Source organism: Pseudarthrobacter sp. lyk4-40-TYG-27 (assembly GCF_030209295.1).
Lineage (GTDB): Bacteria > Actinomycetota > Actinomycetes > Actinomycetales > Micrococcaceae > Arthrobacter.
This window is the reverse complement of sequence record NZ_JARVSH010000008.1, coordinates 57,672-173,014: the sequence shown is the minus strand read 5'-3', so window position 1 is coordinate 173,014 and position 115,343 is coordinate 57,672. Positions and strand designations below refer to the sequence as shown.

The following is a 115,343-nucleotide window of genomic DNA, read 5'->3' as shown; positions in this document are numbered from 1 at the left end:
GCGGTTCCTCACGGGTTTCTACCCGAAACTCAAGCAGGCTGCCCGGGTCACGGCGCGGGACGAGTCCGTGGAGCTCCCCGAGCTGGCCGTCCCCACCCTGTCCCTGCTGGCCAATTACGGGGCGGACCACCGGGTGCGGCTGCACTGGGAGTGGCACTACCGCACCGGAAAACTGGTCACGGCGCAGCCCCTGTGGCGGCACCCCGGCGATCAGGGTTACCGGGACGACACCGCCGAGTCCCGCATCCTGGAAGGAATCGGCCAACCCTGGGACACCGTGGCCGCCCTGGGCGAGTCCGCCACCGGCGGCTGGGGCACTCCGCGCCTGGCGGCGTCGGTGGAACTCAAGGGCCTGGATACGCTGGCGTTCACCGAAGAGGTGCTGCCCAGGCTGCGGGAAGCCCCGGACGTGGACGTGGAAACCGTGGGCGAGATCGCCGACTACCGCGAAGCGGAGGAGGCACCGGTGGTGTCGATCTCCACCAAGGCCACCGAACAGCGGGACTGGTTCGACCTCGGCATCCAGATCTCCCTGGAAGGCCAGCCCGTCTCCTTCGCAGCCGTGTTCTCCGCGCTCGCCTCCGGACAGACCAAGATGCTGCTGCCCAGCGGCGCCTACTTCTCGCTCGACCTGCCGGAACTGCACCAGCTGCGGGCACTGATCGAGGAGGCCCGTTCGCTGCAGGACAACAAGGATGCGCCGCTGCAGATCAGCCGCTTCCAGGCAGGGCTCTGGGACGAACTGGCGCAGCTGGGCATCGTGGACCAGCAGGCCGCCGCCTGGCGCTCGGCCGTGGGCGGGCTCCTGGAGGGCGGGGTGGACGGTTTGCCGCTGCCGGCGTCCCTGAACGCCGAGCTGCGCCCCTACCAGCTGGAAGGCTACAACTGGCTCAGCTTCCTGTACAAGCACGGGCTGGGAGGCGTCCTGGCCGACGATATGGGCTTGGGCAAGACCGTGCAGGCGCTGGCACTGATGTGCGCTGCCAAGGACCATGGGCTTGCGTCCGGGGAGCAGCCGTCCGGAGACCGGCACGACGGCGGAGCTGCCGCCGGCCCTGGAACCCAACCCGCCGGCGTCGCGCCCTTCCTGGTGGTGGCACCCACTAGCGTGGTGGGCAACTGGGCGCTCGAAGCCGCCCGCTTCGCGCCCGGCCTGACCGTGCGCACGGTGGGCGAGACGTTCGGGAAGAGCGGCCAGGACGTGGCCGAGGCCCTGGGCGGGGCCGACGTCGTCATCACCTCCTACGCCTTGTTCCGCATCGACTACGAGGCCTACGCCTCCCGGTCCTGGGCAGGGCTGGTCCTGGACGAGGCGCAGTTCGTGAAGAACCACCAGTCCAAGGCCTACCAGTGCGCCCGGAAGCTGCCGGCGGTCTTCAAGCTGGCCATCACCGGCACCCCGCTGGAGAACAACCTGATGGAGTTCTGGGCGTTGACGTCCATCGTGGCGCCCGGCCTGTTCTCCAGCCCCAAGCGCTTCGCGGAGTACTACCAGAAGCCGGTGGAAAAGAACGGCGACAAAGCGCAGCTGGAGAAGCTCCGGCGGCGGGTCCGGCCGCTGATGATGCGGCGCACCAAGGACCAGGTGATCAAGGACCTGCCGCCCAAGCAGGAACAGATCCTGGAAGTGGTGCTGAACCCGAGGCACCAGAAGGTCTACCAGACGCACCTGCAGCGCGAGCGGCAGAAGATCCTGGGGCTGATCGAGGACGTCAACAAGAACAGGTTCACCATCTTCCAGTCGCTGACGCTGCTGCGGCAGCTCAGCCTGGACGTCTCACTGGTGGATCCTGCCTTGTCCGCGGTGCGGTCCTCGAAGCTGGATGTCCTCTTCGAGCAGCTCGAGGACCTCGTGGCCGAGGGGCACCGGGCCCTGATCTTCAGCCAGTTCACCGGATTCCTGGGCAAGGTCCGGGAGCGGCTGGACGAGGAAGGGATCGAGTACTGCTACCTCGATGGCGGCACCCGGAACCGCGCCGACGTGGTCAGCGAATTCAAGAACGGCAGCGCGCCGGTGTTCCTGATTTCGCTCAAGGCCGGCGGATTCGGGCTCAACCTCACCGAGGCCGACTACGTCTTCCTCCTCGATCCCTGGTGGAACCCTGCCTCGGAGGCGCAGGCCGTGGACCGGACCCACCGGATCGGGCAGGCGCGGAACGTGATGGTGTACCGGCTGGTGGCCAAGGACACCATCGAGGAGAAGGTCATGGCGCTGAAGACCCGGAAGTCCCAGCTGTTCGCCGACGTCATGGAGGGCGATGCCCTGGCCGGCGGCGCCATCACGGCGGAGGACCTGGCGGGGTTGTTCAAGGAGTAGCACCCGGTTTTGACGCATATGATGGACTCCACCACAAAACTACAACGTTGGAGAAGACTGTGCACCAGCAGCCGGCCGCCCAGGAAACCGTTGCCCTGACAGCACCGCCCCTGCGCGCGGACGCCTTCACCCTCCCGTACCGGGATCCGGTATGGGATGGACCCACGGACCCCATCCTCGTGGCCGACCACCTCAACGGTGAGTGGGTCCTCCTCTACACCCAGCGGCGCGCCACAGCGCCCGGGCTGACAGGCGTCGAGTGGGTTCATGGGACCGGCATCGGCGCTGCGAGGTCGTCCGACGGCGGCGCCACCTGGCGCTACCAGGGCACCGTTGAGGGACTCATCCCGCCCGGAACGGAACCACCGGCAACCCTCTGGGCTCCCGACGTCGTCCGCATCGGCAAACGGTGGATCATGTACCTGACGGTGCTGGGCGGGCGGCGGACGGACTGGAGCGGGAAAGCTGAAATCGTGCAGTTCGCCAGCCATGACCTGGCGAAGTGGGAGTACCTGGGCGCTGTGGACCTGGATTCACCGCGGGTCATTGACGCCGCCGTCGCCGGGTGCGGGGACGGCCGGTACCGGCTTTGGTACAAGGACGAAACCCGCGGCTCCAATACCTTCAGCGCGGTCAGCGACACCCCGGATGATCCGTCGTCGTGGGTCCTTGAAGGGGTGGCCATCCCGGGGCGGCCGCACGAAGGCCCCAAGGTCTTCGTGCTGGGCGGCTGGTACTGGATGATCGTGGACGAATGGCGCGGCCAGGCGGTGTACCGCTCGGTGGACGGCACCGGAAACTGGACCCGGCAGGAGCACCTGGGCGGGCTGATCCTCACGGCGCCGGAGTCCTGGGACGGACGGCCCGTCGTCGGACGCCACGCGGATGTGGTGCCGCTTGGCGGGGACCCGGGCGACGGCGGCGCGGAGCGGGCGCTGCTGGTCTACTTCACGCATCCCTGCTGGGACGGTGAGGACATCGGCACCATGTCGCCGGACCCGCGGACGCGCCTCAGCCACGTCCGTGCCGCGGTGCTCGAAGTGCGCGGCGGCATCCTGGCCTGCACGGAACAGTAGGCACGCCGAAGGGCCAAACCCTGGAACTATAAGCCGGCGGTTGCCGGCACCGGTCCAAGGTTTGGCCCTGACTCGTGCGCTGGGACCCGCGACGCGGAAGCGTCCACCGGGCGCCGCCCCCAGCAGGCGGGCGCCCGGCGCGTTGCGGCGGTTACACCCGCTGCGGCGAGCCCAGTTCCACCGGGTCCTCATCCGTAAGGTAGGCGAGCTCGGAGTGGGCTGCGAGGTCGATGCCGCGCAATTCGTCCTCGGGCTTGATGCGCAGGCCCCCCATGGCCTTGTCCAGGATCTTGGCCAGGAGCCAGGTGATCCCGAAGGAGTAGGCCAGGACGCTGACGGTCGCGATCGCCTGGACGCCGAGCAGGTCGAAGCCGCCGCCGTAGAACAGGCCGCTGACGCCGTTCGGGGCCTTGTCGGTGGCGAAAAGGCCGATCAGCAGGGTGCCCAGGATGCCGCCGACCAGGTGGACGCCCACGACGTCGAGCGAATCGTCGAAGCCGAGGCGGAACTTCCATTCGATGGCCAGCGAGCAGACGGCCCCGGCGATGGCGCCGATGGCCAGGGCGCCCAGCGGGCTGACGGCGCCACAGGCCGGGGTGATGGCCACCAGCGCGGCGATCAGGCCCGAGGCGGCGCCCATGCTGGTGGCGGCGCCGTGGCGGACCCGCTCCACGAGGGCCCAGGCAAGCAGGCCGGCGGAGGCGGCGACGGCGGTGTTGAGGAAGACGACGGCCGCGGACTGGCCGGCGGCGAGCGCGGAGCCTGCGTTGAAGCCGAACCAGCCCACCCACAGCAGGCCTGCGCCCACCAGGACCAAGGGGCGGCTGTGCGGCTTCGTGTGTTCCATTTTCGGCCAGCCGGAGCTCTTGCCCAGGACCAGGGCCAGGGCCAGGGCGGCAGCGCCGGCGTTCATGTGCACCGCGGTGCCGCCGGCGAAGTCGATGGCCTTGATCCCGTTGGCGATCCAGCCGCCCACCGTGCTGCCGTCCGCAGAGTCGAACGCGAACACCCAGTGCGCGATGGGGAAGTAGACCACAGTGGCCCAAATGCCGGCGAACACCATCCAGGCGCCGAACTTCATCCGCCCGGCGGCGGCTCCGGCAACCAGTGCGGTGGTGACGCAGGCGAAGAACAGCTGGAACGCTGCGAACAGGATGACGGGGATGGACGCGGAATCATCCTTGGCCAGCAGTTGCCCCATGCCGGGGAATTCGGTGACGTCACCGATCAGGCCCAGGCCGCCCACGGAGTTGCCGAAGGCCATCGAGTAGCCGAACAGGGCCCAGAGGACGGCCACCAGGCTGGCGCCGCCGAAGCACATCATCATCATGTTGAGAATGCGGCGCGACCCCACCATGCCCCCGTAAAACAGGGCCAGGGCGGGGATCATCATGCACACCAGCGCCGAGCTGGCCAAAATCCAAGCGACATTTCCCGAATCCATGGGAAACCCCTTTCGTGATGCGAAGAGAGAACGGTCGTTTGCCGTCAGAGCCGCTCTGCGGAGGGACGTGGCCGGAGAAACCACGTTCAGCGGGTGGGGCGGCTGTTGCCGTCTGATTCCAACTGTATGGCGGCAATTCCCGGGTGGGTTTCCGGTGTGTTAAATGATCGTTTCGGTCATCCACAGGCGAGTTTCAGGGGTCACGCAGCACGCAGGAAGCTACTGCAGGAGCCACCCGTCACGGGCGGCGCTATTTGGCGGAGACCGCCAGGAACTGAATGGGAAGGTCCAGCAACTCCAGCGGGCCGTGTGGGCCTTCACCGTCCAGGAGCAGCGAGTCCCCGGCCTCCATCACGTACTCATAGGACCCGTGGCCGTAGACCATCCGGCCGGAGAGCATGTAGATGAACTCCGTGCCCGGGTGCTGGAACAGGGGAAAGACGTCGGAAGCGTCCGTGAGGGTCACCAGCGTGGGTTCGATGGCGTCGCTGCGGCCCTTCAACGTGCCCAGGACGCGGTATTCGTGGCCGTGCTGGGTGCCGCTGCGGACGGTGAGGCTGCCCTGGCCGCTCTTGGTGAAGGTGGCGTCCCGGTCGGTGTCCGCGCCCCGGAACAAAGCAGTGACGGGAACCTTCAGTCCGTCGGCCAGCCGCTGCAAGGTGGTGAGGGAGCAGGAGGTGGTGGCGGTTTCCACCCGGGAGATCATGGCCTTGGACAGGCCGGTCCGGGCTGCGAGCTCGGCCGACGACAATCCGGCCGACGTGCGGTAGTGCCGGACCTGCGCCGCGATGACCTGCTCCAGCCGGCCGGCAACGTCCTCTGCGGGCTGTTCGGCTGCCTGGTCCCCGGCCTCTTCGGTCATGTTTGCCATCTTAGGCGGGCGGCGGGAGGCCCGGCGTACGACGACGGTCCTGGCCGGTCACGCTGCCTCGCCCAGCAGTCCCGCAAGGGAGTCCGCCAGGGCAAGTGCGCCGGCTTCGGCGTCTCGGTCGTCGACCAGTTCGTCCGGCGAATGCGAAACGCCAGTGGGGTTGCGGACAAACAGCATGGCTGTGGGCAGGTGTGCGGCCAGCACACCGGCGTCGTGGCCGGCGCCGGTGTCCAGCACCGGGGCGGCAGGCAGGAGCTGCTGCAGCCGGTCCCGGAGGCCGCCGTCGAAATGCACCGTGGGACTCAGCGACTCCGTACCCAGGCTGGCTGTGCAGCCTTCTTCCGCGGCGAGGACCTGGGCGTTCTGTCCGATCGCCTCCACCAGTGCGGCGGTGACCGAGTCCTCCGGGTGGCGGACGTCGATCCACAGGTCCACCCGGGACGCGATGACGTTGGTGCCGCCGGGGACGGGCTGCACCCTGCCCACGGTGGCCCGGGCGTCCCGGTATTTGCGGGCCGTATCCCGGATGGAAACCATCACCTTGGCGGCGGCAACCATGGGGTCCTTGCGGTCCGCCATGAGCGTGGTGCCGGCATGGTTCCCCTCCCCCGTGATGCCCAGCTTCCAGCGGCCATGCCCCAGGATGGATGATCCGATGGCCACGGGCTGGTGGAGGTCGATCAGCCCCCTCCCCTGCTCCACATGCAGCTCGACGAACATTCCGAGCCGCTGAAGGGCCGAGTGGTCCGCTCCGATGAACCGGGGGTCCTGGCCGTTCGCGGCGGCCACCTCGGCATAGGTGTTGCCGGCCGGGTCCTTGAGGTTGCGGGCTTTGGTGGCGTCCAGTTGGCCGGTAAGGAGCCGTGAGCCGAGGCAGGCAACACCGAACCGCGACCCCTCCTCTTCCGGGAAGACGGCGATCACCAGCGGCCGCCGGGGCCGGAAGTTCCGGGCTTTGAGAAGGTCGACGGCGACCAGCGCCGAGGCAACCCCCAGGGGCCCGTCGTACGCACCGCCGCCGGGAACGGAATCGAGGTGGCTGCCGGTGGCGACGGCGTCCTCCCGCACCCCTGTTGCGGTGTCCCACCAGGCCCAGATGATCCCGTTGTGGTCGGTTTGGACATCGAGGCCGCGCCGGCCGGCCTGCTCGATGAACCAGGCCCGCAGGTCGGTCTCGGCGGTGGAGAACACAGGGCGGGAGTAGCCGCCGCGGGTGTTGTCCCGGCCGATGGTGGAGATATCCTGCAGGAGCCCGGTAACGGTGGGTGCGCTGGTTTCGGCGGGGACGGCTGGTTCAGTTGTTGTTCGGAAAAGGCTCACGATGTTCCGTTCTACGTGGTCAGCGCCGGGGAGGATGCACTCCGGAAACGGTCCGGAATTGACCCGGCACCGGTGGCCAGATCCGCGGCCCACTGTCCGATCACCGGCGCGAATTTTGCCCCGTGGCCCGAGCAGGGTGAGACGACGGTGAGGTTGTCCGCCCGGTCAATGAGGAAGTCCTCGGTGGGGGTGTTGGTGAACAGGCAGGTGGTTTCGGCGTACGGTTCCGGGTCCAGGCCAGGCAGGTAGCGGCGGACGTACTCCGTTACGCGGGCGCGGTTGGCCGGGTCCACCGCGCCGGTCTGGGCTGCTGCCGACGGGATGCGCGGGCCGCCGTTGTACTCGGCCACTTTCTGCCCGGCAAAGCCGGCGTCCCGCCCGCCGGGCAGCCCGTAGGCCTGGATGCCGGAGGCTTTGTGGATGAAGGTGGGCCAGGCGGGGGCACCCGCGCCCGTGCCGCCGTCGTCATCCCTGTACCGGAAGTGGAAGGCCTGCTCCTGCCGCACGGTGAATTCGGGCAGTCCCGCCAGGAAGGCCGCCGGAAGCGGCAGCGAGTCCAGCATCTGCGGCAACCAGCCCCCGGCGCTGACCACGATGTTGCCGGCGTCGATGGTCCTGCCGGCCGCCGAGCGCACGCGGTAGCCGGTGCCGTGGTTTTCCACGCCGGCCACGTTCCAGCCGGTGAGGACCCGGGCACCGTTGCGGACGGCGAGGTCCACCATCACGTTCACGGAGGTTTCGGCGTCGATCACGCCGGCGCCGGGGTGCCAAAGCACCTCGGTGTCGAACGCGATGTGCGGCCAGCGGTTCCGGGCGTCGGCGGCGGTCAGCAGTTCGTGGTCGATTCCGGCGGCGCCGAGTACCTCGGCGAGCTGCGCCGGATTCCGCTTCTGGCCATAGTCCACCGCTCCGGCGGGGGTGATCAGTACGGTGCCGGCCTCGGCGGCGAGTCCGTCCCAGAGTGCCTTCGCTTCCAGGACGGCACGGGTGTAGAACAGGTCCGGGTAGGCGTAGCGGAAGATGCGTGCCGAGCCGTGGGAACTGCCGTCATGTGCGGCCGGGACGTCGCGTTCCAGGAGCGTGACCTGGTGGCCGCGGGACGCCAGCTGCCAGGCGGTGGCCGCGCCGGCAAGGCCCGCGCCCACCACCACGTAGTCGGACGGGTCCGTCATCAGAAGCTCCCCTGGGCTCCGGGGATCCAGTTGGTGCCGGCCAGCGGCACCCGGGCCATGGCGGAAGCCTCGATGGTGAGCGCCACCAGGTCCTCGGGTTCCAGGTTGTGCAGGTGCGATTTTCCGCAGGCCCGGGCGATGGTCTGGGCTTCCATCGTGAGCACGCGGAGGTAGTTGGCCAGCCGGCGTCCCGCGGCCACCGGGTCCAGCCGTGAAGCAAGCGACGGGTCCTGGGTGGTGATGCCGGCGGGGTCGCGGCCGTCCTGGAAGTCGTCGTAGAAACCGGCCGCGGAGCCCAGGGCGGCGTATTCGGCGGCGTAGCGGGGGTCGTTGTCGCCGAGCGCGATCAGCGCGGCGGTGCCGATGGCGACGGCGTCCGCGCCCAGGGCCATGGCCTTGGCAACATCTGCCCCGGTGCGGATGCCGCCGGAAACGATCAGCTGGACCTTACGGTGCACACCGAGCTCCTGCAGGGCCTGGACCGCCTGCGGGATGGCGGCCAGCGTGGGGATCCCCACGTTCTCGATGAACACCTGCTGCGTGGCGGCGGTGCCGCCCTGCATCCCGTCCACCACCACGACGTCCGCGCCGGACTTCACGGCAAGCGCGGTGTCGTAGTACGGCCGGGAGGCACCGACCTTGACGTAGATGGGGGTCTTCCAGTCGGTGATCTCGCGGAGTTCGCCGATCTTGATTTCCAGGTCGTCCGGGCCGGTCCAGTCCGGGTGTCGGCTGGCGGAGCGCTGGTCGATACCCACCGGCAGGGTACGCATGCCGGCCACGCGTTCGGTGATTTTCTGGCCCAGGAGCATGCCGCCGCCGCCGGGCTTGGCGCCCTGGCCGAGCACAATCTCGATCGCGTCGGCCTTGCGGAGGTCGTCCGGGTTCATGCCGTAGCGGGACGGCAGGTACTGGTACACCAGGTGCTTGGACTGGCCGCGCTCCTCCGGCGTCATCCCGCCGTCGCCCGTGGTGGTGGAGGTGCCCACCTCGCTGGCGCCGCGGCCCAAAGCTTCTTTGGCGTTCGCGGACAGGGCGCCGAAGCTCATGCCGGCGATGGTGACCGGGGTCTGCAGGTGCAGCGGCCGGCTCGCGTGGCGGTCGCCGAGGATGACGTCGGTGTCGCACTTTTCGCGGTAGCCCTCCAGCGGATAGCGGGACATGGAGGCGCCGAGGAACAACAGGTCATCAAAGTGCGGGACTTTGCGTTTGGCGCCCCAGCCGCGGATGTCGTAGACGCCGGTGGCGGCGGCGCGCTGGATGTCTGCGATGGTGGCGCGGTCGAAGGTGGCGGACTCCCTCAGGCCAAGTTCGGCGTTTTGGGCGGGCGCAGGAGCCTGTGCGGGTGCGGGGAGGGAAGTGATGGTCACGGGAGCCTCCTAGTAGGCGGTCGAGTTGTCGACGTGGAAGTGGTATAGGTTCCTGGCGGAGCCGTAGCGCTTGAAATCGGCGGGGTTGTCGGTGCGGCCGGCGGCGGCGAGGAGTTCCGCGAGTTCGGCCAGGTGCTCTTCGCGGAGCGGTTTTTCGACGCAGTCGGCGCCCAGGGAGGCGACAGAGCCTTTGACGTAGATCCGGGCCTCGTAGATGGAGTCGCCCAGGGCATCACCGGCGTCGCCGCAGACCACCAGCCGGCCGGCCTGCGCCATGAACGCCGACATGTGGCCGATGTTGCCGCCCACCACGATGTCCACGCCCTTCATGGAGATCCCGCAGCGCGCACCGGCGTTGCCGTCGATGACCACCAGGCCGCCGTGGCCGGTGGCGCCCGCCGACTGGGACGCATCGCCCTTCACGTGGACGCGGCCGGACATGATGTTCTCCGCCAGTCCTACGCCGGCATTGCCGTTGATGGCCACGCTCCCCTTTTGGTGCATCCCCGCGGCGTAATACCCGGCATGGCCGTCGATGGTCACGGCGACGTCCGCGTCGATGCCGACGGCCAGGCTGTGCTTGCCGCCGGGATTGGTGACGGTCCAGGACTGCCCGTCCACGGCGTCATGCAGGGCCTGGTTCAGTTCGCGGACCGGGACCTCTGCGAGGTCGAGCACCGCGGGCGTTGCGGCGGCAGTGGCAATTGTTTCAGGCGCGGCGGCTTCGGGGGCTGTCAGAGTGACCATGTGTAGACCTTTCCGGGTTCCGGTTCAAAAATGCGGGCGTCGCCGATGCCAGGCAGTCCGGCCAGGGCGCGGTATTCGGAGGCCATGGCCACGTAGTCGTCCGTTTCGGCGATGATGGCCGGCTTGCAGGCGATGGGGTCGCGGACCACGGCCATGCTGTCCGCGGTGGTAACCACCAGGGTGTAGAAGCCGTCCAGGACCTTGCCCAGGTTCACCAGCGCCTCTTCGAGGGTGTCGCCCTGCTTCAGCCGGGAAGACACGTAGCGGGCACCCACCTCCGTGTCATTCTCGGAGTCGAACACCACGCCCTCACGCTTCAGGTTACGCCGGACAGTGGCGTGGTTGGAGAACGAGCCGTTGTGCACCAGGCAGAGGTCGTCGGCCACGGAGAAGGGGTGCGAGCCTCCGGCAGTGACGGCGGATTCGGTGGCCATCCGGGTGTGGGAGAGGCCCTGGCTGCCGGCCAGGGCGTCCAGTCCGTGCCCGGCGGCGATCTCCATCGGGTGGCCCACGCTCTTCATCACGGCCACATGCTCACCCCGTCCAATGATGGTGGCACCGGGCACGGTTTCGCAGACGGCCTTCACCAGCAGGTCGGTCCCGACGGCGGCGCTCACCAGCGTGGTGTCGCCCACCACCTGCACGGCTGGTGCCGCATCCGACGGCAGGAGCGCCGCGACGCCGCCGGTGATGGCCGCCGTCGCCATGCCCTGGTCCCGGCCCAGCAGGCTCAAGGTGGACCTGCCCGGCGACACCAGGCCGGGGGTGTTGTAGACAGCGAGGCCGGCGGAGTCAGGGCCGCGGTCCACGATCTGGCACAGCATCGAGGACAGCAGGGCGCCCATTTGGGGGTGCAGCGAGGGATTGCGCAGCTGCAGCGCGGCGATTCCGCACATGGAAAATCCTTTGCTAAGTAGGGATCAGATGGAGGTGAGGTAGGTGCGGATTTCCCAGTCGCTGACCTGGTTGTGCCAGCTCAGGAACTCCTCTTCCTTGGCGTTGGCGTAGTACAGGCCGATCTCCGGATCGCCGCTGAGGCTGGCCAGGACCACCGGGTCCCGGCGGAGTGCTTCGACGGCGTGCAGCAGGGTGGCCGGCAGGAAGTGGGCGTCCGGTTTGGACTCGCCGGGGCCGGACGGCATGCCGGGGTCGGCGGAGCTCTCCACCCCGTCCAGGCCGGCCGCAATGGCTGCTGCGATGGCCAGGTAGGGGTTTGCCGAACCGTCGCCGGAGCGCAACTCGATCCGGTTGTTGTCCGGGACGCGGATCATGTGCGTGCGGTCGTTCCCGCCGAAGGACGCCTTCCGGGGCGACCAGGTGGCGCCCGATGAACTCGTCGTGGCGCCGGTGCGCTTGTAGGAATTCACGGTGGGGGCGAGGAAGGCCTGCAGGGCCGGGGCGTGGTCCAGGATCCCGCCGATGAACGAATAGGCGAGGCCTGACAGCCCAAGGCCGCGGCCGTCGTCGTCCGCTCCCCCTGCGGCCGGGAACAGCGCCTCCGCACCGGACCACAGCGAGAGGTGGAAGTGCAGCCCGGTGCCGGTGCGGTCCGTGAACGGTTTGGGCATGAAGGTGGCGGTCATGCCCCGTTGTTCGGCCAGGATGTTCAGGATGTAGCGGAGCGAGATGACGCGGTCTGCGGTGGTGAGGGCGTCCGCATAGTTGAAGTTCTGCTCGAACTGGCCGGCGGCGTCCTCGTGGTCGTTGGCGTAGTTGCCCCAGCCCAGGCTGTTCATCGCCGTGCTGATGGAGGCCAGGTGCTCGTACATGCGGGTCACGCCGCGGGCGTCGTAGCAGGGGCGGGGCGAATCGTCGCGGGTGTCGGCGGTACTCAACGTCCCGTCGTCGTTCCTGTTCACCAGGAAGTACTCCACCTCGGCGCCCACCTTGGCCTGCATCCCGTGGTCCGCCAGGCGGGCAAGGGCGTTTTTGAGGATGACCCGCGGCGCGTAGGGCCACGGCTTGCCGTCAACGTGGGGATCGCAGTGGACGATGGCCAGGCCTTCCTTGATGAAGGGCACCGGGGTGAAGGACGCGAGGTCCGGGACCGCGATAAGGTCGGCGTCCTGGGGATTCTGGCCGATAAGTCCCGCGGCGTAGCCGGCAAACCCCATGGCCCCGCCCTCGAGTTGGTCAGCGGCTTCCACGGGGACCAGCTTGGCGCAGGGCTTGCCGGTCATGTCCACGAATGTGGCCAGCAGGAAGCGGACATCGTGGGCGCGGGCGATGTCCTTGAGGGAGATCCCGGCGGCATCCGCACGGGCTGCGGGCGCGGGTGCGGGCGCGGGGGTTACAGCAGGGGTTGCGACACTGGTCATCGAAACATTCCTGTCCGGGTCGGTGTTAGCTAAGAGTAAACCTTGTTGCATCAGGTTAGCCAATGGGACGTTTCGCGCGTCCGGCCGGCGTGTTAATTGCATGTTTCGGGGCCGTGGACGCGGGGCGGCGTCACGCGGAGCACGCTTTACGGATGCTTCCGACGGCGGAATGCCAGGTTTGTGCGGGACACGGCGCCGCGGCGGGACGAAAGCGTGCTCCGCGTGACGCCGGGCACGCTGCCGGCGGCCGGCTGGCGGCTAAGCTGAAAAACACCCAAACACGGCAGGACCCGGCCCCGGAAGGACACACTGGAATGGCTCGAGCGACCGTGCAGGACGTCGCCAAAACGGCGGGAGTATCCGTGGGCACGGTCTCCCGCGTCCTCAACGGCAGTCCCGCGGTGAGCGCCTCCAGCCGTGAGAAGGTGGCCGGGGCGATCCGGGAGCTCAACTACCGGCCGCTCGCCTCCGCCCGGGACCTGCGCCGCGACCGGACCATGCGCATCCTGGCCCTCGCCAAGAACCTTGAGTCCCCGGTCATCAGCGAAGCCTTCCGCGGGGTGGGCGATGCCGCGGCACGGTCCGGCTACGTGAGCCTGATTGCCCCAACCGCCGGAAGCCCGGATCGCGAACAGCAATTGGTGGACATGCTCCGGAACGGGTCCGTGGACGGGCTGGTCCTGTTTTCGCCCACCATGCCCGACGACGATGTGGAAGCCCTTGCAACCCAGCTGAGCGTGGTCCAGTTGTGCGAGGTGGCGGAGTCGGAAGCAGCCTTCGGCGTCTCGATCGATGACCGGCAGGCCGCCCGCGACATCACCCGGCACCTCATCGGGACCGGCGCCCGGCGGCTTGCCATGATCGGCAACCGGGCGGCCCGGTCCGGGCGGCTTCGCGAACAGGGGTTCCGCGAAGCGCTGTCCGAGGCAGGCCTGGAGGCGGCACAGAGCCTCTTTGCCGCCGGGGACTTCGACTTCCACGCCGGCCGTCGGCTCACCCGCGAACTCCTCGCCGCGGACAACCTTCCCGACGCCGTATTCTGTGGCAGCGACACGGTGGCGGCCGGTTGCGTCCGGGAAATCACCGACGCCGGCCTCCGGGTTCCGGAGGCCGTGGCGGTTGCCGGCTTCGACGATTCCATCCAGGCGGAGATGTGCGTTCCGGAACTGACCACCATCCGGCAGCCCGCCTATGAGATGGGCCGTGTGGCGTTTGGGGCACTCCTGGAACGGATGACGGAGCCGGGGGTGCACCGCCGCGGCCGGATGTTCCTCCCGCACGAACTGGTCATCAGGGACTCCACGAAGAACTGACAGGGGGTTGACGTCCCCGCGCTCTTCCTGACAAGCTTTTGGAATCGATTCCAAACGCCCCTTGGGTTCGTTGCGAACCGTTTTGGAATCGATTCCACAAACCCAGTCCCGCACCAGCCCGGCACCGAAAAGGAAGCACCCTTGAACTACCAGCAAAGCCCCGGCCCGAAGCCCCCGGAACCAGGAAAGGCCCCGGCCAAGGATCTCCGCGTCGGCGTCGTCGGCATCGGCTGGGCCGGCCAGCAGCACCTGAAGGCCTACAGCGACCTGGAGGGCATCCGCATCGTCTCGCTGGCAGGAATGGAGCAGGAACTCCGGACGGACCTGCAAGCCGAATACGCCATTCCCAACGGTTTCGCCGACTGGCAGGACATGCTGGACCACGGCGGCCTGGACGCCGTGAGCGTGGCCGTTCCCACCTTCCTGCACGCCCCCATTGCCATCGCGGCCCTGGAGCGGGGAATCCATGTGCTGAGCGAAAAGCCGATCGCCCGCAACGCCGTGGAGGGCCAGGCCATGGTGGATGCTGCCCGCAAGGCCGGACGGGTCCTGGATGTGGCGTTCAACCACCGCCGCCGCGGCGACATCAAGGCCCTCAAGGACGTCATCGACGCCGGCGGCCTGGGCCGCCCCTACTACGCCAAGGCCTCCTGGCTCCGCCGCTCCGGCATCCCCACCCTGGGCAGCTGGTTCACCAACCCCGAGCTCGCAGGCGGCGGACCGCTGGCGGACATCGGCGTCCACGCACTGGATTACGCCCTGCACCTGCTCGGAGAACCGAAGGTGGTGGCCGTCTCTGCCGCCACCCACTCGGAACTGGGCCCGCAGGGACGCGGCGGCGGCAGCAGGTACTCGGCCCAGGCCACGAGCCACGCCTTCGAAGTGGAGGACTTCGCCTCTGCGTTCCTCCGCCTTGAGGGCGGCGGAACGCTGCTGATCGAGGCCGGCTGGGCAACATACCGGGAAACGGACGATCTCCTCGACTTCACGGTCTACGGCACGGACGGCGGCGCCGAACTGAAGGTGCACGGGGCGCCGTTCCCGCCCGTGGGCCAGCTCCGGGTGTTCACGGACAAGGACGGCGAGTCAGCCGACTACGTGCCGCCGGTGCTGCCCGGCCGCGCCCACGACGCCGTGGTGGAAGACTTCGTGACAGCAGTCCGCGACGGTGAAGCGGCCTGGGCCGAGCACGACGGCTCCTTGGCGCTCTACCGGGCACAGGTCATCGACGCTTGCTACCAGTCGGCACTCGAGCAGAGGGAGGTCAGGCTCTAATGAACGGAAAACTGAGGATCCGGGTCTGGAATGAGGGCGTCCACGAGGCCAACAACGAGCCCGCCCATATCGGCGATATCTACCCGGATGGTATCCACGGCGCCATCGCCGCGGGGCTCCGGCCCTACTACCCGGACGCGGACATTACGACGGCGGTGCTCGCCAGCAACGACGACCACGGCCTGGACGAGGAGGTGCTCGCGGAAACGGACGTCCTGCTCTGGTGGGGCCACATCGCCCACCACGAGGTGAGTGACGCCGTCGTCGAACGCGTCCACCGGCAGGTGCTCGGTGGGATGGGACTGATCGTGCTCCATTCGGGGCACTTCGCGAAAATCTTCACCAGGCTGCTGGGCACCAGCTGCTCCCTCGCCTGGCGGAACGACGGCCAGCGCGAGCTGGTGTGGACGGTGAAGCCGTCGCATCCCATCGCGGAAGGCGTGGAGAGCCCCATCGTCATCCCCGAGCAGGAAATGTACGGCGAACTGTTCGACATCCCGGACCCCGACGACCTGATCTTCATCAGTTCCTTCGCCGGCGGCGAAGTGTTCCGTTCCGGCGTCACGTTCACCCGGGGCAAGGGCAGGATCTTCTACTTCAGCCCCGGCGACCAGGAGTACCCCGTGTACCACCATCCGCAGGTCCAGCGGGTGCTCGCCAACGGCGTGAGGTGGGCGGCGCAGCCAGGGCTGGACCGCTCGGCCCCTGCGGTGACCAACCCGGCCCGGGAATGGTTCGAATGGGCCGCCCGGCATTGACATCGCCAGCGCCGGAGAGCAGATTGAAATCGTTGCGACGCAAGGTCCGGCGGGTTCCTGACGGGCACTTCCCGCCCCGCCGGACCGTCATTCCCTGAGCGGCTCAGCGCCCGTGGGCGAATTTCATAACCACTCCCTTTCGAGGAGCCAGAAATGCCTGCAATAACGGTCAAGGACCTTGAAACCAAGTCCTTCAACGACGCCGACGAAAAGCGCCGTCCGCCCAAGACCCAGGTGGACGTAGTCAACATTGGCGGCGCCACCCTGGGCCGGCTTACCTTCGAGCCCGGCTGGCGCTGGTCCGAAACGGTCAAAACCGTGGTCCACACGGACAGCTGCCAAAACAACCACCTTGGCTTCTGCACCGCCGGGACCCTGACCGTCCAGCTGGACGACGGCACCCGCACCACCATCCACGCGGGGGACGCCTACTCCATTCCGGCCGGCCACGACGCCTGGGTGGAAAACGACGAGACGTTCGTTGGTTATGAAGTCATGAGCGCGGCCGAGTACGCCAAGCCCGCCTGACAACCGGACAAGCGCCAGGCCGCGCGTCGCCACCTTTCGCGGCACGCAGCCTGGCGTTTCTGCGCCGCCTACCGCCGGCGCAGCCTCGCCACCAACGTGGCGGCCACCAGGGCGGTGGCCAGTTCCAGGCCAATGACCAGCAGCAGCCGGGCGCTGCCGCCGGACTCAGCACCAGCGGACGACGACGGCACTGCGCCGTGCGCGTGGCCGGCACCGCCGGCTCCCAGCAGGAGGCCCGCGTGGACGGCGGCCATGGCCACGGCGGCAGCGGTGACCCGGTGGAGTGCGGCCACACCGCGGTGCCGCCAGATATGGACGGCACAGGGCACGCAGACCGCGGCAAGGGCCAGCATGAGGGCGCTAAGCCAGGCACCGTGGGTGCCTGTGGCGGCCAGCCAGACGTGCATGGCGCAGGAAACGGCGGTGACCACGGCCGCGAGCCGGGGATGGACCACCGGACCGCCGGCACGGGCCCGGGCCGCCGTCGTCGTCTTTCCTGCTGCTGCCCAGCCTGCTGCCGGCGCCGGGGCAGGGGCGGCGCTAGTGGCAGCCACCGCTGCCGCCCTCGGTGTGGCAGGACGCGGCTTGCCGGTTCGGGTTGGCCGGGACATCCAGCACCGGACTGCGGTCGAAGAAACCTTCCGGCCGGAGCTTGAAGCCCACGGTGTCCACGGGCATGATGGGCCAGTCCTCCACCCGGGGGAAGTGGGTGAGGCCGAAGGTATGCCAGACCACGATGTCCTGGCCGTCGATGTCGCGGTCCTGCGCCACGTAGGCCGGCAGGCCCGCGCCGCCGGCGTGCTGGTTGACGAAGTCGCCCGTCGGGTAGCGTTCCCCGTCCGTGTGGCGGGTGACCCAGAGATCCTTGGTGGCGAAGGCTGCGCGGCGGGCGATCGAGGAGTCCGGATCGGCCAGGAGCGTGGGCTGATTGTGCGGGTGGAGCTTGTAGCCCACGGGCTCACCCAGCCGGTTGCGGGATTCGGGATTGGAGATGATCCAGGTGCGGCCTGCGCGGGCGTCGGCCTCGCGGACGGCCTCGGATTCCCGCGCCAGCACGGTGCGCTTGCGGGAGAAGGCGTTGCCGCGCTCGTTGCCCGGCCCCATGGCCTGCCGGACCACGTCTTCCTCCTCCACCCGGTTGGTGAAGCCGTCGATCGCCATGTCCAGCCGGGCGCTGAAGAGGTGCTGGTGGAACGGGGCGCCAAGGCCCGGGGCCAGCTGGGAGATGTTGTCCGAGCCGCCTGCCGGGAACGCGGACGTGAAAACGACGCCGGTGGCCTTGGCTTCGAACTCGATGGTGCCGTCCAGGTAGAGGTACCAGTAGAAGCCGTAGTCGTAGTTGCCGATGGTGGTGAAGAAGGAGATCACCAGGCGGCGGTTGCGGCGGGTGTAGGTGACGCCGCTCCAGAGGTCCGAGTGCTTGGCGAGGATGCCCCAGTCTTCCTCGTGCATGCAGATGCCGTTGCGGATTTCGCGCGGGTTGCCGAACGCGTCGGAGATGACGGGGCTGAGGTAGGTGATCTCGCCCAGGCAGTCGCAGCCCAGTTCCAGGGAGTTGGCGTACTGGCCCACCAGGTATTCGCCGGTGTCGAAGTAGTTCTGCCATGACCGGACCGGCGACGGGTCGCCGTAGGGAACCACCATCTCGGCAATGGACGCCCGGTTGATGATGGGCCGCTTCCGGCCGCCGTCCTGGAAGGCGAGATTGTGCAGGACAACCCCTTCGCGGACATCGAAGCCAACGTCCACGCTCCACTTTTCCCACTCCACGTGGTTGCCGTCGGCGACAGTGAAGCTGGGGCCTTCGGGCTGGGTGATGCTGATGGGCTTTTGGGTGTCGCGGATGGGTCCGGTCAGTTCGGGGTCGGTGTAGTTGCCGTGCTCGGCCGGGACGGGCATCACGCCGAGGTCGACCACCTGGGTGACCTCCTTGCTGACCACATCCACATAGGCCACCAGGCCGTCCACCGGATGCGCCCAAGCACTGTCCTCCGGGAACTCCTGCACGAATGCCAGCCCGCGGAGGATCCGGCGGCCCTTCTCTTCGGCGTATTCGAAGACCCCGGCGGACAGCGGGGCCACCCGGACCTTCCCGACATCCAGCCCGCGGTCCGCGAGCGCTTTGAGCCACCGTTCGTCCGCGGCCAGCAGCGCCTCCACCACCTCGAACTCCTCCTCGAGGACCGGAAGCTCGCCGGTCACCGCGGTGTCCAGTTCGACGGCGGAGAGCACCTCGTGCCGGGTGGTGGAGACCACGACATCGCGCGGCGCAGCGCCTGAGACATCGTGGATGAAGACGCGGAAGCGCCGGTCGGCCGGCGCTGGATCGGTGCCGCGCGAAGGATCCAGCTGGCCCAGGTAGGCGATCCTGTGCTGCGGGCCGAGGTGGCCTTCCGACTGCAGGATGGAGCGCACGTCCAGGATTTCCTGCGCCGTGGCCAGCCGGTAGGCCGACGCAGAGGCTGATGCAGTGTCGGTGGGTGCAAGCGTCATGGAGCAAACCTTCGTCCGGGCCGTCGCCGGCCATTGGGTTTATTTTCTATAGTTGTAGAGAATAAACGTCCGTAACATGGCTCACAAGAGGTTGGGCAAAGAAATTTCCGGGGAGTGGCCGCCGTGCCGAAGATTGTTGACCATGACGAGCGCCGCCTGGAACTCGTGGATGCCACGTGGCGGATCATCGCCCGGCAGGGGCTTGAAAGTGCCACCATGCGCGAGATTGCCATGGAGGCCGGCTTCGCCAACGGCGCCCTGAAGCCATACTTCCCCACGAAGGACACGCTGCTTGAGTTCGCCTTCAGCCATGTGTTCAACCGGACCAATCAACGCGTCGCCCAGGTGACGGCAGGCAAGGCCGGATTGGAGGCGCTGCGGTCCTTTTGCCTGGAGGTCCTCCCCCTCGATGAAGAGCGCATCAATGAAGCGCGCGTGGTCATCCCGTTCTGGCAGAAGGCCGTCAGCGATCCACGGAAGGCTGACATCCACCGCGAATCCATGGCCGAATGGCTGGCCGCCATCCGCCGCTACCTCGGAGAGGCACGGAACAGCGGGGACGTCAACGCCGGCGTCGCCGACTCCATCCTTGCCGGCCAGCTGCTGAACATGCTGCTGGGAGCCCAGGTCGAGGCCGCCCTTGCGCCGGAGGGCCAAGTGGAGTTCGGCCACGCCGCGCAGCTGGAAGGCTACCTCGCCCTGCTTGGCAAAATTCCAGGCAGCAAATGAGCCCTAAACTCGAAAGTATGCTTACTATTGACTGGTCAGGTTCTGGTGCAGACCGGAGCGAGCACGAATTGTTAGGAGCATCTCCATGGGTTTGGACGACAAGATCGGCAACGCTGCAGAGAAGCTTGGCGGCAAGGGCAAGGAAGCTGCCGGCAGCGCCACGGGCGATGAGAGCCTGAAGGCTGAGGGCCAGGGCGACCAGGCAAAAGCCGACCTCAAGCAGGCCGGCGAAAAAGTCAAGGATGCCTTCAAGAAGGATTAATTGACGCCTCCCACAATGGGTGCAGCTCCCGCAGGGGCTGCACCCATTGGCGTTAACGGAGCCAACCCGCTCACGCGGGCGTTTAGTGGATGAGGCCGGACACCAGGTTGATGGTGGTGGCCAGGACGATGGCCCCCAGCAGGTAGGACAGCAGGGCTTGCCGGAGGACCGTGGAGCGGATGGCGTTGGTCTTCAGGTCCGTATCCGATACCTGGAAGGTCATGCCAACGGTGAACGCCAGGTACGCGAAGTCCGCATAGCGGGGCTGGGTTTCCTCATTGAAATCGACGCCGGTCCCGTCGCGGTAGTAGATGGCCGCGTAGCGGAGCGTGAACAGGGTGTGGACCAGGAACCACGACAGGGCAATGCTGCCCAGGGCCATGGCCACCGTGGCATCCTTGCTCATGCCCTGCGAGCTGGAGGCATCCAGCAGGATCAGGGCCACTCCGGCAAAGCTGGCCACCGTGGCACTGAGGACCATCGTGTCCGAAAAGACCCGGCCCGGATCCTCCCGGCGGGCATGGGCGGCGGTTGCGCCGGGCCCCAGGTGCCGGATCACACTCCAGACCCAGACCAGGTACGTGGCCGAGGCGGCCGCCCAGCCGAGGGCGGGCGCATAGGTCCAGTGCCCCAGCGCACCCACGCCAAGTGCCACCACCACGCCAACAGCGAGCATCACCACCATCCGCAGCCGGGAATGATGCGCGGGGGAATTGAAGTTGCGGTGGCGGTCCTGTGAAGCGGCGACGGCGTTCATGCGCGGATCATGCCACGGGAAGCTTGGAAATGCCTGACAGGCAGCCGAGCCATTCTTTTTTCGCCAACCGTTGAAAAAAGATTCGGCCCGCGCTACCCTGAACGTACTGTGTCGCAGGACACAGTCCGGGGGGGGACATCAGGTGGCCATCTGTCGCAAGGAACATCCATGCCAGCAACAGCTACAGCCGGAAAAGTTACCCGGCCCGAACGCCAGCACGTTACTGCGAGCGTTGCGGCGTCCTTCGACCACTGGAAGCACCTGGTGGCAGAGTCCTTCGTGCCCCTCACCGCACAGACAGCTGACGTGGACGGGTTCCAGGGCCGGATGCGCTCCCGGGTGCTGGACCGGATGTCCGTTGTTGAAGTGACCGCCACCTCGCACGAAGTGCACCGCACCCCCGCCCTGATCGCACAGGCCCACGAACGCTATTTCAAGCTCAACCTGCAACTGGAGGGCACCGGGCTGCTGATCCAGGACAACCGCGAAGCCGTGCTCCAGCCCGGGGACCTGGCCATTTACGACACCAACCGGCCGTACACCCTCGCCTTCGAGGACACGACCCGCATCATGGTGCTGATGTTCCCCTGCGACGCCGTGTCCCTGCCCACCGACTATGTGGGACAGTTGGCGGCAGTGCGGATGGGCAGCGGAGGCCTGAGCGGACTCGTGGGTCAGTTCATCCGCCAGTTGTCGGAAAACCTGGACGTCCTGAACGGCCCCAGCGGGTCCCGGCTGGCAACGAATGCCCTGGACCTGGTGTCCACCATGCTGCATGCCGAAATGGATATTAAGCCGGACCGGATGAAGCCGCAGGCGCTGCTGGCCGTCTCGGTCCGCGAGTACATCGAGGCGCACCTCTCGGACCCGCTGTTGTCCCCGGCGAGCATTGCAGCAGCACATTTCATCTCCACCAGGCACCTGCATAACGTCTTTCACGAGTCCGGGACCACGGTGGCCAGCTGGATCCGGACCCAACGGCTTGAGGGCGCCCGCCGCGAACTCCGCGACCCGCTGAACGCGGGGCAGTCCGTCGGCACGATTGCGGGCCGCTGGGGTTTCCTGGACGCAGCCCACTTCAGCCGCACCTTCCGCGACGCCTTCGGCGTCTCACCCAGCGAGTGGCGCAAAAGCGCCTAGGCCGCACCCGGCCGTCCCCACCAATTACGACCAGGGCCCGTTGGGCACCGCCCCTCCGCTTCCGCTAACGTCCGTCAGGTGACAAAGAAGTTCCGCCTCGCGTTAGTTTTCCGGGAAGAGGGCCGCTGATGCCTTTCATTTGCCTCCTGCTCTCCGGTGCCGCGCTGCTGGCCAACGGGCTGGCGACCCTCGGGCACGTTCCCCGCCGCGACGCCGCGGCCCTCAACCTGCTGGTGGGCGGCACCCAACTGGTGCTCGCCGTCGTCTATGTCTCTGCCGCCGGGGACGCTCCGGCGCCGCTCCTCACGGCCGCCGGCATGTTCCTGTTCGGAGCGACCTATCTGTACTCGGGGCTGGACGTGTTGCTGGGGCTCGGGTCACGCGGCCTTGGCTGGTTTTGCGGGTTGGTGGCGTTCTGCGGCATGCTGCTGGCCACCGCTTGGCTGGGCGCGGATCCGCTGCTCGCGGTGCTGTGGGTGTGCTGGTCCGTGCTGTGGGCCCTGCTGTTCGCCTGCCTGGCCCTGGGCGCGGTGCGGCTTGAACGTTTCACGGGCTGGGCCTTGGTGCTGGCTGCTCCGGCGTCGGCCACAATTCCGGCGCTCCTTGGCCTGGCAGGGCTCTGGCCCGCTTCTCCGGCCGCAGCGTGGGGTGGCGCGCTGATCGGGGCCATCCTGATCGTCGCGGCACGCGCACTGGCCCGGCGCGAACCAAAGGTTCCACGCCGGGCCAGTGCCGGAGATCCCGCGCCAGCTAGGTAAGCACGTGGCCCGGGGAAGCTGATTGGTGGCGCCGCTCGATGACCCATTCCACCAGCACCCCGGACAGGAAGACCGCCGGGACCGTTGCGAGCAGGGCCGTGGCCGTCTCGGCATTGCCGCCAATGAGGGCGGTGAAATTGCTGACCACCAGGTAGAGGACCCATGCCAGCAGGACTGCCGCCAGGGCCGGGGCAATCCGGGTCTGCCACAGCCCGGCGCCGGCATGTTCCCGTCGGAAGAACGCGACGACGGCGGCTGAGCAGAGCATGTACAGCACCAGGAGAGCTGCCACAGCAAGGCCGCTGAACCATGAGAACAGGGTCAGCACAGGGTCCATCGCCAGGATGGCGAACGGCACCACCAGGACGACGGCGGTGGCGGACTGGACCCAGGCGGCAACGGCAGGAGCCCGGTGCCGGTTGGTCCGGGCAAGGACGGCGGGCATGGAACCGCGCAGGGCCAGGGAGTGGAGGTAGCGGTTGATGCCGTTGTGGAAGGCGATAATGCCGGCGAGCAGCGAGGTGACCAGCAGGATGCCGGCCACGATGCCCGCCCAGGGGCCGAACAGTTCCACCAGCGGACCCAGCACGAAGGACGTCGCATCCCCGGACTCGAGGGCGGCGCCCGCGGCGTCCATGACGCTTGAGGGCCCGTAGTAGCTCACCAGCATCCAGGAGATGAAGGCGAAGAATACCGAGATCACCCCTACCGAGAGGTAGGTGGCCCGGGCGACGGTGCGGTGCGGGTCCTTGGCCTCGGCGGAGTAGATGGCGGTGGACTCGAAGCCGAACATGGACGCCACCGCGAACATGATGGCAACGCCGGGGGCACCTGCACCAATGGCTTCGGGGGAAAAGGACGCCGCAACGCTGATGCCTTCCGGGCCGCCGCCGTGGAACAGCACGGTGAAGCCGAACATCAGCAGGATGGCCACCTCCAGGCCCACCAGCACTGCCAGGACGCGGGCGCCGATTTCGATGTTGAGGGAGCCCAGTACCTGGACTCCCGCCATGGTGGCCACGGCCAGCAGCCACCAGGGAATGTCCAGGCCGGTCGAGGCCAGGAGCCCGGAGAAGGCCGCACCGTACAGCCCGTACATGGCGGCCTGAACGGTGCTGTAGGCCAGCAGGGCCAGCCAGGCCGCCCCGGCTCCGGTCCGCCTGCCAAAAGCTGCCGTCACGTAGGCGTAGAAGGCGCCGTTCGCTTGGATCTTGCGGCTCATGGCAACGAAGCCGACGGCGAAAACCACGATGACTATGCCCACGATCAGGTACGCGCCGGGGGCACCGGCGCCGTTGCCCAGGGCCGCCGCCAGCGGCGCCGCGCCCACGATCCCCGTCAGGGGCGCCTGGGCGGACAGGACGAAGAACAGGATGCCGAGCACGCCGATGCTGCCGGCGCGGAGGGCGGTGGAATGCTCCTTGGCCGGAGCGTCAGCGGTCCGGGTCTCGGAATTCGAAATACTCATTGGATCCTTCTTAACGGTCATGAGCTCGGGAAAATTGCTGTGGGATCCAGCTTGGCAGCGGCAGGGATTTCCGCTTTGTCCACCAGCGATCAGTTGTTGTCGGTCCGCGCAGCGCCGGTCCGGGCATCCTCCCGCCGCTGAATTTCCCCACCTTTCCGCCCGCATCACTCGCAGCCGGCGGCGTGTGGCGGGGACACGCCGTCGGGCGAGCCCAAACATGGGGAGAATCAGCCGGGCACAATAAAGCGCGGCCGGCCTCCCCTGGAAGGAAGCCGGCCACGCCGTCGTAATTCAGTTATCTGGGGTTACCGCAGCACCACGGTGCGGTTGCCCTGCAGCAGGACCCTGCCCTCGCAGTGCCATTTCACCGCGTTGGAGAGGGCCTTGCATTCGGTGTCGCGGCCGGCGGCCACCAGGTCCTCTGGCCCGTAGGTGTGGTCCACCTCCACCACCTGCTGGGCGATGATGGGTCCTTCGTCCAGTTCAGCGTTGACGTAGTGGGCTGTGGCGCCCACGGTCTTGACGCCACGCGCGTAGGCCTGGTGGTACGGCTTCGCGCCCTTGAAGCTGGGCAGGAATGAGTGGTGGATGTTGATGGCCCGGCCGTCCAGCTTGCGGGTCAGGTCGTCGCTGAGCACCTGCATGTACCGGGCCAGCACCACCAGTTCCACCTCCAGCCCGTCAACCAGGTCCATCAGCTGCGCCTCGGCCTCGGGCTTGGTGTCAGCCGTGACCGGGATGTGGTGGAACGGGATGCCGTGCCACTCGACCAACGCCTGGTGGTCACGGTGGTTGGACACCACGGCCACCACGTCAACGGGAAGTTCGCCGATCCGGGCACGGAACAGCAGGTCGTTGAGGCAGTGTCCGAACTTGGACACCATGATCAGAACCTTGCGCTTGGAGCCCTGGCGTTCCAGCTGCCACCGCATGCCGAATTTGTCCGCGACCGGGGCAAACGAGTCCCGCAGGACTTCCACGGTGGAATCGTCGCCCTCGGAAACGAAGTGCACCCGCATGAAGAAGTGGCCTTCGGAGCGTTCACCGAACTGCTTGTTGTCGATGATGTCGCAGCCGTGTTCCAGCAGGAAGCCGGAGACGGCGTGCACGATGCCGGGGCCCTCGGCGCAGTCGAGGGTCAGGACGTGCTCCACGGTGGTGGGCGCCTTCGGGGCAGGCATCCGGGTCTCAGTAACAGTCATGGCTCAGCACTCGATCACATTCACGGCGAGGCCCCCTCGGGAGGTTTCCTTGTACTTGGTTTTCATGTCGGCTCCGGTGTCGCGCATGGTCTTGATGGCCTTGTCCAGCGAGACCTTGTGGCTGCCGTCCCCATGGAGGGCCAGCCGGGCTGCGTTGATCGCCTTTACGCTGGCGATCGCGTTCCGCTCGATGCAGGGGATCTGCACCAGGCCGCCCACGGGATCGCAGGTCAAGCCCAAGTTGTGCTCGATCCCCACCTCCGCGGCGTTTTCCACCTGCGCCGGTGTCCCGCCGAGCACTTCGCAGAGCCCGGCCGCGGCCATGGAGCAGGCGGAGCCCACCTCACCCTGGCAGCCCACTTCGGCGCCGGAGATGGACGCATTTGTCTTGAAAAGGATTCCGACGGCGGCCGCCGCCAGCAGGAAGCGGACCACGCCGTCGTCGTCTGCTCCCGGAACAAATTTCACGTAGTAGTGCAGGACGGCCGGCACGATCCCGGCCGCGCCGTTGGTGGGAGCCGTGACGATCCGCCCGCCGGCGGCGTTCTCCTCGTTCACGGCGAGTGCGAACAGGTTGACCCATTCCATCGCCAGCAGCGGGTCCGCCGGTGCCTGGACGGGCGACGGCGTTGCTGCCGCCGCCTGGGCGGAGGCCTCCGCCGATGCCGCAGCGGACGCCGTCAGGGTGCGGAACAGCGCCGGTGCGCGCCGGGGTACCTTCAGGCCGCCCGGCAGGATGCCCTCGGCGTTGCAGCCGTTCTCCACGCATTCGCGCATCACGGCCCAGAGCCCGAGCAGCTTCTCCCGGAGTTCTGCCTCGCTGTGCCAGGTGAGTTCGTTGGCCAGCATGACATCGGAAATGGACATGCCCTCGCGGCTGCAGATCTGCAGGAGCTCGTCCGCCGTGGCGAACGGGTAAGGCAGGACGGTGTCGTCCGCCACCACCTTGTCGGCCCCTTCGGCGTCGCCGTCCACCACGAAGCCGCCGCCAATGGAGTAGTAGCTGCGTTCGCTGAGCACGGCGCCGGTGTGGTCGAGGGCGCGGAAGGTCATGCCGTTGGGGTGCGCGGGAAGGGACTTGCGGCGGTGCAGCACCACGTCCTCTTCCCAGTTGAAGTCCACCCGGTGGCTGCCGGCGATGTGCAGCTCGGCGTTCAAGGCCGCTGCTGCCACTTGGTCGTCAGCGGTGAACGTGTTCACGGTTTCGGGCTCCAGGCCCTGCAGGCCCAGGACCACCGCCTTGTCGGAGCCGTGGCCGCGGCCCGTGGCGCCCAGGGAACCGAACAGTTCCGACTGGACACGCACGGTGGAGGCCAACTGGCCGTCGCCCTTCAGGCCGTCGGCGAAGAGCTTGGCAGCCCGCATCGGGCCCACCGTGTGTGAGGACGAGGGCCCGATGCCAACGGAGAACAGGTCAAGGACGCTGAGCGCCATCAGGGTACCTCGGGTGAGGCGTACTCCCGCATGGCGTCCAGGAGCCACCGGCCCAGGAACTCGGCGAACGATGCCCGGGGGAAGATCCGGAAGGAGTCCTCCCCGGTCTTCCAGAGGATCGCTGGGATGTTCGCGATTTCGGTGGAGAAGGCGGTACCGGCCTTGAACACCCGGGGGTGCAGGTCCAGCGAGCAGCCTTTTTCCAGGACGGCGCGGGCCCGGGGGCCCACCAGTTCGAACGTGGTGCGGTTGGCGGACAGGTCCACCACCTGGCCTGCGTCGTTGCCCAGCGCTTCCCGGAGGGCCGGGATCAGGTCCCCGCCAAGGGATTCGTGCGCCTCGGTGGGTGCCACCACCAGGAACTCGGAGGGCCCCAGCCACAGGACAGAGGTGTCCCCGGTGGTTGCCACAGCACCGGAGGCGGCGGGCAGTCCGCCGGTGGCGGCGGCCAGCCGCTGCGCCGTTTCCGAGCCGGCGTCTGCCCGCAGCCCCACCATGGTCAGGAAGGGGAGCTCGGACAGTTCGACGGTGCCGGCCAGGGAGCCTGCGGTGAAGGCTTCCGCCAGCTGGCGTGCCGGGCTGACGCGTGCCGAGAGGTTCTGCTCTGCGGAGCTCTGGGTGGGGGATGCTGCTGTTTCAGCCATCTTTACGGGTCCCTTCTGGGTCAAAAAGCACTGTTTCCGCAACAACCACGTCCACCAGCTGGTCGCCGGCGGCGGCCACCAGTGTTTCGCCGATGCGGTTGCGGCCGTTCTTGATCAGGGCCAGGCCGAAGGACCTGCCCAGCGCTGCGCTGTGGTAGCTGGAGGTGACGAAGCCTTCCATCGGAACCGGCCCGTAGGCCGGGTTGGTGGAGCGTCCCTTTTCCACCAGCTGGGTCCCTTCTGGCAGCCGGAGCGTTCCGTCGACGGGAAGGACGCTGACCAGGTGCTTGCGGTCCTCGCGGCTGGAATCGGCGCGGGAGTACGACCGCTTGCCAATGAAGTCCTTGGCCTTGGAAACGATCCACTCCATGCCGGCGTCCTGCGGGGTGACGGTGCCGTCCGTGTCCTGGCCGACGATCGGGTAGCCCTTTTCGGCGCGCAGCACGTGCATGGTTTCGGTGCCGTACGGGGTGATGTTGAACTCGGCTCCGGCGGCGGCCACGGCTTCCCAGGTGTTCAGCCCGTACCAGGCCGGGATGTTGATCTCGTAGGCCAGTTCGCCGGAGAACGAGATCCGGCAGATCCGGGCGCGGACGCCGGAGGCCAGGGTGGTTTCGCGGAAGGTCATGAACGGGAACGCCTCGGCGTCCAGGCCGCCGTTGGCAGCCAGTTCCGGTGCGACCCTGGCGATGACTTCACGGGACTTGGGGCCGACGACGGCGATGGTGCTCCACTGTTCCGTCACCGAGGTGCACTTGACGTCCAGTTCCGGCCACTCTGTCTGCAGCCACTCTTCCAGCCAGTCCAGGACCTTCGCGGCGCCGCCGGTGGTGGTGGTCATGAAGTAGGTGTCGTCGTCCACGCGGAGGGTCACGCCGTCGTCGAAAATCATTCCGTCCGGCGTGCACATCACGCCGTAGCGGGCCGAGCCCGGGGCGAGTTTCTTGAACGCGTTGGTGTAGACCCGGTTCAGGAACTCCCCCGCATCCTTGCCGCGGATCTCGATCTTGCCCAGCGTGGTGGCGTCCATGAAGCCCACGGACTCGCGGACAGCGGCACATTCGCGCAGCACTGCGGCGTCCATGTCCTCCCCGTCCTGCGGGTAGTACCAGGGGCGCTTCCACTGCCCGACGTCCTCGAAGAGCGCACCCTTGGCCACATGCCAGGGGTGGATGGAGGTGATGCGGGCGGGGTCGAAGAGTTCGCCGCGCTGGCGTCCGGCCAGTGCCGCGAAGGCCACCGGGGTGAACGGTGCACGGTAGGTGGTGGTTCCGATGTCGCCGATGCCGCGGGAGGCTTCGCCGGCCGTGCGGAGGGCCGCGGCGATCACGCCGATGGCGTTGACGCCGGAGGTCTTGCCCTGGTCGTTGGCGGTGCTGATGGAGGTGTACCGCTTGATGTGCTCGACGGAACGCATGCCGGCCCCGGTGGAGCGCAGTACGTCAGCCACGGACTGGTCGCGCTGGAAGTCCACGAAGTGGTGGTGCCAGTCGTCGGGGGTGCCGTTCTCGCCCGGCACCAGCCAGAGCTGGCGGGTGGGCGCGGCGGCCTTGGGCTCACCGAACGTTGACGGTTCGACGGCGGATTCGAAGCCCGCTGCGATGGCGGCCCGCGCGCCGGCGGAGACGCCCTCGGCAAGGCAGTCGGCGGTGGCGAAGGAGCCGCGGCCGGAGCCGATGGTCTGCTGGTTGGGCACTTCGGTGCTGGGGACGAAGGCTGCCAGTCCGTCGTCCCAGCGCAGCTTGCCCTGGCGCTGGGAGTGCAGGTGGACCAGCGGGCTCCAGCCGCCGGACACAGCCAGCAGGTCGCAGGCGATCTGTTCGACGCCGGAGGTGAGCTCGCCGTCGTCGTTGATGCTGCGGACGGTGACGCCGTCCAACCGGCCGTCGGCTGCGCCTTCTCCGGAGGAGGAAGTGTTGGCCACCGCGCTGCCGATCAGCACCCGGATTCCGGATTCGACGGCGGCAGTTGCCACGGCGGTCAGCGCGGGGCGGGCGTCCACGACTGCGGCAACCTTGACCCCGGCGGCGGCGAGATCGGCTGCGGCGGCGTAGGCACTGTCGTTGGTGGTGCCGATGACCACGCGCTTTCCGGCGGCCACGCCGTACCGGTTGAGGTAGGTGCGCACGGCCGATGCCAGCATGATTCCCGGGCGGTCGTTGTTCTCGAACACCAGGGGGCGTTCGTGGGCGCCGGGGGCCAGGACCACCTGATTGGCACGGATGTGCCAAATCCGCTGCCGGGACACCCCGGGGGCGGCGGGGCTGGAGAGGTGGTCGGTGCGGTTCTGGACGGCGATCACGTAGTTGGCGTCGTAGGCGCCGAATGCGGTGGTGCGGTTCAGGACGGTGGATTCGGCGCCGGACACCAGCTCGGCTTCAACGTCCGCCACCCACTCCAGGGCGGACTTGCCCTCGATGGTCTCGGCCAGGCCGGGCGCGGTGGAACCGGAGAGCAGGGAGCCGCCCAGTTCGGGCTGGTCATCCAGGAGCATGACGCGGGCGCCGCTGCGGACGGCCTCGCGGGCTGCGGCAAGTCCGGCGGGGCCGCCGCCGATGACCAGGATGTCGGTGTGGACGTACTTCTTGTCGTACTCGGCGCGGTCATCTTCCGGGTCGAGCTTGCCCAGGCCGTTGAGCCGGGTGGCCTGGAGCCCGTCCACCAGGGAAACGGTGGTGGCAGGCAGCATGGATTCGGCGACGTGGCCGGGGAAGCGGGCCTCGATGCGGACCAGGGCGTTGGCCTCTTCCACTCCGGCGGACATGATGCCGCGGGGCCGGTCCTCATAGAGCGAATTGCCGGCGGCGATGCGGCCGTTGGCGAGCAGGGCCGAGGCCAGCGTGTCGCCGGGGTGCCCGGTGAATTCCTCGCCGTCCACGATGAAGCGCCAGGAGATGGTGCGGTCGATGCGGCCGCCGGTTGCCAGGCGGGCGTTCTGCGAGGTCACTTGGTGGCTCCTTCCGGGGCGGTGCGGGTAGGGCTGGCGGCAAGGCTGGTTGCTGAGAGGCTGGGTGCCGCGGTACCGGTGGTGGTGCTGTCGGCGGCTGTACTGGCGGTGCCTGCCTCGACGGCCGGATCAGCGGCAAGGTCCGGCCGGCGCGTACCCATCGGGTAGACCGCCTGGATGTCGTAGCTGACGGTGTCGCGGAGCATGTTGAACCATTGGCGGCAGCCCGTGCTGTGGACCCAGCGTTCGGCGAAGATGCCTTTCGGGTTCTCCCGGTAGAAGAGGTAGCGGGACCATTCGGTGTCGGTCAGCTCGTTCGGGTTCTCCGGGTAGGGCACGTGGGCCTGTCCCCCGTAGTGGAATTCGGTTTCGTCCCGCGGGCCGCAGTTGGGGCATGGGATCAGCAGCATGTGCGTAAGTCCTTTTCTGGTGGCAGCGGCTAGTGGGCCACGGCGGCGGCGCCGTGTTCGTCGATGAGCGCGCCGGTTTCGAAGCGTTCCAGCGAGAACGGCTTGTTCAGCCGGTGCGGGGTGCCGGTGGCGATGGTGTGCGCGAAGGTCATGCCGGCGGCGGGGGTTCCCTTGAACCCGCCGGTCCCCCAGCCGCAGTTCACAAACATGTTCTCCACCGGGGTCAGGCCCACGATCGGGGAAGCGTCCAGGGTGGTGTCCACGATGCCGCCCCAGGTCCGGAGCACATGGGCCCGGGCAAAGATCGGGAAGAGCTCCACGGCGGCCGCCATCTGCTGCTCGATCACGTGGAAGGAGCCGCGCTGGCCGTAGCCGTTGTAGGAGTCGACGCCGGCGCCCATGACCAGTTCGCCCTTGTGGGCCTGGGAGACGTAGACGTGGACGTGGTTGGACATGACCACCGTGGGGTGGACCGGTTCGTGCAGTTCCGATACCAGCGCCTGCAGCGGGTGGGACTGGATGGGCAGCTGGAAGCCGGCCATCTCCGCCAGGACCGAGCTGTGGCCGGCGGCGCAGAGGCCCACCTTTTCGGTGTTGATGGTGCCACGGTTGGTCTTGACGCCCACCACCCGGTCGCCGTCCTTGAGGAAGCCGGTGACTTCGCAGTTCTGGATGATGTCCACGCCCATTTCGTCGCACTTGCGGGCGAAGGCCCAGGCCACATGGTCGTGCTTGGCGATGCCGGCGCGCGGCTGGTAGGTGGCGCCCATGACGGGGTAGCGGATGTTGTCGCGGATGTTGAGGATGGGGCAGAGTTCCTTGACCTGCTGCGGATCCAGCCATTCGGCGTCCACGCCGTTGAGCTTGTTGGCGCCCACGCGGCGGATGCTTTCGCGGACGTCGCCCAGGGTGTGTGCCAGGTTCATCACGCCGCGCTGGCTGAACAGGAAGTCGTACTCGAGTTCCTCGGGCAGGATCTCCCAGAGCTTGAGGGCGTGCTCGTAGATGGCCGCACTCTCATCCCAGAGGTAGTTGGAGCGGATGATGGTGGTGTTCCGTGCCATGTTGCCGCCGGCCAGCCAGCCCTTTTCCAGGACGGCGATGTTGGTCATCCCGTGGTTCTTGGCCAGGAAGTAGGCGGTGGCCAGGCCGTGCCCGCCGCCGCCCACGATCACGGCGTCGTAGGAGGACTTGGGTTCCGGGTTCCGCCAGAGGAAGTCCGGGTGCTCCGGAAGGTGCTGGGTGCTCACTGGGCGGCTCCAATCAGGTCTGCTTCAGCGTCGGCCAGGCCGGCATCGGCGGTGAGGTGCGGGTAGAGGGGGAAGGCGTTGGCAAGGGCCGTCACGCGTTCGCGGAGTTCGACGGCCGTGTCCCCCGGCAGGGTGCCCGTGCCGTTTGTGCCAGAAGCGGCAGCCGCGATCAGCGCGGCGGCGATGATGTCGGCCACCTCGGTGAACTCGGCGGCGCCGAAGCCGCGGGCGGCCAGTGCCGGGGTACCGATCCGGAGGCCGGAAGAAACCATCGGCGGGCGGGGATCGAACGGGACGGCGTTGCGGTTGACGGTGATGCCGATCGTGTGGAGGGCGTCTTCACCCTGCTGGCCGTCCAGTTCGGAGTGGCGGAGATCCACAAGGACCAGGTGGACGTCGGTGCCGCCGTTGACCACGGAAATGCCCGCGGCCTGGACGTCCGGCTGGAGGAGCCGTTCAGCCAGGAGCTTGGCGCCCTGCAGGACACGTTCCTGGCGTTCCTTGAATTCGGGGGCGGCGGCGAGCTTGAAGGCCACGGCCTTGGCGGCGACGACGTGCTCCAGGGGGCCGCCCTGCTGGCCGGGGAACACTGCGCTGTTGATCTTCTTGGCGTATTCCTCCTTGGCCAGGATGACGCCGCCGCGGGGGCCGCCAAGGGTCTTGTGCGTGGTGGTGGTGACCACGTCGGCGTAGGGGACGGGGTTGGGGTGCAGGCCTGCGGCCACGAGGCCGGCGAAGTGGGCCATGTCCACCATCAGGTACGCGCCCACGAGGTCTGCGATGCGGCGGAATTCGGCGAAGTCCAACTGGCGGGAGTAGGCGGACCAGCCGGCCACGATCAGCCTGGGCTTGTGTTCCAGGGCCAGCGCTTCCACCTCGGCCATATCAATGCGGAGGTCCGATTCGCGGACGTGGTACGGCACAACGTTGTAGAGCTTGCCGGAGAAGTTGATCTTCATGCCGTGGGTGAGGTGGCCGCCGTGGGCCAGGGACAGGCCCAGGATGGTATCTCCCGGGTTGAGCAGGGCGAACATGGCGGCGGCGTTGGCCTGCGCGCCGGAGTGCGGCTGGACGTTGGCGAATTCGGCGCCGAACAGGGCTTTGACGCGGTCAATGGCGAGCTGTTCGATGACGTCCACGTGCTCGCAGCCGCCGTAGTAGCGCTTGCCCGGGTAGCCCTCGGCGTACTTGTTGGTCAATACCGAGCCCTGGGCTTCCATCACGGAGGCCGGAGCAAAGTTCTCCGACGCGATCATTTCCAGGGTGGACTGCTGGCGGTGCAGTTCCTGCGCGACGGCGGCGGCGACATCGGCGTCCACCGTGGCGAGCGAGGCGTTCAGTACGTCCTGCATTGTTCTCCTTCAAAGCCCTTCGGAGTTACTGATCCATAACTGATCTGTAACTGATATATTAGAACTGACGTAATAGTATGTTGTAGATCACGCGGCAGTCAATAGCTACCTTGGGAGAGCTCGCAATGAGCGTAATGACAGAGAACCAGCTGGCCGGCGAAGGCGATCTCTCGCTCGCCGAGCAGGCCTACCGGCACCTTCGGGACCGGCTCATCATGCTCGATATCCGGCCGGGTGAGGCCATCAACGACGGCAAGCTGGCCGCGGAACTCGGGATCGGCCGCACACCGGTACGCGAAGCACTCAAACGCCTGGAAGGCGACCACCTGGTGGTCTCTTACCCGCGCCGCGGAACGTTCGCCACCGTCGTCGACATCACCGAACTCGCGGACGTCTCCGAGCTCCGCGAGTCATTGGAACCCCTGGCAGCCCGGCGGGCCGCCAAGCTGGCAACCCCTGCCCTGCGCAAGGAAATCCGGGACACCGCGGCGGCAATTGCCAGGATGGGGGCGGATGACGATCCCTACGACCTCATGCGGTATGACATCAAGGTGCACCGCTTGATCTACCGCGCGGCGGCCAACACCCATCTTGAAGACGTGCTGATCCGGTACGACAACCTGGCTACCCGCATCTGGTGCATGGTGCTGGAAAAGGTGCCGTCAGTGGCGGAGCACATCGCCGAACACGTGGAACTGCTGGAGGCAGTGGCCGACGGCGACTCGGACCGGGCGGGCAAGCTGGCCCTTGAGCACGTGACCAGTTTCGAGCAGGCCATCCGCAGCGTGCTTTAAGCGTCGGCCTCAAGGCCCGCCATCCACGTCACGGCAGCACCACCCCGTGTGACGTGGAATACTTCCGTACAGGTGCGCGGCCGGGATGTCCGGCGGAGTTGCGGAAGGGGCCGGTCACATGCAGGAATACGTCAACGAGGACGAAGAAGCGCGCCGGCAGGTGCTGTCCGCGGTGGCCCGGGAACGGGAGCTTGGACTGCGCCCGGACCCGGACTTTGACCGGCGGCTCGACGAGCACTTTCCCACCCTCCGCAGCCTGTTCCACTCCCTCTACGGTGCACGCCGGGACTGGCTGGACCAGCTGGCCGCACTGGTGGTCCAGAGTGCCCGGTCCTGGCAGGAGCGCTCCCCGGAACTGAAGGCCCTGGATGCAGGCCGCGAACAAGAGCCGGACTGGTTCCAGTCCAACCGCATGCTGGGCGGAGTGTGCTACGTGGACCGCTATGCGGAGAGCCTGGAAGGGGTCCGCGCCCGCATCCCGTATTTCAAGGAGCTGGGCCTCACCTACCTGCACCTTATGCCCCTTTTCCTGGCGCCCGAACCCCACTCGGACGGCGGCTATGCCGTGTCCAGCTACCGCCAGGTCAACCCGAAGCTGGGCACCATGGAGCAACTGCGCGGCCTGGCGGCCGAACTGAAGGCCAACGGGATCAGCCTGGTGGTGGACTTCATCTTCAACCACACCTCGGACGAACACGAGTGGGCGCGCAAAGCTGCCACGGGGGACCCGGAGTTCAGCGACTACTACTGGATCTTCCCCGACCGGACCATGCCCGACGCCTTCGAGGCGAACGTCCGCGAGATCTTCCCCGAGAACCACCCGGGGTCCTTTATCCGGATGGATGACGGCCGCTGGGTTTGGGCCACGTTCCACACCTACCAGTGGGACCTGAACTACTCCAATCCCGAGGTCTTCCGGGCCATGGCGGGCGAGATGTTGTTCCTGGCCAACCAGGGTGTGGACATCCTGCGCATGGACGCGGTGGCTTTCATCTGGAAGCAGCTGGGCACCCCGTGCGAGAACCTGCCCCAGGCGCACACGCTGCTGCGGGCCTTCAACGCGGTGTGCCGGCTGGCGGCGCCATCGCTGCTGTTCAAGTCCGAGGCGATCGTGCACCCGGACGAGGTGGCGCTGTACATCGACCCGGCAGAGTGCCAGCTGTCCTACAACCCGCTGCAGATGGCCCTGATCTGGGAGTCCCTGGCCACCAGGGACGTGTCCCTCCTGTCCCAGGCGTTGGAGCGCAGGCACAACATCCCGGACGGCACCGCCTGGGTGAACTATGTCCGCAGCCATGACGACATCGGCTGGACCTTCGCCGACGAGGACGCCGCCGAACTGGGCATCAACGGCTTCGACCACCGCCGCTTCCTGAACTCCTTCTACGTCAACCGGTTCCCCGGCAGCTTCGCCCGCGGCGTCCCGTTCCAGGACAACCCCAAGACGGGTGACTGCAGGATTTCCGGCACGACGGCGTCCCTGTGCGGGATGGAGGTTGACCCGTCCCAGGCAGTGGAACGGATCCTCCTGGCCCACTCGGTGCCGTTCAGCACCGGCGGCGTGCCGCTGCTGTACCTGGGCGACGAGGTGGGGCAGCTCAACGACTACTCCTACGCCTCCGAACCGGGCCATGGCGAAGACAGCCGCTGGGTGCACCGCCCGCACTTCCCGGCGGAACAATACGCCCGCCGCCTCGATCCCGCCACACCGGAAGGGGCAATCTACGCGGGCCTCAGGCGGATGGTCGAGGTCCGCGCCGGCACCCCCGAACTGGCTGGAACCACGCTGGTGGATTTCGCCACGAACAACCGCTCCGTGCTGGCATACCAGCGGCCCGGTGACGGCGAGGGCCCGGCCACCATCCTGGCGCTCGCCAACTTCAGCGACTCACCCCAGGCGCTGCCCGGGGAAACCTTCGGCGGATTCTCACCTGCCGCCGTCGACCTCCTCTCCGAAGCCGCCCTGCACCTGCACGACGGCGTCACGCTCCTCCCCCGGCAATACCTCTGGCTGCGCGTTACGCCGCAGTAATTGGGAGCTGGCGCCGGGGCGTGAAACCATACGGATCATGGCCTCCAAGATTGCGTACCAGGGTGAGCCCGGCGCCAACTCCAATATCGCGTGTCAGCAGATGTTTCCCGACGTCGAAAGCGTGCCGTGCGCCAGTTTCGAGGACGCGTTCGAACTGGTGACCACCGGCGAGGCCGACCTGGCCATGATCCCGATCGAGAACTCCATCGCGGGCCGGGTGGCGGACATCCACATCCTGCTGCCGCAGTCCAACCTGCAGATCGTGGGCGAATACTTCCTGCCCATCCACTTCGACCTGCTGGGCATCCCCGGCAGCACCATCGAAGCGGCTACGGAAGTCCACAGCCACATCCACGCCCTGGGCCAGTGCCGGAAGCTGATCCGCGAGCACGGCCTCAAGCCCGTCATCGCCGGCGACACCGCCGGGTCCGCCCGGGAAGTTGCCGAGTGGAACGATCCCCGCAAGCTCTCCTTGGCTCCCCCGCTGGCGGCGCAGATCTACGGCCTTGAGGTGCTGGCCTCGCGCGTGGAGGACGACCCTTCCAACACCACCCGCTTCGTGGTCCTGGCCCGGGAAACGGCACTTCCGGCCAAGGACGAGCTGCCCGGACCGGCGGTGACCAGCTTCGTGTTCCGCGTCCGCAACGTCCCCTCCGCGCTGTACAAGGCGCTGGGCGGCTTCGCCACCAACGGCGTCAACATGACACGGCTCGAGAGCTACATGGTGGGCAACGAATTCGCGGCCACCATGTTCATGGCCGACGTGGAAGGCCACCCCGAGGACCTGCCGCTGAAGCTGGCCCTCGAGGAACTGGACTTCTTCACCACCGAGGTTCGGATCCTCGGCGTGTACCCGGCCGCGGACTACCGGGCCGCGGCAGCCACCGCCTGACGCGGTACCTGCGCGGGTGCCGGGCGGTTTAGCAAGGGCCCGAAGAACGCTCCCAGCTCCGCCGTTGCGGTGAGCGGCAGGACGTTCGCCACGTACTGGTCGGGGCGGACCACCACCACGGCGCCGGCACGGTCGATGCCGCGCGCGTCGAAGATGTCCGCCTTGGCGTCCGTGGCGTACACCTTCTCGTAATCGGTCAGCTTGAAGGGGCCCACCAGGGGCTTGAACACGGCGGGCACGGCATTGATGTCGACGGCGGTGTGCGGCTGCTGGTAGATGACCTTCAGGTCGAACCACGCATCCAGGTCGGCGCCGGAGGGCGTGGCGGCCAGCGGGGACTCCGGCGAGTTCGCGAACCACTCGGCGAGCAAGTCCGTGGCGGAACCGGTGCCGGGAAGCGCGGGATCGGCGAAAACGTAGATCCGCCACCGTCCATCCGCTGTGGCGTGGTGGCCCAGGTGGATGGGGTTCGTGTCCCCCACGCGGACCACGGGTGCGGACTTGAAACGCTTGCCCACGGGGAAGCCTGTGGCCAGGTCTTGGTGGTCGGTGCCGCCAACAATCAGCGACGGCGCGTACTGGGTCATGAACCCGGCCGGGAACTCGGCGGTCTGAACGTAGAAGTCCTCAAGGTCGGAGGGGTGCTCGAACTCCTCCGGCTTCTTGGCCATCATGGTGGACCATTCCTTGTCGAAGTCGATGAGGTTCTTTGCCACCACCTGGCGCTCCTCCGAGTAGGTGGAGAGCAGGCTTTCCGGGCTGCGGCCCTCGAGGACGTGCCCCAGCTTCCAGGCGATGTTGAAGCCGTCCTGCATGGAGACGTTCATGCCCTGGCCGGCCTTGGCGCTGTGGGTGTGGCAGGCGTCGCCGGTGATAAAGACCCGCGGGGTTCGCGTGCCGCGGTCGGCCGGCAGGACGTCGTCGAACCGGTCCGTGAGGCGGTGCCCCACCTCGTACACGCTGTGCCACGCAACGTTCCGCACGTCCAGCGTGTACGGGTGCAGGATGGCGTTTGCCTTGGCGATGATCTCCTCGATGGTGGTGTTCCGGACGGAGTGGTGGCTGTTCGGGTCCACTTCTCCCAGGTCCACGTACATGCGGAAGAGGTGGCCTCCTTCGCGCGGAATGAGCAGGATGCTCCCCTCGGCGCCCTGGATGGCGCATTTGGTCCGGATGTCCGGGAAGTCGGTGACGGCGAGGGTGTCCATGACTCCCCAGGCGTGGTTGGCCTGGTCCCCGGCGAGCGTGCAGCCGATCGCCTGGCGGACCTTGCTGCGGGCGCCGTCGGCACCCACGACGTATTTGGCGCGGACTACCCGCTCCTGTCCCTCCTTGGGGCCGGAGGTGTGGACCAGCCGCACGGTGACCGGGTAGTCACCCTCGCCGGTGACCTCCAGTCCTTGGAAGTCGTAACCGTAGTCGGGCTTCATCCGGGTGGGTGCGTTGGCCATGTACTCGGCGAAGTAGTCCAGCACGCGCGCCTGGTTCACGATCAGGTGCGGGAACTCGCTGATGCCCATTTCGTCATCCACGGCGCGGGCGGTGCGGATGATGTTGGCGTGGTTGGCGGGGTCCGGCTTCCAGAAGGCCATCTCGGTGATCCGGTAGGCCTCGGCGATGATGCGCTCCGCGAACCCGAACGCCTGGAAGGTCTCCACGCTGCGGGCCTGGATTCCGTCCGCCTGGCCGATGGCGAGCCTGCCGGGGCGGCGTTCAATGATGCGGGTGCTCACGTTGGGGAACATGGAGAGCTGAGCGGCGGCGAGCATTCCCGCCGGGCCGGTGCCCACGATGAGAACGTCCACTTCCTCGGGGAGGTCCTCGGGGCGGTTCAGGCCGACGCCGGCCGCCGGTTGGACGCGGGGGTCGCCGGATACGTATCCGTGGTGGTGGAACTGCACGGGATGCCTCACTTCGTTGTGGATGATGATCTCCGCATGTGTTCTATATGAGAACTGGAGATTCGATAATAGAAAATCAGGAGCCTGGTTTCCACTGTACGCCGGATGTGACGCGGGCGACAAGTACCGCCGGGGACGCCCGCGTACCAGCGGAATTCCGGGGGTTGACGGATGCGGCAGCATGCGTGATAGTGATCGTATACGATTTCGTACCTGATGAGGAGAAGGCTTTGGAGCAGGTCAACGGCGACACCCTGGCAGCAGCCCGCAAGGTGGTCGCGGTGCACATCAACTACCCCAGCCGCGCTGCCCAGCGGGGCCGCACGCCGGCGCAGCCGTCCTACTTTCTCAAGCCTTCGAGCTCGCTGGCCCTGAGCGGAAGCCCCGTGGAGCGCCCGGCCGGCTGCGAACTGCTCGGCTACGAAGGCGAAATTGCGCTCATCATCGGCAAGGCCGCCCGCCGCGTTTCGATCGAGGACGCCTGGAGCCACGTCGCCGCCGTCACCGCCAGCAACGACCTCGGCGTCTATGACCTGCGCTGGGCGGACAAGGGCTCCAACCTCCGGTCCAAGGGCGGCGACGGGTTCACTCCCGTGGGCCCGGCACTTCTTCCGGCAGGCGACGTCGACCCTTCAAAACTTCGCATCCGCACCTGGCACAACGGTGAACTGGTCCAGGACGACACCACCGGGGACCTGCTCTTCCCCTTCGCCCGCCTGGTGGCGGACCTGTCCCAGCTGCTCACCCTCGAAGAAGGGGACCTCATCCTTACCGGCACCCCGGCAGGGGCGTCCGTGGCGAAGCCCGGCGACGTCCTGGAAGTGGAAGTGGAGACTATCGACGGCAGCCTCAGCACCGGGCGGCTGGTCACCACCGTTGAGGAAGGCACGACGACGTTCGCCGACTTTGGTGCCCAGCCCAAGGTGGATGACCTGCAGCGGGAGGAAGCCTATGGCTCCCGCGAGGCCGCCGGGCTGGCACCCGTTGCTGAACAAGCCCAGGCTCCTGCCGCCGCCGCGCCGGCCCTGTCCCCGGAGCTGAAAGCCAAGCTCGAATCCGTTGCAACCGCCACGCTGTCCTCACAGTTGCGTAAGCGCGGCCTTAATAACGTCAGCATCGACGGCCTTCAGGGCACCCGACCGGACCGCCGCGTGGTGGGCCTGGCCCGGACCCTGCGCTATGTTCCCAACCGCGAGGACCTCTTCAAGATCCACGGTGGCGGCTTCAATGCCCAGAAACGCGCCATCGATTCCGTCAACGAGGGCGAAATCCTGGTGATGGAAGCCCGCGGCGAAAAAGGCACCGGCACGGTGGGCGACATCCTGGCCCTGCGCGCCCAGGTCCGCGGCGCCGCAGCCATCATCACCGACGGCGGCGTCCGCGACTACACCGCGGTAGCCGGCCTGGACATGCCCACCTGGTTCGCCAACCCGCACCCGGCCGTGCTGGGCCGCCGGCACATCCCGTGGGACACCGACATCACCATCGCCTGCGGCGGCGCCACTGTCCAGCCCGGCGACATCATCGTGGCCGATTCCGACGGCGTCCTGGTGATCCCGCCCGCCATCGCCGAAGAACTCGTTGAGGACTGCATCCAGCAGGAAAAGGAAGAAGCCTTCATCTTCGAGATGGTCAAGCAGGGCAACAGCGTTGACGGGCTCTACCCGATGAACAAAGAGTGGCAGGCAAAGTACAAGGCATGGGAAGGGCAGGCCAATGACTGACACGGCCACCGACCTCCCCGCTGCCACTCGCGGCAGCAAGTCCGAGCAGGCCTACCAGGCCGTCAAGGCCCGCATCGTGGAAGGCACTTACACGCCGGGCTACCGCCTGGTCCTGGGTTCCATTGCGAAGGACCTCGGCGTCAGCGTGGTCCCGGTCCGGGAAGCCATCCGCCGGCTCGAAGCCGAGGGCCTGGTGACGTTCGAGCGGAACGTCGGCGCCACCGTGGCCGGCATCAACCCCACCGAATACCTCTACACGATGCAGACCCTGAGCATCGTCGAGGGTGCCGCCACAGCCCTCTCGGCCCCGCTGATCGACCCGGCGGCCATCGCCCGGGCCCGCGCCGTGAACCAGGAAATGCGCGAGTGCCTGGACCACTTCGACCCTGTCCGGTTCACCCGGCTGAACCAGGACTTCCACAGCGTCCTGTTCGAGCACTGCCCCAACCCGCACATCCTGGACCTGGTGCACCGCGGCTGGAACCGGCTCGCCTCGCTCCGGTCCTCCACCTTCCGCTTTGTCCCCGGCCGCGCCCGCGACTCCGTGGAGGAACACGAGAACCTGCTGAAGCTCATCGAAACAGGCGCGGACGCAGAACAGATCGAAAAGGCGGCCCGGCTCCACCGCTCCGCCACCCTGGACGCCTACCTCGCCCAGGCCAACAACCCCTGACCCCCAGATAGGACTTCAACGATGACGACCTCGGTAGAAACCAGCACGCACTACGTCCCTGAGGACCTGCCCACCCATATCCAGCACTTCATTAACGGGAAGTTCGTGGACTCCGTGGGCGGGGCGACCTTCGACGTCCTGGACCCGGTGTCCAACCGGAACTACGCCACCGCCGCCGCCGGCCAGAAAGAGGACATCGACCTCGCCGTCGCCGCGGCCCGCGAAGCCTTCAAGAACGGCCCATGGCCGAAGATGAAGCCCCGGGAACGCGCCCGCATCCTGAACCGGATCGCCGACGCCGTCGAGGCCCAGGAAGCCCGGCTCGCCGAACTGGAAACGTTCGACACCGGCCTGCCCATCACCCAGGCCAAGGGCCAGGCCCTCCGTGCGGCGGAGAACTTCCGGTTCTTCGCGGACCTGATCGTGGCCCAGTTCGACGACGCCATGAAGGTCCCCGGCTCGCAGATCAACTACGTCAACCGCAAGCCGATCGGCGTGGCCGGCCTCATCACCCCGTGGAACACGCCGTTCATGCTGGAGTCCTGGAAGCTGGCCCCGGCCCTGGCCACCGGCAACACCGTGGTCCTCAAACCGGCCGAGTTCACCCCGCTGTCCGCCTCCCTGTGGGCCACCATCTTCAAGGAGGCGGGCCTGCCGGACGGCGTCTTCAACCTGGTCAACGGGCTCGGCGAAGAAGCCGGCGACGCCCTGGTCAAGCACCCTGATGTTCCCCTGATTTCCTTCACCGGCGAGACCACCACGGGCCAGACCATCTTCCGCAACGCCGCCGCGAACCTGAAGGGCCTCTCCATGGAGCTCGGCGGCAAGTCCCCCTGCGTCGTCTTCGCCGACGCCGACCTGGACGCCGCGATCGACTCCGCCCTGTTCGGAGTCTTCTCCCTCAACGGCGAGCGCTGCACCGCCGGCTCACGCATCCTGGTGGAGCGCGCCATCTACGACGAATTCTGCGAAAAGTACGCCGCCCGGGCAAAGAACATCGTGGTGGGCGATCCGCACGACCCCAAGACCCAGGTGGGCGCCCTGGTCCACCCCGAGCACTACCAGAAGGTGGCCTCCTACGTGGAGATCGGCAAGTCCGAAGGCCGGCTCCTGGCCGGCGGCGGCCGCCCCGACCACCTGCCCGAAGGCAACTACATCGCACCCACGGTGTTCGCCGACGTCGCCCCTGACGCCCGGATCTTCCAGGAGGAAATCTTCGGACCCGTCGTGGCCATCACCCCGTTCGAGACCGACGAGGAGGCCCTCGCCCTGGCGAACAACACCAAGTACGGGCTCGCCGCCTACATCTGGACCCAGAACCTGACCCGCGCCCACAACTTCTCGCAGAACGTCGAAGCCGGCATGGTGTGGCTGAACAGCCACAACGTCCGCGACCTGCGCACCCCCTTCGGCGGCGTCAAGGCCTCCGGCCTGGGCCACGAGGGCGGCTACCGCTCCATCGACTTCTACACCGACCAGCAGGCCGTGCACATCACCCTCGGCACCGTCCACACCCCCAAATTCGGCGCCTAGCCAGCCCCCTTTCAAAGAAGAGAGACTCCCATGACCAACTTCGTTCCCACCCCCACCGTCCCGGCACCGGACATTGTCCGCTGCGCCTACATGGAGATCGTGGTCACCGACCTCGCCAGGTCCCGCGAGTTCTATGTCGACGTCCTGGGCCTGCACGTCACCGAGGAAGACGACAACGCGATCTACCTGCGGTCCCTGGAGGAGTTCATCCACCACAACCTGGTGCTCCGCAAGGGACCCATCGCCGCCGTCGCCGCCTTCGCCTACCGGGTGAAGTCCCCCGCCGAGGTGGACGCCGCCGAGGCCTACTACCGCGAACTCGGCTGCCGGGTGGAACGCCGCAAGGACGGCTTCACCAAGGGCGTGGGCGACTCCGTGCGCGTGGAGGACCCGCTGGGCTTCCCGTACGAGTTCTTCTACGACGTGGAGCACGTGGAGCGGCTCACCCAGCGCTACGACCTCTACTCCGCCGGTGAACTGGTCCGCCTGGACCACTTCAACCAGGTCACCCCGGACGTCCCGCGCGGCCGGGCATACCTGGAGGACCTGGGCTTCCGCGTCTCCGAGGACATCAAGGATGCCGACGGCGTCACCTACGCCGCCTGGATGCACCGCAAGCAGACCGTGCACGACACCGCCCTGACCGGCGGCAACGGCCCCCGCATGCACCACGTCGCGTTCGCCACGCACGAGAAGCACAACATCATCCAAATCTGCGACAAGATGGGCGCCCTGCGCATCAGCGACCGGATCGAACGCGGCCCCGGCCGGCACGGCGTGTCCAACGCGTTCTACCTCTACATCCTGGACCCGGACGGCCACCGCATCGAGATCTACACCCAGGACTACTACACCGGCGACCCGGACAACCCCACCATCACCTGGGACGTCCACGACAACCAGCGCCGCGACTGGTGGGGCAACCCTGTGGTCCCCTCCTGGTACACCGAGGCCTCCCTGGTCCTGGACCTGGACGGCAACCCACAGCCGGTCATCGTCCGCGAGGAAAAGTCCGAGATGGCGGTCACGGTGGGCGCCGACGGCTTCTCCTACACCCGCAAGGACGGCTCGCCCGAAGGCGACCGGACGGGCTTCAAGCTGGGAGTCCAGGTCTAGCCATGCTGGAGCCCACGACGATTGAGGCCATCGCGGACGAGCTGGTGGAAGCCGGCCGGACCCGCACCCCTGTCCCCCGCCTGACCGCCCGGTACCCGGAGATGACGGTGGAGGATTCCTACGCGGTGCAGCAGCTGTGGCGGCGCCGCAACGAGGACGCCGGCCGGACCCTGGTGGGGCGCAAGATCGGCCTCACGTCCAAGGCCATGCAGGCCGCCACCGGCATCACCGAACCGGACTACGGCGCCATCTTCGATGACATGGTGCTGGAGACCGGCTGCTCCGTTCGGTGGGACCAGTACACCCACCCGCGCGTGGAGGTGGAGCTGGCGTTTGTCCTCAAGGACGGACTCAAAGGCCCGGGCGTGACCATCTTCGATGTCCTGAAGGCCACCGACTACGTGGTGCCGGCCCTGGAGATCCTGGACTCCAGGATTGAGATGGAGGGCCGGACCATCGTGGACACCATCTCCGACAACGCCGCCATGGGCGCCATGGTAATCGGCGGCCGGCCCGTGAAGCCGGACGCCGTGGACCTCCGCTGGGTTTCCGCGATCCTCTACAAGAACCAGACCGTGGAGGAAACCGGTGTGGCCGCCGGCGTCCTGGACCACCCCGCCAACGGGGTCCACTGGCTGGCCAACAAGATCGCCGCGCACGGGGACTCGCTCAAGGCAGGCGACATCATCCTGGCCGGGTCCTTCACCCGTCCGCTCTGGGTCTACAAGGGCGATACGGTACACGCCGACTACGGACCCCTGGGAGCTGTGACATGCCGCTTCGAATAGAAGACACCTTCCGCTCCGCGCTGGCCGCGCAAAGGCAAAAGGGAAAGGCAGGCCGGCCACTGGCCGGGATGTGGGTGTGTTCCGGCAGCCCGCTGGTCGCCGAGCTCTGCGCGGGTGCGGGCCTGGATTGGCTCCTGGTGGACGCCGAGCACAGCCCCAACGGGCTCGAGTCCATCCTGGCGCAGCTGCAAGCCATCCACGGCTACCCGGTGCACACCATGGTCCGGCCGCCCGTGAACGACACCGTGGTGATCAAGCAGTACCTGGACCTCGGCGTGCAGAACCTGCTGATCCCCATGGTGAATTCGGTGGCGGAAGCCGAAGCCGCCGTGGCTGCCACCCGCTACCCGCCGCACGGCGTCCGCGGCGTGGGCTCCGCCCTGGCCCGTGCCGCCCGTTGGAACCGGGTCCCGGACTACCTCGCCCGGGCCAGCGAGACCATCAGCGTCACCGTCCAGATTGAATCGACGGCGGCCGTCGAGGCTGTGGAGGACATCCTCAAAGTCGACGGCGTGGACGCCATCTTCGTCGGCCCCTCCGACCTCGCCGCCTCCATGGGCCTGCTGGGACAGCAGGAACACCCCGAGGTGCGCGCCGCCGTCGAACACTGCCTGTCCGTTGCCAAGGCGGCCGGGAAACCCGGGGGCGTCAACGCCTTCAACCCCGACACCGCCCAGCACTACCTGGCGTGTGGCGCGGACTTCATCCTGGTCGGCGCCGACGTCGCCCTCCTGGCCCGCGGCTCCGAAGCCCTCGCCGCCAACTACATCAAACCCGTCGACGGCGACACCCCTGCCAGCTACTGACGTCTGTTCCCCAAGGATTTCTTTCATGACAGTGGCTTCTGCGCTTCCCCGGTAGGTTGCGAGCCCGCCAACAACACCGAATACCGAAGGGGCGGCGGCGTCACGCACGGCAGCCTTTAGGGCCAACTTCGGTGGCGGGACCCAGGAAACACGGGGTCGCGCCACTGTCTGTTGCGCAAAAACGTGCTTGGCGTGACATTGCGTTCGCTGCCGTCCAAGGGCTCTGCGCACACAGACAAGAGCGGGACGGGGCTCTCAACCAGACTGGGAGCAACCCGCTATGCCGCCCGGCTGGCGCCCTTGACTACTCGAAGTGGAGTACCCCTTGGAAACCTACGATGCGCTCCTCGCGTCCATTGCCCCCGCTGCCGGCGCCGGCCGGACCATCCTCGATCCGGCCACGGGCCAGCCGGTCGGCGAAGCTCCCGTCCACGGCCTCGAAGACCTTGAAAGCGCCGTGGCCGCGGCCGTCGCCGCGCAGCCGGCCTGGGCTGCGCTGGGCCATGAGGCCCGGTCCGCTGCGCTCCTGAAGGCAGCAGACGCCGTCGAGCGTTCCGCCGAGGAACTGGCCCGGTTGCTCTCCCGTGAGCAGGGCAAACCACTGAACGGCCCCAACGCCCGGTTCGAGGTGGGCGCCTGCTTGGCGTGGCTGCGTGCCACGGCCGGCCTGCCGCTGGAGCCGGAAACCATCGTGGACGACGGCGAAACCCGGGCCGAGCTGCATTACCGGCCCATCGGCGTGGTGGGCGCGATCGGGCCTTGGAACTGGCCCATGATGATCACCGTCTGGCAACTCGCGCCCGCACTGCGCATGGGCAACGCCATCGTGGTGAAGCCCTCCGAGTACACACCGCTTTCCGTCCTGGCGCTGGCCAAGGTCATTAATGAGGAACTCCCGGAAGGCCTCCTGACCGTGGTCTCCGGCGGCCGCGACGTCGGCGCCCGGCTGGCCGAACACCCGGCGATCGGCAAGGTCATGTTCACCGGCTCCACCGCCACCGGCCGGGCCATCATCAAGTCCTCCGCGGACACCGTTAAGCGGCTCACCCTGGAACTGGGTGGAAACGACGCCGGCATCGTCCTGCCCGACGCCGACCCCACGGCCATCGCCCAGGACATCTTTTGGGGCGCCTTCATCAACACCGGCCAGACCTGCGCCGCCCTCAAGCGCCTTTACGTCCACAGCGACATCTACGACGCCGTCTGCGAGGAACTCACCGCCGTCGCCAAGGCCATGCCGATGGGCAACGGCCTGGACGAAAACAACGTGCTGGGCCCGCTGCAGAACAAGGCCCAGTACGACGTCGTCGCGAACCTTGTGGAGGCGGCAAAGGCTTCCGGCGCACGCATCCTGCTGGGCGGGAACCCGGACACCGGCCGGCCCGGGTACTTCTACCCCACCACCCTGGTGGCGGACATCGACAACGACAACCCGCTCGTCGCCGAAGAACAGTTCGGCCCCGCCTTGCCAATCATCCGCTACAGCACCATCGACGAAGCAGTGGAGAAGGCCAACGCCCTCGACGTTGGACTGGGCGCCTCGGTCTGGTCCCGGGACCTGGCCGCCGCGCGCGAGGTGGCCGCCCGCATCCAGGCCGGGACCGTGTGGATCAACCGGCACGGTGCCGTGGATCCCCGCATCCCCTTCGGCGGGGCCAAGCAGTCCGGCTACGGCGTCGAATTCGGCGTGGAAGGGCTCAAAGCACTCGGGGTACCGCAGGTCATCAACGGCTGAGGTTGAAGCGGGAGCCCGGCACGCAGGTTGCCGATGCCGGGCTCCCGGGGCTTTGCGGGGCTATCCCAGGGCCGGGGCGGCAGCGGTCCGGCCGGCGAACTGCCGGCGGGCCCAGCGGGCGAGCTTCCTGCCCTTGCCTTTCCACCAGTTGTCCTCGTCCTGGTTGTGGTGGAACCGGAAGACGATGGCCACCAGCACGAACATGCCCATCACCACATCCACCCAGGAGGCCATCACCAAGGCCACGAAGACCGTTAGTGCGTTGGCGACGATGGACGGGATGGCCAGTGTCCGGAACACGGTACTGGCCACATAGCGGCGGTGCGACCTCGGGACGGACAGTTCGCGGACCATGTCGAAGCAGACGCAGACCACCACAATGGTCTGCCCCAGGGCCAGGAGCATCTGGCCCTGCATTGAGCCGCTGAATGCCGCGACGGACTCCATGCCCGGGCTCATGGCCGGGCCTTGCGGTTGACGCCTTTGCTGACTAGACCAAACACGGAAAACCCCCAGAACTTGCGGAACCACCGCCGCTGATCCGACGATGGTTCCATTCAAGGTTTTGGAGGCTTTGGGGTCACGAGTAGTGGGTACTCTAGTTTTCGCAGGGACCCAACCGCTGTACTTACTTGCCGATGGCGCGCGGCCGCCACAGCATGACGGCCTGCGACCGTGGCCGGGGCCGCTGCCCGCGGGAAAGGCTCACGACGTCGCCGGCGGCACCGGCCGCGAAGATGCGCGAGTCCACGGCCCGCGGCCGGCGCCCCAGTTCCTCGGTGAGTTCCGCGATCCGGCTCTGGAGGGCAGCCACCTGGTTTTCAAGTTCCAGGATGCGCTTGATGCCCTCCAGCGAGACCCCCTCCTGGGACAGCCGCTGCACCTCCCGCAGCATGTTGACGTCGCGCTGCGAGTAGCGCCGGGACTTCCCGGGGGCACGGCTCGGCTTGACGATGCCGAGCCGGTCGTATTGCCGCAGCGTCTGCGGGTGCATGTCTGCAAGCTCGGCCGCCACGGAGATCACGAAGATCGGCTGGTCAGCACTGATGTCCACGGCTCACCTCCGCTCCTAGAGCCGGGCCTTGGCTGCCAGGCCCTCACGGACGTCCGCCGACGACGTCGCCTCGGCGAACGCCTTGACCGCAGCTTCGGCGTCCTTGTTGAGATTCTTGGGAACGGCGACGTCGATGGTCACCAGCAGGTCACCGGTCGCCTTGGACGTCTTTACGCCTTTGCCCTTGACCCGCAGCGTGCGGCCCGATGGCGTGCCGGCCGGAACACGGACCTTGACCTTGTCGCCGTCAATGGTGGGAACTTCGATGTCCGCGCCCAAGGCAGCCTCGGGGAAGGTGACAGGGACGTGGATGCGGAGGTTGTCGCCGTCGCGCGTGTAGAACGCATGCGGCTGGACCGCGACGGACACCACCAGGTCACCGTTGCCGGCCGCACCCGGCTGGCCCTTGCCGCGGACGCGGACCTTCTGGCCGTCCTTGATGCCGGCGGGGACACGGACGTCGATCACCTCGCCGCTGGGCTCGCGCAGGCCGATGGTGGTTCCGCGGATGGAACCGGCAAACGAGATGCTGGTGGACGCGGTGCGGTCGGCGCCCTTCTGCGGCGTGCGCTGGAAGCCGGGGGAACCACCGAAGCCGCCGAACAGGTCTGCGAACTCGGGCGGGATGCCGCCTGCGGACGGGTTGAACCCGCCCGAGTGGCGCCCGGTGTTGCCCGTGAAGAGGCCACCGAACATGTCCTCGAACCCGCCGTTGGGGGCGCCGGCGCCGCCGGGGGCAAAGCGGGCTCCGCTGCCCATGGCGCGGATGGCGTCATACTGCTGGCGCTCGTCCGGGTCCGAGAGCACCGAGTAGGCCTCGGAGATGTCCTTGAACTTCTTCTCGGAAGCAGCGTTCCCGGCGTTGGTATCAGGGTGGTGCTGCCGCGCAAGCTTCCGGTAGGCCTTCTTGATGTCGGCTTCGGAAGCGTCCTTGGCAACACCAAGGATCTTGTAAAAATCCTTGTCCACCCAATCCTGGCTAGCCAATGGCGTTTCCTTTCAAAGTACAAAAGCGTATGGCGAGATTACCGCTAAGCCGGAGCGGATGAGGGGGCCCGGGAGTGGCATCGGGCCTGCCGGAGCTGGGTGGCTAACGATCGTAGATCGTTAGCCACCCAGCGTAGGGGCGGGGCCCCCTCATCCGCGGAGGCGTTGGGGTAATGCTACGCAGGGACGGCGACGATGACCTGGGCGGCGCGGAGCACGCGGTCTCCTGATTTGTAGCCTGAGCGGAGGACCTGGCTGACGGTGTCAACCTCGATGTCCTCGCCGGGCTGCTGGATCAGGGCTTCGTGGATCGTGGGATCGAACTCCACGCCGGTCTCGTTGATCCGGACCAGGCCGTAGGTCTTCAGCGCGTTCTCCAGCTTGGTGGCGATCGCGGCGAAGGGCCCGTCGGTGAGGTCGCCGTGCTGCCGTGCGGCGTCGACGTCGTCCAGGACCGGGAGCAGGGAGTTCAGGACGCCGATGACGGCCATCTCCCCGGCCACGGCGCGGTCCCGTTCAACCCGCTTGCGGTAGTTGACGTACTCGGCCTGGAGGCGGAGCAGGTCGTTGCGCAGTTCGGCGGCCTCTGCGGTGCCGGCGGCGGCCGGAGCCCCCTGGGCCACGGATTCCTCTGCGGGCACGTCCACCCCGTTGAGGATTTCCTCTGCCTGGGCCAGTGCGTCGCCATCGGAATCGGCAGCGCCCTGCTGGTGGCCGGCGCTTGGAGCGTGGCCGCCTTCGGGGTGCCGGGCCTGGCCGGTCACCGGGTCAACCTTACGGTTGTCCCGGATGACCGGTTCGCCGTTGCCCTGCTTGGCGTCATGGTTCGCGGATGAGTTGTGCTCTTCCTCGTTACCGTGGTGCGGCATGGCTACTTCTTCGCTTCGTCTTCGTCGATGATCTCGGCGTCGACGATGTCCTCATCGGCCTTGCTGCCCGCAGAGGCACCGGCGGCACCCTCGGCACCGGCAGCGCCGGCACCGTCCGGCGAACCGGCCTGCGAGTAGATGGCTTCGCCCAGCTTGGTCTGCGAGGCCTGCAGCTTCTCGAACGCGGCCTTCACGGCGGCGTCGTCCGTGCCTTCGAGGGCCTTCTTGAGGCTGTCGACGTCGCCCTGGACCTCGGTCTTGACCTCTTCGGGCAGCTTGTCCGCGTTGTCGGCGATCAGCTTGTCCACGGAGTAGGCGAGCTGCTCGGCCGTGTTGCGGGTGTCGGTTGCCTCGCGGCGGGCCTTGTCCTCGGCTGCGTGCTCCTCGGCGTCCTTGACCATGCGGTCAATGTCTTCCTTGGAGAGGCTGGAACCACCGGTAATGGTCATGGACTGTTCCTTGCCGGTGCCCTTGTCCTTCGCGGAGACGTGGACGATGCCGTTGGCGTCGATGTCGAAGGTGACCTCGACCTGGGGGACGCCGCGCGGAGCCGGCGCGATGCCGGTCAGTTCGAAGGTGCCCAGCGGCTTGTTGTCGCGGGTGAACTCGCGTTCGCCCTGAAAGACCTGGATGGCCACGGACGGCTGGTTGTCGTCTGCCGTGGTGAAGGTCTCGGACCGCTTAGTGGGGATGGCGGTGTTCCGCTCGATCAGGTGCGTCATGACGCCGCCCTTGGTTTCGATGCCGAGGGACAACGGGGTGACGTCGATCAGGAGGACGTCCTTGCGCTCACCCTTCAGCACACCGGCCTGCAGGGCTGCACCGACGGCGACGACCTCATCCGGGTTGACGCCCTTGTTGGGCTCCTTGCCGCCGGCCAGTTCCTTGACCAGTTCGGAGACGGCGGGCATACGGGTGGAGCCACCGACCAGCACGATGTGGTTGATGTCCGAAAGCTTGATGCCGGCTTCCTTGATGACGTCGTGGAACGGCTTCTTGGTGCGCTCCAGCAGGTCCTTGGTGAGGTCCTGGAACTTGGCGCGGGTCAGCTGCTCGTCCAGGTGGACCGGGCCGTCGGGGGTGACGGAGAGGTACTGGAGGGAGACGTTGGTGCTGGAGGAGGAGGAGAGTTCCTTCTTGGCCTGCTCGGCTGCCTCACGGAGGCGCTGGAGGGCGATCTTGTCCTTGGACAGGTCGATGCCCTTGACCTTGAGCTGGTTCAGCAGGTAGTCGACGACGCGCTGGTCCCAGTCGTCGCCGCCCAGGCGGTTGTCACCGGCGGTGGCGCGGACCTGGATGGTGGAGAAGTTGTCTTCGTCCTTGCCGACTTCCAGCAGGGAGACGTCGAAGGTACCGCCGCCGAGGTCGAAGACGAGGATGAGTTCGTCTTCCTTGCCCTTGTCCAGGCCGTAGGCGAGGGCTGCGGCGGTGGGCTCGTTGACGATGCGCAGGACGTTCAGGCCTGCGATCTCGCCGGCTTCCTTGGTGGCCTGGCGCTCGGCGTCGTTGAAGTAGGCCGGGACGGTGATGACGGCGTCGGTGACCTTTTCACCCAGGTAGGACTCGGCGTCGTTCTTCAGCTTCATGAGGATACGCGCGGAGATTTCCTGCGGGGTGTACTTCTTGTCATCGATCGCGACGGTCCAGTCGGTGCCCATGTGGCGCTTGACGGATGCGATGGTGCGGTCGATGTTGTTGACGGCCTGGCGCTTGGCGATTTCGCCGACCAGGACTTCGCCGGACTTGGAGAATGCAACGACCGACGGCGTGGTGCGGCCACCCTCGGCGTTGGCAATAACGGTGGGCTCGCCACCTTCGAGAACGGAGACGACGGAGTTGGTGGTTCCGAGGTCGATACCTACTGCACGTGACATGTGTTGCTTCCTTCTTTCCTTGGAAACTGGGTGGCGCCCAATGATTGAGCGTTCTGGACTCAACTTTACTCAGGCACCACCAGATGTCAACACAACTTGAGCGAACTACGCTCAACTTTGCTCACGGCGTACAAGGAGGACGGACGACGGCGGCCCGTCGCCATCGGCGCGGAGGCTTCAGTCGCGGGCGGGCGCATCCAGCACCGCCGCAAGCAGTCCGGGGAACCGCGCCTCGAGATCCTCCGTGCGCAGGGTCAAACGGCGGCCGCGGCCGTTGGCCTCGTTGCGGATCACGCCGGCCTCGCGCAGCACCTTCATCAGGTGGGACTTGGTGGACTTGGGCATGTCCGGGTTGCTCAGGGCACACTCGGCCATATCAAGGGGGCCGGCGCGAAGCTGGCGCGCGATCTCCAGCCGGTCGGGGTCACTCAGGGCAAAAAGCACACTGGGCAACTGGAGGTCCGCGCGTTCGGGATGGGGAAGGTTCGCCGGTGTAGCCACAGTTCGACTTTAGTTGAACCATTGGCGTCACTGCCAGTAGGCTGAGGTTTCGACTATTTTCGAACCAAATTCACCCTACGCAGAAGGCGGCACGTTTTGACGCACTCCCCCGCAGCCCGGCCCCAGGAGGCACGCCGGCGGCTGGGCTTTGCCCTGATCGCGGCTGCCACGGCAGCGATGATGGCCGGAGCCAGCGCGCCGTCGCCTTTCTACCCCACACTGCAGGAGCAGCTGCACCTGCTGCCCGTGGCAACCACCGGGATCTTTGCCGTGTACGCCGTGGCACTGCTGGCAGCCCTGCTGGTCTTCGGCTCGATTTCGGACCACTTGGGCCGCAGGCCGGTGATCAGCGCAGCCTTCATCCTGCTCGCCTCCAGCGTCACGGCCTTCCTGGTTGCCGATTCGCTGGCCATGCTCCTGGTGGCCCGCGTACTGCAGGGCATCGCCAGCGGCATCCTGCTGACCACGCTCTCTGCCGCGATCGCGGACCTGGAAGCAGAGGATGACCCGGGCTCCAGTGCCGCTTGGAACACCGTGGCGCCGCTGGGCGGCCTGGCACTGGGCGCCCTGGCATCCGGCCTGCTGCTGGACCTGCTGGCTGAGCCGCGCACGCTGGTGTTCGTTTCGCTGACCGTCCTGTACATGGTGTTCGCCGCACTGGTGTGGGCCGCCCCCGAAACCTCGCCCCGGACGCCCGGGGCAGCGGCCTCGCTCAAGCCGCACCTGACCCTGCCACCCGCCGCACGCCGCGGATTCGTCACCGGCGCCCCGGCCGTCTTCGCCGGCTGGGCCACGGGCGGGCTGTACCTCTCGCTCGGCGCCGCGATCGTCCACGCCACATTCGGCATCCGGGAGCACCTGTGGCAAGGCATGGTGATCACCATCCTGGCAGGCACCGGAGCAGCCACCGCTGCAGTCCTGCACCGCTTCGGAGCCCGTACCATCACCATTTTCGGCACCTCGGCTTTGGCCTTGGGAACTGCGCTGTCCCTGCTGGCCATCGGCCTGGGCTCGTTTGGCCTGTTCCTGGCTGCCGTAGTGGTGGCCGGAGCAGGTTTTGGCACGGCGTTCATGGGCGTGATCCGGTCCATCAGCCCCCTGGTCGAGGACCACGAACGCGCCGGCACCTTCGCCTCGCTCTTCGTGGTGGCATATACGGCTTTCGGCGTTCCAGCAGTGCTGGCCGGCCTGCTGGCCCCCGTGCTGTCCCTCCCGGTCACCACCTACGCGTATGGCGGGCTGGTGACGGTCCTGGCCGCGGTGGCTGCGATCAGCCGCGCCCGCAGCAGCGACGCCGAACCGGCCGGGGACGCCACAGTGGCGGCACCGGACGCCGGGAACCACTCGGGCAGCACGGAAAACGTCGCCGCAGGAGCGGTTCCGGAATCCGCGGGCCGCTAGCCGCGCCGTTGCGATAAATGGGCGAAGCGGGCCGCACAGGAAGCGGCCCGGGAGGACTCCTTACCGGTCGGAGTCCGGGCGGCCGTGCAACGGTCCCCGATCCTCCGCGGTCGACTGGACCTGGCCGTCGGTCAGGCCGTCGCGGATCGCTTCCTCCGTGCGCGCGCCTCCCGTGGTTCCGGCGTCGCCGTAGTTGCCTTCCTCGTATTCGCCGTCGGCTTCGCGTTCCGGCTCGTTGATGGTGCCCGCGGCGCCGTAGTCCCCGTCCACGTACTGGCCACCTTCCCCTTCCAGGCCCGGGGCGCTGCTGCCCTTGCGTGGTTCCTCGGCTGCAACTTCAGGGTTCTCAGTCATGGTGCATCTCTCCTTCGAGGCTCCGCGTCCGTGCGGGCGCACTGGCAGTCTACCGAGGCCCCCTGGCCGCCAACAGGGCCAGGCCTACCCGTCATCACGGGACGCGCGCAGCTGCAGCCCCGCCACGCCGGCAAGGACGGCAAGATGGTGGTCGAAAAGTTCCGCCGGAACGCTGAAGGTATCCGGCCCGTACTGGTTGAAGGCCTCGAAGCTGACGGCGCCAAACAATGCGCTCCACACCAGGACTCCCCGGGCCACGAGTTCCTCGGGGACGGTAAGGCCGAACTGTGCCCGGATGGTGTCCAGGTCAGCTTGGAGCGCGGTGGGGATCTCTGCCCGCACGGCATCCGCCACGGCCAGCCGCCCGGCCCGGAAGGCAGACTCCAGGATGCCAATCAGGGCGACGATCACCCGGGTACCGGGGACCGTGGTCCGCTCGGCGGGCGCGTTGTAGCCGGGGACCGGGCTGCCGAACAGGAGCGCATAGCTTGCCGGCTCCCGCAGCGCCCAGGTCCGTACCGCGCGGCCCAAGGCCGTGAAGCGGCCGGCGTGGTCATCGACTGGAACCGCCCCGATGGCGGCGTCCACCTCGTCCCCCAGCTCATTGAAGGCATCTATCAGCAACAGCGTCAGCAGCTCATCCCGGCTTTCCACGTAGCGGTACACGGCTGAGGAAACCACTCCCAAGTCCCTGGCCACCGCCCTGAGGGACAGTGCCGCCGCCCCGTGCAGGGCCAGGTGGCGCCGTCCCAGCCGGATGATGTCGGCCACGGTCTGCGTCCGTGCCCGCTGCCTGGGCGTCAGGGCCCGGGCCGGCGCCGCCGTCGCGTCCGTTTTTTCTGTGTCCGTCACAGGCTCCAGCATGCCACAACCGAGAGCGGTGCCAACAGAGGAGAGCAGTGCTCTTGACAAGGTTGCGACACCCGGTCCATGCTGAAAGCGAGAGCACCGCTCTCGCTACAAACTTTCCCAGGAGGACTCATGGTCAAGAATTTCGTCGTCACCGGTGCGGGGCCGGTGGGCTGGACGGTTGCCGAGCAGCTCGCGGCCGATGGACACCGCGTCCGCGTAGTCACCCGGTCCGGCAGCGGGCCCGACCACCCCTTGGTTGAGCGGATCACGGGAGACGCCAAGGATCCCGAAACCCTGCGGCAGGTCTTCACCGGTGTCGATGCCGTCTTCCACTGCATCCACGGCTCGTCCTACACCGCCGCAGCTTGGGAGGCGGAATTGCCCGCAGCCGAGCAGGCGGTGTTGAACGCGGCACACGAGGCAGGCGCCGTCGTCGTCTTTCCGGAAAGCCTGTATTCATACAGCGAGCCGGACCGCGTGATGACCGAGGACAGCCCGCGCCGGGCGGCCGGCGGCAAGCGCGGCGTGCGCACCCGCCTGCTGCAGGCGAGGGAGGACGCAGCTGCGGCAACTGTCAGCGTGGTGGCCGGGGACTTCTTTGGTCCGCGGGTCCAGATGGCGCACGGCGGCGAGCGCATCGTGGTCCCCATCCTCGCCGGCCGGAATGTCAGCGTGGTGGGGAGCGCGAACCAGCCGCACTCCTTTACCTACGTTCCGGACCTGGCCGCAGCGATGGTCGCCGCAGCCGCCAACCCCGCCGCCTGGAACTCGGTCTGGCACGCCCCCACCGGCCCGGCCCTGACGCAGCGGGAGCTGGTTCGTGCCTTTGCACGGGCCGCGGGCGTGCCGGCACCCAAGGTGCGCGTCCTGCCGGGCTGGGCCCTGCGGGCGGCGGCGTTCTTTTCCGCCGACATGCGGGAACTGGCGGAGCTCAGCTACCAGTTTGAGCACCCGTTCGTGATGGATTCGGCCCGTTCGGAGGCCATCCTTGGCATACGGCCCACCCCGCTGGACGCGGCTGCCGCCGCCACCGTGGAATGGTGGCGGCGGCAGGACTGAGCGTCAGCGGGTGGGTACCTCCGTGCGGGGCTCGAGGCCGGACTCCCGGGATCGGGTGCCGGATCCGGCCTGGGCGCGGGCCAGTTTTCCGGGCCACCAGATCTTTGGGCCGATGTCGTAGGCGAGCGCCGGTACCAGCAGCGAGCGCACCAGCACGGTGTCCAGCAGCACGCCGAACGCCACGATGAAGGCCAACTGCACCAGGAACATGATGGGGATGACGCCAAGGGCGGCAAACGTTGCGGCCAGCACCACGCCCGCCGAGGTGATCACCCCGCCGGTCACGCTGAGGCCGCGCAGGATCCCGGGCCGGGTGCCGTGCTTGAGCGACTCCTCCCGGACCCGGCTCATCAGGAAGATGTTGTAGTCCACGCCCAGGGCCACCAGGAACACGAAGCCGAACAGCGGGACAGTGGCATCCGCTCCGGGGAACCCGAAGATGTTGTTGAAGACGAACGCGGACACGCCGAGCGCCGCCGCGTAGGACAGCACCACGGACAGCACCAGCAGGACCGGGGCAACAATGGAGCGCAGCAGCAGCATCAGGATGAAGAGGATCACCACGAGCACCACCGGGATGATGACCACGAGGTCATGCTGGGCGGTGGTGTTGGTGTCCAGGGCTGTGGCGGTCACGCCGCCCACCAGCGCGCCGGGATCCACGGCCTTGACCTCGCTGCGGAGGGCCTTGATGGTTTCTTCAGCCTGCAGGGAGTCGGCGGCGTCGTTCAGCGTGGCGTTGATCAGGACCTTCCCGTCCCTCACGTCCGGGGTGTTGGGAGCTCCCGGCGCTCCGGTGATGGGCACGCTGCCCGGCCCCAGGAGGTAGGCCTCGCCCACGCCGTCGTCCGCTTTGACCCGGTCCAGCACTTCTGCGGCCTTGGCCTGGTCCGCAACCACGACGGCGGGGCTTCCGCTGCCGGCGTCGAAGTGGCGCGCCAGCGCGTCCTGGCCGTCAACGGCGTTGGAGGCCGTGAGGATGACGTCCGTTTGCGGTACGCCGTTGGCTTTGAGCTGCAGCAGGCCGACGGCCGCCACCAGGAGCAACAGGACCGACGCGACCCACACGGTCCTGGGGCGCCGGGACACCAGGGAACCCGTGGCGCGCCACAGGCCTTTCTGTCCTTCCAGCCCGGTCACCAGCTCGGGTTCGCGCTGGTCGGCGGGGACCAGCTTGGGGCGGAACGGCCAGAACGCGGCCCGGCCCAGGAGCGCCATCAGTGCAGGCAGCAGGGTCAGCGCGGCGAACAGGGCGCACAGGATGCCGGCGGCGGCGACCGGGCCGAGGGCCTTGTTGGAGTTGAGGTCCGAGAACAGCAGGCACAGCAGGGCAATGATCACCGTGGCGCCGGAGGCCAGGATCGGCTCGAACGAGGCCTTCCAGGCGGTGAGGACTGCGGCGGTGCGGTTGGTGGTGTGGGTGAGGGCTTCGCGGAAGCGGGCCACGAAGAGAAGGGCGTAGTCCGTGGCCGCGCCGATCACCAGGATGGACAGGATGCCCTGGCTTTGGCCGTTGAGCTGGATCCAGCCTGCCTTGGCCATCCCGAACACCAGCAGGATGGCCGCGCAGAGGGCAAAGACGGAGGTCAGCAGCACCATGATGGGCAGCAGCAGGGAACGGTAGACGATCAGCAGGATCACGAAGACGGCGGACAGGGCCACGAGCAGCAGGATGCCGTCAATGCCGCCGAACGCGGCGGCAAGGTCGGCGGCCAGCCCTGCCGGTCCGGTCACGAAGGTTTGGGTTCCCTGCGGCGCCGCCGCGGACACCGTGTCACGGAGCTCCTTGACGGCGTCCTTCAGTTCGGTGGAGGACCCGATGGGGACAACGAACTGGACGGCTTTGGCGTCTTTGGAGGGGATCGGGCCGATCACGGCGCTGCCCAGTTTGAGGCCTTCGAGGCTGGTCTTAAGCGTGGCGAGCCCGCCCAGCTGCGCGGGGGTGAAGGCGGCGGTGTTTTCGATGACGATAATGCCGGGCACCTCGTCCGAGTCCCGGAACTTTGCCTGCCAGTCCTGCGCCTCGGTCGCTTCGGCGCTGGCGGGCAGGAAGGACGCCTGGTCATTGCTGGAGACTTCTTCGAGGCGGCCGAACGTGGGGCCGCCCACCCCGGCCAGTCCCAGCCAGGTCACGACCAGGACGACGGGGATGAGCCAGCGCAGCCAGAACGGTACGCGCTCTTTGGCAACTTTTGTGCGTTTCATGATGCCTTCCATCCAGGGTGCCGCGAGTAGGATTGATTCCAGCATAGATTATCTCCATCATGGAGATAAGTGCCAGTCGAGCTTTTTTTCCGGTCCCGCCGGTACGGATAGCGCGGACAGGGCCGGGCCTCAGGCTGCTGCAGTAATATCCGTCAGTACGGTCGGGCGGAAAAGGCCCGGCAGGAACGGTCCGGCACGAACGCGAACACGAATGGCTGAAGGGAGGCGGGCATGGCAGGACAGACTGCATCAGGTCCACCGTCCTTTCCCCAGGCCGGACCGGAATTCGGCCCGCCGAACCCCCTGCTTCGGCTTTTGCAGGAGTTCACCATCGAGGCGAACCGGTACGTGGACGCGGCCGGTGACCGCAAGGACATGCACCGGACAGACATGAATGCCCTGGCGGTGATCATGCGCCATACGGCAAGGGGCGAGGTGGTAACCCCCGGCGTCCTGCGGAAGGAGCTCAACCTGAGTTCCCCCGCCACCACGGCACTGATCGACAGGTTGGACAACTCCGGGCATGTGGTCCGCGAACGGCACGCCACGGACCGGCGCCAGGTCCAACTGAAGATGACGCCCAAGGCTTTCAGGGACGGCGGCGCCATCTTCGCCCCGCTGGCGCAGCACATGGACAGCGCCATGGCAGGGTTCTCCGCGGCGGAACTGGAAACAGTGACCCGTTTCATGACCGCCATGGTCGAGGCAACCGCCGCGGCCCGGGAAGAATCCGACGACGAAAAACCCAAGGGCGGCCACCCCGGATAAGCCCCGGGGCTTGTGGTGTTGGCCGCGAAGAAGCGGCAACCGCAGCCCGGTTGGGAGTAGCGTTTGGTTATGAGTGCGCAGCAGCCAGGGGAAGACGTCTACACGCACGGCCACCACGAATCGGTGGTCCGCGCCCATGCCGCCCGGACCGCCGAAAATTCCGCGGCGTTCGTCCTCCCGCACCTTACGCCGGGAACAGCCCTGCTGGACGTGGGCTGCGGGCCCGGCAGCATCACCTGCGACTTTGCCGCGCTGGTCAACCCCGGGCACGTCACCGGCCTGGACCGCTCGCCGGACGTCATCGCCCAGGCACAGGCCCTCGCCGCCGAACGCGGCGTTCCCAATGTTGAATTTGTTGCCGGCAATATCTACGACCTTGACTTCGCGGACGAAACGTTCGACCTCGTCCACGCACACCAGGTGCTCCAGCACCTGACGGACCCGGTGGAGGCCTTGCGGGAGATGCGCCGGGTGGCCAAACCCGGCGGCATCGTGGCGGTCCGGGACGCGGACTTCCACGGGATGAGCTGGTATCCGGCCATCCCGGAACTGGACGAGTGGATGGACCTGTACCAGCGGATTGCCCGCCGCAACGGAGCAGAGCCCGACGCCGGGCGCCGGCTGGTCAGCTGGGCCCAGTCCGCGGGGTTCAGCGACGTCGCCCCCAGCAGCAGCAACTGGTTGTACGCGACGGCCCAGCAGCGCCGCTGGCAGGCGCGGGTGTGGGGCGAGCGGGTGCTGCATTCAGCCTTCGCGGAGCAGGCCCTGGAGTACGGGTTCGCCAACCCGGCGGACCTGGCCAGGATTTCCGCGGGCTGGCACCGGTGGGGTTCCACCGACGACGGCTGGTTCCTGATCCCCAATGGCGAAGTGATCGCCCGGGCCTAGCGCTGAACCCGAGGCGCGCCGCCCCTAGGATTGATGAGTGGAATTTTCCCTTTGGCTGGCCCTTGCAGGTGCCGGCGCCCTTATCAGCTTCACCCCGGGTGCCGGGGCCATCAACACCATGAGCAACTCGCTGAATGCGGGGTTCCGGCGGTCCATTTGGGGAATCCTGGGCCAGCAGGCGGCCCTGGTGGTGCATGTGCTGATTGTGGCCCTGGGCGTAGGGGTGCTGGTGGCGAGCTCGCCCTTGGCCTTCAACGTGATCCGATACGCCGGCGCCGCGTACCTGGTGTACCTGGGTATCCGCCAGTTCCTGAGCAAGCCCACGGCCGCCCGGGAGGAGGCCGCCGCCCTGCGCGATGAACCGGCGTGGTCCATCTTCCGGCGCGGCTTCTGGGTCAACCTGCTGAATCCGAAGGCGATCGTGTTCTTCCTGGCGTTCACACCGCAGTTCATCCGGCCTGAGCAACCCTTGTTCACGCAATACGCGGTGCTCACGGCCACCATCGTGGTCATCGACATCCTGGTGATGTGGTTCTTCTTCGCCGCGGCCGCCAGGTCCTTCCAGCGCTTCACCAGCACCGAGCCGGGCCAAATCGTCCTCAGCAGGGTCTTTGGCACCCTGTTCGTGGGCGTTGGCATCCTGCTGGCCCTGATCCACTAGCGGCCGGGCGAAGGGCACAACCACAGGGAAGCCATCCCCATATGACAGCCAGTAATTCATCTTTACAAACCCGTAAAACATTGTGAACAGCCCGCTAGCCAAGACGGGCAACCAGCGCGCATGCTTAGCTTCATGAACTCAACGTCGAGCCCATACCGTGTCATCACCGTCTGCACCGGCAACATCTGCAGGTCCCCCATGGCCGAGCTCATGCTCGCGGCAGCGCTGGAACGCGAAGGGCTGGACGGGCTGGTGGAGGTGGACTCCGCCGGCACCACCGGCTACGAGGCCGGCAGGCCCATCGATCCCCGGGCCGCCCGCCGGCTCGCGGCAGCACAGTTGGCCTCCGAAAACCATGTCGCCCGGGAGTGGGACCCGCGGTGGTTCAGCGAGCGCGACCTGATCCTGGCCCTGGACATCGACCATTACGCCTGGCTCACCGAGGCAGCACCGGGCCGGGATGCCTTGAACAAGATCCGGATGCTCCGCAGCTTCGACCCGGCCATGGCCGGCCGCGACCGGCTGGACCAGGGCATCGAGGATCCCTGGTACGGCGGCCACGCCGATTTCGACGCCGTCTGGCACCAGATCCACTCCGCCCTTCCCGGGATCGTGGACCACATTAAGTCGGAGGCCCTGCGGGACACGGGACTGCAGCGGCAGGCACGCTGAAAACGGTACGCTCTAGTCCATGAGCCCAGCCCCCGTCATCATCGCCATCGACGGGCGCTCCGGCGCAGGCAAGACCACCTTGGCAGTCGAACTCGCGGCGCTGCTCCGCGCCCACCACAAGGTGTCCCTGTTCCACCTCGAGGACATCTACCCGGGCTGGGACGGGCTCGCGGCCGGCGTCGAACGCTATGTGTCCACGGTCCTCACGCCGCTGAGCCTGGGCGAGGCCGCCACCTGGACCAGCTGGGACTGGGCCAACCATTACGACGGCGATGCCCGGGTAACACTGCCGGCGGAGATCGTCATCGTGGAGGGCGTGGGCGCAGCGTCCGAGCCTGCCCGCCCGTTCCTGAACGCCGTGATCTGGGCGGAGGCACCGGACGACGTCCGACGGACCCGGGCCCTGGACCGCGACGGCGACACCTACAGGCCGTTCTGGGACCGGTGGGCGGCCCAGGAGGAAGAATGGCTGGGCCGCGACAACGTCCCCGGCCGGGCGGACCTGCGCGTCAACAACCGCGCTGACGGCTCCGCGCCCGCAGACCTGTTGCGGCTTCTCCCCTACCTGCCTGCGCTGGCACCGGTGCTCGCCCCGGAATTGTCCGCCCGCCGCGGCCTCCGCCTGCACGCCGAGCGCCTGGACCTGGCACCGGACGCACCGGCCCTGTTCGAATCCCTGTACGGCCGCTCCCCCAACGCCGTTTGGCTGGACTCCTCCAACCACCGGGACGCACCGGCCGCCCCCGGGCAGCCGGCGTCCGGTCCGCAGGCGTCGGGTCCGCAGGCGTCAGGTCCGCAGGACAGGACGGCCGCCGAACGCAGCCGGTTCAGCATCATGGCGGACGACGCCGGCACGTTCGGGCAGTATGTCACGCACCGCGCGGGGGTGGGCTTCATCAGCGCGGGTTCGTCCGTGGCGAAGGTTCCGGGCCCGTTCTTCCGCTGGCTGAACACCGTCTGGGGCCGGCGGGCGGTCCGCACTCCCGAGGGCTATCCGGGCGAATTCACCCTGGGGTGGCTTGGCTGCCTGGGTTACGAACTCAAGCGCGAAACCGGCGGCAGCGACCTTTCCGCCCCCACACCGGACGCCGCCCTGATCTTCGCCGGCCGGGCCGTGGTGTTGGACCATGCCGAAGGCACCGCCTGGCTCCTGGCGCTTGCGGCACCTGACGCCGATGAATGGCTGGACCGCGCACGGGCAGCCGTTCAGGCCGCCGCTTCAGCCGCCACGACCCCCGCGGGCCCCGCCGGAGCGGTGGGCACAGGAGCGGTGGGCGCCGGGGATGCCGGCGGCAGCACCGGCGTCGGACGTCCCGGCCCGCCCGTTTTCCGCAGCCGGGACACGGGCGCCCGCTACCGGGCGAAAATTGCGGCAGCCCAGCACGAGATTGCGCAGGGAAACACCTACGAAGTCTGCCTGACCACCACCCTGGAAGCCCGGATCCCGGCGGAGACCCTGGATCCCTGGGCCACCTATCTCGCGCTGCGCCGCCGCAGCCCGGCCCCGTTCGCCAGTTACCTGCGGCTGGGCGGCCTTTCCGTCGCCAGCACCTCGCCCGAGCGGTTCCTGAAGATAGCAGCCGACGGCGGCATGCGCGCCGAACCGATCAAGGGCACCCGCCGCCGGGCTGCCGATCCGCAGGAAGACTCGCAACTGCGCGCCGACCTGGCCACGTCCGTGAAGGACCGCGCCGAGAACATCATGATCGTTGACCTGCTGCGCAACGATCTCAGCCACTTTGCGGTGCCCGGCTCCGTGACGGTCAGCCGGCTGTGCGCGATCGAAAGTTACGCCACCGTCCACCAGATGGTCAGCACCATCGACGCCCGGCTCCTCCCCGGGGCGGCCCGGGCCGAGGCAGTGGCGGCCTGCTTCCCGGCAGGGTCCATGACCGGCGCGCCCAAGATCAGCACCATGGCCATCCTGGACCGGCTGGAGGCCGGGCCCCGCGGATTCTACTCGGGGGCCATCGGGTACTTCTCGCTCAACTCGGCGACCGACCTCGCCGTCGCCATCCGGACCCTGGTGATCGACGCCTCCGGCGACGGAGCCGCGGACCTGACGCTCGGCGTCGGCGGTGCCATCACGTCGGACTCCGACCCGGACGACGAGTACGACGAGATCCGCACCAAGGCCTTTGGCGTGCTCTCCACCCTCGGCTCGGACTTCCCGGTGGACTGACCCTGGCTTAGCGGAACACGGCGGTCCTACTGCACCGTGGCCGTCAGCCGGGCCACGTTGTCCACATACCGGGCGGCCAGCGGCCGGTTTAGCCAGTCCGCCAGCTTCAACTCGTGGGAGATGTCCCGGTAGGTGTCCTCCACCGCGCGCATCTTGTTGACGATGTCCTCGCCCAGGAGCATCACGGAAACCTCAAGGTTCAGCGAGAAGGAACGCATGTCCATGTTGCTCGATCCCAGGACGGCCACTTCGTCGTCGATGGTGAAGTGCTTGGCGTGCAGCACGAACGGCGCCTTGTACAGGTAGATGCGTACGCCTGCCTCGAGGAGTGCTTCGTAGTAGGACCGCTGCGCGTGGTGGACCAGGAACTGGTCGCCCTTTTCGGAGACGAACAGTTCCACATCGACGCCGCGCTGCGCCGCGGTGGTGATGGCATACAGCAGGGAGTCGTCCGGGACGAAATAGGGGCTGCAGATGGAAATCCGGTGCTGTGCGGAGTAGATGAGCGTGTTGAAGAGCCGGAGGTTGTTTTCCGTGATGAACCCGGGGCCGCTGGGCACCACCTGGGCCGTGACATCTCCGGGCTCGGGATTCGCCGGCAGTTGCAGCTGGTGTTCCAGGGATTCGTCGGTCTCGCTCAGCCAGTCGGTGGCGAAGACGACGTTCAGGGTGGTCACGATCGACCCCCGCAGGCAGGCCATCAGTTCCACCCATTCGCGGCCGGCCTTGCGGTGCCGCGGGTTGTTGTAGGAGGGCTCGATCAGGTTCTGCGACCCCGTGAAGGCGATTTCGCCGTCCACCACCATGATCTTGCGGTGGTTGCGCAGGTCCGGCCGGCGCCATTGGCCATGGATCGGCAGCAAGGGAAGCATCCGCTTCCACTGGATCTTGCCGGCCCGCAGGCGCTTGAGCAGCTTCCGGTAGCCCTTGATGCGCAACGTGCCGATGTGGTCGAACAGGAGCCGCACTTCCACGCCCCGTTCGGCCGCCTCTTCCATGGCCGTGAGCAGGTCGTTGGTGACGTGGTCCGAGCTCATGATGTAGAACTCGGCGTTGACGAAGGTCTTCGCCTTCCGCACCGCGTTGGTCATGGCCAGGATGGAGTCCGGGTAGCCGGGGATGAGCTCAACGGAATTGCCGTCCACCATGGGAAGCGAACCCAGGGTGCGGTTGAGCTCCGCCGCGGACTTCACCCATTCCGGCCCGGGGTAGTCGCTCTCGACGTCCGACAAGGCAGTGATGCCGGCCCGCACGCGGTCGTTAACCTGCTCCTGCTGCGCGCGGCGGCGGCTGGACAGCTGGAAGTTGCCGAAGAGCAGGAACAGGACGATGCCCAGGAACGGGATGAAGAAGATCCCCAGCAGCCACGCCATGGCTGTGGTGGGGCGCCTGTTGCCGGGGATGATGCCCAGTGCGAGGACCCTGATCACCAGGTCGGCAAAGCCCAGGAGCACCACAACCCACGTCGGCGCGGTGCCGGCAAGCGAAAAAGGCCACAACACGTCAATATCTCCCGGGGAGGTCGGGCTCCGGGGACGGTTCCGGCCGGCGCACTCCGCCCAGCTTAGCGGCGCCGCCGCACTAAGCTGGTGCCATGAGCTCTCCAGCCCCCGTTGTCCTCGTTTTCCTTGACCCTGCCTACCCTGACGGCAGGGTAGCCGACGCCGCCAAACCGCAGCTCCTGGTCACGGACCTGGGCGTCACCCGGGGTGACGGGATCTTCGAAACCATGCTGGCCGTCGGCGGGACAGTCCGGAAAATGCAGGCCCACCTGGACCGGCTTGCAGGCTCCGCCCGCGCGCTGGACCTCGACATTCCGGGGCAGGACGTGTGGCAGCGCGCCATCGCGGCCGCCGTTGCCCGCCACCGCGCCGGGAACCCGCCGTCGGACGCTGCCGCCGACGAACTGGTGGTCAAGCTGGTAGTGACCCGCGGCGTCGAGGGCGCCCCGGCCCCCACCGCCTGGGTGCAGGTCTCACCTGCCGGAGCGGCGGGCCGCCGCCAGCGGGAAACCGGCATCGACGTAATCCTGCTGGACCGCGGCTATGACAGTGACGTGGCCGAACGGGCCCCGTGGCTGCTCCTGGGTGCCAAGACGCTGTCCTACGCGGTGAACATGGCGGCCCTCCGGCACGCCCACAAGCAGGGCGCGGACGACGTCATCTTCACCTCATCCGACGGCCGCGTCCTGGAAGGACCTACCTCCACCGTGCTGCTGGCCCACGTGGAAAAATCCGACGACGGCACTGCGGTCAAGCGCCTCATCACGCCGCAGCTGGACAGCGGCATCCTGCCCGGAACGTCCCAGGGCGCGCTTTTCGCGGCGGCCAAGGCGGCGGGCTGGGAGCTGGGGTACGGCCCGCTGGAGCCCCGCGACCTGCTGGATGCGGATGCCGTCTGGCTGATCTCCAGCGTCCGGCTGCTGGCCCCCGTGAACCGTATCGACGGAAAGGAGATCGGCACGCCGGCCGTGCAGAAGGAACTGACAGCGGAGTTGAGCGGACTTTTCGCCGGGATCCAGTAGCCGCGCAACAGGGCCACCGGCCCCTTTTGCCCTCCCGGCTTCACCCGTAAGGTGTGGACCATGGACTCGCACAAGCTGCCGATCGAAAACCTCTCCTTTGACGACTGCTGGGAGCTCCTCGCCAATGACACCGTGGGCAGGCTGGCCATCGTGGTGGACGAGCATCCCGAAATCTTTCCCGTGAACTACATCGTCCACCTGCGCAGCATCGTCTTCCGGACAGCGCCCGGTTCCAAGCTCTGGGGCGCCAAAATGGAGCGGCCGGCGTCGCTGGAGATCGACGGCTACGACCCCGCCACCGAAATGGCATGGAGCGTGGTGGTGCGCGGCGATACCGGGATCATCGAGGACCAGGCGGTAAAGGACCACGTGGACGGCCTCGGCCTGGAACCGTGGCAGCCCGGCGAAAAGGCCAACTACGTCCGGCTGAACGCGAAGGCCCTGACCGGCCGCAGGTTCCAGGTCAACCGGCCGGATGTCTGGAACACCCGCGTGCAGGACCGGCGCAGGGCCTCGTTCGAATAATGCCCCGCCGCCCGCTTCCGTTCTAGCCGAGCGCTGCTGCCGCCTGCCGGGACAGCTGTGCTTCCAGTCCGGACAAGAGGATGGTGAGCCCCTGGTCAAGCTCGCTGGCGCCGTCGTAATCTGCCAAGGCCGGGGCCAACGCCCGCAGGTTGGGAAATTCCTTGGCGGGCAGGCGGTGGAGCCCCAGCCGCAGCAGCACCTCGTTCTCTTCGGGGTCCACCACGAACTCCTGCAGTTCGTTGAGGATGTGGCCGTAGAGGAAGCCGTAGTACACGCGGTAGACGTGCAGCGCGTCTGAGGGATCGAATCCGGCCGACACCAGCAGGGAAAGGATCTTCTCCAGCGGCCGCAGCGTGCCCAGCGGGCGCAAGCCGAGGGGCGTGGAGAGTGGCCTGGTCACCAACAGGGGCACCACGTTGGGATGCTGGAGCGCCAGGGTCCGCAGGTTGTGGGCGATCGCCCGCAACTGCGCCTTCCAGTCAGGGTCATCCTGCTGGATGGTGAGCTGGTCCAGCACCAGTTCCGAAACCCCGTCGAGCAAGGCAGCCCGATTCTCCGCATAGCGGTAAAGGCTCATCGGGTCCCTGCCGAGCTCCTGGCCCAAGCGGCGCATGGTCAATGCTTCGAGACCTTCCGCATCCACCATTTCCAGCGCTTTGGCCAGCACGATGTCCCGGCTGAGCCTGGCCTTGGCCTTGCCGGTGCCGGATGGTTTGGGGGAAGTCATGAATTTGTCCTCGCTGCGGACAACTGACCCGAGATCATTCGAGAGGGTTGCCTCATATGTAGTCTACGGGTAAAGTCTACAGTGTAGACAGGCGTTGACGGCGCTCATGATCCCGGTTTCTTTCACAGGATTAATCTATGGACCCGATTGCCACCAGTGCAGGGCATCGAGGTTCGCTGCTGTAGCCGAACGGCGGCGCCACGCACTTAGCGAAGGGACGCCCTCATGGCACATTCCCAGTTTGATCTCTTTCTCCAAGACGCCACCTACTTCGACCAGACCTCCGAGTCCACCCTGGAACGCGACCGCTTCTACGGCCTGTACATGAGCTGGTGCTTCATCAACCAGCACCTGCCGGGTACGGAAACGACCTTCTGGTCAGCGATGAAGACGCGGTTGCCGGGCAGCCGCAAGGGCCTGCGCATGAAAGGTCCGGCTGCCGCCGACTACATCGTGTCCTCGTATCCCGAGCTGGTCTAGGACACATACCCTCCAAGGGATTCCCAGTCCTCACCTGGCACGTGATCGAAATGCTGTGGCACCCACCGTGCCACAGCATTTTTCATGCCCGGGCCATGGTTCCCAGGTGGAAGATGGGGCCTAGGTGGGAATGATCCGGAACAGGAACCTGGTGCGGACCATCACCCACAGCAGGCCCAGCACCACGGCGTACGCCACGGTGTTGAGGAAGATACTCTCCTGCTGGAGGGCGGGGATGTTGGCCACGACGGCGATCAGCACCACGTGCATGATGAAGACATAGAGCGTTGCGCGGCCCAGCGGGATCAGGAACCAGCCCAGCGCCCACTCAACCGGTTTCCAGTAGGCGCTGAGGAACGCATACGCCGCCACCACCAGCAAGACGACGTTGAGCAGGCGGCCCGGAGCCAGGTAGGTCCGGCCAAAGAGGGCGTCATACATGGCCCGGTAGGTGGCGTCCGGCATCAGCGCCAGCCGGACGTCGTAGTTGTTGGCCAAGTAGGGGTTGCCCCAGGATAGGAAGGCCAGGGCGACTGCAGCCACAGTACAGGCGGCCACCACCCAGGCATGGGCCGACAACCACGCGATAATGCTGCGCCGGTGGTATCCCACCACGAGCCCCAGCACGAACAGCACCTGCCACACCAGCAGCGGAAAAGAGTCCTCGAACTGCGACGGCAAAATCCGGAACCTGGTTCCGGCCCCCACGGCGTACACCGCCAGCGATACCACCAGGACCCATACGGCCTTTCCGCGGTTCAACAGGGCCAGGATCAAGGGGCTGGCCAGGAGCAGCACCACGTACAGGCCCATCACGTTGAACTGCCAGGGCCCGAACTGCAACAGCAGGATGGCCGGCAGGACCTGGGGCGGCACCGGGAACTGGAACAGCGACGACATCCCGGCGTAGAGGTCGTACGTCCGGCCGGCACCGTTATGCCCGGCCCCGCCGGTCCCCTGGTCCACGAACGTGGTCAAGGCGTCGGTGTGGAAGAACGGAAGCTGCGCGATGAGGAAGACGCCGATCAGCACCGACAGCGCGGTCACATAGAGCTTCCCCGCCCGGCGGGAGGTGAGGTCCACAACCTTGCCGAAGTCTTCCCTGGCCTTCGGCCCGTAGACCATGCCCACCACCAGGCCGGAGAACAGCACGAAGAGTTCGGCACCCGATACGAAGCCCACGGCCTCCTGGGTGAGCAGCTGGAACAGCGAGACCAGGCCCAGGTGGTTGACCACCACGAAGACAATGGCCATCCCGCGCAGCAGATCCACGCGCGAGTCCCTGTTTCCCGGCTCCTGGTAGCTCCATGCGGTGGCGGCGTTGACCCGGCGGGGAATCTGCCACAGCGCCGCCAGGAGGATGGCCATCGCCACGGCCACGGTCCAGACCGCAGCCCCGGACAGGGTGTTGGCCCGGACATACGATCCGTCCGCGGCCACATCGGTGACCGGCCCGGTGACCACAGCAGAGGACTTCAGCCGGTCCAGCGCAGCTTTGGCGATGGCGGGATTTCCGGTGAGCAGCCAGTCGATGCTGGCCACGCCGGTATCCCGGGTGCTGGTGCGCTCGTCCCACACCACCGCCGCCGTCCTGGCGAAAGCCGGCGAGGTGGCGGTACCCACCACCTGGTCCCACCAGGCCGTCTTGATATCCGCCTCCGGCGGTCCGCCCGCGGCAGGGCTGTAGAACGCCGACGTCTGGAGCAGTAGCGGCTTCCTGCGGACCTCCGCGTAGGCATTGTAGAAGTTCTCGCTGCCCGCGCCGGTCAGCATCTCCTGGAGTTCACCGGCACGCGGCACGGTGTTAACGGCAGCGGCGCCGGCAGTGTCGTCATGGTAGGCAGTCAGGCCCACCCAGTCCACGGCGTCGTCCCCCGGATAGTAGGGGGCGTAGGCGGCGTCGGAGCCGTTCCAGGCGCCGTCGCCGTTGGTGTCCAGGAGGGCGAAGCCGTCACTTCCAGGCTGCGGGGCATTCCTGCTCCGGTCAAAGGGGTAGTCCTTGCCCAGGTACGGCGCCCAGACCATGGCGGCCCGGCCGCCGTCGTCCTTTTTGACCGCTGCCGCGACCGCCTTGAAGGCCTCCCGGTAGGCGGCCGGCTGCTGCCCCCAGGCCACCCAGCTCGAGTTCATGTCCGGCGCAAACCGGATCAACAGCCGGCCCTTGAACCCGGAGGCCAGGTCGCGGACCTTGCCGGCGAAGGCTTCCGCTTCGGAGGCGCCGATCTGGTCCAGCGGCACCGTGGGCTTCACGGTGAGCATGGCGTGGGCGCCCTTGGCCGAGGCCTGCTGCAGGAACCCCTCGATGTTGTTCTGGTCCGAGTCGCGGAACGGCAGGCCGATGTCGTGGCCAAACACGGCCGGGCTCGCACCCAGCCGGTCGGAGAATCCAGCGGCGGTATCCTCGCCCCATTCAAGGACGGCACCCAGCCACGGCTTGCCTTGGTCCGGTTCCGCGGAGGCCGCCTGCGCAGCACCGGCGGGCGCCAGCAGCGCCAGGAGCACGACGACGGCGGCGGCCAGGAACGCCCCGGGGGAACGGTGACGGGCACGACGACGGCCGGCCTGGTGGTGCGATGTTGCTGCTCGCATGCTGGCAAGACCCCCCGGTACTCCCACTGTGACGGCAGGGCGGCGCCCCCGGTAGAAACTTTATCGGCCCGGCCGCCCTGCCGCGTTCCCGTGACGCGGTGGTCGCGGGCTCTCAATTACGGAACATGACGACGGCGGCCGTGCGGCTTGGCGGCGCAGGTGTTACGTTTTTGGGGAGTAATGAGTACCGGTGTTAAGCCCTGACTGGCCGGTCGGCAACCCTCCTCTCGCGGCGGGGTGCCTCAGGTGAATACTTGGCATATCGACCGATTCGAGCTGCAAGCGTGAAAGAAGGAGATCCGTCGTGTCTGACGCACCCGCCCCTGACGAAAAATTGTCCTACCGCCTGATTACGGGCCCGGACGACCGCTCCTTCTGTGAGCGGATCTCGGCTGCGCTTGCGGACGGTTACGTCCTGCACGGCAGCCCGGCGGCCACTTTCAACGGCAGCAGCGTCATCGTGGCCCAGGCCGTTGTCCTCCCGGCCGCCATCGCGTCGGCTGACGCCGCGGTGGCCACGGCTGTTGACGACCTGGAAGGCGAGTTCGACGGCGAGGGCCACGCATGAGCTACGCGGGAGACCTGACGCCGCAGGAAGCGTGGGCCAAGCTGGAGCAGGGCGCCATCCTGGTGGACGTCCGCACCGAGGGCGAATGGGCCCACATTGGCATTCCGGATACCAAGGCAACGGACAACGATCCGCTCTTCATCCAGTGGACCTTCCCCGGCGGCATCCCCAACCCCGATTTCGTGAAGGACCTCAAGGAGCAGGCGCCTGAGGACCCGGGCGCTGAGCTCGTGTTCCTTTGCCGTTCGGGCCAGCGATCCATCGCCGCGGCCGTGGCGGCCACCCAGGCCGGCTTCACTTCCTACAACGTCCTGGAGGGCTTCGAGGGGGAACCTGACCGCTACGGCGAACGGACCGTCAACGGCTGGAAGAACCGCGGCCTGCCCACCAACCTCGGAAAGAACTAAGTGACTTTCAATCAAGATGCCCCCGGCTGGAGCCCCGACACCCAGGCTGTCCGCGGCGGGCTGGACCGCACCAACTTCCAGGAAACCTCAGAGGCCGTCTTCCTGAATTCCGGGTTCGTTTACGAATCCGCGGCCGCGGCCGAACGCGCCTTCACCGGCGAGGACGAGCGCTTTGTGTACTCGCGCTACGGCAACCCGTCCGTGGCCACCTTCCAGGAACGGCTCAGGCTGCTGGAAGGCACCGAGGCCTGCTTCGCGACGGCGTCGGGCATGTCCGCGGTGTTCACGGCCCTGGGCGCGCTGCTTGCAGCCGGTGACCGCGTGGTGGCCGCCCGCTCACTGTTCGGGTCATGCTTCGTGATCCTGAACGAGATCCTGCCGCGGTGGGGAGTGGAAACGGTCTTCGTCGATGGCCCGGACCTGGACCAGTGGCGCGAGGCCCTGTCCAAGCCCACCACCGCCGTCTTCTTCGAATCCCCGTCCAACCCGATGCAGGAAATCGTGGACATCGCCGCGGTGAGCGAACTGGCCCATGCCGCCGGCGCCACGGTAGTTGCGGACAATGTCTTCGCCACTCCCCTGCTGCAGCGCTGCGGGGACCTGGGCGCGGACGTCATCGTGTACTCCGGCACCAAGCACATCGACGGGCAGGGCCGGGTCCTGGGCGGTGCCATCCTGGGCACCAAGGAGTTCATCGACGGCCCGGTGAAGCAGCTGATGCGCCACACAGGTCCGGCGCTTTCGGCGTTCAACGCCTGGGTCCTGACCAAGGGCCTGGAAACCATGAGCCTGCGCGTCCGGCACTCCTCGGCCACCGCCCTGCGGCTCGCTGAATGGCTCGAGGAGCAGCCTGCCGTGAGCTGGGTGAAGTACCCGCTGCTGACATCGCACCCGCAGTATGAGCTGGCGGCGAAGCAGATGAGCGCCGGCGGCACGGTCCTCACCCTTGAGCTGGCGCCCTCGGGCGGCCGCTCCGGCAAGGAGGCGGCCTTCGCCCTGTTGGACGGGCTGCGGATCATCGACATCTCCAACAACCTGGGCGATTCGAAATCCCTGATCACCCACCCCGCCACCACCACCCACCGCGCCATGGGGCCGGAGGGGCGGGCCGCCATTGGCTTGAGCGACGGCGTGGTCCGGCTCTCCGTGGGGCTCGAGGACGCGGACGACCTCATCCGCGACCTGGAACAGGCCCTGAAGCAGATCTAAGGCGTCAGGCCTGGCGGACCCGCAGCAGTTCCGGGGTGTCTTCCACGCCGGAAAGATCCAGGGCGCCGCGCATGGTGGCGTCTACGGCGTGCCGGACCACTGCACCGAAGCCCATATCCTCGGGAGGCGGTCCGGCCAGCGCCCTGTCGCGGGCCCGGCGCTGCTCAGCGGCCCCTGTCCCGCGGGCGATGATGTGCTCCACGCCCTGCCGGGCCATGGCCAGTTCGCCCTGTTCCTGAAGGACAGGCGCCAGGTAATCCACCAGGGAACGGGCTACGTCCGCGGCCGGGGCCGGGCGGAAGTTCCCAAAGTCCAGGAGCTCGCCGCCGAGTCCCGAACTGCTGGCCTGCCAGGAGGCCATCCGCAACAGGACAGTGGGCACCGGCGCCGGGTCCACGCCCTCGCGCCATTCCCTGCCGGCCGATTCCACCAGGGCGCGGACCAGCACGGCGATCAAGGCTGCATCCTCGGCGCGGAGGCAGACGTCCGCCACCCGCACCTCCACGGTGGGGTGGTTGCGGGAGAGCCGCGCGTCGAAATACAGCATCCCTTCATCGAGCATCACGCCGGTGTCCAGCAGCCGGGTGACCACCCTCCGGTAGGCGGGGTACGTCCCGTAGATCGCGGCCGGGCCGGACGTCGGCCACCGGTTCCAGGCCTGGGTACGGTAGCTTTCGAACCCGGTGGGGACGCCGTTCCAGTACGGCGAGTTGGCGCTCAACGCCGTCAGCACCGCCAGCTTGTCGCGGATCCGGTCCAGGACCGCCACGCCCTCTTCCGGCGATTCGATGTAGGTGTGCACGTGGAAACCGCAGGTCAGCTGTTCCTGCGCCGTGAGGCCAAAGCGCTCCAGCATCCTGGCGTAGCGAGGGTCCGGCGTGGTGTGGCTGGCGGATGCCAGCGGAGACGTGGCCAGCGCAGCCACCCTGGCTCCGTTCTTGGCGGCCGCCTGATTGGCCATGGCGCGGCCGGCCCTGATCTGCTCGAGCAGGGCCCCGGACTCCAGGCAGGGCTTTGTCTGCGTCTCGATCTGCTCAAGCTTCAGCTCGGCACTGAGGCCCATCTCGTCGTCGTGATCCGCCTGCTTCCCGGAGTGGTGGAGGTCCGGGTCCACCGGGAGATCGTCCGCAGCGACACGGTGTCCGGCGAGGAGGGCGTCCGCCAGGGCAAGCGGCTCCCCGGACTCCGGATCAACAATCAGGAGTTCTTCCTCGACGCCGAAAGTACGCATACGAACATTCTGCGTCAGGGCCAGGAAATTCCGGGCGCAGCTGCTGATCATGACGAAGCATGAACGCCTAGTCCTGGAAGTACTCCACCTTGGCGCCGATGGTGTTGAGGCGTTCCGCCAGGTCCTCGTAGCCGCGTTCGATCACGTAGATGTTGCGCAGCTCGGAGACGCCCCGTGCGGCGAGCATGGCCAGCAGCAGGCAGGCAGCGGGGCGGAGCGCCGGCGGGCAGCCCACCTCCGCGGCACGCCACTTGGTGGGTCCGTTGACGTAGATCCGGTGCGGGTCCAGCAGCTGCACCTGCGCACCGAGCCGGTTCAGCTCTGTCAGGTAGATGGCACGGTTTTCGTACACCCAGTCATGGATCATGGTCTGCCCGTGGGCGTTCGCGGCGATCACGGCAAAGAAAGGAAGGTTGTCGATGTTCAGCCCGGGGAACGGCATGGGGTGGATCTTGTCCTCGGGCGCGCGCAGCTCCGACGGCTTGGTGGTCACGTCCACCAGCCGGGTGCGGCCGTTGCGGGCCATGTATTCGCCGGAGATTTCGAGCTTCTGCCCCATCTGGCCCAGGGTGGCCAACTCGATTTCCATGAACTCGATGGGTACCCGGCGGACCGTGACCTCGGAATTGGTGACGATGCCGGCCGTAATCAGGCTCATGGCCTCAATCGGGTCCTCGGACGGGAAATACTCGATCTCGGCGTCGATCACGGGCCGGCCGGTGATCCGGAGCGTGGTGGTTCCCACGCCCTCGATGGCCACCCCGAGCATCTGCAGGTAGAAGCAGAGGTCCTGCACCATGTAGTTGGGGCTGGCGTTGCGGATCACGGTTGTTCCCGGCCGGTGGGCCGCCGCCATGATCGCATTCTCGGTAACGGTGTCCCCCCGTTCGGTGAGGACGAAGGAACGGTCCCTGGTGTCCGCGGGAGGCGCCTGGACCGTGTAGAAACCGGCGGTGGCTTCCACGGAGAGCCCGAATTCGCGCAGTGCCTGCATGTGGGGTTCCACCGTGCGGGTGCCGAGGTCGCAGCCGCCGGCGTAGGGCAGCCGGTACTCCCGTGACTCATCCAGGAGGGGGCCCAGCAGCATGATGACGCTGCGGGTTCGCCGGGCCGCGTCAACGTCCATCCCTTCCAGGTCCAAGACGGCCGGGCGGCGCAGGCGCAGATCAGTGTCGTTGAGCCAGGTGCATTCCACGCCGATGCTGGTCAGCACTTCAACGATGCGGTTGACTTCTTCGATCCGGGCGAGGCGGCGGAGCACGGTGGTGCCCCGGTTGATCAGGCTGGCGCACAGCAGCGCCACGCCGGCGTTCTTGCTGCTGTTGACGTCCACCGCGCCGGAGAGGGTGCGGCCGCCCTCCACCCGCAGGTGCGTCATCCTGGGCTTGCCCACGTTGACGATGCTCCGGTCGAAGATGGTCTCCAGCCGCTGGATCATCTTGAGGCTGAGGTTCTGCTTGCCTTGTTCCATCCGGGCGACGGCGCTTTGGCTGGTTCCGAGTTCGGAAGCCAACTGGCCCTGGGTCCAGCCCTTCTCGGTCCGGGCGTTCCTCAACATGGCGGCGACGTGGCCGGCGGTCTCCTGAGTCATGACGAAAATATATCATAAATGAGATAGAAGGCCGGAGCGCGGCCATCCGTGTGTTTATATGGTCTGACCTACCCGCTACATGCGATAGTACCGGCAGGTAACCCTGCTAGCTGCCCAGCCACACCATGTTCCAACGGCCCGCGGCAAGCGCCGCACCGAGGGCGCACCCGGCGATCAGGACGCCGCCGCCTACCACCCACAGGTCCAGCACACTGAACGTCGATTCGCGGGCCCAGGTTCGCTGCCCGCCGCCGAAACCCCGCGCTTCCATGGTCACGGCAAGCCTCGACGCGCGGCGGATCGCCTGCACCAGGAGCCCGAAACTTTGGCCCAGGGTCGCCTTAACCCGCTGGACCACGTTGCCGCGCGACCCCACGCCGCGGGCACGCCGGGCCATCCCGATGGTCTGCCATTCCTCGGCCATGAGCCCCACCAGGCGCATCGCCGCCAGGGTTCCCAGGACGAACCGGTGCGGCAGGCGCGCCTTCTGTGCCAGCGCATCGGCAAGGTCCGTCGGATCGGTGCAGCTCATCAGGAGCACCGCCGGAAGGGCGATCGCGAAGCCCCGCAGCAGGAAGCCGATGCCCAGCTGGAGGGAGCCTTCGCTCATGGTCCAGATGCCGGCGTCGAGCAGGATCCTCCCGCTGTCCGGCGCCAGGATGGAAGTGCTCCAGCCGCCGATGGCGGCGGCGAGGATCAGCGGCCAGCCCCGCTGCCAGAGCAGGGACACGGTGAGGCCGGCCAGGGGAAACAGGATCAGTTCGAAGACCAGCGCCACGGACGCGGAAACCCAGTCGATGGACAGCGCCAGGACCGCGGTGATCAGCACGACGGCGGCAAATTTGCTCAGCGGGTTGGCCCGGGCAAGGAGGGCGCGGTTGCCGTCCAGGGTCAGCTGCTGCCTCATGGCGCCACCGGTTCCGTGGCGGCCATCCGCAGCTCGGCCCCGCCCAAAGCTCGGGTGAATTCGGCGTCGTGGGTCACGGACACCACGGCCGTGCCGGCGTCCAGGAGTTCGGAGAGGAACGAGGCCAGCTCCGCCCAGGTGTTGGCGTCCTGCCCGAACGTCGGCTCGTCCAGGACCAGCACCTGCGGGCTGGCGGCCAGGACCGTGGCCACGGACAGCCGACGCTTCTCACCGCCGGACAATGTGTAGGGATTGGCGTCCACCAGCTGGGTGAGCCGCAGCCGCTCCAGCAGCTCCTCCACCCGGTCCTCGCCGTGGCCCAGGTGCCGCGGCCCGAACAGCAGCTCGTCCAACACCTTGCCCGTCACGAACTGGTGCTCCGGTTCCTGGAACACGGTGCCCACCCGTGAGATCAACTGCTCTGCCTTCCACGCGTAGGGGTCGATCCCGGCACCGCGGCTAAGGTCCACGGCGGCCGACACCTTTCCGGACACCGGTTCAAGGAGCCCGGCAAGGGTCAGTGCGAACGTTGATTTTCCGGCGCCGTTCGGGCCGGTGACGGCCAGCGCCTGGCCGGCCCGGACCTGCGCGGCAACACCCTCCTGGACAGGAACCGGCGGAATCTTGCGGAAGCCTTTGCGGCGGGGACGCTCGCGGGAGACCGCCAGGTCTTCGGCTGCAAGCAGGAGGTTGCCGGTTACGGCGGCGGGGATGCCGGACTGGCGGCGGGTGGCCGGCACATACCCCGGCACCCAGACTCCGGCCGCCGTCAGCATGGCCCGGGCCTCGCCGAGCACCCGGTCCGGAGGTCCGTCCAGGAGCACGGCGGGATCCGAGGCGGAGCCCGGCTGCAGGACCACGATCCGGTCCACCAGGTCCTTCCAGACGGAAACCCGGTGCTCCACCACCACCAAAGTGGCCCCGGTCTTGTCGAGGCAGCGTGCCACGGCGTCCCGGACCTCCAGGACGCCGTCCGGGTCGAGGTTGGCGGTGGGCTCGTCCAGCAGGATCAGCCCGGGACGCATCGCAAGGATGCCCGCCAGCGCCAGGCGCTGTTTCTGACCGCCGGAGAGGGCCGACGTCGGGTGGTCCAGCGGGAGGTGGGACAGTCCGACGTCGGCAAGCGCCTCGTGCACGCGCGCCCAGATGGCGTCGCGGGGCACGGCAAGGTTCTCGGCGCCGAAGGCGACGTCGTCCCCCACCCGGGAGAGGACCACCTGCGTCTCCGGGTCCTGCTGCATCAGGCCGGAGCGGCCGCGACGCTCGCGGGGAGGGGCGCCGTCAACCAGCAACGAACCGGACTCGTCCGCATCGCCGGCCTCGCCGTCGTCGTTGATGTCGCCCAGGACCCCGGCGAGGGCATGCAGGAGCGTCGACTTCCCGGCACCCGAGGGACCGAGCAGGAGTACCCGCTCGCCGGGGCGGATATCCAGGTCGAGGGCGTGGACGGCAGGTTTGGCCCTACCGGCATGCCGCCAGCCCCAGCCGCGGGCCGTGACGGCGGCAGGGCGCACGCCTCCTGCGGCGTCCTGGGAAGGTGCCATCAGGAGAAAACTGGCTCCGTTGCAGCCTTGCGGGACGCGAAGGAACTCAGCACCCCGGTGCGGGCCAGGCCGCGGGTGGCGAGCCAGGACAACGCGCCCGCCAGCACGGCGCCGGACACCGTGGTCAGGACGATGTAGGCGAGCTTGTCCGCCCCGGAGTAGGCAATGTTCCAGCCCCACGGTGCGAATGAGTCATTCAGGCCGCAGAAGAAGCCCGCGGCCGCCCCCGCCACGAGGGAGACGGGCAGGTTGAACTTGCGGTAGACGAAGACCGCGAAGATGATTTCCGCGCCCAACCCCTGGATGAAACCGGAGAAAAGGACGGAGGCGCCGTATTGGGAACCCATCAGGAGCTCGCCCGTTGCGGCCACAGTTTCGCAGAACAGGGCGGCTCCGGGTTTGCGGATGATGAGCATTCCCAGCACGCCGGGAATCATCCAGCCGCCGGCCAGGATCCCGGTCAAGGGCGGGTAGGCGGCGTTCATGGGGGCCGACAGGGCGGCGGCGCCCTGGTCCCAGGCCCAGAAAATGACCCCGCCGGCGATGGCCACCAAGGCCGCCACCACGATGTCGACGACGCGCCAGGACTTACTGGTGGTCTTCTTGATTGCAGCAGTACTCATGTGATCCTCCTGGGTAACAGGAGGGGAAAGTGGCTCCGGCTGGCGGACCGTTGCCGGTCCGGCCGGACACTTTGAGAACTCGACTCCCTTGCGCCGGTACTAACCGGATCAGGTTCGAGGGTCTGCGGCTGTCCCGCACTCTCAGCGCCCACCTGCGGTTCCCGGCATGGCCAGGTTGTCCGACGGCGGCGCTCCCCTGTCGTTTTTGAATGTTGATGTTCGCGTGTAAATACTGCCCGGTTTGGGCGTGGTCAAGTTTACACCTGGCGGGGGCGGGCGGCGGCCATGCCGGCTGTTGAGCCGGATGTGACCGCGGACCGCCGTCAGCGGGCCCGAGAGGATGCCGGCCATGCCCTTGCCCGGACCGGTCCGGGTGTACGGCTAGGCTGTAGGCAGTCCGTTTTCCGCCCGCAAGGAGTACTAGGAATGAACCTTTTCATCAAGCTGCTCGGTACCGCGGTGAGCCTGGGCGCAGGCCTGGTCGGCACCAAGCTCGTCAACACCATCTGGGAAAAGACCACCGGGCAGAAGCCGCCCAGCGGCAAGGGCGAGGACGTGCCCACCAGCCTGCGGTCGGCCTTGACTTTCGCACTGATCTCCGCGTCCGTCAGCGCCATCATCCAGGTCCTGGCCAACCGGGGCACCCAGCGCGCCATCACCCGCTTCGCCAAGACGCAGGACATCGTCTAGCTACTGGCGGTTTTCGCCGTCGTCGCGGTTGTCCGTCAGGGCAGCCTCGGCGGCGGCTTTTTGCACTACGGCCTCGAGCTCATCGGCGGCGAGCAGCTCCCGGTGCAGGTGCTTGGTGCGGTAGCCGGCCCGGCCCACCATGTGCGCGGACACCGGCACCGTGAGCAGCTGGAAGATCCAGGCCACCACCAGGACCGGCCAAACCCACCAGCTGCGCATCTGCAGCCCTATGGCTGCCAGCAGCAGGAACAGGCCCAGGACCTGCGGCTTGGTGGCGGCGTGCATGCGGCTCATCAGGTCCGGGAAGCGGAGCAGCCCGATGGCGGCGCCCAGGGACAGGAGCGCACCCGCCACCATGAACACCGCGGAGGCAAGGTCGATCCACGCGTCCGCGCCGGAAAAGTCAGGATTCATGGGGGTTCACCCTCCGGTCGGCGACGAACCGGGCCACCGTGACCGACCCGATGAACCCAATGATGGAGATGGCCACCACCAGCATCAGGTTGTTCAGGTGCCGGTTCACGGCCATGTCCACGCACAGGGCCCCGCCCAGGATGGCGAGCAGGACATCGGCCGCAAGCACCCGGTCCAGCAGCGAAGGGCCGCGGGCAATCCTGATGATGGCCCCGCCCGCGGCGAGGGAGAAGATGACGGCCGTGACCGCCAGGACAACAGGCATCATGCGGACGCCTCCATTCGGACGGCTTCGAGTTCTTCGGCGGACCCCATGATGCGGATCAGGCCCGCTTCGATGGACCGGACCTCGTTCCGCAGGCCCTCGATGTCCTGCTTGGAGGTGATGTTGAGTGCGTGCAGGTACAGGGTGGAGGCCGGGCGGTCCACCTCCACCACCAGGGAGCCGGGAATCAGGGAGATCACGTGCCCGGTGGCGGTGACGATCAGGTCCTGGTGGCTCCGGAGCTTCACCGCGACGACGGCGTTGGTCACCTTGGGTCCGCGGACGGTGGCCAGGTACAGGACCTGGCCGCTGGCAACCACCACTTTCGCCAGGAAGGCAAAGGCGAAGGGCACGGCGTACAGGATGTTGAACCGGCCGCTGAGTTCCACCGGCGGAAGGTAGAACAGCCTGGCAACGCCTACCGCCAGCAGGGCACCGAAGAGCAGGTTCCCGGGGCTGAAGTCCTGCCACAGGGCACCCCACACGATCACCAGCCACACCAGGAGGGGAAGCTCCTGCCGCAGCGAAATCCGTTTGCGGCTCATCGTCCTCCTCCCGTCACGGTGGCCGGAACGGCGGTATTGCTGCCGAGGACCGACTGGATGTAGGGGGCCCGGTCCAGCATGTCCCGCGCAGCATGGTCGGAGAGCCCGAACAGCGGCCCGGCGAACACGGTGAGCGCGACGCCGAGCACCACCAGGCCAAGGGTTGATCCCACCATGGTGCGCGGCAGGAGCGTGACCGTGTTGAGTTTGGCGCCCGGACCGGCGGCGCGCCCCGAGGGGCCGGCCAGCAGCACGGGGTCCGGATGTTCGGCGTCCTCCGGCTTCCGCCAGAACGCCCGGTTCCATACGCGGGCAATGGCCAGCAGCGTCAGCAGGCTGGTCAGCACCCCGCCGATCACCAGTGCGTAGGCCAGCGGGGTCCCCAGCTCAATGCCGGCCTGCAGCAGCCCCACCTTGCCGAGAAACCCTGAGAACGGGGGGATGCCGGCCAGGTTCATGCCGGGGATGAAGAACAGCATTGCCAGCAGGGGCGAGAGCTTGGCCAGGCCGCCCAGCCGGTCAACGGAGGAGCTGCCGCCGCGGCGTTCGATCAGGCCGGTCACCAGGAACAGGCTGGTCTGGATGGTGATGTGGTGGGCCACGTAGAAGACCGCAGCCGCCAGCCCGGCCACGGAGGACATGGCCAGCCCGAACACCATGTACCCGATGTGGCTGACCAGGGTGAACGAGAGCAGACGTTTGATGTCGCTTTGCGCCAGCGCACCAAGGATGCCCACCACCATGGTCAGCAGCGCCACTACCATCAGTGGCGTGTTCAGGGTGTCGCCGGGGAACAACAGCGTCTCGGTCCTGACCATGGCGTACACGCCCACCTTGGTCAACAGGCCGGCGAACACGGCGGTGACGGGTGCCGGCGCCGTGGGGTAGGAGTCGGGGAGCCAGAAGGACAGCGGGAAGACGGCGGCCTTGATGCCGAACGCCACCAGCAGCATGACGTGCAGCAGGGTCCTGGTGCCTTGGTCCAGGTCGCCCAGTTTGAGGGCGAGGTCAGCCATGTTGACGGTGCCGGTTGCGCCGTACACCATGGCGATGGCGATCAGGAACAGGACGGAGGACACCACCGACACCACCACGTAGGTGACCCCGGCGCGGATCCGGGGCCCGGTGCCGCCCAGGGTCATCAGCACGTAGCTTGCGGTCAGCAGGATCTCGAAGCCGACGTAGAGGTTGAAGAGGTCGCCGGAGAGGAACGCGTTGGACACCCCCGCTACCAGGATCAGGTAGGTGGGGTGGAAGATCGAGACCGGTGCGTCTTCGTCGCCGTCGGCCATGCCTTGCCCGGTGGCGTACACCAGCACGGCGAGGCTCACTGCCGAGGAGACCACCAGCATCAGCGAGGAGAACTGGTCCACCACCATCACGATGCCCCAGGGCGGCAGCCAGCCGCCGATGGTCACCGCGGCGGTCCCGCTGTTCCACGCGGACGCCAACAGGAGGCATTCGAGGGCCAGGGTGAGTGACAACAGTCCGATGCTGACCGCCCGCTGGGCCCGGGAGTGCCGGATCAGGAGGAAGGTCAGTGCGGCGCCCAGGATGGGAAGGACGACGGCGAGCGGGGCCAGGCTGGCGATGTTCACTTTTTGCCGCCTTCCGGGCCGGATTCGATGGTGAGCGAGCCGGGCTGTTCTTCCGCGGCTGCCTGTTCGGCCGGCATTTCCCGGCCTCCCGCCGTGACGGTGGCGAGCGGAAACTCGGATGTTTCGGCCGGGATTTCGGCGTCGTCCTCCGCGTCGAAGCTCGGTGTTTCCGCCACCCGGAGGTCCTCCACGTCGTCCTGGATATCGTCCTGGCGGGCCAGGACCCACGTGCGGTAGATGATGCCCAGCATGAACGCCGTGACGGCGAAGGAGATCACGATCGAGGTCAGGATCAAGGCTTGCGGCAGGGGGTCGTTGTAGTCACCGGCGGGGGTGTCCTTGGTGAAGAACGGAGCCAGGCCGGCGTATCCCCCGGTGGAGAGGATCAGCAGGTTGGTGGCGTTGGCCAGCAGCATCAGCCCCAGCAGGACGCGGGTGAGGCTGCGTTCGAGGATCAGGTAGATGCCGCAGGCATAGAGGGCGCCCATGACGATCAGCAGGGTCAGGTTGACGCTCATGCGTTGCCCTTTGCGGTGGTCTCGGCAGGAATACGGTCCGGTTCCTGGTCCTGCTGTGCCGGTTCAGGCCCGGCCGCAGCGGACCGTTCTTCCATGTGTTCATCGATCTCGGCACCCAGGCTGCGCAGCACGTCGAGCACCAGGCCCACCACCACCACGTACACGCCGATATCGAAGATGGTGGAGGTGACGAACTTGATGTCGCCGAAGACGGGCAGCCACACCTCGATGATGGCGGACTGGAACACCTGGCCGCCCAACAGCAGGGGCGTCACGCCGGAGGCAGCGGCCAGGGCCAGGCCGGTGCCCAGCAACGCACCGGCGCTCAGCGGTGCGGCTTCCCGCAGTTCGAACCGCCCGCCGGCCAGGTAGCGGATGGTCAGGGCCAGGCCGGCGGTCAGGCCGCCGGCGAAACCGCCGCCGGGCAGGTTGTGGCCGGCCAGCAGCAGGTAGAGCGAGAAGATGATCATCGAGTGGAACATCAGGCGGGTGACCACCTCGAAGATGATGGAGCGGCGTTCCGGGGCGAGGGTCCTGCCCGCCACGATCCAGGCGTCCCGTGCCGAGGCGGCGAACTTCCGGCTGATGGCCAGCGCCGCACCGTCGCGGGACCCGGGGTCCACGCCGTGGTACCGCCCCACGGTGCCCTCGGCAACGGAGGCGGACCGTTGCAGGCGGTCGCCGCGGCCGCGGACGAAAATCAGGCTGGCCACGCCGGTGGCGGCCAGGGCCAGGACGCTGATCTCACCGAATGTGTCCCACGCCCGGATGTCCACGAGCGTCACGTTCACCACGTTCAGGCCGCCGCCGCCCTCGTAGGCGAGCTGCGGGAACTGCAGGGACACCGGGATGGCGGTCCTGGCTCCCATGGCGAAGATCGCGGCGAACACCATGGTCACGCCGAAGCCCAACCCGATGATGACGCGCAGCACCCGGTACTTTCCGCCGGTGCGGTCACGAAGCTCAGGAGGAAGGCTGCGCATGGCCAGGACGAACGCCACCAGGATGATGGTTTCCACCAGCATCTGGGTCAGGGCAAGGTCGGGGGCGCCCTGCAGGGCGAACATGAGGGCGATGCCGTACCCGGTGACGGAGACCATCAGCACCGCCAGGAAGCGCTTGTTGGCCTTGACGGCGGCAAGGGCGCCAATCACGATGCCCGCGCCGGCCACGAGCTGCAGCGGCGAGTGCGGGTCCACGAGGTAGATGTCCTGCGGCAGGGCATTGCCGCTGAGCAGGATGGCGGTGAGCGGCAGGACGAACGCCACGCTGAGGATTACGGCGAGGTAGAAGTAGAGGGAACCGCGCTGGGTCCGGCCCGTGATCCAGACGGCGGCGTCGTCCAGGGCGCCGATGGTGAGCTGGTAGCCCCGGTCGCCGTCCACCCAGCCCGGAACCCGTGCCTGCACCCTGGCCACGGCGTTGCGGCCGACGTACATCGCCAGGCCCAGCACGAACGTGACGGCCGTCAGCCCCAGTGCCGGGGTGAAACCGTGCCACAGCGCCAGGTGGCCGGCCTGCTCAGCCGGCGTTCCGGCGTCGGGCGCCGTGGAGGCGAACAGCGCCGCGTAAGGCTGGATCCAGGCGTCAACCGGTACCGGCCAGAGCCCGTAGGCGATGGTCAGGAGGCTCAGGACCGCGGGCGCGGCAAGGAAGGAGGGCCGGATGGCTTTGAACGGGGTGGGCTCCACGCCGGGCTTCGCCGCGAAGGCACCCCACATAAACCTGGCGCTGTAGGCGAAGGTCAGGATGGATCCCACCACCAGGCCGGCCAGCACCACCATGCCCCACGGACCGGCATGCGGGCCGGTGGCGTGGTGCACGAACGCTTCGAGTACCGATTCCTTGGCCACAAACCCGGCCAGCAGCGGCACCCCGGCCATGGAGGCCGCACCGATGCCCGCCACGATGCCCAGGGCCCGCGAGGACCGGAAGACGCCGGAGAGTTTCCGCACATCACGGGTCCCGGACTGGTGGTCGATGATGCCCACCACCAGGAACAGCGTGGCCTTGAACAGGCCGTGGGCCAGCAGCATTGCAAGCCCGGCCAGGGCGGCGTCCGGTGTCCCCAGGCCCACCACCATGGTGAGGAAGCCCAGCTGGCTGACGGTGCCGTAGGCAAGGATCAGCTTGATGTCGGTCTGCCGGAGCGCCCGGTAGCCTCCCACCAGCATCGTGGCCAGGCCCAGGCCCAGGACCACAGGCTGCCAGTACACCGTCTCCGCAAAGCCCGGGGCAAGGCGGGCCACCAAGTAGATTCCCGCCTTGACCATCGCCGCCGCGTGCAGGTAGGCACTGACGGGGGTCGGCGCAGCCATGGCACCCGGGAGCCAGAAATGGAACGGGACCAGCGCGGACTTGGTGATGGCACCCACCAGGATGAGCACGACGGCGGCGCCCACCGTGACGCCTGACGGTCCGGAGACCAGCGCGGCCGCTTGCTCCAGGATGCTGGAGATGCGGTAGGTCCCTGCGGTGTAGCCCAGCATGATCAGGCCCACCAGCATGGCCAGGCCACCGGCCGTGGTGACCATGAGCGCCTGCAGGGCGGACCGGCGGGCCGCGAGCCGGGTCCTGGCGAACCCGATCAGGAGGTAGGACAGGATGGTGGTGAGTTCCCAGAAGATGAACAACAACAGCAGGTCATCGGCCAGCACCAGGCCGAACATGGCGCCGGCGAAGGCAAGCAACTGCGCGCCGAACGCACCGAGGTCCTGGTCTTTCCGTTTGAAATACCGGGCGCAATAAAGCAGCACCAGCGCACCGACACCCAGCACCAGCAGTGACATCACCCAGGCCAGCGCGTCCATCCGGAACGCAAACTCAAGGTGGAGGCCGGGAATCCATTCAAAGACTTCGGATACTGCGCCGGACCCGGAATAGACGGCGTCGTGCTGGAAGGCCAACCAGGCGAAGGAAACAGCCGGGACGGCCGCCAGCGCGTAGAACGCATTCCGGCCCCAGGCCCTGAAGAGGAAAGGCGCCAGGACAGCCACCGAAAAGTGCACGGCAAGGACTGTTATCACTGGTATCTCCGCAACGTCAGGGATTCGATTGTCAAAAGTTGGAGCAGGCGGCAAGAAAGTTAGATCCGGGAGGCTCCAGTTTACCAAGGCCCCGGCACCACCTTTTCTTGTGCGGGGTGGGCCGGGCGGCGAATTCCCCCACGTCACAGGGCTGTGCTCCGCCGGGTGTTCGCCACGGGCGGATACGATTCAACGTATGAACAGCGCCAGCGCTCAGGGGGCAATGCGGCCTGCCTCGGAACTTGAGTCCGGAACCCGGACTTCCACCAAGCGCCGCATCCTGGCGTGGGCCTCCTGGGACTGGGGTTCGGCGGCCTTCAACGCGGTCATGACCACGTTCGTGTTCACCGTCTACCTGACGTCCAACGCCTTCGGCGGGGAGGACAGTGCTTCCGCGGTCCTGGGCTCCGCCCTGGCTGTTGCCGGACTGGCCATCGCGCTCCTGGCTCCGGTCACCGGCCAGCGCTCGGACGCGGGCGGCCGCCGCAAGCTGTGGCTGGGAGTGAACTCGGCCGCCGTCGCCATCCTTACCGCCCTGTGCTTCTTCGTGTTTCCGCACCCGGAATTCCTGCTTCCCGGCGCCTGCCTGATTGCCCTGGGCAATGTGTTCTTCGAGTTTGCCGGCGTGAACTACAACGCCATGCTGGCCCAGGTTTCCACGCCGCAGAACATCGGGAGGGTCAGCGGGTTCGGCTGGGGCGCGGGCTACGTCGGCGGAATCGTGGCCCTCCTGATCGTCCTGCAACTGTTCGTCCAACCGGCTTTCGACTGGGTCGGGGCGTCCACCACGGACAGCCTGAACATCCGGTTGGTAGCTGTCTTCTCCGCGCTCTGGTTTTTCGTCTTCGCCCTTCCGGTGTTGTTCGCCGTTCCCGAACTGCCCCGCGGCACCAATACCGCCCGCCTGGGCTTCCTGGCCAGCTACGGGCTGCTGTTCCGGCGCATCAAGGCCATCTACGCCACCAGTCCGCACACCATCTACTTCCTGCTGGCCAGTGCCGTCTTCCGGGATGGGCTGGCCGCCGTCTTTACCTTTGGCGGCATCATCGCGGCCGGGACCTTCGGCTTCGCTCTGTCGCAGGTCATCTTCTTCGCCATCTTCGGGAACGTGGTGGCGGCCATCGGTGCCGTGATCGGCGGCTTCCTGGATGACAAAGTGGGCCCCAAGGCCGTCATTACGGGTTCCTTGGTGGGGCTCCTGGCCGCCGGGACCGCCATCCTGGTGCTGGGCAACGGAAACTATTCCTTCTTCGGCATGGATTGGGCGGGGAGCACCACGTTCTGGGTGTTCGGACTGTTCCTCTGCCTGTTCGTCGGCCCGGCCCAGTCCTCATCCCGCGCCTACCTGGCCCGCCTGGCGCCACACGGGGAATCGGGAGAGCTCTTCGGGCTGTACGCCACCACCGGACGCGCCGTCAGCTTCCTGGCCCCCGCACTCTTCACCCTGTGCATCACCGTGGCCACCCCGCTGGTGCCAGCCGGGCAGGCCCAGCGCTGGGGCATCCTGGGCATCATGGTGGTGCTCCTGGCCGGGCTTCTGGTCCTGCTGCCGGTGAAGTCACCGGACAAGGCCCCCATCGCCGTGGTCCCCACTGCCTGAGCCTGCCTCAGGCACCCGGCCAGGGCCCGGGCCCGGTGTTGCCAGGCAGACTAGGCTGGAACCATGAACGTGGACGAGACCAACCTGCCCGGCCTGGGCCGCCGGAGGGATTTCATGACCGCCTCGGGGCGCCGCATTGGCGTCGTGGAGCTGCGGGAAGGCCAGACCGAACTCATCGTCTCCACCTGGGACGATCCTGATACCTGCCAGGCGTCGATTCCGCTCACCAGCGACGAAGCCGCCACGTTGGGCAACCTCCTGGGCGGCACCCACCTGGCCATGAAGCTCGCCGAGGAACACAAGGACGTCCCGGGCATCGTTACCCGCCAGTTCTCCATCGCCGCTGACTCCCCGTTCCAGAACCAGCCGATGGGCAAGGCCTGCATCCGTACCAGGTGCGGCGTCTCCATTGTGGCCATCATGCGCGAAGGAGAGGTGCTGCCCTCGCCCGGGCCCGACGTCGTCCTCCACCCTGGCGACCTGCTGGTGGCGGTGGGCACCCAGGAAGGCCTGGACTCGGCGGCCAATATCCTGCGCCACGGCTAAGCCGAATGGACCCGTTGGCCCAGACCCTCATTGAGCTGGGGGCCGTTGTGTTCTGCCTCGGCCTGCTGGCCAGGCTGGCCGGCCGGATTGGAATGTCCCCCATCCCGTTCTACCTGCTGGGCGGACTCGCGTTCGGGGCAGGCGGCATCGTCAAGCTGGAGGGAATGCACGAGTTTGCGCACCTTTCCGGCGAAATTGGCGTCATCCTCCTCCTGCTTATGCTCGGATTGGAATATACGGCTGCCGAGCTTTTCACCGGGCTGCGCCGTTCATGGCAGGCCGGCGTCCTGGACCTGGTCCTGAACTTTATTCCCGGCGCAGGCCTGGCGCTGGTCCTGGGCTGGGGCGGCGTCGGTGCCATGGTCATGGGCGGGGTCACGTATATTTCGTCGTCCGGCATTGCTGCCAAGGTCATTACGGACCTGGGCCGGCTGGGAAACCGTGAAACACCGGTAGTGCTGTCCATTCTGGTCTTCGAGGACCTCGCCATGGCCGTGTACCTGCCCATCCTCACTGCCACGCTCGCAGGTGTGAGTTTCCTGGGCGGCCTCACCACGGTGGGAATCGCCCTGGCGGTGGTGAGCCTGGTCCTGATGGTGGCGCTGCGGCACGGGCACCACGTCTCCAAAGCCGTCCACAGCGAGAACTCCGAGGTCTTCCTGCTCAACGTCCTGGGTGCCGCGTTGCTGGTGGCCGGCGCGGCGTCGGCCATGCAGGTGTCCGCTGCGGTGGGCGCCTTCATGCTGGGCATCGCCATCTCCGGCGCCACGGCACACAGCGCCACCCGCATCCTCGAGCCGCTGCGCGACCTCTTCGCCGCTATCTTCTTCGTGGCGTTCGGGCTGAACACGGATCCCACGTCCATCCCCCCGGTTTTGGGCTGGGCCCTGGTGTTGGCGGCGGTCACGGCGGGCACCAAGATGCTGACCGGTATCTGGGCGGCGAAACGCGCCGGAATCGCCCGGCCGGGCCGCTTCCGCGCCGGCGCCGCGCTCATCGCACGCGGCGAATTCTCCATCGTGATCGCGGGGCTGGCGGTCGCGTCCGGGGCGGTTCCGCACCAGCTGGCGGCGCTGGCCACGGCCTATGTGCTGCTCATGGCGGTGCTGGGCCCGTTGGCGGCGCGCTACGTGGAACCCCTTGCAAAGGCTGCCATCCGGCGGCCCGTAATCGCGCCGCGGGTTTAGGGCTGCCGCGCCGCCGAATCCAGCGCTGCCGGAGCTAGATGCTGGTGCGGTGGAAGTTCAGGTGGCTGCGGCTGGCCGTGGGACCGCGCTGGCCCTGGTACCGGTTGCCGTACTCCCCTTGGCCGTAGGGGAACTCCGCGGCGGAGCTGAGCCGGAAAAAGCAGAGCTGGCCGATCTTCATGCCGGGCCAGAGCTTAATCGGCAGGGTGGCCATGTTGGACAGCTCCAGCGTGACGTGCCCGGAGAAACCAGGATCGATGAAGCCTGCAGTGGAGTGCGTCAGGAGGCCAAGCCGGCCCAAGGATGACTTGCCTTCCAGGCGGGCGGCGATGTCATCGGGCAGGGTGACGGTTTCGTACGTGGACCCCAGGACGAACTCCCCTGGGTGGAGGATGAACGCTTCGTCCTGCTCCACTTCCACCAGCCGCGTCAGTTCGGGCTGCTCCAGCGCTGGGTCGATGTGCGCGTACTTGTGGTTGTCGAACAACCTGAAGAATTTGTCGATCCGCACATCCACGGACGATGGCTGGACCATCGCGGGGTCGTAAGGTTCCAGCACGATCCGCTGGGAATCAATTTCGGCACGAATGTCGCGGTCAGAGATCAGCACGGCTCCCAAATTACCGTATCGGTTATCCACACCCGCACTTTCCCGTTGTTGCTGTGGCCCCGTGGGGCTAATGTTGCGAATGAAAGCCGCCGGAATGGTCTCCCGGGTAGGCATGACAGAGCTGGGGATGTTGTGAATAAATTGGTGGCACCGTCTTTTATTGGCGTGCTCTGCGCGTTGGCGCTGGTCTCATCGTCCGCCACTGCTCCTCCTGCGCCGCCGTTTGGCCAGGCTTCGGGCACGGCGAGCATCACCCTCGCGGCTCCCTTGGTGCGCGACGCCGGCCGGTCCGCTGCGGCGAACACAGGCGTCGGAAACCTCACGCCGGCCGTGGACCCGGACATCCGGGCCGCTTCACCGCTGCCCGCCTCCACCCCGCCCGCCGCTGCGTCCGCGCCCGCCACGTCATCAACGGCTGCGGCATCCTCCCCGTCCACGCCGTCCACCGCGCCGTCCACCGGGGCGCTCCCCGCCACCTCCGCAGCGACGACATCCGACGTGCCGTCCATCCCTCCGCTCTGGGCGCCCGACCACGAACTCGCCGCCCCGGCCCAGCTGGCCGCACCCGAATCGGCCACCGCGCTGCCCTCCACCGAGGCGCTGGTCCCGGACAGCAACGCCGCCGCCATCCTCACGGTCTTCACCAAGATCAATGAGTACCGGATGGCCAACGGCCTGAACAAGGTGAAATACCACCCCACCGTGGCCGGCCTGTCCCAGGAATGGTCGGACAACATCGCCACCCGGGAGGTGGTGGAACACCGGGCCTCCTTCTGGACAGACCCCCGCGCGATGAGCCCCAACAACGGGGCCGGTGAGATCATCGCCATCCGCACGGACCGCGACGCCGCCCAGCTCGTGGAATGGTGGAAGGGCTCCCCCGGGCACAACGCCATGCTCCTGGATCCCAGGTTCAACGTCATGGGAGCCGGCATCTCCTACACCAACTCCACCTACCAGATCTGGGGAGTGGTGAACTTCTTCGGGTACACCACGCTGCCCGCCGGCACCCTCGATTCCCCGGGCGGCGCCGGCTCCGGCGGGCCCTTCCCTGCACCCCCGCCAAGCCTCTGCGATGCCCCGGTACGGCACATGCCGCCCACCCTGAACCTTTCCGCCGCCGCCATCACCGGCCCGGCTGACCTCGTGTCGGTCGACTCCGCGGGGCAACTGTTGAACCGGGCAGCCACCGGCCCCCGTACCTACGCCGCAGCGAAAGTGATCGGCTCAGGGTTCGCCGGCGCCAAGGAAGTCTTCGTGACGGACTGGGACCGCGACGGCACCTACGACATCCTGGTCCAGTGGACCACGGGCAACCTGGCCCTCTACCGGGGTATCGCCACCGGCGGCTTCCAGGCGCCCATCACGCTCGGCACCGGCGGCTGGAACACCTTGACCCTGGCGGTGGGAGGCTGGTGCGCCAACAACAGGATGCCCCAGATCCTCGCCCTCGACGGCTCCGGAAACCTGTTCCTCTACCCGAACAAGGGCACCGGCGACATTGCCGACCGCGTCACCATTGCCACCGGCATCACCGCCTCCCGGCTGGCCATGGTGGACTACGACGGTGACGGCTTCCAGGACATCCTGGCGCTCAAGGCCGACGGCACTGCCACGCTGTACCGCGGGTGGGGTACCACCACGCTTCGCGCTGAGGCACGGCCCACCGTAGCCACGGGATGGACGGACGTCACCGGGATCCGCGCGCTGCGCAACGTCACCGCGCTGAACTCCCGGGGGGTGGCACTGCGCCGGGCAAACGACACCGTGCAGTACTGGGACCTGGGCTCCGGAAGCCTCGCGTCGCCGTCGAACATTGCCGGGCCCTGGACCGGCCAGCGGCTGGCGCAGTAGTCCCGGGAGGTGGGGCCGCCGGCCCCGCAGGGTTTAGAGGGCGGGCTGGAGTTCCAGGACGTCCTTCAGCCGATCGAGCTGGCCGACGTCGGAGCTGACGCGGCGCTGCAGCATCCCGTCCAGGAGCCCCAACCGGTTGAAGATGCTGAACCGGCCTTCGCGTTTGGCCTCCACGGCGAACCTGACGCGGGTGCCGGAGCCTTCGGTGCTGAGGTAGTACCCGCCCCAACGGGTGGCGGGCCCGGAAACGATGTGGAACTCGATTTCAGCCCCGGGCCGGATATTGGTGATTTCCAGCTCCGCCGGAATGCTTAGCCCGGAACGGCCGGCCACCATCTTGCGGTAAACGGCGCCCTTGCTGTCGGCCGGACCCTGCACGAGCTTGACACTGCGGACGTCGTGCCGCCAGGAGGGGAGGTTGGTGGCGTCAAGGAGGTACTGGTAGACGGCCATGGCGTCACGCTCAATGAGGACCTCGTTTTCTGCGCTTGCCATGAAGATATTTCCTGTGGTTGACGTCGGCTGCCGCAGTAGCCGCCTCCCCCAACGTGGCCGCTACCCGGATCAGGTTAGCCAGCGCCCGTCCGCCGGACCTAGCCGGCAGGGCCGACGTTATTGAAGAGTTACTGGATGACGCCGCGGTTTTGGAGGACACGCAACGCCCCGCTTGCCGGGTTGGCGGGGAGCCCCTCGATCTGCGCTAAGCTAAGTTCTGCCCCGCGCGAATGGGGGCACTGCGGCTGTAGCTCAATGGTAGAGCGCTAGCTTCCCAAGCTTGATACGCGGGTTCGATTCCCGTCAGCCGCTCTGAAACCTCCCTCCCCGCATGTTGCAGCCACCCCGGTGCCCATTAGGTGCAGGGGTGTAGGGTCGGTAGTCAGGAACCCTTTCGGTTCCGCTACAGGAGCAATCATGGCTGACAAGTCCCCGCGTCAATCGGCATCAAAAAAGTCCGGCAAGTCCATCAAGGAAAAGCGCGCAGACAAGAAGGCCGCCGCAGCGCCGGCCAGCTCCCTGGACATCACGTCCACCAAGGCCGCAAAAAAGAAGTGAGCGGCCACGAACCCCGGCTGAGCCTGGGCGTCCTGGCCTCCACGCGAAAACCGGACGAGCGCCGCGTACCCATCCACCCCCTGCACGTCGAACGGATCGCCCCCGCACTGCGGCAGCGCATCATCCTGGAGCAGGGCTACGGCGAGCGCTTCGGCGTCCCGGACAGCCACCTTTCCACGCTGGTGGGACGCATGGCGGCCCGGGAAGAACTGCTGGCCGCGGCCGACGTCGTCCTCCTGCCCAAACCGCAGCCGGAAGACCTGGCGGAGATGCGGGACGGACAGGTCCTCTGGGGGTGGCCGCACTGCGTCCAGGACCGCGCCATCACCCAGCTGGCGATTGACAAGAAACTGACCCTCATCGCGTTTGAGGCGATGAACCACTGGGCCAGCGACGGCGGGTTCGGCCTGCACGTGTTCCACAAGAACAATGAGCTGGCCGGCTACTGCTCGGTCCTGCACGCCCTTGCGCTGATGGGTTCCACCGGGGACTACGGGCGCCGGCTGAGCGCCGTCGTGATTGGCTTCGGCGCCACGGCGCGCGGGGCGGTGACGGCGCTGAACGCGCACGGCATCCACGACGTCCAGGTGCTGACCAACCGCGGCGTAGCAGCGGTGGGCGCCCCAATCCATTCAGTGAACATCGTGCAGTTCGACCACGACGACGAGGCTCCCTTCCTGAGCCAGGTCATCACCGAACGGGGCAGGGTTCCGCTGGCACCGTTCCTCGCCGAGAGCGACATCGTGGTCAACTGCACGCTGCAGGACCCGAACAACCCGCTCACGTACCTGCGGACCGAGGACCTGGCAGCATTCAGCCCCGGCAGCCTTATCGTTGATGTTTCCTGCGATGACGGCATGGGCTTCAGCTGGGCCAAGTCCACCACGTTTGCGGCCCCGATGATCACGGTCGGCGACCACATCAACTACTACGCGGTGGACCACAGCCCGTCCTACCTCTGGAACTCCTCAAGCTGGGAGATCAGCCAGGCGCTTCAACCGTTCCTCGAAACAGTCATGGGCGGACCGGCAGCGTGGGACGCGAACGACACCATAGCGCGGGCCATCGAGATCCGCGACGGCGTCATTCGAAACGAGGCTGTGCTGCAATTCCAGGAACGCGCCGCGGAGTACCCGCACCCGGCGTTGCAGCTGGCAGCCCTCTAGGCAGCTCCCCCCGAAGGGCAACCGGGCACGGCGCCGACCCCGGTTGCCCCAGTAGCGCCTGCGGCCCCGATTAGGCGCCGGGGTTTTTGGGGCGCAGGGGTTTTAGGCGCCGGCGTGCCGGCTTACGATCCGCAACGGGCGGCGCCCCTTCAGGTCCATCCGGAGCTGCAGGCCGCCCTTGCGGGCCAGCACGGACCCCACCGACAACGCGGCCAGCGCGGGTACGCCACCGGACACCAGCAGCGCGGCGTGCGGGTTCACATGCTCGGCGATCCAGCCCAGCATGGGCCCGCCCAGCGCCTGGCCGCCGATCAGCACCATGATGTACAGGCTCATGACCCGGCCGCGGATGGCCATGTTGGAACTGACCTGCACCAGCTGGTTGGACCCGGTGAGGAACATCAGGCACCAGAACCCGGACAGGACCATGACCGCGCCGAACCACACCATGGACGGGGCAAGGGCAGCCAGGCAGAGCATCAGTCCGTACATCCCGGCGCAGAACACCACGGACCGCAGGCGCAGCTGCCGACGCCGGGTGGACGCCACGGCGCCGAACAGTGCCCCGAGTGCCACCAGGGCGTTGAGGAGGCCATACCCGCCGGCCCCTACCTGGTAGACGTGGTCCGCGAACGCGGCAAGCAGCACCGGCAGGCTCATGGCGAACACCGCGATGAACCCGGCCATGAGCCATGGCCAGTAAATGGTGGGCTTGCTCAGGGCGTAGCGCAGCCCCTCCCGGAGCATGCCCTTGCTTTTGGGCGTCGGGGCGCTGACGAAAAGCTGGTCCTTGCGCAGGAGCAGGAGCATGGTCACCGTGGAGCAGCAGGCCAGCGCGTTCGCCGCGAACGCCCAGCCGGCCCCCACCGCCGTCAGGAGCAGCCCCGCGATGGCCGGCCCGATCAGGCCGCCCAGCTGGAAGGTGGTGGAGTTGACGCTGATGGCGTTCCGCAAGTACTTGGGGCCCACGAGCTCGTTGACGAACACCTGGCGGGCGGGCTGGTCAAGGACGGTCACCAGGCCCAGGACAAACGCGATGACGTAGACGTGCCACACCATGATCACGCCGGTCAGGGCCAGGACGGCCAGCGCCGCCGCAAGGACGGCGGCCATGCTCTGGCACAGGATCAGGATCTTCCGTTTGGCGAACCTGTCCGCGATCATCCCGCCCCAGGGGCCAAGCACCAGGGACGGCATGAACTGCAGGGCCACCGTGAACCCCACGGCCGTCACGGATCCCGAGAGCTGCAGCACCAGCCAGTCCTGGGCGATGCGCTGCATCCAGATGGCGATGACGGCGATGAAGTGGCCCATGGCGAAGATCCGGAAGTTGGGCACTTTCAGCGAGATGAAGGTGTGCCGCCAAGGCAGCTTTTCAGGGACGACGGCGAGCGGCTGGGTCTGGTTATCCGGCGGCGCTGAGCCCGCCGCGTCGATAACTGGCTGGGTGACGGAGGCCGACGAAGGCGGTGGGGGTGCCACAGGTGTGTCCTCAAAATTGCGGGCGGTCTGGGATGTCTTTAACGCTAGGCTGGCGGAGCCAATTATGGAGCGGTATGGTCCCTATAACTCGTATTGCAAAACGCAATACACGCCGACTGTGAATGCCGCGGGAGTCCCGAGATGTTTGAACCAGCCCAACTGCGATCCTTCCTTGCGGTGGCCGATACCCTGAGCTTCACCAAGGCCGCCGAACGCCTGGGGCTGGCGCAGCCCACCATCAGCCAGCACATCCGCAAGCTTGAAACGGCCGCCAAGCGCAGCTTGATCGCCAGGGACACCAGGGACGTGCGGCTCACCGACAACGGCGACGCCATGGCCGGATTTGCCCGGAATATCCTCGCGGCCCACGATGCAGCCGCACGCTACTTTTCCGGGTCCGCAATGCGCGGGCGGCTGCGGTTCGGCACGGCGGATGATCTCGCCATCACCGGGCTGCCGCGGATCCTGCGCGAATTCCGGCAGATCTATCCGCAGATCAACCTGGAACTCACGGTGGGCCAAAGTGACCAGCTCTACCGAAAACTCAACGCCGGCCAACTGGACCTGGTTTTCGTGAAGTGGGTGGCCGGGGCGAAGGACGGCACGGTGGTCCAGCATGATTCGTTCTCGTGGGTGGGCCTTGAACAAACGTCACTGGAACCCGGAACGCCCGTGCCGTTGATCGCCTACCCGTCCCCCAGCCTCAGCCGGAAACTTGCCATCGATGCCTTGGAAGCCCACGGCCGGACTTGGCGGATCACCTGCACCACCCGCCAGATCAGCGGGGTGCTCGCGGCCGTCCGGGCGGGCATCGGCGTTGCCGTCATGCCCACGTCACTGGTCCCGGATGACCTGAAGATCATCACCCGGCGCTTCGACCTGCCCGCGGTGGGAGATGTGGACTTCACCTTGATCCGCAATCCGCTGGCAAACTCAGAGGTAATTGACGCCCTCACCCAATCGATCGTTGGCCGGACCATTAACCGCCAAACTTAACCCCGTGGCAGCCCGAATTCCAGCATTTGGCGGGATTAGGGGGACCGTGTCCATTGATAGGGGAGGTGCCATCCCCTATGCTCTATTACCAAGGTCAAGCAGCAGGCCGCGTTCACTAACACAGACGCGCGTCCGCATGCCGGCCGCGTTTGGGACAGGCAGCCAATGACGACAGCCAGGAACACCCATCTCAAGTCCGCGCACGCACGCCCGTACGCCGAGGCACGGCCTTCCACCCGCCAGAGCACCCTCGGCAGCGGACGGGCTTCGGTTGATACCGGATACGTCGGCAAACCCACCTGCGACAAGTGCCGGACCGACGAATTCGTCTACCTTGAGTCCTATATTCCCCCCACGTACCGTCGCGACGGCAGCGTGGCCGCACTGGGCGAAGTGGCCTACACCTGCACCCACTGCGAGGAATTCTCGGCCCACAACGTCCCAGTGACCTGGACGCCGCCCGGCTGGTACTTGGGCTAAAGAAACCGGCCAGACACACTGCATTAGAGACAAGGCCGGGCAGCCACCGTTCAGTGGCTGCCCGGCCTTTCCTTGCGCCTGGCTGCGGCGCGCGGGTTTCCAGGGATCAGAGCCTCAACGGCTCAGATCAGTGCGTCGGAGAGGTGGTTCGGGGTTCCGAACCGGTGGGCGGTGATGCTGACGGCCTGCTCGTGCAGGAACGGCAGCAGCTCCACCCGCCCGGCCTCCGTGACCGGATGGGCGTACACCGCAAGGTCGGGCCGTCCGCCGGTCGCCTCGGCAAGGGCGGATGCATCGCCGCCGATCAGGCGGATGCGGCCGCCGGACAGCTTGCCCGCGGAGGCGAGGCGTCCTGCCGAAGCCAGCCAGCCGGCGTCGGACTCCACCGTCACTTCAATATCCTGTGCGGTGAGCACGGCACGCAGCTGGGCCGGAAGTTCGACGGCGGTGGAAACGGTGAGCGCGGAGCCCGCCAGCACGCCGGCCGCCACGGTCCGTACGAGGTGCGACAGCGGAGCACCTTCGGACAGGCGGATCGTGACGGGGAGGTTCCGGTAGCGGAAGACGTTGCGTTCCGCGCTCAAGCGCGAAACGTCCTTGGCGGTGCCGAACTCCCCGGCCCAGGCCTCGGCGTCGGACGCCAGTGCCCGCTGGACCGATTCCAGCGCTGCGGCGCCAAGAACCGGTGCGGCTGCGTCCAGGACCCGGCGGACACCCCCGTGAGTCACCGGGGCAGTGGCGGTGCTGGTGGCAGGAACCCAGTCGCCCAGGCCTGCCAGGTAATTCGGGCCGCCCGCCTTGGTGCCGGCTCCGACGGCTGACTTCTTCCAACCGCCGAAGGGCTGGCGCTGCACGATGGCGCCGGTGATGCCGCGGTTCACATAGAGGTTGCCGGCCTGGATGGTGTCCAGCCAGATGCCGAGTTCCTCCGTGTTGAGCGAGTGCAGGCCCGCCGTGAGTCCGTACTCGATCTGGTTCTGGATGGCGATGGCTTCTTCCAGCGTCGCAGCGGTCATCACACCCAGGACCGGGCCGAAGAACTCGGTCAGGTGGAAGTAGGAGCCGCGCTTGACGCCGTACCGCACGCCGGGGCTCCACAGCCGCCCGGTGCCATCCAGCTTCTTCGGTTCCACGGCCCAGCTTTCGCCCTCGCCCAGCGTGGTGAGCGCGTTGAGGAGCTTGCCGTTGGCGGGCTCGATGATGGGGCCCATCTGGCTGGTGGGATCCTGAGGGTAGCCCACCTTGAGTGAGGTGACGGCGTCGATCAGCTGGTTGTGGAACCGCTTGGACGTGGCCACGGAGCCCACCAGGATCACCAGCGAGGCCGCGGAGCACTTCTGGCCGGCGTGGCCGAATGCGGAGTAGGCCACGTCCTTGGCTGCCAGGTCCAGGTCGGCGCTGGGGGTGACGATGATGGCGTTCTTGCCGCTGGTTTCGGCCAGCAGCGGCAGGTCCTTGCGGAAGGAGCGGAACAGTTCGGCGGTCTCGTAGCCGCCGGTGAGGATCACGCGGTCCACGGCCGGGTGGCTGATCAGCTGCCGGCCGAGCTCCCGCTCCCCCAGCTGCACCATGGTCAGGACGTCCTTGGGGACGCCGGCTTCCCACAGGGCTTCGACCATCACGGCACCGCTGCGGGCGGCCTGCTTGGCGGGCTTGATCACGACGGCGGACCCGGCGGCGAGCGCCGCAAGCGTGGAGCCTGCGGGGATGGCGACCGGGAAGTTCCACGGCGGCGTGACGACGGTGAGCTTGGCTGGGACGAACGTGGCGCCGTCGACCGTGTCCAGCTTGCGTGCGGACTCGGCGTAGTAGTGCGCGAAGTCGATGGCCTCGCTGACCTCGGGATCGCCCTGGTCGATCGTCTTGCCGGTCTCGCTGGCCATCACCTCGAGGAGATCGGCGCGGCGGGCCTCGAGGATGTCGCCGGCGCGGTGCAGGATCTCGGCGCGCTCGTTGCCGGAAAGCTTGCCCCAGGCTTTGCCCTTTTCCACGGCGGTTTCGATGGCGGTGTTGAGCGCGGCTTCGCCGTTGATGAAGGCGGCCTCAACAGCGGCGCTGCCCAGGGTGGAGGACGGGACGCGTTCCAGGATGGCCCGGCCCCAGGTGCGATTGGCCGGCAGCGCGGGGTCGGTATCGGGGGTGTTCCGGAATCCGGTGTGCGGCAGGGCCTCCGGGGCCTGGTTCCGGTCCTGCCTGCGGTTGGGCAGCGGAACGGTGTTGTCCAGGGCGTCCAGCGAGGACAGGAACCGCTGCTTTTCCCGCTCGAACAGTCCCTCGTTCTCGCTGAGCTCGAACACTGCCGACATGAAGTTTTCCTGGCTGGCGCCCTCTTCGAGGCGGCGGATCAGGTAGGCGATGGCGACGTCGAACTCGGCCGGGTGCACCACCGGGGTGTATAGCAGCAGGGAGCCGACGTCCTTTTTGACGGCTTCGGCCTGGCCCTGCGCCATGCCCAGCAGCATCTCGAATTCGATACCCTGTTCTGCGGTATCCGCGATGCCGCGCTGCTTGGCCAGCAGCCAGGCGAAGGCGATGTCGAAGAGGTTGTGGCCGGCCACGCCGATCCGGATGTTCTTGATCCGGTCCGGGTGCAGCGCATAGTTGATGACCCGCTTGTAGCTGGTATCGGAGTCCTGCTTGGAGCCCCAGGTGGCCAGCGGCCAGTCGTGCAGCGAGGATTCCACCTGCTCCATGGGGAGGTTGGCGCCCTTGACCACGCGGACCTTGATGCCGGCCCCGCCGTTGGCGCGGCGCGCGGCGGCCCAGTCCTGCAGCCGGATCATGGCGGACAGTGCGTCCGGGAGGTAGGCCTGGAGCACGATGCCGGCTTCGAGGTCCTTGAACTCCGGATTGTCCAGGATCCTGGTGAAGACCGCGATGGTCATATCCAGGTCCTTGTACTCCTCCATGTCCAGGTTGATGAACTTGGCCTTCCTGCCGGGGCCCGCGAAGGAGGCAGCGCGCCGGAACAGCGGGGTGAGCTTGTCGACGACGTGCTCCACGGCTTCCTCGAAGGCCCAGGCCGAGTGCGGGGCCACGGTGGAGGAGACCTTGATGGAAACGTAGTCGACGTCGGGGCGGGCCAGCAGGGTGTGCGTGCCTTCCAGCCGGCGGGAGGCCTCGTGCTCGCCGAGGACTGCCTCGCCGAGCAGGTTGACGTTGAGCTTGATGCCGTCCTTCTTGATCTTTGCGATGGCCGGACCCAGCTTGGCATCGGTGGCGTCAACGATCAGGTGGCCCACCATTTCGCGCAGGACCTTGCGGGCCACGGGGATGACAACCCGGGGCAGGACGGGGGCCATGGTCCCGCCGAGAGCCACGGCGCGGCGCATGTACCAGGGCAGGAAGGCCGGAACCTTGGGGGCCAGTGCGGCCAGGTTGCGGGCGGCGACGTTCAGGTCCTCGGGGCGGACCACGCCGTCCACGAATCCAACGGTGAACTCCAGGCCGTTGGGGTCTTTCAGCACGCCGGCGAGCTGTTGGGCGGAGGCGTCGACCGGAACCTTCGACGCTTCGGTGAGCCAGCGGCGGACCAAGGCGACCGCTTCGTCGGCGAGTGCCTTCGCCTGGGGGACGTCGACGTCGACCGTCTGCGCCGTGGCAGCGACGGGGGCTGCCGGTTCCATTGCAACGTGGGTCATGGTTTTCCCGTTCTTTCCTGGGGTTGGGAGGAGGTCTTTCCACCAGTATGAGCTTCGAATCACATAAGATAAAGCGATCTTTTCCAACCAATACAGGTTAGGAAAACCAATCTTTTAGCCCCTCCCCCAACCCCCGCTCACCTTTGACACTCAAAACCCCAACCCCCGCTCAGATCCTGCGAATAAATTCCAAACGCCCGCTCACATTCTGCGACTAAACAGCGAAACCCTCCTGCACGTGATGCGCAGGAGGGTCCCCTGTTCTTGCAAGATGTGAGCGGGCGTTTCAGGAACCGCCGCCAGATGTGAGCGGGCGTCGGGAGGGGTCAGGACAAGGGGCGGTGCGTGTCCGCGAGCTCCTGGTGGCGCGGGCTGTTGGGGTTCATCAGCGAGTGCTTGCGTCCGTAGCCGAAGTAGATCACCAGGCCGATGATGAGCCACACCACGAACCGCAGCCAGGTTTCCCAGTGCAGCTGCAGCATCAGGAAGGCCGAGGCGAGCACGCCGAAGGCCGGGATCACGGGCATCAGGGGCAGGCGGAAAGTACGGGGCGCGTCCGGCCGCTTGTAACGGAAGATGATCACGGACAGGCAGACGACGACGAACGCGGCCAGGATGCCGATATTGGTCAGGTCCGCGACCGCCTTGATGGGGAAGACGCCGGCCAGGAAGGCGGACGCGATGCCGCCGATCCAAGTGACGCGCTGGGGGGTTCCGTTGCGGTCCGTCTTGGCGAACCAGCCCGGCAGCAGGCCGTCGCGGCTCATGGAGAACCAGACGCGGGTCACGCCCAGCAGGAAGGTGAGCATCACGGTGAGGATGGACAGCACGGCGAACACCGAAATGATGGTGGCAATAACCGGCAGCCCCACGGACGTGAACGCGGAGGCGAAGCCCGCCTTGGGGTCGATGTCCTTGTAGTTCTGCATGCCGGTGAGGACAAGCGTGGCGGCAACGTACAGCAGCATGGCAATGATGAGCGAGAGAACGATGGCCTTGGGCATGTGCTTTTTGCCGTCCTTGGCTTCCTCGGCCGCGGTGCTCATGGCGTCGTAGCCGAACACGGCGAAGAAGACGGTGGCGGAGCCGGCAACCACGGGGCCGAAGCCGCTGGGCATGAACGGGTTGTAGTTGTTGGTGTCGATGTAGAAGACGCCCAGCCCGATGATGAAGAGGATCAGGACCACCTTGATGCCCACCGCCACGAGTTCAAACCGGCCGAACGCCTTGGTGCCGCGGGAGAGGATCCAGGTGACCAGGAGGCAGACCAGGATGGCGGGAATGTTGACGATGCCGCCCTTGCCTTCGTCAAAGGTGGAGGTTACGGCGGCCGGCAGGTGGATGCCGATGCCGGCGAGGAAGGCGTCAAGGTAGCCGGAGATGCCGATGGCCACCACGGCGACGATGGCAATGTATTCCAGCAGTAGGTCCCAGCCGATGAACCAGCCGATCACCTCGCCGAGCGCTACGTAGCCATAGGTGTAGGCGGAACCGGCACGCGGGATCATGCCCGCGAATTCCGCGTAGGAGAGGGCGGCGGCCGCTGAGGCGAGGCCTGCGATCAGGAACGAGATCAGCACCGCGGGCCCCACCCCGGGAGTTCCGTCGCTGCCGGCCGCCACCAGTCCCGCGAGGGAGAAGATGCCGACGCCGATAATGCCGCCAACACCGATGGCGGTGAGCTGCCACAGCCCGAGGGACTTGAAAAGGCCGCTGTGTTTGCTTTCTTCTTCGATGTCGTCGATGGGCTTGCGCCGCATGATCGACTGGGTCATGTCTCTACTCATCAGGAACTCCTGCTGTGGGGTGCGACCCCGCCGCGGCACGCCAGGGGATGGCTGTGACGGGGGTAACTCGGTTCCAACAGTATGCGTGGGCGCTTGCATTAGATAAAGTGAATCCTTCTAACCAATATTCGTTAGTTTCAGTTAGGAATCCGCTATGCTTGACGTCCGCCGGCTGCGGCTCCTGCGTGAATTGAGCATCCGCGGAACGCTCGCGGAGGTGGCGGAGGCGCTCCAGTACAGCCCGTCGTCCGTCTCGCAGCAGCTCGCGCTCCTGGAGAAGGAAGTCGGCGTCGAATTGCTCCGCAAAACCGGCCGCCGGGTGCAGCTCACGCCCCAGGCCGAGGTGCTCGTGGCGCACACCGCGCAACTGCTCGAAACCATGGAACAAGCCGAGGCGGACCTGGCCGCATCCCTGACCACGGTGACCGGCACGGTGCGGATTGCGGTCTTCCAGTCGGCCGCGCTGGCGCTGATGCCGGACACCCTGACGCGCATGGCCGCCGCCTACCCCGAGGTGCGGATCGAGATGATCCAGCGGGAGCCCGAAACGGCACTGCACGAGACGTGGGCGCGGGACTTCGACCTGGTGATCGCGGAGCAATACCCGGGCCACGCCGCCCCGCGCTACCCCGAGCTGGACCGGGTTAAGCTGACCACCGACGCCATCCGGCTTGCGGTTCCCCCGGCGTCCGACGACGGCCCGGCCATCCGGTCGCTGGCGGACACCGCGGACCTTGCCTGGGTCATGGAACCGCGGGGTGCCGCGTCCCGGCACTGGGCGGAGCAGGCCTGCCGCAGTGCCGGGTTCGAGCCCGATGTCCGCTTTGAAACCGCTGACCTGCAGGCCCAGGCCCGCCTGATCGAGTCCGGCAACGCGGTGGCGCTGATGCCGGACCTGGTGTGGACCGGCCGCGGCACCACAGCGCAGCTCCTGGAGCTTCCCGGCACGCCGCACCGCACCATCTTCACCTCGGTCCGCCGCTCCAGCGTCCAGCGCCCGGCAATCCTTGCGGCCCGCGAGACGCTCGCCGCAGCCGCCGCAGCCGTGGCGGGGAACGACGCCGGGTGACCGGCCGCCGTCGTCCGTGACCAATGTGTTTCCTGCGTCACTGCGGGCAACGGAGCACAGGTCTAGACTGGATCCGTTATGAATCGAACAATGTTCAAGTCCAAAATCCACCGGGCCACCGTCACGCACGCCGACCTGCACTACGTCGGTTCGGTCACCGTTGACCTTGACCTGCTCGAGGCTGCGGACATCCTTCCCGGCGAGCTGGTGTCCATCGTGGACGTCACCAACGGGGCACGGCTGGAGACGTACACCATCGCCGGTGAACGTGGCTCCGGCGTGATCGGCATCAACGGTGCAGCGGCGCACCTCATGCACGAGAACGACATTGTCATCCTGATTACCTACGCCCAGATGACCACCGAGGAAGCGAAGGGGTACGAGCCCCGGGTGGTCCACGTGGACCAGGGGAACCGGATCATCCAGCTGGGCAACGACCCCGCCGAGGGCCTCACCGCCGGCACGATGCGTCCGCCGTTCGCGCTGAACAACGCCACCCTCTGAACCCGGAGCGTGAAGTCCGGTAGACGCTCCCGCCGCGGCCGCGGAGGGATCCCGTGCTAGGGGTCCTGGCAGGATTCTTCGTGGTCTGGTGCATCATCCTGGTGGGATGGTTCGTGGGCCGGCAAAAGATCCTCGGCGAGAACGCCCGGCCGGTGCTGAGCGGACTGACTTTCTTCGTGGCAAGCCCGGCGCTGCTCTTTGAAACGCTGAGCAAGGCACGGCTCCATGAAGTCTTTGCCCAGCCGCTGCTGGTGACGGCGGTGGCCGCAATCACCACCGCGTCGATCTTTTTCCTGATCGCGCGGTTCTGGCTGAAGCGGGCCCTGCCGGAATCATTGATGTCCGCCATGTCCGCTTCGCTGGCGAACTCGGCCAACCTGGGTATTCCCATTGCGGTATATGTCCTGGGGGACGCCAGCTACGTGGCACCCTTGTTGATCTTCCAGCTGGCGTTCTTCACTCCCATGTTCCTCATGGTCCTCGATTCAAGCACCAGCGCCCACCGCACCACTCCCCTGCGGTTCGTGCTCATGATCCTGCGGAACCCGATGATCGTCGGCTCCGCCCTGGGCCTGGTGGTGGCCGGTACCGGTTTCCAGGTCCCGGCGCTGGTGATGGAACCCATCCACCTGATCGGCGGCGCCGCGATTCCCGCCATGCTGATCGCGTTCGGGATGAGCCTGAACGGTACCCGCCCCTTGCAGGCCTCCGCCGGGCGCCGCGTGGACACCCTGCTGGCGAGTGGCTTTAAGCTCGCCGTCCAGCCGGCCCTTGCGTACGTTTTCGCCCGCTTCGTGCTGGGAATGGACGGCCATGCCCTCTTCGCGGTGGTGGTCACCTCGGCGCTGCCCACAGCCCAGAACGTCTTCGTTGCCGCCAGCCGCTACCAGACCGGGCTCACCGTGGCGAAGGATACCGTGCTGATCACCACGGTGGTGGCCGTGCCGGCGATGATCGGCGTCGCGCTCCTGTTGGCCTAGTTTCTTGACCGCACCACCCCAGCTTGGAGGGCTGATGAATACCAATCTTGACACCGTGGTGATCGGCGGCGGCGCCATGGGCTCCGCGGCCGCCTGGGCGCTCTCCCGCCGCGGCCGCCAGGTGACGCTGGTGGAGCAGTTTGGCCCCGGGCATACGATTGGCGCGTCGCACGGCGCCACCCGGAACCTGAATCCGGGGTACCACCAGCCGGACTACGTGGCCATGCTGGCCGAGGGCTTGTCGCTGTGGGAGGAGCTGGAGCAGGAGGGCGGCGTCCGGTTGCTGGCGCGTACGGGCATCGTCAACCACGGGCCCGGCTTCGATCCGCGGCAGGTGGCCGCGGCGCTGGGTTCGGCCGGGATCCGCGCCGAGTTCCTGGCGCCGGCGGAAGCCGGTGAGCGGTGGCGCGGCATCCGCTTCGACCGGCAGGTGCTGCACATGCCCGACGGCGGGCAGCTCAATCCGGAGGCCGCGCTTCCGGTGTTCCAGCAGCTGGCGGCGGCCCGGGGCGCCGAGATCCGGCACCACACCAAGGTGGTGGACTTCAAGGTGTTCGACGACGGCGTGCGGCTGACGCTCGAATCCGCCGGAGGCACAGAGGTGGTCACCGCAGCCCAGGCCGTGGTGACCGCGGGCGGCTGGACGGAGAAGCTGCTGGCCTCCGCTGCCGGGAACGACGCGGCGGCCATGCGGATCCCGACCTTGCGGGTCACGCAGGAGCAGCCGGCGCATTTCCGGGTGGCAGACGACGGGGCGGTGTGGCCGGGGTTCAACCACTACCCGGGCCCGGACTACCAGGGCTGGTACTCCCCCGTGTACGGCATGCAGACCCCCGGTGAAGGCATCAAGGCCGGCTGGCACGGTGTTGGGCCCGTGGTGGATCCGGACCACCGGGATTTCCTGCCGGAGCCGGCCCAGCTCGCCGCCCTGCAGGCGTACGCGCGGGACTGGCTGCCCGGCGTCGACCCCGAGCAGTTCGAGGCCATCAGCTGCACCTACACCACCACCCCGGATGAGGATTTCGTCCTGGACCGGGTGGGCCCGGTGGTGATTGGCGCAGGGTTCTCCGGCCACGGCTTCAAGTTCACGCCCGTGATCGGCCGGATCCTCGCGGACCTTGCCACCGGGACGCGGGACGCACCTGCCATCTTCCGGGCATCCCGCTAGCCGCGGCTTCCAACTGGCCGCGGCACCCCGCCAGCCGCGGGTTTACGCTAGGTGGCGCTGCCCTCGGCGCTGCTGGGGACCGGCTGCCCGTCGGCCTTTCCGGCATCGTCAGCCTTCACTGCCGGCATGGCCAGGACCGCTGCCACGGTAAGCAGCCCGGCCACCAGTGCCGCCAGGAACACGGCTCCGGACGCGGCCACCACCGTGGCGGGGTCGGTATCGCCGCCGCTGCTGCCGCCGTAGATGGCATTGGCCACGGCGCCGAAGACGGCCACGCCCAGGGCGCTGCCGATGGACCGGGCAAACATGTTGGTGCTGGTCACCACGCCGCGTTCGTGCCAGGGGACGCTGGACTGGGCGGCGATCAGGGTTGGCGTGGCCAGCAGGCCCAGGCCGAGCCCGACGACGAAGCAGCTGATGGCGATCAGCGCCACGTTGGGCGAGGAGGCAGTCAGCGACAGGATCAGCAGGCCCGCCACGGAAATGGCGATGCCGATCAGGGCCGTGGATTTGAAGCCGATCCGCAGGTAGAACTTGCCGGCCTGCGAGGCACTGAGGGGCCAGCCGAGGGTCAGCGCGGCGAGCGCCAGGCCGGCCACCAGCGGCGAGGAGGACAGCGCACCCTCCAGGTAGGTGGGCACGTAGGAGGTCAGGCCGATCATGACGGACCCGACCCCGAAGGACACCAGGGTGGTGGTGGCCAGCAGGCGGCGCGACACCACCCAGGAAGGCAGGATGGGCTCCGCCGCACGCCGCTCCACCAGGAGGAACGCGACCAGCAGCACGGCACCCACCGCGAACACGCCAATGCTGATGGGCGAGTTCCACGCCCACGCCTGGCCGCCTTGGAGGGCGCCGAGGATCAACAGGCCCAGGGATCCCGCCAGCAGCACGGCACCGGCAAAATCCACCTTGTGCTTGGCCCGTTCCACGTCCTCGTGCAGGGTGCGGACCAGCATCCAGCCGGCCAGCAGGCATAGCGGAACGTTGACCAGGAAGATGCCGCGCCAGATACCCAGTGCGGAGAAGATGCCGCCCAGGCTGGGGCCCACCACCGAGGAGACCGCCCACACGCTGGCCAGGTAGCCCTGGACCTTGGCGCGTTCCTGCAGGGTGTAGATGTCGCCGGCGATGGTCACGGACACCGGCAGCACCGCCCCGGCGCCGAGTCCCTGCAGGGCCCGGAAGGCAATCAGGGAGGGCATGCTCCATGCCAGGCCGCAGAGGACCGAGCCAAGCAGGAACAGCCCAATGCCGGTGAGGATGATGGGCTTGCGGCCGGTCATGTCGGACAGCTTGCCGTAGATGGGCACCGAGACCGCCTGGGCCAGCAGGTAGGCGGAGAAGAGCCAGGGGAAGGAGGAGAACCCGCCCACATCGCGGACGATCGACGGTACGGCGGTGGCGACGATGGTGGAGTCGATGGCCACCAGTCCGGTGGACAGCATCAAGGCGATGAGAATCGGGCCCCGCTCAGAACGGAACCCCACTCCCTGGGCGCGGGCAGTCATCATCAGTCTCGTTTCAGTCTTTTCGGGTCCCTGCTACCTCCACTCTAGGTACCCACGACGGAAGCGGACTACCGCCTGCCCTGGTGTGCGTCCAGGAGCCGGGCGCAGCGGATGAAGCCCAGGTGCGAGTATGCCTGCGGGTGGTTGCCGAGGTGGGTTTCGGTGCCGGGATCGTATTCCTCCGGGAGCAGTCCGGTGGGCCCGAAGAGGTTCACCAACTGGTCGAACAGGTCCCAGGCCTCGTCGATGCGGCCCACGGCCACGTAGGCCTCGATCAGCCACGTGGTGCAGATGTGGAACCCGCCCTCCAGGCCCGGCAGGCCGTCGTCGTACCGGTAACGGAACACGGTGGGACCCACCCTGAGTTCGCGTTCGACGGCGGTGACGGTGTCCAGGAAGCGCTGGTCCGTGACGTCCAGCAGGCCCGAGAGGCCGATGTGCAGGACGGCGGCGTCGAGGTCCGGGCTGTCGTAGGCCACGGTGTAGGACCTGGCCGATTCGTCCCAGCCCTCGCGCAGGACCTCGTCGCGGATGGTTGCCGCCGCCGGCGCCCATGCCGGATCAGGCCGGCGGCCGTGGCGGGCCGCTGTCCGCAGGGCCCGGTCCAGGGTGACCCAGCACATCACCTTCGAGTAGACGTGGTGGCGGGCCGCGCGCCGGGCTTCCCAGATCCCGTGGTCCGGTTCGTGCCAGCGGGCCAGGACGGCCGATGCCATCTGCACCATCAGCTCCCAGTGGGCGTCCTCCAGCGACCCCTCCCGCCCGCTCAGCGCATGGATCAGTTCGGCAACCGGCCCGAAAACGTCCAGCTGGACCTGGTGGTCCGCCGCGTTGCCGATCCGCACCGGGCGGGATCCCGCGTAGCCCGGCAGGCTGTCGACGACGGCTTCCGTGGAGAGCGGTGCGCCGGTCACCGAGTACAGGGGGTGCAGCCATTCGGGGCCGGGTGCGTGTTCGAGGATGCGGCCCAGCCAGTCCAGGAAACCCGCGGCCTCGGCGGTGGAGCCCAGGTCCACGAGCGCGTTGACCGTCATGGAGCCGTCGCGCAGCCAGCAGTAGCGGTAGTCCCAGTTCCGTGTCCCGCCGATGCCCTCGGGCAGGGACGTGGTGGGTGCGGCGAGGACGGCGCCCGTGGGCTCGTGGACCAGGGCGCGGAGCACCAGGGCTGAACGCCGCACCAGGGAAGGCTTGACGGAGGGCAGGGCGAGGTCCTGCACCCACTGGCGCGATTGCAGGGCCACCCCGGCCCGGCGCTCCGTCTCACCGTCGGGATCCGCAGGCTGCGGATCGGTATCGCCACAGCGCAGGTTCAACACCACGGGGCCGTCCTGCAGGTTCACCGACGCCGTGGCCGTGGCGTGGATGCCGTCCGAGGCGATGCTGAAGCTCACCCCCGGCGCGAACAGGATGATGGGATCCGACGTCCCCACCACATGCAGTTCCTCTCCGCGCGATTCCATGCTGAACGGGGCGTTGGCATAGTCCGGCCTGGGCGCGAAGGTGATCCTCGCGGCGCCGTGGCCGGAGAGCACCCGCACCAGGCTGGTGATGCCGTCCGGGGCGGGCTCCAGGTAGTCGGTTACCGTCACGTCCGCCCACCGGGTTTCGACGATCATGGTGCTGTCCACATAGCGCTGGCCCAGCACCTGGGAGGCTTTGACCGGTTCCACGGAAAAGTGGCCGGCGGCGTCGCCGCCCAGGATATGGGCAAACAGGGATCCGGAGTCCGGCAGCGGGTGGCTCATCCAGCAGATCTTCGCGTCCGGGGTCAACAGCGCGGTGGAGGAGCCGTTGCCGATCATCGAGTGCCGTTCCAGGCCGACGGCGTCCTCACCGAACAGCCAGGCCCGGCGCAGTTCGAAAAGGAGGGCCAGGACGCGGGCGAAGGCTTCGGGGTCGCGGGCGCGGTGTGCGGCGGCGGTCTCCCCGGGCCCGACCCGCAGCCCCAGGTCCGGACCGCGGAGGGTGGCGATGGCCAGTTCGTCGCTGTAGGCGTCACCGGCGAACATGGCGGCGCTGGCGCCGAGCCGGGAGCGGAGGCTTTCCAGTGCCTCCGCCTTGGACGGTTCCACCACGGAGAGGTCCAGCACGGACCCGTCCACGATGAAGAACAAGCCATGGAGGCGGGCGATTTCCCGGGCGGTTTCCGTGACCGATTCCACCACCTCCGGCGGCGCGGGCCGGGTGTGGACGGAAACGGCCACGGGCTTGCGTTCGATCCAGATGCCCTCCTGGAAGCCCACGGCCTCGTTGAGCGCGGCGTTGACCTTGAGCAGGACGGATTCGGTGGCCAGGCTCTGGGCATGTGCGAAGCCCATGTCCGTCTCCGCACCGTGCGACCCGATCAGGTGGACCTCCACGGGCAGCCGGGACACCGCCGCCAGGTCGCGCAGGGACCGGCCGGAAATAATCGCTGCATGCGTGTTCGGCAGGGCCGCCAGGGCGCGGAGGGCGATCGCCGCGTTGCCCAGGGGCAGGATCTCCGTGGAGATGCCCTCAGCCTCGCAGAGCGTCCCGCCGTAGTTGCAGGCCACCAGCAGGGACGGAACCCGGGCAAGCACCTTGAGTTCGGCCAGCAACGCGGGGGTGAGCCCGTTGTCCGCGGCATCGGACTGGATGAAGGCGCGGAGCATGTCCAACGGGAGCGAGCGGGTGAGCAGCGCGGATTCCGCCACGCTTTGGTTCAACGGCGTAGGCATCCAGGTACCCCTTCAAGGCAGAACCAGGCCGGGAACTCAGCCGCTGGATCGCCTGCGGACTACCGGTTGGTGCCCCGCCCGGAAATCCCAGCAATCCCTGACGGGGCAGTACCCATCTTCAGCCGCGGGGGTTTCCCCGGGGAGTCGCTTTCATTGCGTCCGTGTAAAAGCAGCGGACAGGACCTTCGGGCATCGTGCCCGGCGAAACCTCAGGCGCCCACCCGGGCCAGTCCGGCGGCCTCGGCCAGCAGCTCGACGGAGCGCAGCCGCGCCTCGGTGCCGGTGCTCTGGTGCGCCACGATGAGTTCGTCGGCGTCGGCGTGCTTGCCGAAATCTGCCAGGTAGTCCACCACGGCGTCCGGGGTGCCCACGGCGGAGTAGCGCATCATCTGGGCCACATGCTGTCCTTGCGGGGAGTCCAGGACCATGTCCGCCTCGTCGTCGGTGAACTCCCGGCCGCCGCCGAAGAACAGCGAGACGCGGGCGCGCTTGGTGGCCTGGAACATGGCCTGGGCCTCGGCGGCGGAGTCGGCGGCGATCACGTTGACGCCGGCGATCACGTGCGGCGCGTCCAGCTGCGCGGAGGGCTTGAACTCGCGGCGGTAAATGGCCACGGCATCCCGCAGGGCGGCGGGGGCAAAATGCGAGGCAAAGGCGTACGGGAGGCCCAGCTGCGCGGCCAGGCGGGCGCCGAACAGGGAGGAGCCCAGGATGTACAGCGGGACGTTGGTTCCCTTGCCAGGGGTGGCTTCGACGCCCTGGATGCGGGTGGGGCCGGTTAGGTAGCCCTGCAGTTCCAGGACGTCCTGCGGGAAGCTGTCCGCGGACATCGGGTCCCGGCGCAGGGCGCGCATGGTGTTCTGGTCACTGCCCGGTGCCCGCCCCAGGCCCAGGTCGATCCGGCCGGGGTGAAGGGTTTCCAGGGTTCCGAACTGCTCCGCGATGGTCAGCGGCGAGTGGTTGGGCAGCATGATGCCGCCGGCGCCCAGCCGGATGCTTTCGGTGTGGGCGGCCACGTGCGCGATCAATACGCTGGTGGCGGAGGAGGCGATGGAGGACATGTTGTGGTGCTCCGCGTACCAGACCCGCCGGTATCCGAGCTTCTCCGCGCTCTGCGCCATGGCCACGCTGCCCGCGAAGCTCTCCGCCGCCGTCTGGCCTTTGCCGATGGTTGCCAGGTCAAGGATGGAGAGGGGAAGAGTCACGTCAGGTGCCGGCCTTTCAAAAAAACGTTTCGTGGGGCGTGCCCCCGGATGGCGGCGGGCACTTGATGCATAACGACGGCGGGCCCCGGCTTATTTCTGTGAGTTGCGGAATACTCAGCACGCTGATGATGTTGCCGCCCCTATGAGCCAAGATTCAACGAAGCAGCTGGAACTGTCCGCAACGATCGACCTCAAGGACCTGGGAACCGTGCACCGGCTCGGGTTTGGCGCCATGCGCATCGTCGGCGACGGGGTGTGGGGTGAGCCCGCAGACCGCGCCGCCGCCGTGGCCGTGGTGCGCCGCGCCGTCGAGCTCGGCGTGGATTTCATCGACACCGCCGACTCCTACGGCCCCAACATCAGCGAGGAAATCATCGCGGAGGCCCTGCACCCGTACAAGGAGGGCCTGAAGGTGGCCACCAAGGTGGGCTTCACCCGCACCGGGCCCAACAAGTGGATCCCGGTGGGGCGTCCTGAATACCTGCGCCAGCAGACGGAACTGAGCCTGCGGAAGCTGAAGGTGGACACCCTGGACCTGCTGCAGCTGCACAGGATCGACCCCAAGGTGGACGCCGAGGAGCAGTTCGGTGTGCTGCGTGAGCTCCAGGACGAGGGCAAGGTCCGCGCCCTGGGCCTGTCGCAGGTGAGCGTGGCGGAGCTGGAGGCAGCCGGAAAGCACTTCACCGTCTCCACGGTCCAGAACCGCTACAACCTGACCGACCGGTCCTCGGAGGACGTGCTGCGGTACTCGGAGGAGAACGGCATCGGGTTCATCCCGTGGGCGCCCATTTCCGCGGGCGAGCTCGCCAAGCCGGGCGGACCGCTCGATGAAGCCGCCAAGCGCCTCGGCGCCACCACCTCCCAGGTGGCCCTCGCCTGGCTGCTGCGCCGTTCCCCGGTGATGATGCCCATCCCCGGCACCGGTTCCGTGGCCCACCTCGAAGAAAACCTGGCCGCCGCCGGCCTCACGCTCGACGATGAGACGTACGCCGAGCTCGAAGCCGCCGGCAAGTAGAAACCCAACGACAGGAGAAACACCATGGCAAACATCCTGATGGTCGTCTCGGCCGCCGATTCCCTCACCATGAAGGACGGCAGCGAACACCCCACCGGCTACTGGGCGGAGGAGCTGGTGGTCTCCCACCAGACCTTGACCGATGCCGGCAACACCGTCCACATCGCCACCCCCGGCGGCAGGAAGCCAACGGTGGACCAGGTGAGCCTTGCCCCCGAATCGGCCGGCGGCGAGGACCGTGCGCAGGGCTTCCGCGACTACCTGGCCAAGATCGACGGCGAGCTGGCGCACCCGCTGGTCCTCGCCGACGTCGACATCAACGGCTATGACGCCGTGGTGATGCCCGGCGGCCACGGCCCCATGGCCGACCTGTTCAAGGACGCCGACCTGGGCCGCCTGCTGGTGGCAGCCAACAAGGACGGGAAGGTCATTGCGCCGTTCTGCCACGGCCCGGCCGGGCTGCTCAGTGCAACGGACGACGACGGCGGGTTCGCTTTCAAGGGCCGGCGCCTGACGGTCTTCACCAACGAGGAAGAACTCGGCGGCGGCACCGGCGAGAACACCCCGTGGCTGGTGGAGGACGCGCTCAAGGACAAGGGCGCCGTGGTGGAGAACGGGGCCGCCTGGTCCTCCCACGTGGTGCGGGACGGCAACCTCATCAGCGGGCAGAACCCGCAGTCCAGCGAGGACGTGGCCAAGGAAGTCCTGGCCGCGCTCAGCTAACGCCCGGCTGGCAGCGCAGGGCAAGGGGGACCGGTTCGCCGGTCCCCCTTTTGCGTGCCGCGGGCACCTCGATGGTGCGTGCCGCGGCGTCCGGGAGCGGCCCGTAATGTGACCGCCGCGGTCCTCCGGTTAACCGCCGTTACGCCCTGTATCTCCGGGTTTCGCGGGCTTTGGTTCCCCTGGCGGGGCTGCCGGATAGTTGCTGCAACGCGAACATTCCGCCGCATCCCCACCCACCTCCAAGGAGGAACCATTGGCCATCAAATCCACGCCGTCCGCCGTCGTGGCGCTCACCGTCGCAGCACTGCTGGGGCTGTCCGCCTGCGCCGATCCGGGCGCCTCGGCGGCGACAGCACCGTCGTCGTCATCAACCGCCAGCGCCGCGGGCAGGACCTTCAACCTGTCGCCGCAGCAGGACCGCTTCCCGGTGAGCAAGGACGCCGCCGCGGCGGCCCTGGTGCCTGAGGCGGTCAAGGCCGACGGCAAGCTCACCGTAGTGACCACGGGCGGCGCGGCGCCGCTGAGCCTGTTCGCCACGGACAACAAGACCCTGATCGGCAGCGAGGTGGACATCGCCTACGCCGTGGGCGGGGCCCTGGGACTGGACGTCGAGGTCCTGCCCGTCGCCTGGGCGGACTGGCCGCTGGGCATCGAATCGTCCAAGTACGAGGCCGTGCTGTCCAACGTGACCGTCACCGAGGCGCGCAAGGAAAAGTTCGACTTCGCCACCTACCGCAACGACCTGCTGGGCTTCTACGCCAAGAGCGACTCCGGCATCGGGGAGGTCAAGGAAGCCAAGGACGTGGCGGGCAAGCGGATCATCGTGGGCTCGGGCACCAACCAGGAAGCGATCCTGGTGCGCTGGGACGAGGAGAACAAGAAGAACGGCCTGGCGCCGGTCCAGTTCCAGTATTACGACGACGATTCCGCCTCAAGCCTGGCCCTCCAGTCCGGACGTGCGGACCTGACCTTCGGACCCAACGCCGCCGCGGCGTACAAGTCCGCGCAGGACGGCAAGACCAAGCAGGTGGGCACGCTGAACGGCGGCTGGCCGCTGACCGCGCAGATCGCCTTCACCACCAAGAAGGGCAACGGCCTGGCGGTTGCCGCGCAGGCAGCGCTGAACCACCTGATTGACGACGGCACCTACGCCAGGATCCTGGACCGCTGGGGCCTCTCTTCCGAGGCGATCCAGAAGTCCGAGCTGAACCCGGCGGGCCTGCCCAAGAAGTAGGCGGCCCGCCGACGAATGGATCCCCGCCGGGTTGTGAGCATGCCGCTTGCGCCCGGCGGGGATTCTTCTGTTTGGCGGGTATCCGGGAAAGTGCGCTCCGCGCCGCGAGGCAATAGTCTGGCCAGATGGGGACGAATGCCGTGAACTCCGGCGAACAGGTGGACAGGCAATCGCGCATCCTCGAGGCGGCGATGGACCTGCTGTCCCGGCATGGCATCGCCGGGGTGAGCATGCGGTCCGTGGCCCGCGAAGCAGGCGTGGCGCTGGGCCTGGTGAACTATTACTACGATGACAAAACCACGCTGATCCGGGCCGCCCTGCGGCGCGTGGACGAGCACGACCTCCTGCTGGTCGCGCCGGACCCGTCGCTGCCCCCGGACGAGCAACTCCGCAAGGCGTTGCGGCGGGTGGCGGGCAAGGAGCTGCTGACCACCCGCTACCTGTCCCTCCGCCTGCACCTGTGGGCCCTGGCCCAGGCCGACGAGGATTACGCCCAGATCAACGCGAAGGCCTTTGACCGCTACATCGACGGTGTCGCCGCGCTGGTGTCCGCCGCCCAGCCCGCACTGTCCTGGGCGGCCTGCCGGGACCGGGCCGCGGACATCGTGGTGATCCAGAACGGCATGTGGCTGACGGCGCTGCTCGGCGTCGACGCAGCCGCCATCCAGCGGAGCATCGAGCGGACGGAGCAGATCGCGTTCGCTCCCGTCCATGACGACAGCACGGGGAGCGCGGAACCCCGCCCGCACTGAAAGGCTGGCCGCGGACACGCCGGCAGCTCCTTCAGTCACATTGAACGAGTGTTCAAGAAAAGTATTGAACACTCGTTCAAGGTGCACTACTGTCCTTCCTATGACTTACGCCACACCAGCGCGGGAAGCCGCCCAAAGCACTGCACCCGAGGCAGCAGCCACTCTGTTCATCAACGGCGCGTGGGAACCGGCCGCATCCGGCGCTGTCCGCGAAATCCGCAACCCGGCCGACGGCGAACTGGTCGCCACGGTCACCGAAGCCGGCCGGGAAGACGCCGAACGGGCCATTGCGGCGGCACGCGCCGCCTTCGATGCCGGCGTTTGGTCCTCGGTTCCCGCCCCGGAGCGCGGAACCTTCCTGTTGAAGGTGGCCGCCGGACTCCGCGAACGCCGGGAAAAATTCGCCCGCGCCGAGTCCCTGGAC

At 67.5% G+C, this 115,343-nt stretch carries 102 protein-coding genes, 1 tRNA gene and 2 riboswitches (2 of these 105 cut by a window edge); of the genes, 52 read left to right on the top strand and 51 right to left on the bottom strand.

All coding sequences use genetic code 11. The features are described from left to right. Both QRM96_RS16365 and QRM96_RS16360 read left to right on the top strand, forming a co-directional pair. On the top strand, positions 1-2,317 hold the 3' portion of the coding sequence (locus QRM96_RS16365) for a DEAD/DEAH box helicase (protein ID WP_285320305.1). The gene continues 1,151 nt to the left of window position 1, outside the view; the window shows 2,317 of its 3,468 coding nt (coding positions 1,152-3,468); its start codon lies beyond the left edge, outside the window; it ends in the stop codon at positions 2,315-2,317. Between the two features lie 47 nt (positions 2,318-2,364). Beyond that, the gene (locus tag QRM96_RS16360) at positions 2,365-3,393 is read left to right on the top strand and encodes a glycoside hydrolase family protein (RefSeq protein ID WP_155845096.1); all 1,029 of its coding nucleotides are present in this window, start codon (positions 2,365-2,367) and stop codon (positions 3,391-3,393) included. A gap of 151 nt (positions 3,394-3,544) precedes the next feature. On the opposite strand, the gene QRM96_RS16355 is transcribed toward QRM96_RS16360, so the two are convergent. The 8 genes from QRM96_RS16355 to glnT all read right to left on the bottom strand — a co-directional run bounded on the left by QRM96_RS16355 (position 3,545) and on the right by glnT (position 12,635). Continuing rightward, positions 3,545-4,837, bottom strand: a complete 1,293-nt coding sequence (locus QRM96_RS16355) for an ammonium transporter (protein ID WP_018760789.1) — start codon at positions 4,835-4,837, stop codon at positions 3,545-3,547. Between the two features lie 250 nt (positions 4,838-5,087). Continuing rightward, positions 5,088-5,699: a helix-turn-helix domain-containing protein gene (locus QRM96_RS16350; RefSeq protein WP_285320268.1), complete on the bottom strand. Its 612-nt coding sequence runs from the start codon at positions 5,697-5,699 to the stop codon at positions 5,088-5,090. Positions 5,700-5,756: 57 nt separating this feature from the next. Beyond that, a complete protein-coding gene (locus QRM96_RS16345) occupies positions 5,757-7,028 on the bottom strand; it encodes an allantoate amidohydrolase (RefSeq protein WP_285320267.1) in 1,272 nt (423 codons plus the stop codon). 11 nt (positions 7,029-7,039) lie between these two features. Next, positions 7,040-8,200, bottom strand: a complete 1,161-nt coding sequence (locus QRM96_RS16340) for an FAD-dependent oxidoreductase (RefSeq protein ID WP_285320266.1) — start codon at positions 8,198-8,200, stop codon at positions 7,040-7,042. After that, a complete protein-coding gene (locus tag QRM96_RS16335; protein ID WP_285320265.1) occupies positions 8,200-9,570 on the bottom strand; it encodes an FMN-binding glutamate synthase family protein in 1,371 nt (456 codons plus the stop codon). The genes QRM96_RS16340 and QRM96_RS16335 overlap by 1 nt, the downstream gene beginning before the upstream one ends. Positions 9,571-9,579: 9 nt before the next feature. Next, entirely contained in the window at positions 9,580-10,317 is a 738-nt protein-coding gene (locus QRM96_RS16330; protein ID WP_285320264.1) for a GltB/FmdC/FwdC-like GXGXG domain-containing protein, read from the bottom strand. Continuing rightward, entirely contained in the window at positions 10,305-11,213 is a 909-nt protein-coding gene (locus QRM96_RS16325) for a class II glutamine amidotransferase domain-containing protein (protein WP_285320263.1), read from the bottom strand. Before QRM96_RS16325 ends, QRM96_RS16330 begins: the two co-directional genes overlap by 13 nt. A 24-nt stretch (positions 11,214-11,237) precedes the next feature. After that, positions 11,238-12,635 (bottom strand): type III glutamate--ammonia ligase, encoded by a 1,398-nt coding sequence (gene glnT, locus QRM96_RS16320; RefSeq protein WP_285320262.1) that lies wholly within the window; start codon positions 12,633-12,635, stop codon positions 11,238-11,240. Between the two features lie 314 nt (positions 12,636-12,949). Here glnT and QRM96_RS16315 point away from each other — a divergent pair, with 314 nt between their 5' ends. The 4 genes from QRM96_RS16315 (at position 12,950) to QRM96_RS16300 (ending at position 16,509) form a co-directional block, all read left to right on the top strand. Further along, positions 12,950-13,948: a LacI family DNA-binding transcriptional regulator gene (locus QRM96_RS16315; RefSeq protein WP_285320261.1), complete on the top strand. Its 999-nt coding sequence runs from the start codon at positions 12,950-12,952 to the stop codon at positions 13,946-13,948. 141 nt (positions 13,949-14,089) lie between these two features. Then, positions 14,090-15,223, top strand: coding sequence for a Gfo/Idh/MocA family protein (locus QRM96_RS16310; RefSeq protein WP_285320260.1), 1,134 nt, complete (start codon positions 14,090-14,092; stop codon positions 15,221-15,223). Continuing rightward, positions 15,223-15,981: a ThuA domain-containing protein gene (locus QRM96_RS16305; protein ID WP_018760786.1), complete on the top strand. Its 759-nt coding sequence runs from the start codon at positions 15,223-15,225 to the stop codon at positions 15,979-15,981. Before QRM96_RS16310 ends, QRM96_RS16305 begins: the two co-directional genes overlap by 1 nt. A gap of 153 nt (positions 15,982-16,134) precedes the next feature. Further along, positions 16,135-16,509, top strand: a complete 375-nt coding sequence (locus QRM96_RS16300; RefSeq protein ID WP_018760785.1) for a cupin domain-containing protein — start codon at positions 16,135-16,137, stop codon at positions 16,507-16,509. Between the two features lie 68 nt (positions 16,510-16,577). Here QRM96_RS16300 and QRM96_RS16295 read toward each other — a convergent pair whose 3' ends face one another. Then, on the bottom strand, positions 16,578-17,063 hold the full coding sequence (locus QRM96_RS16295; RefSeq protein WP_285320259.1) for a hypothetical protein: 486 nt from the start codon (positions 17,061-17,063) through the stop codon (positions 16,578-16,580). Then, the gene (locus QRM96_RS16290) at positions 17,050-19,002 is read right to left on the bottom strand and encodes a primary-amine oxidase (RefSeq protein ID WP_285320258.1); all 1,953 of its coding nucleotides are present in this window, start codon (positions 19,000-19,002) and stop codon (positions 17,050-17,052) included. The genes QRM96_RS16295 and QRM96_RS16290 overlap by 14 nt, the downstream gene beginning before the upstream one ends. Before the next feature lie 123 nt (positions 19,003-19,125). Between QRM96_RS16290 and QRM96_RS16285 the strand changes: the two genes are divergently transcribed. Together QRM96_RS16285 and QRM96_RS16280 are read left to right on the top strand one after the other, a co-directional pair. Further along, positions 19,126-19,731 carry a TetR/AcrR family transcriptional regulator gene (locus tag QRM96_RS16285; RefSeq protein WP_285320257.1) on the top strand — a complete coding sequence of 202 codons (606 nt, stop codon included), beginning with the start codon at positions 19,126-19,128 and terminating at the stop codon, positions 19,729-19,731. An 85-nt stretch (positions 19,732-19,816) separates the two neighbouring features. Beyond that, complete coding sequence (locus QRM96_RS16280) at positions 19,817-19,993, top strand: CsbD family protein (protein WP_018760781.1); 177 nt, start codon at positions 19,817-19,819, stop codon at positions 19,991-19,993. Between the two features lie 82 nt (positions 19,994-20,075). On the opposite strand, the gene QRM96_RS16275 is transcribed toward QRM96_RS16280, so the two are convergent. Next, positions 20,076-20,750: a DUF1345 domain-containing protein gene (locus tag QRM96_RS16275; protein ID WP_018760780.1), complete on the bottom strand. Its 675-nt coding sequence runs from the start codon at positions 20,748-20,750 to the stop codon at positions 20,076-20,078. A 168-nt stretch (positions 20,751-20,918) separates the two neighbouring features. On the opposite strand from QRM96_RS16275, the gene QRM96_RS16270 reads away from it, so the two are divergent. Continuing rightward, complete coding sequence (locus QRM96_RS16270; RefSeq protein WP_018760779.1) at positions 20,919-21,890, top strand: AraC-like ligand-binding domain-containing protein; 972 nt, start codon at positions 20,919-20,921, stop codon at positions 21,888-21,890. A 128-nt stretch (positions 21,891-22,018) separates the two neighbouring features. Beyond that, complete coding sequence (locus QRM96_RS16265; protein WP_109045544.1) at positions 22,019-22,648, top strand: AmiS/UreI family transporter; 630 nt, start codon at positions 22,019-22,021, stop codon at positions 22,646-22,648. Here QRM96_RS16265 and QRM96_RS16260 read toward each other — a convergent pair. From QRM96_RS16260 to glyA, 8 genes are all read right to left on the bottom strand, one after another. Further along, the gene (locus tag QRM96_RS16260) at positions 22,641-24,116 is read right to left on the bottom strand and encodes an APC family permease (protein ID WP_285320256.1); all 1,476 of its coding nucleotides are present in this window, start codon (positions 24,114-24,116) and stop codon (positions 22,641-22,643) included. The genes QRM96_RS16265 and QRM96_RS16260 overlap by 8 nt on opposite strands. A gap of 305 nt (positions 24,117-24,421) precedes the next feature. Further along, positions 24,422-25,318 (bottom strand): formyltetrahydrofolate deformylase, encoded by an 897-nt coding sequence (gene purU / locus QRM96_RS16255; RefSeq protein ID WP_133831893.1) that lies wholly within the window; start codon positions 25,316-25,318, stop codon positions 24,422-24,424. A 3-nt stretch (positions 25,319-25,321) separates the two neighbouring features. After that, positions 25,322-26,752, bottom strand: a complete 1,431-nt coding sequence (locus tag QRM96_RS16250) for an L-serine ammonia-lyase (protein ID WP_109045541.1) — start codon at positions 26,750-26,752, stop codon at positions 25,322-25,324. Further along, positions 26,752-27,396 (bottom strand): sarcosine oxidase subunit gamma, encoded by a 645-nt coding sequence (locus QRM96_RS16245; protein ID WP_109045540.1) that lies wholly within the window; start codon positions 27,394-27,396, stop codon positions 26,752-26,754. Before QRM96_RS16245 ends, QRM96_RS16250 begins: the two co-directional genes overlap by 1 nt. Beyond that, complete coding sequence (locus tag QRM96_RS16240) at positions 27,389-30,343, bottom strand: sarcosine oxidase subunit alpha family protein (protein ID WP_285320255.1); 2,955 nt, start codon at positions 30,341-30,343, stop codon at positions 27,389-27,391. Before QRM96_RS16240 ends, QRM96_RS16245 begins: the two co-directional genes overlap by 8 nt. Beyond that, a complete protein-coding gene (locus QRM96_RS16235) occupies positions 30,340-30,753 on the bottom strand; it encodes a sarcosine oxidase subunit delta (protein WP_018760772.1) in 414 nt (137 codons plus the stop codon). The genes QRM96_RS16240 and QRM96_RS16235 overlap by 4 nt, the downstream gene beginning before the upstream one ends. Positions 30,754-30,782: 29 nt before the next feature. Next, entirely contained in the window at positions 30,783-32,003 is a 1,221-nt protein-coding gene (locus tag QRM96_RS16230) for a sarcosine oxidase subunit beta family protein (protein ID WP_018760771.1), read from the bottom strand. Further along, positions 32,000-33,355 carry a serine hydroxymethyltransferase gene (glyA, locus tag QRM96_RS16225; protein ID WP_285320254.1) on the bottom strand — a complete coding sequence of 452 codons (1,356 nt, stop codon included), beginning with the start codon at positions 33,353-33,355 and terminating at the stop codon, positions 32,000-32,002. Before glyA ends, QRM96_RS16230 begins: the two co-directional genes overlap by 4 nt. 134 nt (positions 33,356-33,489) lie before the next feature. Between glyA and QRM96_RS16220 the strand changes: the two genes are divergently transcribed. The 3 genes from QRM96_RS16220 (at position 33,490) to QRM96_RS16210 (ending at position 37,073) form a co-directional block, all read left to right on the top strand. Beyond that, complete coding sequence (locus tag QRM96_RS16220; RefSeq protein WP_285320304.1) at positions 33,490-34,149, top strand: GntR family transcriptional regulator; 660 nt, start codon at positions 33,490-33,492, stop codon at positions 34,147-34,149. Between the two features lie 118 nt (positions 34,150-34,267). After that, the gene (locus tag QRM96_RS16215) at positions 34,268-36,181 is read left to right on the top strand and encodes an alpha-amylase family glycosyl hydrolase (protein ID WP_285320253.1); all 1,914 of its coding nucleotides are present in this window, start codon (positions 34,268-34,270) and stop codon (positions 36,179-36,181) included. 37 nt (positions 36,182-36,218) lie between these two features. Beyond that, positions 36,219-37,073, top strand: a complete 855-nt coding sequence (locus QRM96_RS16210; protein ID WP_018760767.1) for a prephenate dehydratase — start codon at positions 36,219-36,221, stop codon at positions 37,071-37,073. Here the strand turns inward: QRM96_RS16210 and QRM96_RS16205 are convergent. Next, a complete protein-coding gene (locus QRM96_RS16205) occupies positions 37,046-38,974 on the bottom strand; it encodes an FAD-binding monooxygenase (RefSeq protein ID WP_285320303.1) in 1,929 nt (642 codons plus the stop codon). The genes QRM96_RS16210 and QRM96_RS16205 overlap by 28 nt on opposite strands. A gap of 230 nt (positions 38,975-39,204) precedes the next feature. Here QRM96_RS16205 and QRM96_RS16200 point away from each other — a divergent pair, with 230 nt between their 5' ends. From QRM96_RS16200 to QRM96_RS16170, 7 genes are all read left to right on the top strand, one after another. Then, entirely contained in the window at positions 39,205-40,698 is a 1,494-nt protein-coding gene (locus QRM96_RS16200) for a fumarylacetoacetate hydrolase family protein (RefSeq protein WP_285320302.1), read from the top strand. Next, entirely contained in the window at positions 40,691-41,371 is a 681-nt protein-coding gene (locus tag QRM96_RS16195; RefSeq protein ID WP_285320252.1) for a GntR family transcriptional regulator, read from the top strand. The genes QRM96_RS16200 and QRM96_RS16195 overlap by 8 nt, the downstream gene beginning before the upstream one ends. A gap of 21 nt (positions 41,372-41,392) precedes the next feature. Continuing rightward, complete coding sequence (gene hpaE / locus QRM96_RS16190) at positions 41,393-42,904, top strand: 5-carboxymethyl-2-hydroxymuconate semialdehyde dehydrogenase (RefSeq protein WP_285320251.1); 1,512 nt, start codon at positions 41,393-41,395, stop codon at positions 42,902-42,904. A 30-nt stretch (positions 42,905-42,934) separates the two neighbouring features. After that, positions 42,935-44,020 (top strand): 3,4-dihydroxyphenylacetate 2,3-dioxygenase, encoded by a 1,086-nt coding sequence (hpaD, locus tag QRM96_RS16185; protein WP_285320250.1) that lies wholly within the window; start codon positions 42,935-42,937, stop codon positions 44,018-44,020. 2 nt (positions 44,021-44,022) lie between these two features. After that, a complete protein-coding gene (gene hpaH, locus QRM96_RS16180) occupies positions 44,023-44,808 on the top strand; it encodes a 2-oxo-hept-4-ene-1,7-dioate hydratase (RefSeq protein ID WP_109045524.1) in 786 nt (261 codons plus the stop codon). Then, a complete protein-coding gene (locus QRM96_RS16175; protein WP_285320249.1) occupies positions 44,793-45,614 on the top strand; it encodes an HpcH/HpaI aldolase family protein in 822 nt (273 codons plus the stop codon). The genes hpaH and QRM96_RS16175 overlap by 16 nt, the downstream gene beginning before the upstream one ends. 325 nt (positions 45,615-45,939) lie before the next feature. Beyond that, positions 45,940-47,349: an aldehyde dehydrogenase family protein gene (locus tag QRM96_RS16170; protein WP_285320301.1), complete on the top strand. Its 1,410-nt coding sequence runs from the start codon at positions 45,940-45,942 to the stop codon at positions 47,347-47,349. A 60-nt stretch (positions 47,350-47,409) separates the two neighbouring features. On the opposite strand, the gene QRM96_RS16165 is transcribed toward QRM96_RS16170, so the two are convergent. The 6 genes from QRM96_RS16165 to QRM96_RS16140 form a co-directional block, all read right to left on the bottom strand. Further along, the gene (locus QRM96_RS16165) at positions 47,410-47,796 is read right to left on the bottom strand and encodes a hypothetical protein (protein WP_018760758.1); all 387 of its coding nucleotides are present in this window, start codon (positions 47,794-47,796) and stop codon (positions 47,410-47,412) included. Positions 47,797-47,977: 181 nt separating this feature from the next. Then, positions 47,978-48,403, bottom strand: a complete 426-nt coding sequence (locus tag QRM96_RS16160) for a heat shock protein transcriptional repressor HspR (RefSeq protein ID WP_018760757.1) — start codon at positions 48,401-48,403, stop codon at positions 47,978-47,980. A gap of 15 nt (positions 48,404-48,418) precedes the next feature. Next, positions 48,419-49,390, bottom strand: coding sequence for a DnaJ C-terminal domain-containing protein (locus QRM96_RS16155; RefSeq protein ID WP_206073924.1), 972 nt, complete (start codon positions 49,388-49,390; stop codon positions 48,419-48,421). A gap of 176 nt (positions 49,391-49,566) precedes the next feature. Next, a complete protein-coding gene (locus QRM96_RS16150; RefSeq protein WP_285320248.1) occupies positions 49,567-50,259 on the bottom strand; it encodes a nucleotide exchange factor GrpE in 693 nt (230 codons plus the stop codon). Between the two features lie 2 nt (positions 50,260-50,261). Then, positions 50,262-52,133, bottom strand: a complete 1,872-nt coding sequence (gene dnaK / locus QRM96_RS16145) for a molecular chaperone DnaK (RefSeq protein WP_018760754.1) — start codon at positions 52,131-52,133, stop codon at positions 50,262-50,264. Between the two features lie 177 nt (positions 52,134-52,310). Beyond that, positions 52,311-52,634 carry an ArsR/SmtB family transcription factor gene (locus tag QRM96_RS16140; protein ID WP_109045519.1) on the bottom strand — a complete coding sequence of 108 codons (324 nt, stop codon included), beginning with the start codon at positions 52,632-52,634 and terminating at the stop codon, positions 52,311-52,313. 96 nt (positions 52,635-52,730) lie between these two features. On the opposite strand from QRM96_RS16140, the gene QRM96_RS16135 reads away from it, so the two are divergent. Further along, positions 52,731-54,035 (top strand): MFS transporter, encoded by a 1,305-nt coding sequence (locus QRM96_RS16135; RefSeq protein ID WP_285320247.1) that lies wholly within the window; start codon positions 52,731-52,733, stop codon positions 54,033-54,035. Positions 54,036-54,095: 60 nt separating this feature from the next. Here QRM96_RS16135 and QRM96_RS16130 read toward each other — a convergent pair whose 3' ends face one another. Next, positions 54,096-54,389, bottom strand: a complete 294-nt coding sequence (locus QRM96_RS16130) for a hypothetical protein (protein WP_018760751.1) — start codon at positions 54,387-54,389, stop codon at positions 54,096-54,098. Between the two features lie 84 nt (positions 54,390-54,473). Beyond that, on the bottom strand, positions 54,474-55,241 hold the full coding sequence (locus tag QRM96_RS16125; protein ID WP_206073923.1) for a TetR/AcrR family transcriptional regulator: 768 nt from the start codon (positions 55,239-55,241) through the stop codon (positions 54,474-54,476). A 129-nt stretch (positions 55,242-55,370) separates the two neighbouring features. Between QRM96_RS16125 and QRM96_RS16120 the strand changes: the two genes are divergently transcribed. Then, entirely contained in the window at positions 55,371-56,300 is a 930-nt protein-coding gene (locus tag QRM96_RS16120) for an NAD-dependent epimerase/dehydratase family protein (protein WP_285320246.1), read from the top strand. 3 nt (positions 56,301-56,303) lie between these two features. Here the strand turns inward: QRM96_RS16120 and QRM96_RS16115 are convergent, their stop codons facing one another. Further along, entirely contained in the window at positions 56,304-58,505 is a 2,202-nt protein-coding gene (locus tag QRM96_RS16115; RefSeq protein ID WP_285320245.1) for an MMPL family transporter, read from the bottom strand. A gap of 231 nt (positions 58,506-58,736) precedes the next feature. Here QRM96_RS16115 and QRM96_RS16110 point away from each other — a divergent pair, with 231 nt between their 5' ends. The 5 genes from QRM96_RS16110 (at position 58,737) to pabB (ending at position 63,676) form a co-directional block, all read left to right on the top strand. Next, positions 58,737-59,273 carry a MarR family winged helix-turn-helix transcriptional regulator gene (locus QRM96_RS16110; RefSeq protein ID WP_026264352.1) on the top strand — a complete coding sequence of 179 codons (537 nt, stop codon included), beginning with the start codon at positions 58,737-58,739 and terminating at the stop codon, positions 59,271-59,273. Between the two features lie 69 nt (positions 59,274-59,342). Then, positions 59,343-60,161 carry a methyltransferase domain-containing protein gene (locus QRM96_RS16105; protein ID WP_133831914.1) on the top strand — a complete coding sequence of 273 codons (819 nt, stop codon included), beginning with the start codon at positions 59,343-59,345 and terminating at the stop codon, positions 60,159-60,161. Positions 60,162-60,198: 37 nt separating this feature from the next. Then, the gene (locus QRM96_RS16100; protein ID WP_285320244.1) at positions 60,199-60,822 is read left to right on the top strand and encodes a LysE family transporter; all 624 of its coding nucleotides are present in this window, start codon (positions 60,199-60,201) and stop codon (positions 60,820-60,822) included. Between the two features lie 132 nt (positions 60,823-60,954). Further along, positions 60,955-61,494 (top strand): low molecular weight protein-tyrosine-phosphatase, encoded by a 540-nt coding sequence (locus tag QRM96_RS16095; protein ID WP_109045514.1) that lies wholly within the window; start codon positions 60,955-60,957, stop codon positions 61,492-61,494. Positions 61,495-61,513: 19 nt separating this feature from the next. Beyond that, complete coding sequence (gene pabB, locus QRM96_RS16090; protein ID WP_285320243.1) at positions 61,514-63,676, top strand: aminodeoxychorismate synthase component I; 2,163 nt, start codon at positions 61,514-61,516, stop codon at positions 63,674-63,676. A gap of 26 nt (positions 63,677-63,702) precedes the next feature. Here the strand turns inward: pabB and cls are convergent, their stop codons facing one another. Next, positions 63,703-65,178 carry a cardiolipin synthase gene (cls, locus tag QRM96_RS16085; RefSeq protein WP_502934897.1) on the bottom strand — a complete coding sequence of 492 codons (1,476 nt, stop codon included), beginning with the start codon at positions 65,176-65,178 and terminating at the stop codon, positions 63,703-63,705. Between the two features lie 92 nt (positions 65,179-65,270). On the opposite strand from cls, the gene QRM96_RS16080 reads away from it, so the two are divergent. Together QRM96_RS16080 and QRM96_RS16075 are read left to right on the top strand one after the other, a co-directional pair. Continuing rightward, the gene (locus tag QRM96_RS16080; RefSeq protein ID WP_109045512.1) at positions 65,271-66,200 is read left to right on the top strand and encodes an aminodeoxychorismate lyase; all 930 of its coding nucleotides are present in this window, start codon (positions 65,271-65,273) and stop codon (positions 66,198-66,200) included. A 60-nt stretch (positions 66,201-66,260) separates the two neighbouring features. After that, a complete protein-coding gene (locus QRM96_RS16075) occupies positions 66,261-66,725 on the top strand; it encodes a pyridoxamine 5'-phosphate oxidase family protein (protein ID WP_285320242.1) in 465 nt (154 codons plus the stop codon). 22 nt (positions 66,726-66,747) lie between these two features. Here QRM96_RS16075 and QRM96_RS16070 read toward each other — a convergent pair whose 3' ends face one another. Further along, a complete protein-coding gene (locus tag QRM96_RS16070; protein ID WP_109045510.1) occupies positions 66,748-67,452 on the bottom strand; it encodes a TetR/AcrR family transcriptional regulator C-terminal domain-containing protein in 705 nt (234 codons plus the stop codon). A 225-nt stretch (positions 67,453-67,677) separates the two neighbouring features. Here QRM96_RS16070 and QRM96_RS16065 point away from each other — a divergent pair, with 225 nt between their 5' ends. Beyond that, positions 67,678-67,932: a hypothetical protein gene (locus QRM96_RS16065; RefSeq protein ID WP_018760737.1), complete on the top strand. Its 255-nt coding sequence runs from the start codon at positions 67,678-67,680 to the stop codon at positions 67,930-67,932. Positions 67,933-68,052: 120 nt separating this feature from the next. Here QRM96_RS16065 and opgC read toward each other — a convergent pair whose 3' ends face one another. Further along, positions 68,053-70,521: an OpgC domain-containing protein gene (gene opgC / locus QRM96_RS16060; RefSeq protein WP_285320241.1), complete on the bottom strand. Its 2,469-nt coding sequence runs from the start codon at positions 70,519-70,521 to the stop codon at positions 68,053-68,055. A 176-nt stretch (positions 70,522-70,697) separates the two neighbouring features. Next, a riboswitch (SAM riboswitch) is annotated at positions 70,698-70,812 on the top strand. A 13-nt stretch (positions 70,813-70,825) separates the two neighbouring features. Between opgC and QRM96_RS16055 the strand changes: the two genes are divergently transcribed. Genes QRM96_RS16055 through QRM96_RS16045 form a run of 3 tightly spaced genes read left to right on the top strand, consistent with a single transcriptional unit; the run spans position 70,826 to position 72,705 of the window. Next, positions 70,826-71,089, top strand: coding sequence for a DUF1737 domain-containing protein (locus QRM96_RS16055; protein WP_018760735.1), 264 nt, complete (start codon positions 70,826-70,828; stop codon positions 71,087-71,089). After that, a complete protein-coding gene (locus tag QRM96_RS16050) occupies positions 71,086-71,496 on the top strand; it encodes a rhodanese-like domain-containing protein (protein WP_018760734.1) in 411 nt (136 codons plus the stop codon). Before QRM96_RS16055 ends, QRM96_RS16050 begins: the two co-directional genes overlap by 4 nt. Next, positions 71,497-72,705 (top strand): O-succinylhomoserine sulfhydrylase, encoded by a 1,209-nt coding sequence (locus tag QRM96_RS16045; protein WP_018760733.1) that lies wholly within the window; start codon positions 71,497-71,499, stop codon positions 72,703-72,705. A 4-nt stretch (positions 72,706-72,709) separates the two neighbouring features. Here QRM96_RS16045 and QRM96_RS16040 read toward each other — a convergent pair whose 3' ends face one another. The 5 genes from QRM96_RS16040 to QRM96_RS16020 form a co-directional block, all read right to left on the bottom strand. After that, on the bottom strand, positions 72,710-73,936 hold the full coding sequence (locus QRM96_RS16040; RefSeq protein ID WP_109045745.1) for a glutamate--cysteine ligase 2: 1,227 nt from the start codon (positions 73,934-73,936) through the stop codon (positions 72,710-72,712). Positions 73,937-74,003: 67 nt separating this feature from the next. Then, positions 74,004-75,527, bottom strand: coding sequence for a UDP-N-acetylglucosamine 1-carboxyvinyltransferase (locus tag QRM96_RS16035; protein WP_018760731.1), 1,524 nt, complete (start codon positions 75,525-75,527; stop codon positions 74,004-74,006). A gap of 106 nt (positions 75,528-75,633) precedes the next feature. Continuing rightward, the gene (locus tag QRM96_RS16030; RefSeq protein WP_018760730.1) at positions 75,634-76,434 is read right to left on the bottom strand and encodes an energy-coupling factor transporter transmembrane component T family protein; all 801 of its coding nucleotides are present in this window, start codon (positions 76,432-76,434) and stop codon (positions 75,634-75,636) included. Beyond that, complete coding sequence (locus QRM96_RS16025; protein ID WP_285320240.1) at positions 76,431-77,978, bottom strand: ABC transporter ATP-binding protein; 1,548 nt, start codon at positions 77,976-77,978, stop codon at positions 76,431-76,433. Before QRM96_RS16025 ends, QRM96_RS16030 begins: the two co-directional genes overlap by 4 nt. Beyond that, complete coding sequence (locus QRM96_RS16020; RefSeq protein WP_018760728.1) at positions 77,978-78,601, bottom strand: ECF transporter S component; 624 nt, start codon at positions 78,599-78,601, stop codon at positions 77,978-77,980. Before QRM96_RS16020 ends, QRM96_RS16025 begins: the two co-directional genes overlap by 1 nt. A gap of 67 nt (positions 78,602-78,668) precedes the next feature. Beyond that, a riboswitch (TPP riboswitch) is annotated at positions 78,669-78,809 on the bottom strand. Between the two features lie 218 nt (positions 78,810-79,027). On the opposite strand from QRM96_RS16020, the gene QRM96_RS16015 reads away from it, so the two are divergent. After that, positions 79,028-79,291 (top strand): DUF4235 domain-containing protein, encoded by a 264-nt coding sequence (locus tag QRM96_RS16015; RefSeq protein WP_018760727.1) that lies wholly within the window; start codon positions 79,028-79,030, stop codon positions 79,289-79,291. Here QRM96_RS16015 and mnhG read toward each other — a convergent pair whose 3' ends face one another. From mnhG to QRM96_RS15985, 6 genes are read right to left on the bottom strand one after another with little or no spacing between them, the layout of a single operon-like run. Continuing rightward, positions 79,292-79,705, bottom strand: coding sequence for a monovalent cation/H(+) antiporter subunit G (mnhG, locus tag QRM96_RS16010; RefSeq protein WP_018760726.1), 414 nt, complete (start codon positions 79,703-79,705; stop codon positions 79,292-79,294). After that, complete coding sequence (locus tag QRM96_RS16005; RefSeq protein ID WP_018760725.1) at positions 79,695-79,973, bottom strand: MrpF/PhaF family protein; 279 nt, start codon at positions 79,971-79,973, stop codon at positions 79,695-79,697. Before QRM96_RS16005 ends, mnhG begins: the two co-directional genes overlap by 11 nt. Next, a complete protein-coding gene (locus QRM96_RS16000) occupies positions 79,970-80,515 on the bottom strand; it encodes a Na+/H+ antiporter subunit E (RefSeq protein ID WP_018760724.1) in 546 nt (181 codons plus the stop codon). The genes QRM96_RS16005 and QRM96_RS16000 overlap by 4 nt, the downstream gene beginning before the upstream one ends. Further along, on the bottom strand, positions 80,512-82,113 hold the full coding sequence (locus QRM96_RS15995) for a Na+/H+ antiporter subunit D (protein WP_285320239.1): 1,602 nt from the start codon (positions 82,111-82,113) through the stop codon (positions 80,512-80,514). The genes QRM96_RS16000 and QRM96_RS15995 overlap by 4 nt, the downstream gene beginning before the upstream one ends. Next, positions 82,110-82,631, bottom strand: a complete 522-nt coding sequence (locus tag QRM96_RS15990; protein WP_133831922.1) for a Na(+)/H(+) antiporter subunit C — start codon at positions 82,629-82,631, stop codon at positions 82,110-82,112. Before QRM96_RS15990 ends, QRM96_RS15995 begins: the two co-directional genes overlap by 4 nt. Continuing rightward, entirely contained in the window at positions 82,628-85,657 is a 3,030-nt protein-coding gene (locus tag QRM96_RS15985) for a Na+/H+ antiporter subunit A (RefSeq protein ID WP_285320238.1), read from the bottom strand. The genes QRM96_RS15990 and QRM96_RS15985 overlap by 4 nt, the downstream gene beginning before the upstream one ends. Positions 85,658-85,853: 196 nt before the next feature. Here QRM96_RS15985 and QRM96_RS15980 point away from each other — a divergent pair, with 196 nt between their 5' ends. The 3 genes from QRM96_RS15980 to QRM96_RS15970 all read left to right on the top strand — a co-directional run bounded on the left by QRM96_RS15980 (position 85,854) and on the right by QRM96_RS15970 (position 88,990). Next, the gene (locus QRM96_RS15980; RefSeq protein WP_285320237.1) at positions 85,854-87,257 is read left to right on the top strand and encodes an MFS transporter; all 1,404 of its coding nucleotides are present in this window, start codon (positions 85,854-85,856) and stop codon (positions 87,255-87,257) included. Between the two features lie 63 nt (positions 87,258-87,320). Further along, complete coding sequence (locus tag QRM96_RS15975; RefSeq protein ID WP_018760719.1) at positions 87,321-87,803, top strand: cation:proton antiporter regulatory subunit; 483 nt, start codon at positions 87,321-87,323, stop codon at positions 87,801-87,803. Positions 87,804-87,808: 5 nt separating this feature from the next. Then, positions 87,809-88,990: a cation:proton antiporter gene (locus QRM96_RS15970; RefSeq protein WP_018760718.1), complete on the top strand. Its 1,182-nt coding sequence runs from the start codon at positions 87,809-87,811 to the stop codon at positions 88,988-88,990. 34 nt (positions 88,991-89,024) lie between these two features. Here QRM96_RS15970 and dcd read toward each other — a convergent pair whose 3' ends face one another. After that, positions 89,025-89,600, bottom strand: a complete 576-nt coding sequence (gene dcd, locus QRM96_RS15965; protein WP_018760717.1) for a dCTP deaminase — start codon at positions 89,598-89,600, stop codon at positions 89,025-89,027. Positions 89,601-89,744: 144 nt separating this feature from the next. Here dcd and QRM96_RS15960 point away from each other — a divergent pair, with 144 nt between their 5' ends. After that, positions 89,745-91,454, top strand: coding sequence for a CAP domain-containing protein (locus QRM96_RS15960; RefSeq protein ID WP_285320236.1), 1,710 nt, complete (start codon positions 89,745-89,747; stop codon positions 91,452-91,454). 33 nt (positions 91,455-91,487) lie between these two features. On the opposite strand, the gene QRM96_RS15955 is transcribed toward QRM96_RS15960, so the two are convergent. After that, entirely contained in the window at positions 91,488-91,949 is a 462-nt protein-coding gene (locus tag QRM96_RS15955; protein WP_109045501.1) for an SRPBCC family protein, read from the bottom strand. 241 nt (positions 91,950-92,190) lie between these two features. On the opposite strand from QRM96_RS15955, the gene QRM96_RS15950 reads away from it, so the two are divergent. The 3 genes from QRM96_RS15950 (at position 92,191) to QRM96_RS15940 (ending at position 93,673) form a co-directional block, all read left to right on the top strand. Further along, positions 92,191-92,261, top strand: a tRNA-Gly gene (locus QRM96_RS15950). Between the two features lie 105 nt (positions 92,262-92,366). Next, a complete protein-coding gene (locus tag QRM96_RS15945; protein ID WP_018760714.1) occupies positions 92,367-92,507 on the top strand; it encodes a hypothetical protein in 141 nt (46 codons plus the stop codon). Next, a complete protein-coding gene (locus QRM96_RS15940; protein WP_285320235.1) occupies positions 92,504-93,673 on the top strand; it encodes a N(5)-(carboxyethyl)ornithine synthase in 1,170 nt (389 codons plus the stop codon). The genes QRM96_RS15945 and QRM96_RS15940 overlap by 4 nt, the downstream gene beginning before the upstream one ends. A gap of 102 nt (positions 93,674-93,775) precedes the next feature. Here the strand turns inward: QRM96_RS15940 and QRM96_RS15935 are convergent, their stop codons facing one another. Next, complete coding sequence (locus tag QRM96_RS15935) at positions 93,776-95,155, bottom strand: MFS transporter (protein WP_285320234.1); 1,380 nt, start codon at positions 95,153-95,155, stop codon at positions 93,776-93,778. Between the two features lie 141 nt (positions 95,156-95,296). Here QRM96_RS15935 and QRM96_RS15930 point away from each other — a divergent pair, with 141 nt between their 5' ends. Together QRM96_RS15930 and QRM96_RS15925 are read left to right on the top strand one after the other, a co-directional pair. After that, positions 95,297-96,151 carry a LysR substrate-binding domain-containing protein gene (locus tag QRM96_RS15930; protein WP_018760711.1) on the top strand — a complete coding sequence of 285 codons (855 nt, stop codon included), beginning with the start codon at positions 95,297-95,299 and terminating at the stop codon, positions 96,149-96,151. A 165-nt stretch (positions 96,152-96,316) separates the two neighbouring features. Next, positions 96,317-96,631 (top strand): hypothetical protein, encoded by a 315-nt coding sequence (locus tag QRM96_RS15925; protein WP_285320233.1) that lies wholly within the window; start codon positions 96,317-96,319, stop codon positions 96,629-96,631. A gap of 122 nt (positions 96,632-96,753) precedes the next feature. Here QRM96_RS15925 and QRM96_RS15920 read toward each other — a convergent pair whose 3' ends face one another. Together QRM96_RS15920 and QRM96_RS15915 are read right to left on the bottom strand one after the other, a co-directional pair. Next, positions 96,754-100,272, bottom strand: coding sequence for a bifunctional proline dehydrogenase/L-glutamate gamma-semialdehyde dehydrogenase (locus QRM96_RS15920; protein WP_285320232.1), 3,519 nt, complete (start codon positions 100,270-100,272; stop codon positions 96,754-96,756). Positions 100,273-100,598: 326 nt separating this feature from the next. Next, positions 100,599-102,047 carry an amino acid permease gene (locus QRM96_RS15915; protein ID WP_018760708.1) on the bottom strand — a complete coding sequence of 483 codons (1,449 nt, stop codon included), beginning with the start codon at positions 102,045-102,047 and terminating at the stop codon, positions 100,599-100,601. 166 nt (positions 102,048-102,213) lie between these two features. Between QRM96_RS15915 and QRM96_RS15910 the strand changes: the two genes are divergently transcribed. The 4 genes from QRM96_RS15910 (at position 102,214) to QRM96_RS15895 (ending at position 105,780) form a co-directional block, all read left to right on the top strand. Next, positions 102,214-103,128 carry a LysR substrate-binding domain-containing protein gene (locus tag QRM96_RS15910; RefSeq protein ID WP_018760707.1) on the top strand — a complete coding sequence of 305 codons (915 nt, stop codon included), beginning with the start codon at positions 102,214-102,216 and terminating at the stop codon, positions 103,126-103,128. A 78-nt stretch (positions 103,129-103,206) separates the two neighbouring features. Continuing rightward, positions 103,207-103,632 carry an aspartate 1-decarboxylase gene (panD, locus tag QRM96_RS15905; protein WP_285320231.1) on the top strand — a complete coding sequence of 142 codons (426 nt, stop codon included), beginning with the start codon at positions 103,207-103,209 and terminating at the stop codon, positions 103,630-103,632. A 53-nt stretch (positions 103,633-103,685) separates the two neighbouring features. Next, the gene (locus tag QRM96_RS15900) at positions 103,686-104,612 is read left to right on the top strand and encodes an AEC family transporter (RefSeq protein WP_026264346.1); all 927 of its coding nucleotides are present in this window, start codon (positions 103,686-103,688) and stop codon (positions 104,610-104,612) included. A gap of 34 nt (positions 104,613-104,646) precedes the next feature. Beyond that, the gene (locus QRM96_RS15895; protein ID WP_285320230.1) at positions 104,647-105,780 is read left to right on the top strand and encodes an FAD-dependent oxidoreductase; all 1,134 of its coding nucleotides are present in this window, start codon (positions 104,647-104,649) and stop codon (positions 105,778-105,780) included. Between the two features lie 47 nt (positions 105,781-105,827). On the opposite strand, the gene QRM96_RS15890 is transcribed toward QRM96_RS15895, so the two are convergent. The 3 genes from QRM96_RS15890 to QRM96_RS15880 form a co-directional block, all read right to left on the bottom strand. Then, a complete protein-coding gene (locus QRM96_RS15890) occupies positions 105,828-107,294 on the bottom strand; it encodes an MFS transporter (protein WP_018760703.1) in 1,467 nt (488 codons plus the stop codon). 65 nt (positions 107,295-107,359) lie between these two features. Continuing rightward, positions 107,360-109,990 carry a trehalase-like domain-containing protein gene (locus QRM96_RS15885; RefSeq protein WP_285320229.1) on the bottom strand — a complete coding sequence of 877 codons (2,631 nt, stop codon included), beginning with the start codon at positions 109,988-109,990 and terminating at the stop codon, positions 107,360-107,362. 209 nt (positions 109,991-110,199) lie between these two features. Continuing rightward, complete coding sequence (locus tag QRM96_RS15880; protein WP_018760701.1) at positions 110,200-111,195, bottom strand: LLM class flavin-dependent oxidoreductase; 996 nt, start codon at positions 111,193-111,195, stop codon at positions 110,200-110,202. Positions 111,196-111,337: 142 nt separating this feature from the next. Between QRM96_RS15880 and QRM96_RS15875 the strand changes: the two genes are divergently transcribed. From QRM96_RS15875 to QRM96_RS15855, 5 genes are all read left to right on the top strand, one after another. Then, positions 111,338-112,210: an aldo/keto reductase gene (locus QRM96_RS15875; RefSeq protein ID WP_285320228.1), complete on the top strand. Its 873-nt coding sequence runs from the start codon at positions 111,338-111,340 to the stop codon at positions 112,208-112,210. A 24-nt stretch (positions 112,211-112,234) separates the two neighbouring features. Beyond that, a complete protein-coding gene (locus tag QRM96_RS15870) occupies positions 112,235-112,933 on the top strand; it encodes a type 1 glutamine amidotransferase domain-containing protein (RefSeq protein WP_285320227.1) in 699 nt (232 codons plus the stop codon). Positions 112,934-113,186: 253 nt separating this feature from the next. Next, entirely contained in the window at positions 113,187-114,167 is a 981-nt protein-coding gene (locus QRM96_RS15865; protein ID WP_285320226.1) for an ABC transporter substrate-binding protein, read from the top strand. A gap of 125 nt (positions 114,168-114,292) precedes the next feature. Beyond that, on the top strand, positions 114,293-114,919 hold the full coding sequence (locus QRM96_RS15860) for a TetR/AcrR family transcriptional regulator (protein WP_285320225.1): 627 nt from the start codon (positions 114,293-114,295) through the stop codon (positions 114,917-114,919). 100 nt (positions 114,920-115,019) lie between these two features. Then, positions 115,020-115,343 carry the start of an aldehyde dehydrogenase family protein gene (locus QRM96_RS15855; RefSeq protein WP_285320224.1) on the top strand. 1,215 nt of this gene lie beyond the right edge of the window, so only the first 324 of its 1,539 coding nucleotides appear in the window; the start codon lies at positions 115,020-115,022; the stop codon falls past the right edge of the window.

Coding starts and splice junctions, on each gene's coding strand:
- QRM96_RS16355 (WP_018760789.1), bottom strand. CDS start 4,837: ATGGATTCGGGAAATGTCGCTTGGATTTTGGCCAGCTCGGCGCTGGTG.
- QRM96_RS16350 (WP_285320268.1), bottom strand. CDS start 5,699: ATGACCGAAGAGGCCGGGGACCAGGCAGCCGAACAGCCCGCAGAGGAC.
- QRM96_RS16340 (WP_285320266.1), bottom strand. CDS start 8,200: ATGACGGACCCGTCCGACTACGTGGTGGTGGGCGCGGGCCTTGCCGGC.
- QRM96_RS16330 (WP_285320264.1), bottom strand. CDS start 10,317: ATGGTCACTCTGACAGCCCCCGAAGCCGCCGCGCCTGAAACAATTGCC.
- QRM96_RS16325 (WP_285320263.1), bottom strand. CDS start 11,213: ATGTGCGGAATCGCCGCGCTGCAGCTGCGCAATCCCTCGCTGCACCCC.
- glnT (WP_285320262.1), bottom strand. CDS start 12,635: ATGACCAGTGTCGCAACCCCTGCTGTAACCCCCGCGCCCGCACCCGCG.
- QRM96_RS16315 (WP_285320261.1), top strand. CDS start 12,950: ATGGCTCGAGCGACCGTGCAGGACGTCGCCAAAACGGCGGGAGTATCC.
- QRM96_RS16305 (WP_018760786.1), top strand. CDS start 15,223: ATGAACGGAAAACTGAGGATCCGGGTCTGGAATGAGGGCGTCCACGAG.
- QRM96_RS16300 (WP_018760785.1), top strand. CDS start 16,135: ATGCCTGCAATAACGGTCAAGGACCTTGAAACCAAGTCCTTCAACGAC.
- QRM96_RS16290 (WP_285320258.1), bottom strand. CDS start 19,002: ATGACGCTTGCACCCACCGACACTGCATCAGCCTCTGCGTCGGCCTAC.
- QRM96_RS16280 (WP_018760781.1), top strand. CDS start 19,817: ATGGGTTTGGACGACAAGATCGGCAACGCTGCAGAGAAGCTTGGCGGC.
- QRM96_RS16275 (WP_018760780.1), bottom strand. CDS start 20,750: ATGAACGCCGTCGCCGCTTCACAGGACCGCCACCGCAACTTCAATTCC.
- QRM96_RS16270 (WP_018760779.1), top strand. CDS start 20,919: ATGCCAGCAACAGCTACAGCCGGAAAAGTTACCCGGCCCGAACGCCAG.
- QRM96_RS16265 (WP_109045544.1), top strand. CDS start 22,019: ATGCCTTTCATTTGCCTCCTGCTCTCCGGTGCCGCGCTGCTGGCCAAC.
- QRM96_RS16260 (WP_285320256.1), bottom strand. CDS start 24,116: ATGAGTATTTCGAATTCCGAGACCCGGACCGCTGACGCTCCGGCCAAG.
- purU (WP_133831893.1), bottom strand. CDS start 25,318: ATGACTGTTACTGAGACCCGGATGCCTGCCCCGAAGGCGCCCACCACC.
- QRM96_RS16250 (WP_109045541.1), bottom strand. CDS start 26,752: ATGGCGCTCAGCGTCCTTGACCTGTTCTCCGTTGGCATCGGGCCCTCG.
- QRM96_RS16245 (WP_109045540.1), bottom strand. CDS start 27,396: ATGGCTGAAACAGCAGCATCCCCCACCCAGAGCTCCGCAGAGCAGAAC.
- QRM96_RS16235 (WP_018760772.1), bottom strand. CDS start 30,753: ATGCTGCTGATCCCATGCCCCAACTGCGGCCCGCGGGACGAAACCGAA.
- glyA (WP_285320254.1), bottom strand. CDS start 33,355: ATGCAGGACGTACTGAACGCCTCGCTCGCCACGGTGGACGCCGATGTC.
- QRM96_RS16220 (WP_285320304.1), top strand. CDS start 33,490: ATGACAGAGAACCAGCTGGCCGGCGAAGGCGATCTCTCGCTCGCCGAG.
- QRM96_RS16215 (WP_285320253.1), top strand. CDS start 34,268: ATGCAGGAATACGTCAACGAGGACGAAGAAGCGCGCCGGCAGGTGCTG.
- QRM96_RS16210 (WP_018760767.1), top strand. CDS start 36,219: ATGGCCTCCAAGATTGCGTACCAGGGTGAGCCCGGCGCCAACTCCAAT.
- QRM96_RS16195 (WP_285320252.1), top strand. CDS start 40,691: ATGACTGACACGGCCACCGACCTCCCCGCTGCCACTCGCGGCAGCAAG.
- hpaE (WP_285320251.1), top strand. CDS start 41,393: ATGACGACCTCGGTAGAAACCAGCACGCACTACGTCCCTGAGGACCTG.
- hpaD (WP_285320250.1), top strand. CDS start 42,935: ATGACCAACTTCGTTCCCACCCCCACCGTCCCGGCACCGGACATTGTC.
- hpaH (WP_109045524.1), top strand. CDS start 44,023: ATGCTGGAGCCCACGACGATTGAGGCCATCGCGGACGAGCTGGTGGAA.
- QRM96_RS16175 (WP_285320249.1), top strand. CDS start 44,793: ATGCCGCTTCGAATAGAAGACACCTTCCGCTCCGCGCTGGCCGCGCAA.
- QRM96_RS16165 (WP_018760758.1), bottom strand. CDS start 47,796: ATGGAGTCCGTCGCGGCATTCAGCGGCTCAATGCAGGGCCAGATGCTC.
- QRM96_RS16150 (WP_285320248.1), bottom strand. CDS start 50,259: ATGCCGCACCACGGTAACGAGGAAGAGCACAACTCATCCGCGAACCAT.
- dnaK (WP_018760754.1), bottom strand. CDS start 52,133: ATGTCACGTGCAGTAGGTATCGACCTCGGAACCACCAACTCCGTCGTC.
- QRM96_RS16130 (WP_018760751.1), bottom strand. CDS start 54,389: ATGACTGAGAACCCTGAAGTTGCAGCCGAGGAACCACGCAAGGGCAGC.
- QRM96_RS16120 (WP_285320246.1), top strand. CDS start 55,371: ATGGTCAAGAATTTCGTCGTCACCGGTGCGGGGCCGGTGGGCTGGACG.
- QRM96_RS16115 (WP_285320245.1), bottom strand. CDS start 58,505: ATGAAACGCACAAAAGTTGCCAAAGAGCGCGTACCGTTCTGGCTGCGC.
- QRM96_RS16110 (WP_026264352.1), top strand. CDS start 58,737: ATGGCAGGACAGACTGCATCAGGTCCACCGTCCTTTCCCCAGGCCGGA.
- QRM96_RS16105 (WP_133831914.1), top strand. CDS start 59,343: ATGAGTGCGCAGCAGCCAGGGGAAGACGTCTACACGCACGGCCACCAC.
- QRM96_RS16095 (WP_109045514.1), top strand. CDS start 60,955: ATGAACTCAACGTCGAGCCCATACCGTGTCATCACCGTCTGCACCGGC.
- pabB (WP_285320243.1), top strand. CDS start 61,514: ATGAGCCCAGCCCCCGTCATCATCGCCATCGACGGGCGCTCCGGCGCA.
- QRM96_RS16080 (WP_109045512.1), top strand. CDS start 65,271: ATGAGCTCTCCAGCCCCCGTTGTCCTCGTTTTCCTTGACCCTGCCTAC.
- QRM96_RS16075 (WP_285320242.1), top strand. CDS start 66,261: ATGGACTCGCACAAGCTGCCGATCGAAAACCTCTCCTTTGACGACTGC.
- QRM96_RS16070 (WP_109045510.1), bottom strand. CDS start 67,452: ATGACTTCCCCCAAACCATCCGGCACCGGCAAGGCCAAGGCCAGGCTC.
- QRM96_RS16065 (WP_018760737.1), top strand. CDS start 67,678: ATGGCACATTCCCAGTTTGATCTCTTTCTCCAAGACGCCACCTACTTC.
- opgC (WP_285320241.1), bottom strand. CDS start 70,521: ATGCGAGCAGCAACATCGCACCACCAGGCCGGCCGTCGTCGTGCCCGT.
- QRM96_RS16050 (WP_018760734.1), top strand. CDS start 71,086: ATGAGCTACGCGGGAGACCTGACGCCGCAGGAAGCGTGGGCCAAGCTG.
- QRM96_RS16040 (WP_109045745.1), bottom strand. CDS start 73,936: ATGCGTACTTTCGGCGTCGAGGAAGAACTCCTGATTGTTGATCCGGAG.
- QRM96_RS16035 (WP_018760731.1), bottom strand. CDS start 75,527: ATGACTCAGGAGACCGCCGGCCACGTCGCCGCCATGTTGAGGAACGCC.
- QRM96_RS16030 (WP_018760730.1), bottom strand. CDS start 76,434: ATGAGGCAGCAGCTGACCCTGGACGGCAACCGCGCCCTCCTTGCCCGG.
- QRM96_RS16025 (WP_285320240.1), bottom strand. CDS start 77,978: ATGGCACCTTCCCAGGACGCCGCAGGAGGCGTGCGCCCTGCCGCCGTC.
- QRM96_RS16020 (WP_018760728.1), bottom strand. CDS start 78,601: ATGAGTACTGCTGCAATCAAGAAGACCACCAGTAAGTCCTGGCGCGTC.
- QRM96_RS16015 (WP_018760727.1), top strand. CDS start 79,028: ATGAACCTTTTCATCAAGCTGCTCGGTACCGCGGTGAGCCTGGGCGCA.
- mnhG (WP_018760726.1), bottom strand. CDS start 79,705: ATGAATCCTGACTTTTCCGGCGCGGACGCGTGGATCGACCTTGCCTCC.
- QRM96_RS16005 (WP_018760725.1), bottom strand. CDS start 79,973: ATGATGCCTGTTGTCCTGGCGGTCACGGCCGTCATCTTCTCCCTCGCC.
- QRM96_RS16000 (WP_018760724.1), bottom strand. CDS start 80,515: ATGAGCCGCAAACGGATTTCGCTGCGGCAGGAGCTTCCCCTCCTGGTG.
- QRM96_RS15990 (WP_133831922.1), bottom strand. CDS start 82,631: ATGAGCGTCAACCTGACCCTGCTGATCGTCATGGGCGCCCTCTATGCC.
- QRM96_RS15980 (WP_285320237.1), top strand. CDS start 85,854: ATGAACAGCGCCAGCGCTCAGGGGGCAATGCGGCCTGCCTCGGAACTT.
- QRM96_RS15975 (WP_018760719.1), top strand. CDS start 87,321: ATGAACGTGGACGAGACCAACCTGCCCGGCCTGGGCCGCCGGAGGGAT.
- QRM96_RS15970 (WP_018760718.1), top strand. CDS start 87,809: ATGGACCCGTTGGCCCAGACCCTCATTGAGCTGGGGGCCGTTGTGTTC.
- QRM96_RS15955 (WP_109045501.1), bottom strand. CDS start 91,949: ATGGCAAGCGCAGAAAACGAGGTCCTCATTGAGCGTGACGCCATGGCC.
- QRM96_RS15945 (WP_018760714.1), top strand. CDS start 92,367: ATGGCTGACAAGTCCCCGCGTCAATCGGCATCAAAAAAGTCCGGCAAG.
- QRM96_RS15930 (WP_018760711.1), top strand. CDS start 95,297: ATGTTTGAACCAGCCCAACTGCGATCCTTCCTTGCGGTGGCCGATACC.
- QRM96_RS15925 (WP_285320233.1), top strand. CDS start 96,317: ATGACGACAGCCAGGAACACCCATCTCAAGTCCGCGCACGCACGCCCG.
- QRM96_RS15920 (WP_285320232.1), bottom strand. CDS start 100,272: ATGACCCACGTTGCAATGGAACCGGCAGCCCCCGTCGCTGCCACGGCG.
- QRM96_RS15915 (WP_018760708.1), bottom strand. CDS start 102,047: ATGACCCAGTCGATCATGCGGCGCAAGCCCATCGACGACATCGAAGAA.
- QRM96_RS15910 (WP_018760707.1), top strand. CDS start 102,214: ATGCTTGACGTCCGCCGGCTGCGGCTCCTGCGTGAATTGAGCATCCGC.
- panD (WP_285320231.1), top strand. CDS start 103,207: ATGAATCGAACAATGTTCAAGTCCAAAATCCACCGGGCCACCGTCACG.
- QRM96_RS15895 (WP_285320230.1), top strand. CDS start 104,647: ATGAATACCAATCTTGACACCGTGGTGATCGGCGGCGGCGCCATGGGC.
- QRM96_RS15890 (WP_018760703.1), bottom strand. CDS start 107,294: ATGATGACTGCCCGCGCCCAGGGAGTGGGGTTCCGTTCTGAGCGGGGC.
- QRM96_RS15885 (WP_285320229.1), bottom strand. CDS start 109,990: ATGCCTACGCCGTTGAACCAAAGCGTGGCGGAATCCGCGCTGCTCACC.
- QRM96_RS15875 (WP_285320228.1), top strand. CDS start 111,338: ATGAGCCAAGATTCAACGAAGCAGCTGGAACTGTCCGCAACGATCGAC.
- QRM96_RS15870 (WP_285320227.1), top strand. CDS start 112,235: ATGGCAAACATCCTGATGGTCGTCTCGGCCGCCGATTCCCTCACCATG.
- QRM96_RS15860 (WP_285320225.1), top strand. CDS start 114,293: ATGGGGACGAATGCCGTGAACTCCGGCGAACAGGTGGACAGGCAATCG.